At 45.1% G+C, this 115,343-nt stretch carries 94 protein-coding genes, 2 pseudogenes and 1 riboswitch (2 of these 97 running past the window's edge); of the genes and pseudogenes, 12 read left to right on the top strand and 84 right to left on the bottom strand.

Translation table 11 applies throughout. The features are described from left to right. The 3 genes from OB236_RS09490 to OB236_RS09480 form a co-directional block, all read right to left on the bottom strand. Nucleotides 1-55, bottom strand: the 5' end (the start) of a protein-coding gene (locus OB236_RS09490; protein ID WP_262683758.1) for an excinuclease ABC subunit UvrA. Its footprint begins 2,195 nt before the window's first position; only the first 55 of its 2,250 coding nucleotides appear in the window; it begins with the start codon at nucleotides 53-55; the stop codon falls past the left edge of the window. 215 nt (nucleotides 56-270) lie between these two features. Then, nucleotides 271-666, bottom strand: coding sequence for an SRPBCC family protein (locus OB236_RS09485; RefSeq protein ID WP_262683757.1), 396 nt, complete (start codon nucleotides 664-666; stop codon nucleotides 271-273). Then, entirely contained in the window at nucleotides 666-992 is a 327-nt protein-coding gene (locus OB236_RS09480; protein ID WP_262683756.1) for an ArsR/SmtB family transcription factor, read from the bottom strand. The genes OB236_RS09485 and OB236_RS09480 overlap by 1 nt, the downstream gene beginning before the upstream one ends. Before the next feature lie 472 nt (nucleotides 993-1,464). On the opposite strand from OB236_RS09480, the gene OB236_RS09475 reads away from it, so the two are divergent. Continuing rightward, nucleotides 1,465-2,850, top strand: a complete 1,386-nt coding sequence (locus tag OB236_RS09475; RefSeq protein ID WP_262683755.1) for an MFS transporter — start codon at nucleotides 1,465-1,467, stop codon at nucleotides 2,848-2,850. Between the two features lie 956 nt (nucleotides 2,851-3,806). Here OB236_RS09475 and OB236_RS09470 read toward each other — a convergent pair. The 3 genes from OB236_RS09470 to OB236_RS09460 all read right to left on the bottom strand — a co-directional run bounded on the left by OB236_RS09470 (nucleotide 3,807) and on the right by OB236_RS09460 (nucleotide 5,645). Next, nucleotides 3,807-4,715, bottom strand: a complete 909-nt coding sequence (locus OB236_RS09470; RefSeq protein WP_262683754.1) for a glycoside hydrolase family 10 protein — start codon at nucleotides 4,713-4,715, stop codon at nucleotides 3,807-3,809. Between the two features lie 267 nt (nucleotides 4,716-4,982). Further along, nucleotides 4,983-5,432: an ArpU family phage packaging/lysis transcriptional regulator gene (locus OB236_RS09465; protein WP_262683753.1), complete on the bottom strand. Its 450-nt coding sequence runs from the start codon at nucleotides 5,430-5,432 to the stop codon at nucleotides 4,983-4,985. A gap of 81 nt (nucleotides 5,433-5,513) precedes the next feature. Then, nucleotides 5,514-5,645 (bottom strand): hypothetical protein, encoded by a 132-nt coding sequence (locus tag OB236_RS09460; RefSeq protein ID WP_262683752.1) that lies wholly within the window; start codon nucleotides 5,643-5,645, stop codon nucleotides 5,514-5,516. A 96-nt stretch (nucleotides 5,646-5,741) separates the two neighbouring features. Between OB236_RS09460 and OB236_RS09455 the strand changes: the two genes are divergently transcribed. Further along, nucleotides 5,742-5,990, top strand: coding sequence for a selenium-binding protein (locus tag OB236_RS09455; RefSeq protein WP_262683751.1), 249 nt, complete (start codon nucleotides 5,742-5,744; stop codon nucleotides 5,988-5,990). 184 nt (nucleotides 5,991-6,174) lie between these two features. Here the strand turns inward: OB236_RS09455 and OB236_RS09450 are convergent, their stop codons facing one another. From OB236_RS09450 to OB236_RS09400, 12 genes are all read right to left on the bottom strand, one after another. Then, nucleotides 6,175-6,918 carry a hypothetical protein gene (locus OB236_RS09450; protein WP_262683750.1) on the bottom strand — a complete coding sequence of 248 codons (744 nt, stop codon included), beginning with the start codon at nucleotides 6,916-6,918 and terminating at the stop codon, nucleotides 6,175-6,177. Beyond that, the gene (locus OB236_RS09445; protein WP_262683749.1) at nucleotides 6,866-7,066 is read right to left on the bottom strand and encodes a hypothetical protein; all 201 of its coding nucleotides are present in this window, start codon (nucleotides 7,064-7,066) and stop codon (nucleotides 6,866-6,868) included. The genes OB236_RS09450 and OB236_RS09445 overlap by 53 nt, the downstream gene beginning before the upstream one ends. Before the next feature lie 73 nt (nucleotides 7,067-7,139). After that, on the bottom strand, nucleotides 7,140-7,304 hold the full coding sequence (locus OB236_RS09440; RefSeq protein ID WP_262683748.1) for a hypothetical protein: 165 nt from the start codon (nucleotides 7,302-7,304) through the stop codon (nucleotides 7,140-7,142). A gap of 74 nt (nucleotides 7,305-7,378) precedes the next feature. Then, on the bottom strand, nucleotides 7,379-7,549 hold the full coding sequence (locus tag OB236_RS09435; protein WP_262683747.1) for a hypothetical protein: 171 nt from the start codon (nucleotides 7,547-7,549) through the stop codon (nucleotides 7,379-7,381). Between the two features lie 256 nt (nucleotides 7,550-7,805). Beyond that, on the bottom strand, nucleotides 7,806-8,627 hold the full coding sequence (locus tag OB236_RS09430) for a DUF4184 family protein (RefSeq protein WP_262683746.1): 822 nt from the start codon (nucleotides 8,625-8,627) through the stop codon (nucleotides 7,806-7,808). 887 nt (nucleotides 8,628-9,514) lie between these two features. Beyond that, nucleotides 9,515-9,961 (bottom strand): DUF2569 family protein, encoded by a 447-nt coding sequence (locus tag OB236_RS40010; RefSeq protein WP_408638431.1) that lies wholly within the window; start codon nucleotides 9,959-9,961, stop codon nucleotides 9,515-9,517. A gap of 252 nt (nucleotides 9,962-10,213) precedes the next feature. Continuing rightward, nucleotides 10,214-11,023 (bottom strand): barstar family protein, encoded by an 810-nt coding sequence (locus tag OB236_RS09425; protein ID WP_262683745.1) that lies wholly within the window; start codon nucleotides 11,021-11,023, stop codon nucleotides 10,214-10,216. Between the two features lie 273 nt (nucleotides 11,024-11,296). Next, nucleotides 11,297-11,743, bottom strand: a complete 447-nt coding sequence (locus OB236_RS09420) for an oxidoreductase (RefSeq protein WP_262683744.1) — start codon at nucleotides 11,741-11,743, stop codon at nucleotides 11,297-11,299. A gap of 185 nt (nucleotides 11,744-11,928) precedes the next feature. Further along, nucleotides 11,929-12,363, bottom strand: a complete 435-nt coding sequence (locus tag OB236_RS09415) for a hypothetical protein (protein WP_262683743.1) — start codon at nucleotides 12,361-12,363, stop codon at nucleotides 11,929-11,931. A gap of 234 nt (nucleotides 12,364-12,597) precedes the next feature. Next, complete coding sequence (locus OB236_RS09410; protein ID WP_262683742.1) at nucleotides 12,598-13,230, bottom strand: hypothetical protein; 633 nt, start codon at nucleotides 13,228-13,230, stop codon at nucleotides 12,598-12,600. Between the two features lie 852 nt (nucleotides 13,231-14,082). Next, on the bottom strand, nucleotides 14,083-15,294 hold the full coding sequence (locus tag OB236_RS09405) for a protein kinase domain-containing protein (RefSeq protein WP_262683741.1): 1,212 nt from the start codon (nucleotides 15,292-15,294) through the stop codon (nucleotides 14,083-14,085). A gap of 236 nt (nucleotides 15,295-15,530) precedes the next feature. Then, complete coding sequence (locus tag OB236_RS09400) at nucleotides 15,531-15,935, bottom strand: hypothetical protein (RefSeq protein ID WP_262683740.1); 405 nt, start codon at nucleotides 15,933-15,935, stop codon at nucleotides 15,531-15,533. 725 nt (nucleotides 15,936-16,660) lie between these two features. Between OB236_RS09400 and OB236_RS09395 the strand changes: the two genes are divergently transcribed. Then, on the top strand, nucleotides 16,661-16,936 hold the full coding sequence (locus OB236_RS09395) for a hypothetical protein (RefSeq protein ID WP_262683739.1): 276 nt from the start codon (nucleotides 16,661-16,663) through the stop codon (nucleotides 16,934-16,936). Nucleotides 16,937-17,013: 77 nt separating this feature from the next. On the opposite strand, the gene OB236_RS09390 is transcribed toward OB236_RS09395, so the two are convergent. The 7 genes from OB236_RS09390 to OB236_RS09360 all read right to left on the bottom strand — a co-directional run bounded on the left by OB236_RS09390 (nucleotide 17,014) and on the right by OB236_RS09360 (nucleotide 27,565). Beyond that, nucleotides 17,014-20,709, bottom strand: coding sequence for a cadherin-like beta sandwich domain-containing protein (locus tag OB236_RS09390; RefSeq protein ID WP_262683738.1), 3,696 nt, complete (start codon nucleotides 20,707-20,709; stop codon nucleotides 17,014-17,016). A 210-nt stretch (nucleotides 20,710-20,919) separates the two neighbouring features. Next, on the bottom strand, nucleotides 20,920-21,516 hold the full coding sequence (locus OB236_RS09385) for a TetR/AcrR family transcriptional regulator (RefSeq protein WP_262683737.1): 597 nt from the start codon (nucleotides 21,514-21,516) through the stop codon (nucleotides 20,920-20,922). Nucleotides 21,517-21,830: 314 nt separating this feature from the next. After that, nucleotides 21,831-22,811, bottom strand: coding sequence for an aldo/keto reductase (locus tag OB236_RS09380; protein WP_262683736.1), 981 nt, complete (start codon nucleotides 22,809-22,811; stop codon nucleotides 21,831-21,833). Nucleotides 22,812-22,881: 70 nt separating this feature from the next. Beyond that, complete coding sequence (locus OB236_RS09375; protein ID WP_262683735.1) at nucleotides 22,882-23,883, bottom strand: aldo/keto reductase; 1,002 nt, start codon at nucleotides 23,881-23,883, stop codon at nucleotides 22,882-22,884. Between the two features lie 210 nt (nucleotides 23,884-24,093). Continuing rightward, nucleotides 24,094-24,888, bottom strand: a complete 795-nt coding sequence (locus tag OB236_RS09370; RefSeq protein WP_262683734.1) for an SDR family NAD(P)-dependent oxidoreductase — start codon at nucleotides 24,886-24,888, stop codon at nucleotides 24,094-24,096. Nucleotides 24,889-25,078: 190 nt separating this feature from the next. Next, nucleotides 25,079-26,107, bottom strand: coding sequence for a helix-turn-helix transcriptional regulator (locus tag OB236_RS09365; RefSeq protein WP_262683733.1), 1,029 nt, complete (start codon nucleotides 26,105-26,107; stop codon nucleotides 25,079-25,081). An 81-nt stretch (nucleotides 26,108-26,188) separates the two neighbouring features. Further along, nucleotides 26,189-27,565 (bottom strand): aminotransferase-like domain-containing protein, encoded by a 1,377-nt coding sequence (locus tag OB236_RS09360; protein WP_262683732.1) that lies wholly within the window; start codon nucleotides 27,563-27,565, stop codon nucleotides 26,189-26,191. A 197-nt stretch (nucleotides 27,566-27,762) separates the two neighbouring features. On the opposite strand from OB236_RS09360, the gene OB236_RS09355 reads away from it, so the two are divergent. Next, nucleotides 27,763-28,644 (top strand): DMT family transporter, encoded by an 882-nt coding sequence (locus OB236_RS09355; RefSeq protein WP_262683731.1) that lies wholly within the window; start codon nucleotides 27,763-27,765, stop codon nucleotides 28,642-28,644. A 97-nt stretch (nucleotides 28,645-28,741) separates the two neighbouring features. Here OB236_RS09355 and OB236_RS09350 read toward each other — a convergent pair whose 3' ends face one another. The 5 genes from OB236_RS09350 to OB236_RS09330 form a co-directional block, all read right to left on the bottom strand. Next, the gene (locus OB236_RS09350; RefSeq protein WP_262683729.1) at nucleotides 28,742-30,085 is read right to left on the bottom strand and encodes a sulfatase-like hydrolase/transferase; all 1,344 of its coding nucleotides are present in this window, start codon (nucleotides 30,083-30,085) and stop codon (nucleotides 28,742-28,744) included. 67 nt (nucleotides 30,086-30,152) lie between these two features. Next, nucleotides 30,153-31,094, bottom strand: coding sequence for an ABC transporter permease (locus tag OB236_RS09345; protein ID WP_262683728.1), 942 nt, complete (start codon nucleotides 31,092-31,094; stop codon nucleotides 30,153-30,155). Nucleotides 31,095-31,116: 22 nt separating this feature from the next. Further along, the gene (locus tag OB236_RS09340; protein WP_262683727.1) at nucleotides 31,117-33,327 is read right to left on the bottom strand and encodes a helix-turn-helix domain-containing protein; all 2,211 of its coding nucleotides are present in this window, start codon (nucleotides 33,325-33,327) and stop codon (nucleotides 31,117-31,119) included. Nucleotides 33,328-33,449: 122 nt separating this feature from the next. After that, nucleotides 33,450-35,000, bottom strand: a complete 1,551-nt coding sequence (locus tag OB236_RS09335) for an extracellular solute-binding protein (RefSeq protein WP_262683726.1) — start codon at nucleotides 34,998-35,000, stop codon at nucleotides 33,450-33,452. Nucleotides 35,001-35,031: 31 nt separating this feature from the next. Further along, nucleotides 35,032-35,889 (bottom strand): carbohydrate ABC transporter permease, encoded by an 858-nt coding sequence (locus tag OB236_RS09330; RefSeq protein ID WP_076234736.1) that lies wholly within the window; start codon nucleotides 35,887-35,889, stop codon nucleotides 35,032-35,034. Nucleotides 35,890-36,300: 411 nt separating this feature from the next. Further along, a riboswitch (cobalamin riboswitch) is annotated at nucleotides 36,301-36,503 on the top strand. A 169-nt stretch (nucleotides 36,504-36,672) separates the two neighbouring features. On the opposite strand from OB236_RS09330, the gene OB236_RS09325 reads away from it, so the two are divergent. Then, nucleotides 36,673-36,849 carry a hypothetical protein gene (locus OB236_RS09325; protein WP_262683725.1) on the top strand — a complete coding sequence of 59 codons (177 nt, stop codon included), beginning with the start codon at nucleotides 36,673-36,675 and terminating at the stop codon, nucleotides 36,847-36,849. Here OB236_RS09325 and OB236_RS09320 read toward each other — a convergent pair. The 11 genes from OB236_RS09320 to OB236_RS09270 form a co-directional block, all read right to left on the bottom strand. Then, nucleotides 36,840-37,328 carry an NUDIX domain-containing protein gene (locus OB236_RS09320; RefSeq protein WP_262683724.1) on the bottom strand — a complete coding sequence of 163 codons (489 nt, stop codon included), beginning with the start codon at nucleotides 37,326-37,328 and terminating at the stop codon, nucleotides 36,840-36,842. The genes OB236_RS09325 and OB236_RS09320 overlap by 10 nt on opposite strands. Nucleotides 37,329-37,374: 46 nt before the next feature. After that, nucleotides 37,375-38,490, bottom strand: coding sequence for an aminodeoxychorismate synthase component I (gene pabB / locus OB236_RS09315; RefSeq protein WP_262683723.1), 1,116 nt, complete (start codon nucleotides 38,488-38,490; stop codon nucleotides 37,375-37,377). Nucleotides 38,491-38,765: 275 nt separating this feature from the next. Next, nucleotides 38,766-41,054 carry a 5-methyltetrahydropteroyltriglutamate--homocysteine S-methyltransferase gene (gene metE, locus OB236_RS09310; RefSeq protein WP_262683722.1) on the bottom strand — a complete coding sequence of 763 codons (2,289 nt, stop codon included), beginning with the start codon at nucleotides 41,052-41,054 and terminating at the stop codon, nucleotides 38,766-38,768. A 259-nt stretch (nucleotides 41,055-41,313) separates the two neighbouring features. Beyond that, on the bottom strand, nucleotides 41,314-42,288 hold the full coding sequence (locus OB236_RS09305; protein ID WP_262683721.1) for an SGNH/GDSL hydrolase family protein: 975 nt from the start codon (nucleotides 42,286-42,288) through the stop codon (nucleotides 41,314-41,316). A 50-nt stretch (nucleotides 42,289-42,338) separates the two neighbouring features. Further along, on the bottom strand, nucleotides 42,339-43,739 hold the full coding sequence (locus OB236_RS09300; protein ID WP_262683720.1) for a sulfatase-like hydrolase/transferase: 1,401 nt from the start codon (nucleotides 43,737-43,739) through the stop codon (nucleotides 42,339-42,341). Between the two features lie 68 nt (nucleotides 43,740-43,807). Then, a complete protein-coding gene (locus tag OB236_RS09295) occupies nucleotides 43,808-45,451 on the bottom strand; it encodes an ABC transporter substrate-binding protein (RefSeq protein ID WP_262683719.1) in 1,644 nt (547 codons plus the stop codon). A 326-nt stretch (nucleotides 45,452-45,777) separates the two neighbouring features. Beyond that, a complete protein-coding gene (locus tag OB236_RS09290) occupies nucleotides 45,778-46,308 on the bottom strand; it encodes a DinB family protein (protein WP_262683717.1) in 531 nt (176 codons plus the stop codon). A 170-nt stretch (nucleotides 46,309-46,478) separates the two neighbouring features. Then, the gene (locus tag OB236_RS09285; protein WP_262683716.1) at nucleotides 46,479-47,834 is read right to left on the bottom strand and encodes a hypothetical protein; all 1,356 of its coding nucleotides are present in this window, start codon (nucleotides 47,832-47,834) and stop codon (nucleotides 46,479-46,481) included. A gap of 180 nt (nucleotides 47,835-48,014) precedes the next feature. Next, nucleotides 48,015-48,515: a hypothetical protein gene (locus tag OB236_RS09280; RefSeq protein ID WP_262683715.1), complete on the bottom strand. Its 501-nt coding sequence runs from the start codon at nucleotides 48,513-48,515 to the stop codon at nucleotides 48,015-48,017. Between the two features lie 15 nt (nucleotides 48,516-48,530). After that, complete coding sequence (locus tag OB236_RS09275; RefSeq protein ID WP_262683714.1) at nucleotides 48,531-50,738, bottom strand: PrsW family glutamic-type intramembrane protease; 2,208 nt, start codon at nucleotides 50,736-50,738, stop codon at nucleotides 48,531-48,533. 609 nt (nucleotides 50,739-51,347) lie between these two features. Further along, nucleotides 51,348-52,055, bottom strand: coding sequence for a DNA alkylation repair protein (locus tag OB236_RS09270; RefSeq protein ID WP_262683713.1), 708 nt, complete (start codon nucleotides 52,053-52,055; stop codon nucleotides 51,348-51,350). A 758-nt stretch (nucleotides 52,056-52,813) separates the two neighbouring features. On the opposite strand from OB236_RS09270, the gene OB236_RS09265 reads away from it, so the two are divergent. Further along, entirely contained in the window at nucleotides 52,814-53,128 is a 315-nt protein-coding gene (locus OB236_RS09265) for a ribosomal protein L7/L12 (RefSeq protein ID WP_262683712.1), read from the top strand. Nucleotides 53,129-53,336: 208 nt separating this feature from the next. Here the strand turns inward: OB236_RS09265 and OB236_RS09260 are convergent, their stop codons facing one another. From OB236_RS09260 to OB236_RS09215, 10 genes and pseudogenes are all read right to left on the bottom strand, one after another. Continuing rightward, on the bottom strand, nucleotides 53,337-54,263 hold the full coding sequence (locus OB236_RS09260) for a hypothetical protein (RefSeq protein ID WP_262683711.1): 927 nt from the start codon (nucleotides 54,261-54,263) through the stop codon (nucleotides 53,337-53,339). 190 nt (nucleotides 54,264-54,453) lie between these two features. Next, nucleotides 54,454-61,323 (bottom strand): fibronectin type III domain-containing protein, encoded by a 6,870-nt coding sequence (locus OB236_RS09255; protein ID WP_262683710.1) that lies wholly within the window; start codon nucleotides 61,321-61,323, stop codon nucleotides 54,454-54,456. A 696-nt stretch (nucleotides 61,324-62,019) separates the two neighbouring features. Then, nucleotides 62,020-63,120, bottom strand: coding sequence for a glycoside hydrolase family 88/105 protein (locus OB236_RS09250; protein ID WP_262683709.1), 1,101 nt, complete (start codon nucleotides 63,118-63,120; stop codon nucleotides 62,020-62,022). 89 nt (nucleotides 63,121-63,209) lie between these two features. Continuing rightward, nucleotides 63,210-64,223, bottom strand: coding sequence for a zinc-binding alcohol dehydrogenase family protein (locus OB236_RS09245; RefSeq protein ID WP_262683708.1), 1,014 nt, complete (start codon nucleotides 64,221-64,223; stop codon nucleotides 63,210-63,212). A gap of 28 nt (nucleotides 64,224-64,251) precedes the next feature. Continuing rightward, the gene (locus OB236_RS09240; protein WP_262683707.1) at nucleotides 64,252-65,583 is read right to left on the bottom strand and encodes an ABC transporter substrate-binding protein; all 1,332 of its coding nucleotides are present in this window, start codon (nucleotides 65,581-65,583) and stop codon (nucleotides 64,252-64,254) included. 89 nt (nucleotides 65,584-65,672) lie between these two features. Further along, a complete protein-coding gene (locus tag OB236_RS09235) occupies nucleotides 65,673-67,256 on the bottom strand; it encodes a response regulator transcription factor (RefSeq protein ID WP_262683706.1) in 1,584 nt (527 codons plus the stop codon). Nucleotides 67,257-67,281: 25 nt separating this feature from the next. Continuing rightward, a complete protein-coding gene (locus tag OB236_RS09230) occupies nucleotides 67,282-69,018 on the bottom strand; it encodes a sensor histidine kinase (protein ID WP_262683705.1) in 1,737 nt (578 codons plus the stop codon). A 103-nt stretch (nucleotides 69,019-69,121) separates the two neighbouring features. Next, nucleotides 69,122-69,964, bottom strand: coding sequence for a carbohydrate ABC transporter permease (locus OB236_RS09225; RefSeq protein ID WP_076236233.1), 843 nt, complete (start codon nucleotides 69,962-69,964; stop codon nucleotides 69,122-69,124). Between the two features lies 1 nt (nucleotide 69,965). Further along, on the bottom strand, nucleotides 69,966-70,880 hold the full coding sequence (locus OB236_RS09220; RefSeq protein ID WP_262683704.1) for a carbohydrate ABC transporter permease: 915 nt from the start codon (nucleotides 70,878-70,880) through the stop codon (nucleotides 69,966-69,968). Nucleotides 70,881-71,205: 325 nt separating this feature from the next. Continuing rightward, nucleotides 71,206-71,427, bottom strand: a pseudogene (locus OB236_RS09215) (nitroreductase family protein); the annotation flags it as partial. Nucleotides 71,428-71,572: 145 nt separating this feature from the next. On the opposite strand from OB236_RS09215, the gene OB236_RS09210 reads away from it, so the two are divergent. Further along, a complete protein-coding gene (locus tag OB236_RS09210; protein WP_262683703.1) occupies nucleotides 71,573-72,292 on the top strand; it encodes a class I SAM-dependent methyltransferase in 720 nt (239 codons plus the stop codon). Between the two features lie 344 nt (nucleotides 72,293-72,636). Here the strand turns inward: OB236_RS09210 and OB236_RS09205 are convergent, their stop codons facing one another. Continuing rightward, complete coding sequence (locus tag OB236_RS09205; RefSeq protein ID WP_262683702.1) at nucleotides 72,637-75,870, bottom strand: S-layer homology domain-containing protein; 3,234 nt, start codon at nucleotides 75,868-75,870, stop codon at nucleotides 72,637-72,639. A 606-nt stretch (nucleotides 75,871-76,476) separates the two neighbouring features. On the opposite strand from OB236_RS09205, the gene OB236_RS09200 reads away from it, so the two are divergent. Then, nucleotides 76,477-77,583, top strand: a complete 1,107-nt coding sequence (locus tag OB236_RS09200) for a glycoside hydrolase family 88/105 protein (protein WP_262683701.1) — start codon at nucleotides 76,477-76,479, stop codon at nucleotides 77,581-77,583. A gap of 113 nt (nucleotides 77,584-77,696) precedes the next feature. Here the strand turns inward: OB236_RS09200 and OB236_RS09195 are convergent. From OB236_RS09195 to OB236_RS09175, 5 genes and pseudogenes are all read right to left on the bottom strand, one after another. Next, a pseudogene (locus tag OB236_RS09195) lies at nucleotides 77,697-77,798 on the bottom strand (short-chain dehydrogenase); the annotation flags it as partial. Nucleotides 77,799-77,945: 147 nt separating this feature from the next. Further along, nucleotides 77,946-79,409 (bottom strand): DHA2 family efflux MFS transporter permease subunit, encoded by a 1,464-nt coding sequence (locus tag OB236_RS09190; protein WP_408638433.1) that lies wholly within the window; start codon nucleotides 79,407-79,409, stop codon nucleotides 77,946-77,948. 176 nt (nucleotides 79,410-79,585) lie between these two features. After that, complete coding sequence (locus OB236_RS09185; RefSeq protein ID WP_262683699.1) at nucleotides 79,586-80,284, bottom strand: class I SAM-dependent methyltransferase; 699 nt, start codon at nucleotides 80,282-80,284, stop codon at nucleotides 79,586-79,588. 105 nt (nucleotides 80,285-80,389) lie between these two features. Next, nucleotides 80,390-80,788: an RrF2 family transcriptional regulator gene (locus OB236_RS09180; protein ID WP_262683698.1), complete on the bottom strand. Its 399-nt coding sequence runs from the start codon at nucleotides 80,786-80,788 to the stop codon at nucleotides 80,390-80,392. A gap of 206 nt (nucleotides 80,789-80,994) precedes the next feature. Beyond that, entirely contained in the window at nucleotides 80,995-82,170 is a 1,176-nt protein-coding gene (locus tag OB236_RS09175; RefSeq protein ID WP_262683697.1) for an MFS transporter, read from the bottom strand. A 245-nt stretch (nucleotides 82,171-82,415) separates the two neighbouring features. On the opposite strand from OB236_RS09175, the gene OB236_RS09170 reads away from it, so the two are divergent. Together OB236_RS09170 and OB236_RS09165 are read left to right on the top strand one after the other, a co-directional pair. Continuing rightward, nucleotides 82,416-82,961, top strand: a complete 546-nt coding sequence (locus tag OB236_RS09170; protein WP_262683696.1) for a TetR/AcrR family transcriptional regulator — start codon at nucleotides 82,416-82,418, stop codon at nucleotides 82,959-82,961. A 147-nt stretch (nucleotides 82,962-83,108) separates the two neighbouring features. Continuing rightward, on the top strand, nucleotides 83,109-84,029 hold the full coding sequence (locus tag OB236_RS09165) for an AraC family transcriptional regulator (protein ID WP_262683695.1): 921 nt from the start codon (nucleotides 83,109-83,111) through the stop codon (nucleotides 84,027-84,029). Between the two features lie 271 nt (nucleotides 84,030-84,300). Here OB236_RS09165 and OB236_RS09160 read toward each other — a convergent pair whose 3' ends face one another. The 10 genes from OB236_RS09160 to OB236_RS09115 form a co-directional block, all read right to left on the bottom strand. Next, nucleotides 84,301-84,936, bottom strand: coding sequence for an FMN-dependent NADH-azoreductase (locus OB236_RS09160; RefSeq protein WP_262683694.1), 636 nt, complete (start codon nucleotides 84,934-84,936; stop codon nucleotides 84,301-84,303). A gap of 80 nt (nucleotides 84,937-85,016) precedes the next feature. After that, nucleotides 85,017-85,190 (bottom strand): hypothetical protein, encoded by a 174-nt coding sequence (locus tag OB236_RS09155; RefSeq protein WP_262683693.1) that lies wholly within the window; start codon nucleotides 85,188-85,190, stop codon nucleotides 85,017-85,019. Nucleotides 85,191-85,395: 205 nt separating this feature from the next. Further along, nucleotides 85,396-86,994 (bottom strand): response regulator, encoded by a 1,599-nt coding sequence (locus OB236_RS09150; protein ID WP_262683692.1) that lies wholly within the window; start codon nucleotides 86,992-86,994, stop codon nucleotides 85,396-85,398. Next, the gene (locus OB236_RS09145) at nucleotides 86,991-88,733 is read right to left on the bottom strand and encodes a cache domain-containing sensor histidine kinase (protein WP_262683691.1); all 1,743 of its coding nucleotides are present in this window, start codon (nucleotides 88,731-88,733) and stop codon (nucleotides 86,991-86,993) included. Before OB236_RS09145 ends, OB236_RS09150 begins: the two co-directional genes overlap by 4 nt. Nucleotides 88,734-88,942: 209 nt before the next feature. Continuing rightward, complete coding sequence (locus OB236_RS09140) at nucleotides 88,943-90,565, bottom strand: extracellular solute-binding protein (protein WP_262683690.1); 1,623 nt, start codon at nucleotides 90,563-90,565, stop codon at nucleotides 88,943-88,945. Between the two features lie 399 nt (nucleotides 90,566-90,964). Next, complete coding sequence (locus OB236_RS09135; RefSeq protein ID WP_262683689.1) at nucleotides 90,965-91,834, bottom strand: carbohydrate ABC transporter permease; 870 nt, start codon at nucleotides 91,832-91,834, stop codon at nucleotides 90,965-90,967. Nucleotides 91,835-92,007: 173 nt separating this feature from the next. Continuing rightward, complete coding sequence (locus OB236_RS09130) at nucleotides 92,008-92,964, bottom strand: ABC transporter permease (protein ID WP_262683688.1); 957 nt, start codon at nucleotides 92,962-92,964, stop codon at nucleotides 92,008-92,010. A gap of 148 nt (nucleotides 92,965-93,112) precedes the next feature. After that, nucleotides 93,113-94,300, bottom strand: coding sequence for a mandelate racemase/muconate lactonizing enzyme family protein (locus OB236_RS09125; RefSeq protein WP_262683687.1), 1,188 nt, complete (start codon nucleotides 94,298-94,300; stop codon nucleotides 93,113-93,115). Further along, a complete protein-coding gene (locus OB236_RS09120) occupies nucleotides 94,300-95,127 on the bottom strand; it encodes an SDR family NAD(P)-dependent oxidoreductase (protein ID WP_262683686.1) in 828 nt (275 codons plus the stop codon). Before OB236_RS09120 ends, OB236_RS09125 begins: the two co-directional genes overlap by 1 nt. 249 nt (nucleotides 95,128-95,376) lie before the next feature. Continuing rightward, nucleotides 95,377-96,168 (bottom strand): IclR family transcriptional regulator, encoded by a 792-nt coding sequence (locus OB236_RS09115; RefSeq protein ID WP_262683685.1) that lies wholly within the window; start codon nucleotides 96,166-96,168, stop codon nucleotides 95,377-95,379. 140 nt (nucleotides 96,169-96,308) lie between these two features. Here OB236_RS09115 and OB236_RS09110 point away from each other — a divergent pair, with 140 nt between their 5' ends. Further along, complete coding sequence (locus OB236_RS09110; protein ID WP_262683684.1) at nucleotides 96,309-97,466, top strand: mandelate racemase/muconate lactonizing enzyme family protein; 1,158 nt, start codon at nucleotides 96,309-96,311, stop codon at nucleotides 97,464-97,466. A 52-nt stretch (nucleotides 97,467-97,518) separates the two neighbouring features. Next, nucleotides 97,519-98,451: a dihydrodipicolinate synthase family protein gene (locus tag OB236_RS09105; RefSeq protein ID WP_262683683.1), complete on the top strand. Its 933-nt coding sequence runs from the start codon at nucleotides 97,519-97,521 to the stop codon at nucleotides 98,449-98,451. A gap of 262 nt (nucleotides 98,452-98,713) precedes the next feature. Here OB236_RS09105 and OB236_RS09100 read toward each other — a convergent pair whose 3' ends face one another. From OB236_RS09100 to OB236_RS09020, 17 genes are all read right to left on the bottom strand, one after another. After that, entirely contained in the window at nucleotides 98,714-99,181 is a 468-nt protein-coding gene (locus OB236_RS09100) for a GyrI-like domain-containing protein (protein ID WP_262683682.1), read from the bottom strand. A 120-nt stretch (nucleotides 99,182-99,301) separates the two neighbouring features. After that, nucleotides 99,302-100,282 carry an aldo/keto reductase gene (locus OB236_RS09095; RefSeq protein WP_262683681.1) on the bottom strand — a complete coding sequence of 327 codons (981 nt, stop codon included), beginning with the start codon at nucleotides 100,280-100,282 and terminating at the stop codon, nucleotides 99,302-99,304. A 233-nt stretch (nucleotides 100,283-100,515) separates the two neighbouring features. Beyond that, entirely contained in the window at nucleotides 100,516-101,115 is a 600-nt protein-coding gene (locus OB236_RS09090) for a histidine phosphatase family protein (protein WP_262683680.1), read from the bottom strand. 460 nt (nucleotides 101,116-101,575) lie between these two features. After that, on the bottom strand, nucleotides 101,576-102,331 hold the full coding sequence (locus tag OB236_RS09085) for an SDR family oxidoreductase (protein WP_262683679.1): 756 nt from the start codon (nucleotides 102,329-102,331) through the stop codon (nucleotides 101,576-101,578). Nucleotides 102,332-102,518: 187 nt separating this feature from the next. Further along, nucleotides 102,519-102,998 (bottom strand): carboxymuconolactone decarboxylase family protein, encoded by a 480-nt coding sequence (locus tag OB236_RS09080; RefSeq protein ID WP_262683678.1) that lies wholly within the window; start codon nucleotides 102,996-102,998, stop codon nucleotides 102,519-102,521. A gap of 179 nt (nucleotides 102,999-103,177) precedes the next feature. Continuing rightward, entirely contained in the window at nucleotides 103,178-104,083 is a 906-nt protein-coding gene (locus OB236_RS09075) for an RNA polymerase sigma-70 factor (RefSeq protein ID WP_262683677.1), read from the bottom strand. Nucleotides 104,084-104,456: 373 nt separating this feature from the next. Then, complete coding sequence (locus OB236_RS09070) at nucleotides 104,457-105,062, bottom strand: pentapeptide repeat-containing protein (RefSeq protein ID WP_262683676.1); 606 nt, start codon at nucleotides 105,060-105,062, stop codon at nucleotides 104,457-104,459. A 528-nt stretch (nucleotides 105,063-105,590) separates the two neighbouring features. Next, nucleotides 105,591-106,811: an NAD(P)/FAD-dependent oxidoreductase gene (locus tag OB236_RS09065; RefSeq protein WP_262683675.1), complete on the bottom strand. Its 1,221-nt coding sequence runs from the start codon at nucleotides 106,809-106,811 to the stop codon at nucleotides 105,591-105,593. 50 nt (nucleotides 106,812-106,861) lie between these two features. Further along, a complete protein-coding gene (locus tag OB236_RS09060) occupies nucleotides 106,862-107,500 on the bottom strand; it encodes an FMN-dependent NADH-azoreductase (RefSeq protein ID WP_262683674.1) in 639 nt (212 codons plus the stop codon). Between the two features lie 140 nt (nucleotides 107,501-107,640). Next, the gene (locus OB236_RS09055) at nucleotides 107,641-108,531 is read right to left on the bottom strand and encodes an RNA polymerase sigma-70 factor (RefSeq protein ID WP_262683673.1); all 891 of its coding nucleotides are present in this window, start codon (nucleotides 108,529-108,531) and stop codon (nucleotides 107,641-107,643) included. Further along, nucleotides 108,521-108,865 carry a hypothetical protein gene (locus OB236_RS09050; protein WP_262683672.1) on the bottom strand — a complete coding sequence of 115 codons (345 nt, stop codon included), beginning with the start codon at nucleotides 108,863-108,865 and terminating at the stop codon, nucleotides 108,521-108,523. Before OB236_RS09050 ends, OB236_RS09055 begins: the two co-directional genes overlap by 11 nt. Then, nucleotides 108,862-109,827, bottom strand: coding sequence for a phytoene desaturase family protein (locus OB236_RS09045; RefSeq protein WP_262683671.1), 966 nt, complete (start codon nucleotides 109,825-109,827; stop codon nucleotides 108,862-108,864). Before OB236_RS09045 ends, OB236_RS09050 begins: the two co-directional genes overlap by 4 nt. 143 nt (nucleotides 109,828-109,970) lie before the next feature. Next, entirely contained in the window at nucleotides 109,971-110,642 is a 672-nt protein-coding gene (locus OB236_RS09040; RefSeq protein ID WP_262683670.1) for a succinate dehydrogenase cytochrome b558 subunit, read from the bottom strand. Nucleotides 110,643-111,006: 364 nt separating this feature from the next. Continuing rightward, nucleotides 111,007-112,077, bottom strand: a complete 1,071-nt coding sequence (locus OB236_RS09035; RefSeq protein WP_262683669.1) for a bifunctional phosphoglucose/phosphomannose isomerase — start codon at nucleotides 112,075-112,077, stop codon at nucleotides 111,007-111,009. Then, on the bottom strand, nucleotides 112,074-114,134 hold the full coding sequence (locus tag OB236_RS09030) for a family 10 glycosylhydrolase (protein WP_262683668.1): 2,061 nt from the start codon (nucleotides 114,132-114,134) through the stop codon (nucleotides 112,074-112,076). The genes OB236_RS09035 and OB236_RS09030 overlap by 4 nt, the downstream gene beginning before the upstream one ends. Before the next feature lie 13 nt (nucleotides 114,135-114,147). Next, entirely contained in the window at nucleotides 114,148-115,113 is a 966-nt protein-coding gene (locus tag OB236_RS09025) for a D-2-hydroxyacid dehydrogenase (protein WP_262683667.1), read from the bottom strand. A gap of 110 nt (nucleotides 115,114-115,223) precedes the next feature. Continuing rightward, on the bottom strand, nucleotides 115,224-115,343 hold the 3' portion of the coding sequence (locus OB236_RS09020; protein ID WP_262683666.1) for a response regulator. 1,527 nt of this gene lie beyond the right edge of the window; the window shows 120 of its 1,647 coding nt (coding positions 1,528-1,647); its start codon lies beyond the right edge, outside the window — the gene reads right to left on this strand; it ends in the stop codon at nucleotides 115,224-115,226.

Here is a 115,343-nt window from a genome sequence, read left to right as displayed (position 1 = left end):
CATCTTTAAGGTTATTTTCCCGTGCGCCGCGGATTTCAATATATTCTTGGGTCATAAGATATTCTCCTTACTCTTATTAAGATCCTTATCCGATGAAACACCGCAAGAAAGCGGTTTAGACAGATCGGTTTTTCCGTTCTCAAGTAAATTGAAATCAGAAAAGCCGACATACGTGTAAAAACAGATCACTTGATGGGCATTAGATACTACCATGAAGTGATCTGTTTTATGAGGTTGGGCTATTTAACTATCGTTTAATACCGAAAGCGGTTATTGTTCCAACACCTTTTCAAACTCGCGGAACCAATTACCCCAGCCATACTTAGCCCCTGCGAGTGCTTGATCATTTGAGATTCCGGTTTGTTCGAGATGAAGGTTAACCTTTCCGTCCCCTAAATCCTGCAGCGTCCAGGTGACCGTGTGCTTCTCTCCGCTAGCCCAAGTATAGGACAACAGGTTTGGTACGTCCACGATAAGCACTTCGCCGTCAATAATTCCATTCCACCATTCGGTCGGCTGAGTGCGAAACTGAAAACGGTGTCCTACGACAGGCTTAAAATCATTTTCCATGGTCCACTTGGCAAGCTTGCTTGAATCGGTTAAGGCGGACCAAACCTTTTCGATCGATGACGTGAACTGAAAATCCAAGGATAATGTTAAACTCATTATTCATCCTCCTCTAATAGTTGGTTCAATCGCAACATATTCGCACTCCAGAATTTGCTGTAGAAAGCCACCCAATCTTGAATTTCTCTGAGTGGAGAGGCGTTTAGCCTAAATCGCGTTTCTCTGCCGACTTTCCGGTCAAGCACCAGCCCGGCCTCTTTAAGAATTGTCAAATGCTTGGATACAGCAGTACGGCCCATTTGAAACTGCACTGTTAATTCATGAAGCGGTATCTCCTCTGCCTCTGCTAACAGACGAATCAGTTGGCGCCTAGTTGGATCTGCAATCGCGTCATACACATCCCGCAACTGGTTGTTATCGCTCACAACACCCTCTCCTAACTATTATTACCAAGGGACATCCGATAATTCACAACCTTCTTAAAGTATGCGGCTCTACGAACGCAGCGCCCACGAGGCTAGAACTCCTAATCCGACACCATTTAGTGTCTTTATGATTGTATGACACCATTCAGTGTCGTGTCAACACATTTTGAAACGGACCCCGACTCGGGGCTCGTCCAGTAATCTGATTCACCCGCCAACAGTGGTGCCGCATGATTAAATTGTCTGTTAAATATCGACTCAAAATATGCTACTACAACCTCACGGAATTCCAAGCCTTGCAGGTTCATCTCCCTCATACACATATTTAGGGAAGGAATTTGCTTCCGAAGAAGTTCCATGTTACACCCTTCAGTCATTCCATTAAGTCAATGGAATCATAACATAAAATGCGTTGGAATAAATAAGTGATTTCAAGTACGATGATATTATTACGCTTTGGGGAGGACCAAAAATGATTGTTCGTAGTAGGTGGTTGTTGATATCCGTTGGACTGGGGATGCTATTGAACCCATTAAATTCTTCGATGATTTCTGTTGCTATTTCAAGACTGCAAAATGTGTACCATCTTGACTTTACAGGTGTTTCCTGGATTATTTTTTCATTCTACATTGCAAGTAGCATCGCTCAACCTGTCATGGGAAAGGCCAGTGATATATTCGGTCGAAAGAAGATATTTCTTGCCGGGCTTATTGTTTCCTTCGTTGCCTCATTATTAGCCCCATTATCGCCAAACTTTGGGTGGCTTATTGTGTTCCGCATTGTGCAAGCCATCGGAACAAGCATGATGGTTTCAGTTGGAATGGCCATTGTGCGAATTCATATTACGGAGAAACAAGCGTCTGCGTTATCAGTTATGTCCATATTCCTGTCAGGAGCGGCAGCAATTGGACCTTTTATTGGTGGGGTCTTGATTCACTGGTGGGATTGGCCTGCTATCTTTTTGGTCAATATTCCGTTCGTGGTGACGAGCTTTCTATTAGCTTGGAGGAATATCCCTAAGGACGAATCGCCAACATCCGTTGCACAGGGCATGTCCATTCGTAAATGGTTTGATTTGATTGATGCGTCAGGAATCCTGTTCTTCACAGTGGGTCTGGTTGCCCTACTCGTTGGATTACTGTCAGCAAAATCATCTGGGCATGTCTCCTTTGAGCATGTTATTGTCGGGCTGATAGGCCTCGTTGCATTGGGGGCTTTCGTACGACATGAGTTAAAAGTAACGTCTCCCTTTATCCCTTTACGCACATTTGCCAAATATCCTGCAATGACTTGGGTCAATATCGAATTTATACTCGTTAACGTACTTTATTACTCGCTCTTTTTCGGGCTTCCATCCTATTTGCAAATGGTACGTCATGTAAGTGAATTCCATACAGGTATTCTCATGCTAAGTTTAGGTTTGTGCTCGCTCGTTGTTTCTCCCATAGCAGGACGATGGATAGATAAATCAGGACCACGACCGGCATTGCTGTTGTCTGCAATTCTGATGACATTTGGCTCTGTATGGCTCGTGACATTGAATCAAACTTCACCGGTTATCAGCGTGTGTCTGGCTTTGGCTGCATTCGGTATTAGCAACGGGTTGAACAATGTAGGTATGCAAGCAGCCTTGTTCCAAAGTTCTCCAAAAGAAATAATCGGTGTAGCATCCGGAGTATTTATGACATCGAGATACCTGGGAACCATTCTCTCTTCATTGCTGCTAGGCATCATAATGGGAGATAAGTTCAGCGACGGGGGATTTCAGCTACTTGGGGCTATCCTCTCGGTAATTGCATTGTCCCTGGTATTCATGAGTTGGCGGCGCCGAAAGTCAGGGCAATTGGAAGAGTCGTAGGGTCAGGTAGACTGATCGGGAATGTAATAAGGTTCTTGACATCGATTGATGACAAGAACCTGACTTTTAAAATATAACAATGATGCTGACTTCCGATGAGAAACTCATCACGTCGTCACGGTACTATCTCTACCCTCTTTGATAACGGAAAGACTTTTACGCCTGATTTAACAGAACTACTATTCAAATGGTTGCATAGAGATAAACCATTCACGACCTTATCATTGATGGCAATCATGAGAACCATGATATGCTGGATGCTTACGCTATTGAGATTTGGAACGGCGGAAAGACTTTTTTCGATTTAGCTTTTAATATACTCAGTCGGAATCATTTGATGAATTACCGCTGGAGCTATCACTATCTGAATCGTATGAACTTCCCGAGTCGTCATTTGATGAACTATAGCTACTACTTGAATCACTTGAATCGTTTGAATCGTTTGAATTCCCCCAACTGCTTGAACTACTACTATCACGGTAGCTCTGAGAGGAGCTTTCATTAGCGGAAAAACTCCAAGAGCTCGAAACACTTTCAAAGTCATCTCTATTATGTGCAACCTTTGCTAATCTACGTGTTCCATATGAGGAATGGGTCCCCCGCCCCTCGCAGACATCACACCAATCTTTAAAAATCCAAAAAACTTTGTACTTACCTGTCCCGTTACATCTTGCACATTTTGGCACTGTAGCACCTCCCACCATCACATTTCGACATTAGGAAGGATTTCCCTTTTAAATATCTAAAGTAATGGTGTTGACCTCCAATTGGTTAAATGGATAACAAAAAAAGGACACCAGCGGCGCCCCTCATTAGTTCGTATCCAATTTTGCTACAATACAATCATACCACGCCTTTCGTCAAAGAATCGGACATAAAGCGGCCTCAGAACGGTCTTAGAACGGATATGATTTGTATCGCTTTAGTTCATTAAAAAGAACAGATTGACTGAAATCTTAATCTTTTAAAGAAGTCCAGCTTTCATATTCATGAATGGCATATCCGGCAAAAGATGATTTGCTCGAGAGTGTTCGGATTACCGTATTCAATTCACTTTGCATTTGGGATCTTCCCTTTGCATAAAAGCTGCTGTGCTCTTCGTTATTGTTGAGGGTTTCCACCCCAATGATGACCGGCTTGCTGGCTTTTTCAGCTTCAACCAACTCATTCGAAACGGATTTGATAATGTCCTCGGCATTATCAATATAGGCCATCAAGGAGATTTGATCCAGCCTGCGGATCATCCAATCCGAAAGCGTAGTTCTACCACCGTATCCATCAGGGACGTTAAACCTATCTAGCCACACCGGCAAATCTACACCAGTAGTTAAATGTGTATCTGCTTTGACTTGCTGGACAAAACCGCTAATCGTATCCATCCAAAGCCCTAGCATCTTATCTGGGTCACTCCGCCATTGCGGAAGCACATACGGCTCCACATCAAGATGGATACCGTTAAATCGTTCGCTGGGAAGAACGCTGTTATTGTATGTGTTCACCCAATCTATGAACTGGTACAGTTTCCCTTGCTGCTCGGGTAGGACCCATTCGGGGGATCCACCTAAAGCATGAACTTTAATACCACGATTTTCAGCTTCTCTAATAAAGGTACTATAAACATCGGAAGGTATATCTACATCAATTTGCAGATACAAAAGATTGATACCGTTTCGACCAAGAAAATCAAGTGTTTTGTCTTTCTCTTTCCAAATTGAGTATGTATTCCATAGCCATGTCGCAACGATTTGTTGATCTTCGGCATATGATTTACTCACGAAGCCAGTAAGTGAAGAGAAGAAAACAAAAGTAACAGCAAGACTTAACACGACTGCTTTTATGGCCAGTCTAGACAATGAACATTTCATGGACGTTCTCCTTCATAAAAAAGTATGATTTGGACCATCTCGCTCCAGATTTTTAATTATAACCAAAAATTCGTTCTTTATAAAGTACGATTGTTGGTAGAATAAGCGTGAAAATGGAAGGCTAATGATGGGTCATGGCTGTTTGTAATGTATTATTGTAAAAAGCGTATTGTTTTTTTAATGTACTGTAATGGGCTTATGTCTGGAGGCAAGATACATTCCTAAACTCAACTTTTCGTTTCCTTCTATACATTTTCATTCCTTTATTTAATCATCCTTCAGCACCACCAAACCAAGTATACCTGCCAATCTATAGATCGCCAACGACTTCATTCGGCGGTAATGCCGATCGCTGTAACCAAGCTCTGCTGCTACGTCCGTATCTGAAACATAATCGTCCTCCATGAAGCGTACCCGTATCAGCTTTTGGTGTCGGGTGCCAAGACAGTTAATAGCCCTTTCTGCACGTTCAATGTGCTTTCTACGATTCTCTTGTTCTTCTATATTTTGAATAGCAATATTTTCGACTGGAGAACTGACTGTGTTCGTGTTGCCGTGAAAGCGCGACTCGTAGCTTGGCGTTATCTTTTGCTCAAGAGGGATGTACTCAGTGACTTGATACTCACGAGCATCACCTAGGTATTTCTCTACTGTGTCCTTGGTTGCTTCTTCATCAATCTGATAGATTGCCATTGAAATTTGCATCTGTTTTGCCATGTATAATCCCATCCCCAGTGTTATGATAGAAACGGTTATTCCCACCGCCTCCGACCAAGGCTAACGCTTGGGAATTTTTTATTACACCTTATCTTGCGACTCGTCCGTGCTTTTTTCCTCAACGTACCCTTCTGGCGTTCGTTCACTTATAGCCGCGATTACGCCGTTAGCATCTCGTTTGATAAATATGAGTTCCTGCTGCCATTTTTGCATTTTTTAAAAACCTCCTTGTTATTGATTCGCTTGATTTTAATTCAATTAAAACCGATTCTTTAAATAGGTGATGAATATCTAAAGGAGCTGATTATATTGGTAGTCAACATTTATGAGCATAGTGATCTGATTCCAATAGCAACAATCGATTATTTTCCGGGTAGAGAAGTAGGATACGTTAAATTTTTGTCTCAAGACGGATCATCAATGAGTGATGTAACACGTAAACTACAATTGCAAGCATATAAAGCTGGCGCAGAAGCTATTATAGGATTCTCGGTTATTTTTATTCCAAATACATATAAATTTCTGAGTACTGGCACAGCGGTTAAATTCAAAGATTGATCATCCCTGTAGGCCAGGAGGTGTTACTTCCCCTCCCGATAAGCAAAAATATTAATACGGCCTCCGCTGCGCCAAGCATATGCTGTTGGGCGAAGGGTAAGGTCATATCGTTCGCATCATGTCATTGATCTACTTGATGGCTGCGAGTACTGCTGAATGGATTCCCGTAGCGCATCCAGTGGATTCAATCCACTTCCGTCGATCCAGGAGGAAAATTCATGAGGGTTTCCACCCAAGCTGGATTGCTTGTCCCGAAGCGAATTTCTCTAATCGCTTGTTCTCTTCCGTGGAATTGTGATTTTTCTCTCGCATAATTGCTCCAACCACTGTATTCCTGTTTTCCTTCCTTAATCGCACCCAGCAGTTGCTCGACAAGCGGATGGTCGATTGGGAAAGATTGCGGCGAATCTGCAAACCGATCTTCTCGAAAGAGCATGCATCGGTGTCCATATTTCAGCCGATCATTGGATAAATCCAACGCATCCTTATATATGTAGGGTAATTCTCTCAGATTCATCGCCGCCTCGCTCACGATGACCGATACCGTCAGTAAACAATAGCGTTCAAAGCTTTCGAGCACCTGATGCAGGGATCGGGATAGTTCCAGCCTTCCATTCTCCGATAATTTGCCTTCCTCATCCGTATTCAAGATCAATACAACAACGTCTTCATCCAAATCAACCGCTTCACAGGTATGAAACTCTGATATAATTTCGCCGGTGATGTTAGTGAGAGCATATCGGAGCAGCGCTCTATCGATCTGCTTGTACCGTTCGCAAAATTCGCTATAGTGATCGATTTTCATCACCGCAACGGCGACAGCCCTGCCGGGGTCCAACGTAATTCCATATTCGTGCAGCCATTCGCCTTCTTTCTTATTCGGGGGGAATCCGATCAGAAGCAAATCCGACAATGATTTCTGCGGCATTTGTCAAAAATTGCTCGGGATTGGTATGCGCCATCACTCCACCATCTCGGCTGACGAACCAGAAGCTTTTGTTATCCAGAGTATCGAAACTTCCTAAGGTCAATTGATTGAGAATGGTCTGCTCCGGGTTCGTTTCGCTGAGAGGCATCCTTCTTGGGATAGGAGCAAGCTTAGGAAAGGTGCTGCCCTTCTTCAGGACAGTTGCCGCCCAGGGACCAAAATCACTCCCCCCGGCGTATCAGCGGATTGGAGCCTATAATATAATACATATCCTCCTGACCATTGTACTCATAAAACGAACCTATATACGGATTCGATTTCAGCATAAGATCAAGCGCCCTCATACTGCTGAGCTGCTCGTAAATGGACAGATTCTGTCCGTTCATGAGATTGACCGCATCCAGATTATTGGATAAAGTAACCGTGTAGTTCCTGACATAAGTATGAACCTGCTCGGCATTTAGATGACCTGATGCATAATTTCTTCGTTTGACCGGTTGATCAGTTTACTGTTGTAGCTTTTAAAATAGATGTAAAAAAACAGCGAAAGCACCATCACCAGTAGTGTTGTTACCAGCGTCATTTTAATAAACATATTAGAAAAATAGTTATCTGGCCGCCGCTTCTTCATGCCTGTATACCCCCAAACGATTTGGTATACCTATTTTAAGTTCATTATATTGGCTCCCTTATCGGTTGAATAGCATATAGTGACAATAGAAACCAAATCTGAACCATTTCTCCAAATTTAAACTGCTTTATAACGTTAAGATGTATAGACATATCTGCTTCAATTGAACACAATGTTAAATTATGGAAGTAAATGTCAGCTTTGGGGAGGCCATAGACTGACCGATTGAGGAAACGAAGATATTCAGATGGAGCCATTATCTATATCGCAGTCTCTTTCGAAAGATTAAACTTGCTACTACTAGTCCTAGAAAGAATCCTGAAATTGAAGAGACAATAATCATCCCTAATACATTTGTGCTTGAAGTAAAGTATAGCTTTGCAATAACGACGACTATCGCTATTATAAGTACGATAAGCCAATAAATTATCTTTCTCTTCGGACCTATTTCACTGAAATTTTTTGTGGAAAAAGGGGTTTTAATTAAAAACCATACGATTAGTAATATCTGAACCAACATACCTATTAAAGAGAGTACGTGTTGAAGTAACTTGTATAACGGAACTGAAACATAGATGTTTTGTAAAAGGGGATAATTCATGACAAAATAACCTGATTTATGAGTGAATGCATCCAAAAAAATATGACTATAGAAACCAATAACAACAGACAGTAAAAACACAATCCAATTTTTTATGTCTCGAAAATCAAAGAATCTGATTAGTTGGTAGGCTTTCACATCGATATGGAACATAGAGGGCAGATGTAATATTAAAGGTTTCCTAATTAGGTGCAGCAAGAATAAAATGACTACACATAAGGGAAGCCCTTGTAAAAGAAGTCCTTTATGTGTATGCCCTATGGTTTGATATGGCTCTAGTGCAATAAAATACTCATAATCGGGAGACATACTTCCCAGAATAAGTCCCGATAAACTAAAATATCGTGGTTTTATAAATTTAATTGGAAATGAATATAATGGATGGGCAAATGTAAATGGCAAAAAATCACTCCCCGTAAAAAACTGATAATCAACCCCGAAAATATTCGCCAATGCAGGGTTGTCTGCTAAATCCACATCTGCAGACCTAGGTCGGCGTAGCCGCCCCCTGTGGGAATACGATGTTATCTGAAGGATAAATCACTTCCTCACATTAAGCTGAAAATTTGTTTTTTTATTCTTACTGGTCCACCTATATCCGAATTGATTAATATAAATATAGCAACTATTGATAATATTAAAGTTAGTACACTAACTACATAAAATACTCTTCTCTTCTTTCTCCATAATAAATGAATAATTAATATAAGTATTATTGATAAAATGCCTGCAAAAACGATTGTTTGCTTTATAAATGTTAAAAATTCATCTGCAGTTGAACTATTCGCTCTAAAGAAGTCCACTAATATCAAGTTAGTAATTAAATAAAGAGATACAGTGTAGAAAACAAAAAAGTATATGTATATAAATGTTAGTAATATCCCTTTTATGTACTTGTTCATGATTGCTGACACCCCTCAAAAATAAAAGTTTATTTATTTAATTATTTTAATGTTCGTTGAAGAGATGTCAGTTATATCAGATTACATGAATCCAGCCAACTAGAGAACTCTATGTATTCTATTCAGGAAATGAATTTATTGAAGTAATTGAACATCCATTTACTGGAATTAGAGGACTTACAAAGGAACCCTATGGTTTTGATGCAATTCTAGGTGTTGATATTCTTTGTAGTTTTGGTTTGAAAATAGATTTTGAGAATCAAGTTGTTCTATAATGTTTTTAACGAATTGCGTACTGCCTTAAGGTCCGTAGGACCGACCTCGATGCGGTTAGGCCGCGTAGGGTTATCTGCTAAATTCGTTTCCTCGAAATCCCTCTTACAGACCAAGGCCATAGGCCGCAGCGTAGATACGGTGTTATAGGATGTTGTTGCCTTTGTAGACTTACTTCCAAACATGTCATTAGATCATAAATGTTTCTTTGACTCTATTGGATTTTTTGAAATATATTATCCATGCTAAACTAATCGCAATAAAAAGTACGGAAACGAAGTATTGTGACGGAAAATTATTATACATTGTAATATTTCCTATACCCAGCAATCTAATTAATATACAAAATAACTCAAGTAGAATTATTATCTTAACGGCACTACTCTTCTTCGAAACAAACATCATCAATATGATTATTGAAGTAATCAATTTAATAAATGTCCCCATAAGTAGTACTAATGATATAAAGAGTTCGTATCCATTAGTGTATTCAAAAGTATTGTAAATTATTGGTATCTCCCTGATTAATCCCCATACATATAAAGCTGTGCTAATAATAATCAGCCCAAGATATAATATGAGCCATCCTCCAATAGATCTGGGGTATTGTTCTTGAACTTTGTTTTCTATTCGCATCTACGATCCTCCGAGTTAATAGGTTGAATAGGTTCTTATAATGGACTTGCAACGTTTGTATATCCACGATCCCGAGATGCTTAAAGCCCGGCAGCGCTGGGTTCGCTTGCGGACTTAGCGTCGCCGAGTTGTCTGCTTGAATCAACTCCCCCTGAAATGCCTCGGGCAGACAAAGGAGCCACCAGGCTCCGCAGTGTGGATATGGTGTTATAAGAAGCCGTTGACCTCATTGAGTTACTTTTATATCCTTACTTAAGGTGAGAAAATCACTGTAATATTATTATTAACAAACAGCTCTAATATTGATGTAAAGTAAACTCTATTGTCGTGATTTAAGTTTTTATTTTCTTCATTGTCTATATGGTTGTTATTTAAAAATAAATCAACATTCTTCCACTGAATTGTGAAAGGCGGTTGTGCCCCAAAACCTCCACAAAGACAATCTGAAAGACTGTCCAAACAGACTCCAAAATAACCACCCGGTCCGTTTATCGCTTCTCCTAAAGAACAGTAAAATGAAGCTCGGTCTCTAATGTGTACTCCGTCTAAATAATAAGTTCCACCTTTTTTATCCTTTGTTCTATCAAACGAAGAGTACACACCATTGAAAAGCCTAATAACCTCAAGCCACCCTATTCGTTGTTTGTATGTTAGGTTTATCCACGTATCGCTTTCTTCTGGAAAAGCAACCCTCCATGAATTCCAAAGGACTAATGCTTCATTACTAGCTGTATTAGGTAAAATTCCTATTAATCGAGTAATTCTACCTTTCCAAAAACCAAACTTATGAAAATAAATAGGTTCACTTAAATAAAAATAATAACGGCCTATTTGAGTACCAAATTTATTTAATATGATTAATTGCAAATTGTTTATGTATTTCTTTTTTTCTAAACAATACGTTTTAAAAATTTCGTTAAATTGAAAATCCATTAAAGTGATAATATTAAAAGATTCGTCATTAATTAGAACTAAGTCCTCCCCAGTCAAACCGGTAATATGACTACATGTTCCAACAGTTAATCCACTTTCATCATCGATTACAGAAAATTTATTCTCCATGAAGGCCCCATTCAAAAAATTTTATAGCTTCTTTTGTTTTATCTATGATGATTTTTTAATATATTTCAGCGATTTCTTATAACATTTGGGTGTCCACGAACCCTCACTGCCTTAAAGGAGCATAGCGACTGGCCGCGACTGCGGTTAGGCCGTGCAGGGTCGTCTGCTGATTACGCTTCCTCTAAACCCCTCTTGCTGACCAAAGCTTCAGGCCGCAGCGTAGATACGGTGTTAGGTGAAGTCCCTGCCTTCTTCGAATTACTAATCATAAATTTATTGAATTCCTGCAGTTCCAAAAGTATCATTAATGGCTTTTTCGTAGTTATCCCAATTGAAATAAAATGGCCCTATATTAATAATTTTGTTGTCATGCTCTTTCTTGAAGTCCTTCCATATAACAACATCTTCTTCCCTTTCAATTCTAACTGAGATAAAGCCACACTCTTCATCCCCGCACCAAGGGCAAACTAGTATTGGGTATCTGTTATACATATATTCATGTTGTTCTTTCAGTAGAAAATAATCAATCTTTTGTCTTTGATTCTCTTCGCTGCCCCACCCTAGACATGGAACCATATCATGCATTCTGAGCATCTGATAAAGTGATCTACCATCAATAATTAGATCAGCAAATTTGGTGTTTTTATTTCCTACTTGATCGGGATCAGATTCGTCAAATCGACGTGAAGGTCTAGTTTCTAAGTAATTTATTGTTTTCATATTTTCTCCTAATATTACTTGCAGGGATTTCACATAACGTTTGGGTATCTACGAACTTTCACTGCCTAAAGGAGCTTAGCGACTGGCCGCGACGTGGTTAGGCTGTGCGGGGTTGTCTGCTGATTACGCTACCTCGAAATTCCTCTGGCAGACCAAGGCCGTCAGGCCGACGCGTAGATATGGTGTTATCGGATATTAATGACCTCTTCGAATTCCCCTAAAAAATCATTATCTTCTACAAATGCTCTGTATCTAACTAGAACCCCATTCGCTTCAGAGTATGGGCGATAACTAACCCAATATCTAGTATAATCAGTTAAAATTTCATCTTGATTCTTCATGCAGTCTTCAATATCAGTTATTAAATTTTCTGTTTCTAGACCATATTCCTCTAAAATCCGTTTTAGAGTAGTAATAAGATTTCCGTCTTGTATGTTTATAATATCAATGCTAAAGAGACCATAATCACTCGTCATGATACATGAGAATCCACTTACTACTTCTTCATTGTAAATTTCAAATTCAGATCCTGGATCCAAATCTTTATTTAACTTATAGTTATTTGATATAGCTATTTCTTCAAGAATAGTCAAATTAGGAACGTTCTTAATATAGCTCATATTTGGAACTCCTTAAAAAACCATATTTTCATTAATTTTCGATAACGTTCTTGTATTCACGAACCTGAGAGGCTTAAGTTGCGTAGCACAGGGTCGAAGACTTAACTTCGCAGGTTGTCAGCCTGACTTCGCTTCCTCGAATTATCTTCTGGCAGACCAAGGCCGGCGTGAGCCGACCGCAACGTGAATACGGTGTTATCAGAAATTAATGCCTACTTCGAATTACAGTAAAAATTATTTATTAAAATCGTATTTGACATACTTGTTTTGTAGATCTTTATCAATAAAATCAGTACTAATCCAATCTGCTTTAATCCATAATGGAAAGTTTATTATTCGTTCAAATTCATTTAAAGCTTCTCTAGAATTCTTAATTTCAAGAAAGTTTAATAAGTCATTTATGTATTGATGTCCAACTAACTGACTTAACGTGCTAATGTCTCCAAATTTATCTTCCAAACCATAGCCTTCTTTTGTTCCTTCTGTACATGACAAATGTCCAGTAATAAGCTCTCCATTCATATAAATATTTAAATCCAAAACATCATCATCAAAATAAGATATTGTTAAAACTGGTGAATTTATATGTTTGGAAATCTCTTCACCAAATGCTTCAGTTTCCCCCCACCCAAAACCTTCATTAAGTATACTGATCCAATCATCTCGCATTTGCCCAAGATAAAAAATATATTTTGATTTTGAAGATTCCTTTAAAATCGCTTCAAACTCAGGATTTATTTCTAAACCAAACAGATCTTGTAAATTGGGTGATGTAATATTTCTCATACTTAATATCAATTGAAGAGAATCTATAATTTCTTTGATGTCTCTAGTTGGGATATGAATGTTTGATAGTTTTATCCCCATTAAGAGCGCCTCCTAAATATATTGCATTAATTTCGGATAACGTTTGAGTGTCCCGAATCCTCACTGCCTTAAAGGAGCAGGGCGACTGGCCGCGACTGAGGTTAGGCTGTGCAGGGTTGTCTGCTGAATGCGCTTCCTCGATATCCCTCTTGCAGACCCAGGCCGTCAAGCCGCGGCGTAGATACGGTGTTATATGATGTCAGCCACTCCGTCGAATTACTTACAAATTCCTACAGTATTAATTCTCACTTATAGCTTCTTATTTTCTTCCCTATATCCCATTTCATGAAAAGATTAATATCATTTATTGCATCATTAATTCGCCAATTATGTTTTTTATTATTTCTTAATTCTCTTTAGGATAAATGGTTTTACAATATGTTTATCCATTTTTCTTTTTGTTCTTGCAATATAAGCTAATCCTAATACAGCATTTGCTCTTATATCAGGTTCTACATGATCGCATAACTTAACACATAAAGTCTGAGCAACCTTCCAATCTAAATGAGTATTCTCCCACGGATAAAGGTAAACTTGAGATTTAATCTATCTCATTGGAAGATAATATGTTTTTATCTCTTGATCTGTATATTCTTCTAAAGGTCTATATATTCTGTCCACATGCCCTCCATGTAACTTAAATAGTTTTAAAATCATTGGCTGATTTCATCTAACGTTTCCGTGTTCACGACGTCCCCCCTAAGCCCCCAAGGGGCGGCCGCGATGCGGTTGGGTGGTACGGATGTGTCCCGGCAACAGCCTCTCCGACTTCACTTCCGGGACCGAGGCGGATTGTCCACCGATGCGTGAGCACATTGTTATAGGATGTCAGCGCCTTCACCGAAATACTTACTAACTGACTTGACTCTTTGAACGTAAAGATGGGAAAACTTCTACTATCAATTCTCGCTTAATTTCTTCAACATTTTTATACCGTTCATTTTTATTTGAAGAAATCCCCTTCAATACAAATTCTTTAAGTTTAATATTCTTCTCGCGATGATAATCCGATTGTCTTCCAGTTAGCATGAAATATATTACCTTTGTTAAGGCATAAGTTTCATGTTTTATTTCATAATTTTCAAATCCTACTAATGTAAGATCGGAGTAATCATTTATAGCGCCCTTAACCTCAGTACCTTGCCTTGTTAATGTGCTTTCAGGACGTTTTACTAAACCAAAATCGGATACCTTTATTATTGAGGATCCGTCATCAAAATGCTTAACAAGTATATTGTAGTAACTAATATCTCGGTGTAAATACTTCTTTTCATGAATGTATTCAAAAGCATTTAACATTTGAATTATTATTGCTCTCCGTTTGTCAAAAGACAATGTATTGTTGTTCCGTAAAATATATTCTCCAAGTGTTTCATCCGCAAACTCCATAATGTATTCGTTTTTTTCATCATTATACAGAAATGCTTTGATAATAAAGGGAGAATCAAGTGCCATTAAGTCATTAAATTCATTTTTAAACCGCTCAAGTTCATCAACTCTCAAACTATCTTTTGCTCTCTTTATAACAAACTGAATACCATAATAAGGATCTTTGTACTTGAAAACTCTAGCGTAAGATCCTTCACCGATTTGTTTCAATTTCACTGAATTATTAGAAGCCGGCATATTAACGACCGTTGAATCTATCAGCGTAAATGCAGGTTTACCCTCAATTAGTGTAATAATCTTAAAGTCCTCTGGGATTGGGCTTCCACCACTGCCGGATAAAAATGTTCTACTTATATCAAGGACATCTTTATATTCTTCTGCTATTTCAAAATTATAATCATCTTCAAGTGATGCTTGCAGGACTCTAATAAAATCTATTAACTCTATGAGTAACCTGCTCTCATGAGCGTTACAATGCCCACCTCTACCAGGAGAGTTTTTGTGATTAATATATGAAAATAATTCATTCATACTGCAATGAAGTATCGAAAAGATTTCTTTTAATTTGTCATTAGGTATTTCATCATAAAAACTCCGGAATAGAACTACCTTTTCCGATTTATAATTTGATATTTGGCTAATTTTCAAATTTAGAAATCCTTCTAAGTTTTTCACACTAATTACCCCTCGATTTGTTAAATTTTTTAATATATTTGCGTGATTTCCTATACCGTTCGGGTATCTACGAGCCCTCACTGCCTTAAAGGAGTGTAGCGACTGGCCGCAACGCGGTTAGGCTGTGCAGGGTTGTCTGCTGAATACGCTTCCTTGAAATTCATCTTGCAGACCAAGGCCGTCAGGCCGCAGCGTAGATACGGTGTTAGCTGATGTTGCTGTCCTCTTTGAGCTACTTAAAAAATTCCTCTTCTTATTAGAAAATCTATTCCCTCTTTCTTGTACCATTCTAAAAAATCATTTGTAATATGATCGTGCGATAGTATTCCCATATAATCTGTACCAGGTTTCTTAGGTTGGTAATCTGTTTTAATGGTATATATATTGAAATACACTATTTTCTCGTCTTGAGAAACCTCAATATCATCAAAAATTCTTATCACTTCATCTTTATTTACAAACTCAAATCCGTTCTTTTCTTTAATATAAAACGGGTACTCTAAATTCTCTAGCTTGATTAATTGTTGATACTCCTTTAAGTCTTCTGGTATTGAGTTAATGAACTGAAGAGCATTTTCTTCTTCTTTGAATATTCCTGACACCCATCTAGATTTTTCCTTAGAAGCACTAATAATAAACAAATTAATCATCCTTCATTAACAGGTTATAAATATGGTGTTTAATGTGGGTTTAACTATGATCTTAACAATTCATTACAGCAATTTCAGCTAACGTCTTATTGCAAATGTCATAAAACAATCATATTTTAGAAGTATTTGCGAACTTCGGGAATATCTCGATTTGCGATTTTTTTGTGTATGATCGTAATCCTGAAGAATAATTTTAAATATAAATTGGCTTTAAGTCTCAGATTGTTTTTAAGATAAGCATAACTTCATTAATGCTATTTAAGAACTTCCAATGTAAAAGGAAGTGACCAGATTGATTCTTCAGGATCATTTCATTTTGATAAGGATATCTCCAGCGAGCCTCCTTTTTAATTCCCATTATAACAGTGACTGTAAATATTGGGAATTAAAAAGGAGGCTCACAAGGCCTTTAAAGACTTTGCACTCCTCCGATGCTTTCGGCTCTAATGAAATTGTAAAAGATAATTAATCATATCATTGGGACTATATGTCCTAACAAGATGTTTGTAATGATTCCATAAAAACTGTTGATAAAAATTGATGAATCTGTATAAAGAACTACATGCTACTCGCGTATGTGCTTTAATTAATAATTGGAAATATGATGTGGAGGACGTAGCCCAAGTGAATGCGCGGTAGCGTTCTTTTTTATGAACTAGCGGGCAGTTTCGTCAAGTTCTTCTATAAGCGCTGCGGAGTGAAAAGCGGGAGATTACATGACTATTCCTATCATTACAATCGAGGATGGGAATGACAGATCGGAGTTCCCTGAAACCATCCCGCCAATACTCCTGTGTGCGTCATGGCTGACAGGCTATGGGGCAAGTGAAATGATTGACAAGTTTGTATACGGTGCAGAATCGCTCGACAAGTGCGACGATTTGGTAACCAAGATTAACAAGATGGGCTTGGCGGATGTTGTCAAGGTGCAGCATGCTGCAAAGGACCGGTATTATGAAGTGGCAATGTCCGCTAAAGTTAAAGCAGCATGAACACAGCAAAGCCCGCATTCAATTGAATGCGGGCTTTGCTGTGTTCTAATACAGGGATAGTCTCCGAAAGGACGCTCCTACTTTCGATTCAACAATCTTGTTAGGATGACGACGGCTTCAGCTCGTGTTGCCGTACCGTTCGGCTCGAAACGGTTATTTTCTAGCCCGTTGACGAGGCCGCGTTTGGCCGCTTCGGCAATATAAGGCAGCGACCATGGCGGAATACTGGAATTGTCGGCGAATGAGGTGGATTGATCCATTTCAACGGGCACGCCAAACGTTCTGATGATCATCATGGTCATTTCCGCACGCGTCAGCGGCCGGGCCGGACGGAAGCTGCCATCCTCATAGCCGTTAATAATGCCCTGCTGAACAGCCATAGAAATTGCCGGTTGCGCCCACAGCCCTATATCGTCGATGTCGGCATAAACAGGCATATTCCATACTTCCGGTTCCTTCCAGCCGAGGGATCTGGCCAACAGCTGCACGAACTCGGCTCTTGTCACGTCACGTTCAGGATGGAACGAGCCGTCCGGATAGCCGGCAACCCATCCTTCCGCCACGGCTTTGCGTATTTCTGCTTCCGCCCAATTTCCGGCAATATCGTTCAGGGCGATCGTCGGCATTACAGTCCCGCTATCTCCTGAAGGCTGTACCGGCAGCGGACCGGCAGTTGGACGGTGAATCGTTATGGTATAAGTCCGTAACGGCCCGCTTGGATGTGTCACCTGCAGCTCAATGGTATTGTCTCCAGGAAGTAATTCAAGAGCAACCTCTTCTTGAAGCTTGTTTCCTAGCAGGCTAACACTGGCATCCTTGTAGAGTGTCTTTGCGGTAAGCTGTACCTTCTTAGCGGTTGTTTCTGCCGTATAAGAGAGTGTATCGCCTTTGAATGCCGGGCTCAAAGTGAGTGTTTTCTCATCGGCCAGCAAGCTCAGTGAGATTAAATCTGCCGCATTAACCGCAGGTCCGGATGATTTGTTGAGAGCCGTTCTAAAAATGTCAAGACGGTAAGACCTCTGAGTGACGCCATCCTGTGCGGTGACAACGACCGTAACGATGTTTGAACCCGTGTTGAGCGCTATTGGACCAAAGTCACTTCCGTTTGCCGCAGGGACGCCATTGATTGTGAGCGTCGCATGACTCTCGTCGATGACCATCGGCGTCACGTTGATTGATGAGACATTGTGCTCCACACTTGCCGTATAGGCAAGCGTTTCGGAAGCGAACGGTTCATTCAGCGTTCCGGGGCTAATCTTCAGAGCGCTTAGCATGGCGGCAGATGACGGAGCCCGCATGACGACGATGCTGTACGGGGTAGTCGTGCCGTCCTGTGCGGTAACGACAACAGTAACCGTGTTCGCGCCGATAGATAACGGGATCGGGCCGTACACTGCGCCGCTGACCGATGAATGGCCATTAACCGTCAACGTAGCGGTACTGTCCGATACGGTCGGCGTTACGCTGACCGCAGCGACGCCGTTCGCGACACTTGCGGTATACGAGGTCGCAGCGGAAGCGAATGTCTCGTTGAGTGACCCCGTGCTGACCGTAAGAGAGCCTAATGTTGCGACCGACGAAGGAGCTCGCGTGACAACGATGCTGTACGGGGTAGTCGTGATGCCGTCCTGTGCGGTAACGGCAACCGTAATCGTATTTGCACCGACAGCTAGAGGAACAGGTCCGTACACCGAGCCGCTAACCGACACCGTGCCATTAACCTTTAGCGATGCCGTGCTGTCCGATATGGTTGGGGTCACGTTGATCGCAGCGACATTGTTCGCCACACTAGCCGTATAGGACGTCGTGCCGGAAGCGAACGTTTCGTTGAACGACCCCGGGCTGATGGTGAGCGCGCTTAGCATGGCGGTAGATGAAGGTGCCCTTGTGACGACGATTGTGTACGGCTTAGTCGTCACGCCGTCCTGTGCGGTAACAACAACCGTAATCGTATTCGCACCGACAACAAGAGAAATCGGTCCATACACACTGCCGCTTACCGAAGAAGTGCCATTAACCGTCAAATTCGCCATGCTGTCCGAAACGGTTGGCGTTACGCTGATCGAACCGACGCTATTCGCGACGTTAGTCGTATAGGACAGTGTACCGGAAGCGAACGTTTCGTTGAGTGCACCCGGGCTAACCGTGAGCGAGCCAAGCGTAGCAACCGACGAAGGAGCCCGCATGACGGTAATGGTGTAATCGTTCGATGTGGTACCGTCCTCGGCCGTGACGCTGACGGTAATTGGGTTCGGTCCGACGGCAAGCGATGAAACAGTGGACGCGCTGCCGCTCGTCGCCGTCGCGTTGTTCACTTTCACCGTTGCCCGGCTGTTATTGACAGTCGGCGTGACGTCAATCGATGTGACGCTATTCGCGACGTTAGCCGTATACGCAAGCGTGCCTGCAGCGAACGTCTCGTTGAGCGACCCGGGGCTAACCGTAAGCCCGCTTAACGTCGCATCGGTATAGGGCGCTCGGGTTACCGTGATCGTGTAGGTCCGCGCTGCGCCGTTGATGGCTGTCACGACGACTGGAATCGTATTATCGCCTTTACTTAATGTGATGGGAGAAGAGGCGTTGCCGTTGGTTACGCTCAACCCTTTGACGGTAACACTGGCTGTACTATCGCTCAGCACCGGCGTAATCGTCGTTGAGGTGACGCTGCTCCCCACGCTGGCCGTGTAGTCTTGCGTATTCGACGAGAATGGCGACGGGCTGAGCGTAATTCCGCTTGCCGTTAGTCCGGACAGCCGGTTGTCGGGCGACCCTAGCGACTGCTTCCAAACGGTATCGTATATAATATCGTATCCCGCTGCTTGTGCATAAGTGGCTAAATACATCGCACCTGTTTGATCGAACGCGATATGAGTTGGGACAATAAAGTTATTATTACCCGTAAAAAACACCGATCCCGTGTTCAAGCTCGAATCGAACCGAGTCACAAGGCTGCCGCTGCTTCCGTTGACCGCCACATACAAATTACCGTCGGAATGTAAGGTGAATCCGTAAGGTTTGTTGATCGTTTTGACCAACGTGCCCCCGTCGGTCTTCAATTTAATAATTTTTGCGTTTGTGTTCACACGGTTGCCTATGTAGACACCGGAGCTGTCCGCGGCGATACCGTAAGGACCATTGAGTGTCGCGTCTACGTCCGGATCCGGGTCCAAATCGCCCGACCATACCACCGGACTACTCATTGGACTGAAGGTGGAGGCGTCGAATTTGAGCACGCGGTTTGCCTCCGTATCGGAGACGTACAGATTGTCGTCGTAAACGGCGATTCCCTGAGGGTAATTAAGTCTTCCTATTGAAGGGGCGGCGCTATTGCCGTCCCATTTGATCATATTAGTAAACGTGTAGGCACCGCTCAAAAAGGTGACGTCAAATCGGTATAAGTACAACTTATCCGTTACATACACATGATCTTTGCCATCGAATTTAACGGCTAGGGGATCCGAGAAGCTGCCGGAGGAGGCAGTTAACGACATCACTGTAGGGGCCCCGTCCAACTTGAATATTTTTACAGTGCCACTAGATGCATCTGTTACGAACAAATAGCCGTTGACGGGATCGACGTCAATTCCGAACGGTTCAAAGCCGAGGGCCGCCGGATCGTCGGGTCCGGCGGCACCCATCCTCCAGCTGGATGCGGCAAATACAGCCTGACTGTAGATGGACAATACCGTTAATATGACTGCTATTAATAACACGACTGCAAGAGAACTCCGTACTGTTTGTCGTATGCCGGGCGAACTCCGAATGATACCCATGAATATCTCTCCTCTAAATAATGTTCACTTGGAGTTTCGTTCGTAAAAGCTCGGACGGTGTGCTGGAGACTGTCGGACTGACTACCGAAATACGTTTACCAAGTTTCATTTAAATGCATTCTGTATAGTATATATTATGTGTCGCGTGGACAATCCGTCAAGGAAATAGTTGTAACACGGGTATACGAATGTGCTTACGGCGGCGGCGCTTCAAGACATCAGCTTGACCAAGCCTTTGATATGCGCTTGTGGGTCGGTGCCTCCAAATAGAAGCGAAAAGACAGCATATCCTTCGTTAAATGAAATCACTTGCATGGCAATCAGACGGGTATCCTTATCCGGCGGGATCCACCCCTGCTCTTGCAAGGTGTTCACCAAAGCCTCAATTCCTGCAATCCACTCACGATATTTTTCCTTGAGCATGCCATGGACCACCGGATCGTGTTTGGTTTGCTGGTAGAAATCGATCAGCACCACGATCCAGTTATCGGCACCCTTTAACATTTGCGCAAGGCGTGTAAGCGTAATCGAAATGACTTCCTCGAGTGTGGTATTGGCAGGATTAAATTGTCTGGGAATATCGGTCCATCCGTTCGTTAATTGAATTTGATAATCAAGCACATGCATGAATAACTGTTCTTTGCTTGTGAAATGACCGTAAAACGCCCCCTTCGTATGCCCCGTTCGCGCGACGATATCTCCGAGTGTTGTAGCTGCATATCCCTTTTCCGAAAAACACTTCATACCCGCTTCGACGAGCAACTGATAGGTAGCTTCTCTTTTCAACTGAAATTTATTTTTTGTCAATATGGCCACCTCCTCGTATCAGGACTTAAAAAGAATCCTGTCTATTATTGCCCAAAGAATATTATAACAATGAATCACGATTCCGTTAAGATCTGAATTCAGATCTTAACGGAATCTATCAATATATCACGTAGAATGATCTGCAAAGGGAACATTTTACTTATCGAAGAGTTTAATAAAAAAGCGAAACAAGGAGCAGTTGCCACGGCATACTGCTCCTTGTTTCACATAGATCACCATCAATTTATTAAGCTATCGTTCTTATTGTGCAAGCATCTTCTTGTTGATACACAGTCCGTTGCATAGCGTCCAAATTACTGAAAGCCAATTATCGGATGAGGCACATACGGCTCCTCTAACGACGCAATTTCATCAGATGTTAACGTAATCGAAAGAGCAGCTACCCCATCTTCGAGATGAGACATCTTCGTAGCACCGATAATAGGAGCTGTTACCGGTTCTTTCTGCAGCAACCAGGCAAGTGCAATTTGCGCACGGGGAACGCTACGCTTTTCTGCTATTGCCGCAACGCGTTCTACGACCAGTCGATCGGTATTTGCAGTCGCATCGTATTGGGATTTCTGAACTTGATCGGTTTCGGAGCGATGGGTCGTTTCCTCCCAATCACGCGTCAATCTTCCTTTTGCAAGCGGGCTATACGGAATCACACCGATTTTTTCTACCTTGCAAAGCGGCAGCATCTCCCTCTCCTCTTCACGATACATGAGGTTCAAATGATTCTGTATGGATACAAACCGGGTCCATCCATGTTTCTCAGCTACATGTAACGCCTTCAGAAACTGCCATGCGTACATGGCAGAAGCACCAATGTATCTTGCCTTACCAGCCTTCACAACATCATGCAAGGCTTCCATCGTTTCTTCAATAGGAGTATTGTAATCCCAACGGTGAATTTGGTATAGATCCACATAATCTGTTCCCAGTCGCTTCAGACTTTTATCAATTTCACTCATGATTGCCTTTCGGGAAAGTCCGGCACCGTTTGGACCTTCATGCATGCGGCCATGAACTTTTGTTGCGAGAACAATTTCATCACGATTAGCATAGTCCTTTAATACCCGTCCAGTAATCTCCTCACTTGTTCCGTCAGCATACACATTTGCCGTATCAAAAAAATTGATACCAAGCTCTAGGGCTTTTTTAATAATCGGGCGACTGTGCTCTTCATCAAGTACCCAAGGATGATGCCAACGCTCTGCTACACCAAAGCTCATACAGCCAAGACAAAGCCTGGATACATCCAAGCCGGTATTTCCAAGTTTTACATATTGCATTTGATTGTTCCTCACTTTTCAATAGTTTTAGTTTCATTCAAATAAGAACATTACATGCATGTCACTGTTATTAACTAAACTCTTGACGACGAGGCAATGAGAACCATAGCCCATCAAGCCATGCCAGCTCCTGTTCCGTTAACTCATTCATGTCGGCAGCGCGCAGGCTCGCGTCCAATTGCTCTGGGCGACTTGCACCAATGATCGCAGAGGTGATTCCTCGTTGTTGTGTGACCCAACGGACGGCCGTCGTGACCGGATCATGATTGTGCTCTCGGCACCAGGATTGGTAGCGTTCAACAGCGTCAAATGACGCCTCTTGCCAATAACGCTCCCGATACAATAAACCTGCATTGTTCCCGAGCCCAAAACGAGTCCCCTCTTGGATACTCTCGTTTTTCCCGTAACGGCCAGTTAACATGCCACCCGCGAGGGGGTTGTAACTGATAATTCCAATACCCTCGTCAAGTGCCATCGGAACCAAATCATCCTCAATCATCCGAAACAAAAGATTATAGCGCGGCTGAACACTCACAATACGAGTGTAATTTTTTCTATCCGCAATTCCATTTGCCTTCGCCACTTGCCAAGCACGCCAATTCGATACACCAATGTAACGAACTTTGCCTTGACCAACGAGATCATCAAACGCACGCAAAGTTTCATCCATGGGTGTGATTGGGTCAAATTGGTGCGTTTGATAGAGGTCAAGATAGTCCGTTTTTAGGCGGCGAAGACTATCCTCTACAGCGGTCATGATATGTTTCCGACTCAACCCCTTATCATTTGCCTCAGGTCCCATCGCGCCAAAACATTTTGTTGCGAGAACCACTTTATCTCGTTTGCCCTGCAGCCATTCTCCGATAATCGACTCCGTTGCACCCGCGATTGCATACGATGCCCGCCCAATTGGATACACATCGGCTGTGTCGATAAAATTCACTCCATGAGCAAAGGTTTTGTCGAGAATTTCGAAACAGGTCTTTTTGTCCGCCTGATTGCCAAACGTCATCGTTCCCAAACAAAGATTTGTCACTTGTAAACCCGTTCTTCCAAGCGGATGAATTTTCATCACAACTCCCCTCTCTCAAACATTGTTTAATAGCCTTTCCATAACTCTTGTTAGTGTTAAAGGGTGTAACCTTATTATGCAATAAATGAATAAACGACCGTTATCTCATTTGTCTTAATTGATTGCCTAATCCTCTCAATACCTTAGTACGGATACAAATATAAGAACCTTGAGTTTAAATTCAAGGTTCTTTGAGAAGTTGATTTGCTTTTAATAAATAGTCGGTACCATTCCCCCATCCATACGGATTGGAGAACCTTTAAATGCGGATGCATAAGGACTACATACAAATGTAGTTAGTCTACCTATTTCAATAGGCTTGATAAATCGCTGTATTTCAGATTGAGGTAGGTTTGTAGTCATAAATTTTTTCTCTTTTTCTGAAAAAGTCAGCTCTTCATTAGAGTACATACTCTCTATTATTTGATGCACATTTTCAGAGAGAGTTGGTCCTGGCATGATCGTATTGATTGTAACTTCTGTTCCTATTGTTAATTTAGATAAGCTCTTTGACAATGATAATAACATTGATTTTGTCATACAATACTGTGGCATTAGTCCTGAAGGCATAATTGCTTCTTCACTCGCAATAAAAATAATGCGGCCATAATCATTTTTCAACATTTTAGGTAAATAAAATTTAGATAATCCATTTGCAGCAAGAACATTAGTACGGAAGTATTTGATCCATACTTCATCATCAACGTCCTCATATTGCATAATTTCATAAATACCCATGTTGTTTACTAAAAGATCAATATTGGGGTATTTTTCAAATAAAGCTTCTCTTTGCCCAATATCCACAATATCTGCTGTAGCATTTTGAGGTGACGTAGCCGGGAACTCTGACTTAATTTCATTTACAGTTCGTTCTACCTCTTCATAATTTCGTCCATTAATGAGTACATTAACACCTTCTTTGGCAAGTTCAATGGCAATTGCTTTACCTATACCTTTCGTTGACCCTGTAACTAAAGCTGTTTTATTGTTTAATCCCATATCCATCCTACAGTTCTCCTTATCATTTACTTATAATGGCTATAAATAGTTAATATAAAAAACGTTCCTATTCTATTATCTTGTGCTCCGGGTAGTGATTATATTACCTTGTCTGGATGGATCCGTAACTAGCATATTACGCCAAAGTTCTTGTTGAACACGCCAAATGATAAAACTCAGTAAATAGTCGGCATTCCTAGCCATTTTCTGATGTCGAGTTTGCACCTAAATGTTCAGTACGCCAATTTGAAGGCGTATCACCTTCCCAAAGGCGGAAGGCGCGGTAGAACGAGTTCTGGTCTTCATATCCAATCAAGAAAGCCACTTCTTTAATATCGAGCAAGGGGTCCGCCAAGTACTCTCGTGCTTGCTCATGTCTAGCTTGTGCCAACAGCTGCTTGAAGCTCGTGTTTTCATCAGTAAGCCGGCGCTGCAAGGTACGATCGCTCATGCCCAACTCCTTCGCGACAGCCTGTATGTCGGGGCGCCCTCCTGTGAGGCTGTGTATCATGATCCATTTGACCGTCTCGGTAATTGATCGGCTGCGCTGCTGTTCATTGAGCGATCGGTCCAGAACGGGAGTCAGTATCTCCAGCAACTCTTCGTTGTAGGAGACAAACGGGCGGTCCAGATCACTTCGATGTAGCGTCAATCGGTTACATGTTGCACCGATCCGGATAGGGCAGCCGAAGTAAGCTTCAAGGACTTGTACATCGCCCATTGATTGCGAAAATTCGACAAACCGTGCCGTCAAAGGTTGACCTGTACCCCGGCGCCCAAGCTCCAGAAGACATGCCAGCGTAATACCAACCAGCATCGGCGGACCCGGTTGCTCCGTATGCAGCCATTCCAGTTCGATTGTACAGTGCTCGCCCTCCTCGGTAATACGTAAGCCTTCTGGGGGACACAGTTGTTTGTACCGAGCCATTCGGTTTAGAGCATCGCGGTAGTCACGAGCGTGGTAAGTCGCCAAGACGGTCGGTGGGTACTTCGCTGTTTCAAAGACAGTCGCAAGTTGGATAATTCCTTGGGCAGTGTCACCAATGAGATCGGAATAAGCTTGCCAGATCGCAAAATATTGCGCGGTGGTGACTACTTGTTCAGTAATAATGGTGAGCGGCAGTCGTGCTTTGCGAGCTACGTCGTGGGTGGCAATCCCTAACTGACTTAATCCTGCCCAAAATCCTGCCGGGATTTTAATACGGTCAGAGGTATGAGAATTCATACATAAGATCCTCCTTTAGCTGCTTACATATTCATTATTTTGGTTACGATTGGTTCTTATGGGACAGTTATTTAAATACCTTCATAACCGATAGAATGGCTTAGGAGATCTGCTTGTATACTGGGCACGCTCCAGTTCTTCGGCAATGATGCGAATGCCTTCTTCAATATCTTGCTCATCGGTCCGAATGATGCTAAGGCGCAGCAAGTTAAGCTTGGGGAAAGATGAAAGGAACTGCTTATCGGTTGCCAGTACATCAACGCCACGATTCTCCAACCGCTTGACCAAATCTTCTGTAGGAATGGAATCCGGAAGGTGTATTGAAGCGAAGAGCCCTGCGCAAGATTGAATGGTATATAAGCACTCTTTGGGTAATAATCGTTGTGAAATTTCCCTAAGATGTTTAATGCGATGATTGTACAAAGATTTCATTTGCTTTGCATGATGGGCATACATTCCAGACTTCATATAAATCTCAAGCACACCTTGAGAAAGCACTGAGGTGCTCAGATCCGCCGTATGTTTATGCCATTGGAGTAAAGGAATAAACGAATCTGGTACTGCGGCCGCGCCAACCCTTATTCCGGGCAGCATCACTTTGGAAAAACTTCTGAGATAAATGACATGACTGGCTCCACTATAAGCGTGAACAGGATCTGCTTTACTGTTGGTTTCCAAATCTGCAAGATAATCATCCTCGATGATGTACACATCATTGGCTTTGGCGAGTTCTGCCAGTCGCTGCTTGTCTTCCGCTGTGAAAGAAGTGCCTAACGGATTATGGAAGCGCGGGATTGTATAAAAAAACTTTATATTATTACTTTGAAAATGGCGCTCCAAAGTTACCCAATCAATCCCGTCAGGAGTTCTTTCGATGCCGATTACGGTTTGCCTTTGTGTTTTAAGTGCAGCAAGCATTCCCCAGTAGGTTGGTTGCTCAACCAAAATGTTGATTTTTCCATTTGGAAAAGGCATCCCGGCTAGAAGATGAAGAGCTTGCTGAGCGCCTGAAAATATAAAAACTTGCTGTGCCGAAGGGAAAACCTGTTGCTGTTGAAAAAGCTTTACGATCTCCTGGCGCAAAGAAAGCAAACCCTGTGGATCGGGATAAGTGAATATGGACGCTTCAAATAATTCCATCGCTTTGTTCAAACATTGACGAAAATCGATTTGTGGTATCGACGCGGGATCGGGAGCCGCTGATGCAAAATCGATTCGTTTTGTTTGCAGCAAGGGAAGAAGCGCTTCTTTGGCTACAACAAAATAACCACTCTTCGGACGTGAATAAATGAGATATTGATTTTCAAGTTCCTGATAAACACCAATAATTGTGTTGAGACTGCATCCGAATCTTTGGCTCTGCATACGGATGGAGGGCAGCTTCTGACCGGGTTTGATGAGACCATTGACTATGTCCGAACGGATGATTTGCTGAATGGTTTCCTTTTTATTTTTCATAAAAATGCCTCCAATTTGAGTAGGTTGATCAACTATCTGTACCCTTACAGATGGCTAAATGTTTAATATACATAGTATTTTGTATCTACTATAATACAAATAATCATACAGAAGTGTATTTTGTAAATATTTTCGTACCTTGATATCTCAAAGCGTCGAGTGTATTTTTGTATTAAAATTTTTTTGAGGTGATTGTAATGAACCAAACGACAAGCGGCTGGATTAATGGCTTCCTGGGCGTACTCATCTTCAGCGGCTCGCTGCCCGCAACGCGGTTGGCTGTGATGGATTTTGATCCGTTATTCCTCACCGTATGCCGTGCCGCCATTGCAGGGCTGTTAGCGGGAGTGCTTCTCCTCATATTCCGGGAGCAACGACCTGTCCGAAGCGACATCGTTCCGCTATTGTTAGTAGCACTCTGTGTGGTAGTAGGTTTCCCACTTCTGACAGCCTTGGCGCTTCAGTATGTCACATCTGCGCATGCAATTATCTACATTGGGCTTCTGCCGCTTTCGACGGCGATCTTCGGCGTACTGCGGGGTGGTGAACGCCCACGACCAACCTTTTGGATCTTGTCAGCTGCAGGCAGCTCCCTTGTAGCAGGATTCGCCCTAGCACAAGGGGCTACATCGTCGCCGGTCGGTGATGCGTTAATGCTGGCTTCTATTATCGTGTGCGGTTACGGTTATGCGGAAGGGGCACGACTCTCACGGAGATTAGGGGGTTGGCAGGTGATCTCTTGGGCGCTCGTTCTGTCACTTCCCGTTATGTCACTGCTCTCGTTTTGTTACATGCCGGTTTCGTGGACAGGTATAAGTGGTTCCGCACTCAGTGGTTCCGCACTCTGGAGCCTAACTTATGTCTCCCTGTTCAGCATGCTCATCGGCTTTGTATTCTGGTATCGTGGTCTTGCTCAGGGAGGTATAGCAGCGGTCGGGCAGTTACAACTCCTCCAGCCTTTCTTCGGCCTTCTACTTTCAGCTCTCGTTCTGCACGAGTCAATTGGTTGGCCTATCTTTATAGTAAATATCGGTGTCGTACTGTGCGTGGCGATCGCACGGCGATTCGCATCCAAATAGTTTTTAACGCCAGCATTCATTCCGTATGGTTGAACTGTTTCTGACAAGCACAAAACTACTGTATCCGTTCAGATACAGTAGTTTTGTATGTAACCGCCTACTCTTGTAAGGACACCCGTCGCTGCCCCATATCAACAGGACGAGCATTAATGATTTGCGATTCAGCTTCTCCAGACTCTATCATACGTGCCACGAGCCGCTCCTTCAATCGGTCCGCCACCTGTCTGAATGACTCAACACCTACCAGATTGGTCAGCTCGTAAGGGTCCGCCTGTAAATCATATAGAAACTCTTCCTCATATACGTTAGCACGAGAATCTAACCAGCCATTTTTATCCGGTGCCTTCACACTGTATTTCCAGCGTTCGGTTCGTATGGCTCGCCCTACCTGCGACTCACTGATTTGTATAAACACTTCTCTTGGCCAATCCGCCTTCGCCTTGGAGCCTTGTGTCAGGGATAGAACAGATCTACCCTGCATCTCCCGAGGTACCTTAATTCCCGCAGCATCCAGTAAAGTGGGAGGAATATCGATCAGGCTGACAAGCTCCGTAATACGTCCGCCATTTTGGAAGCCAGGACCGCATATAGCCGTTGGGACCCGGATCGAGCTTTCATGGCAGGACCGCTTATATTCGCCGTTTCTCGTTTTAAAATGACTCCCGTGATCGGATGTGAATAAAATAATCGTACTCTCCGCCATATTTAAGCTCTTCAAGGCATCCATTAACCGACCGAGCGCATCATCCAGCCGTCTGACCATACCGTAGTAACCGTCAAGGTGCTGATGGGCGGTCCCTCCAAGCGTTGCCAAATCTGCAGGCATCCACTGACTGGCATACTTTCCTTGATAAACATCCGGCGCGGGGTAATCGTCCCTGTGATTCTGATGATGGGGCTCCAAGAAAGATATAAACATAAAGAATGGATCAGTCTGATGCTGATCGATATAACGTATAGCTGCATCGGTCAACGCGTCAACCCGATACCCTGGAAGCTTAACCGCCTCATTATCATTATTGTACACAACCGTATCATAAGCATCCGATGAAAACTCGAGGACATTCGAAGCGAGCCAATGTTGATATCCGCCCCTTTGCGCTTCGGGCACAGGCTCCTCTCCAGCCAGATGCCACTTCCCAAAATAGGCTGTTTGATAACCAGCCTCACCAAAATGATGCGCCAACGTTGGTGTCCCCTCAGGGAGCGGAATACCATTACGATAACAGCCGGATGTTGTGGCATACAAACCTGTTTGCAGGCAGGAACGAGCGGGACCGCAGACGGGTTGGCATGTAAATGAATGGGCTATATGTGTCCCCGCAAGTGCCATCCGGTCAAAGTTAGGCGTCAAGTTAAGCGGGTTGCCATGTACCCCAGTCGTATCCCAACGCTGCTGATCCGTAAAAAAGACAATCACATTCGGTTGAGTTCTGTTCATACCTGCATCCTTTGAACTTCGTGAATTTCCCATCTAACAGCACACTCCTTTTCTGTATCGCAATCCTTTACCATAATCCACTGCCTCCCATTCTCCGGGCAAGCCAGTTGGAGAACAGCAGCAGCAGCAGACCTACGACAGATTGGAACAATCCTGCGGCAGAGGCCAACGAGTACCTTCCCATCGTCAGACCGACACGATAAACATAAGTATCTAATATATCCGCCACACTATAAACCAACGGATTATACAGAATAAAAACTTGATCAAATCCGGCTGATAAGATGTGGCCTGTTCGCAGAATCAATAATATAACAATCGTATTGGCGATTGAGGGGATGGTGACGTATCTTACCAATTGGAAGCGGTTTGCTCCATCGATTCTTCCGGCTTCGTATAGCTCCGGGTTAATTCCAGCCATGGCTGCCAAATAAATAATCGTTCCCCACCCAGCCTCTTTCCATATACCAGACCAGACCAGCATCGAACGAAATTGCTCCGGCTGCATGACAGGTGATGATTGCACATCAAATAGCGCTAATATACCTGTACTTGGGGATAGCAGTGTAAACATCATTCCGCCCAACACAACCCAGGAAAGAAAATGCGGAAAGTATACAATAGTCTGAATGAGCCGTTTAATACCATTGCTGAACACCTCGTTGAGCAAAAGTGCCAGTATAATAGGCGCAGGGAATCCAAAGATCAGTTTGTAAAAGCTGATCATAATCGTATTACGGAACGCAATCCAGAAATCCTCCGTCTCAAACAAGATCCGAAACCATTTCACACCGGACCAGGCGCTATCCCACACGCCGAGCGATATTTTATAATCCTTAAACGCAATTAGAATACCGAGCATAGGAATATATTTGAAGACTAGAAAGTAAATCAATCCCGGAAGCAGCAGCAAATAGTAATATTTGTATTTAATCATCAGCTTCCACAGCATGGATTGGCGTGGTGAAGCCATACCACCTGCAAGCGTATAAGCCTTGTGGCTCTTCATTCCAGTAACCTCCCGGATGTAATCATTCCTCAGACATTTGATGGTTTTTCCCATGTGATGGTTTCTTTTCCAGCAGCTTTTTCCGGTAATCCCCCGGAGTGATGCCCTCGTACTTTTTAAAGAAGCGAATAAAACTATGGGCGTCTTGATAGCCTACCAGTTGGCTTACTTCCTGCAGCGAGCAGCGCGATTCTCCCTTCAACAGTTCAATACTGCGCGAAATGCGATACCGGCTTAAATATTCGAGCGGTGGTTTGCCTGCCTCGGCTTTGAATACCCTGCTTAAATAGTTGACGCTTAATCCAACATATTCCGCAATGTCCCCGATCGAGATGTTGCCTGCATAGTTCGTCTCGATAAAGTTAATCGCTTTAGCAATATAAAGACTGTAGCTTATTCCTTCCTGCTGCTGTTGCTGCAAGCGCTTGATCAACTCATGAATATAACGAGTAATGAATTGCTCCAGCTCGACGTTGTTCGGACAACCGTCCAAATCCAAAAGATTCATCGAAATAGCGGTATCGTAGCCTTCCTGATAAAGCTCATTCATGACATTGCTGATCAGCATCAGAATCATTTCTAGCAATCGTTCCCGGGGGTACCTGCCGCTGTAAACATAATTCTCGAAAAACTCGGAGATGCAGCCATCCGCTTTCTCCTCATTCGTCGCCATAATGTAGTGTACAAGCTCTTTCTGAACCGCAAGGGGATATTCAAACCGGTTATCGCTTTCCATTTCCTGCATAAACGTAACATCCGATTTATTAAACAAAGCTTTACAGTTCAAGACACGTTTGGCCTCGGCATACGACTGATAGACGCTGTTCAACGATTCATAACTTCGGCCAATAGCAAATTGAAGTGATACCTGACATTGGAGCTGCAGCATTTCATTCGTTTCGTGCAGATACTGGGTAAGAAGTGCTTGGGTCGATTCCCCCATCTCCTCCTGCTCCAGATTAAGAATAAAACCGAATTGACCATGATCCAGCAGTGTGCCTGCTATTGGCAGCTTTTTCAACAGTGCAGTTTCAATGGTACTGAACGCAAGCAATCTCAAGCTGCTGTCCGGGATGTCTTCATCATTTTTAAAGTTTGGAACCGCCAGCAGAACAGCAAAATATTCATGTGGGAAGTGAACATTACTTTGCTGCAGCGCTGAAGGCATTGGCTTAAAATCCATAATATGGTTATTGAGAATGTCATAAATGAGTCGGGTTCGAATAATCGGTTTATTTTGCTCCATAGTGCGCTTGATTTCTTCATGTTCCCGAATCATTTTTTTCCACGGACGATACATATTCAAGGCAATCAAATAAGAGAGCGCCAATCCGAAGAGCATGACAATTGCTGCTGTCTGGATAATGGTCTGTTTTACGGCTCCCATTTCCTCTTGGTAGGTCTCATAGGGGACCGCCTTCACGAAAATCCATGAGTTAAACCGTGATTTTTCATAGCTTGTTACATATTTGGCAGTTCCGCTTGTGATCAGCTCAGAACCGGAAGAACCGTCAAAACGTCTATCCTTAAACAATTCGTTCATTTCCTTGTTACTGCCATACACCATACTTCCGGTTGCCCCGTTAATAATATAAACGTCGTTTAAGGTCGAGTTTGTCAAATGAAGCAGCGTGTCAAAAAACACATCTTTCTTGACGTTAATAATTAAATTGCCAAGTGCCTCTTTACTCGTAATCGGCAGCGGACGACTGAAGCTGATGACCTCAACCTCAGGGTCCATGCTGCGCTGGATGCGTCTGATTTCATAGTCGTTTGGCTCGGAACCCTGTTTCTTCATGCCTTCCAGCCATTGTCTGTCATAAAAATCAGATATACTATAAAAACCCTCGTTTGTCGTCAGCACCTTATCGTTTAATTTAAAATACAAATAAATGGAATAAAAAAGCGGGTTGGTTGAAATCTGGTTCCGCAGATTTTCCTTCAGCAAACTAAACTCATACATATCCGAACCGAACGGATTTACAAGCTTGGCATTCAGATCGGGAATCAAGGCCAGCTGCATCGCCAATCGATCAATATTATCTACAACCATCCGGGTTTGGGTATACATGAAATCCAAATCGGTCTTGGCATTTTTCGCATATTCCTCCTGCTTCTGATTAGCCAGATGCAGATAGTAAAAAATACTGATAAAAGTGACCGAAAGGAGGATCATCACCGAATACGATAAAAAAATCTTCCCAAAGTAGGTTACACGTTTCTTTGAATCCATCAACATCCACTCCCCATACAAACCGGTTGCAAGAACATGAAAGCGTTTTAAATTCTTTATGTTCTCCACCGTTGGAGAAATATCCTTCTTCATGAGCAATGGAGTTCTATAGAGTGAGTGATTTACTTCTTTTTCTTCCATTCCTCGTTGACCTGCTGTTCGATGGCTTTGCCGCCTTGGCTGTAGTATTTGGTCACAAACTCATCCCACTTGTCTACCGACCATGTCCCTGTGACGATTTTGGAATAATATTCCGACCACAGCTTAGGCAAATCCGGGTAGTCCAGCATAGCTTGGGTGGTTTTCCAAAATTGGTTTTTCACCGTGTATTTGTTGGTGACTTCCATCGCGGATGTTGCCTCTTCAGTCATCCATCGGCGGTCGACTACCTGTATAAAGCGGATAGGATTGGAAAAGCCTTGGGTATAAAGCTCCGAATAGGACGGAACCTTCATATCGATACGATTTTTGGCTTTGTCATAATTATAATGCTCATTGTTTACACCATAAGTCACAAGTGGAAAGCCTTCCTCGGAAGCGGACCAATCAATTAATTTCATCAATTGCTCGGGATTTTTGGTTTTTGCAGAGATAGCCCTAATATCATTGTAGGCGGGTGCGTTTTCCGGCCACCCCAGCTTGCCCCCAGGCCCAGACGGAGGCATCAGGATTTGCAGATTACCATTCGGAATCGCTTTCTTCAACGCCAGATTGATAGGTTGCTTGGGATCAACGTTAAAGGCACTGCCTTCGAAAATACCTACTTTCGATCCAATGACCTTCTCGTCCAGCTGCTTCTGTTCCATGATGACGAATTCAGGGTCGATCAGTCCTTCTTTAAACCACTTCTGCAATAGGGTTAACACCTCTTTTGTTTCCGGCAGTACCATCCCCTGTATTAACTTGCCGTCCCTTTCATGCCAGAAAGACGGATTAATGCCATATGCCCCAAAGATAGCTGCAAAGGGGGTCAGTTGAGGATTTCCTGGCTTGGCTGCGCTCAGTCCGTAAGTGTCTTTTTTACCGTTCTTGTCCGGATCATTATTAGTAAACGCTTGCATAACCTTATAAAATTCATCCAACGTTTTCGGCTGCTTGAGCCCGAGCTGATCCAGCCAATCCTGACGTACCGTAAAACCGCTAACATCCGGACCGTTGAAAGCTTCTGGACGGTAGCCAACCGGCAGTCCATACACCTTGCCCTTGTAAGTAAGAGCCTCCAGATCGGACTTCTTGATCAGCTTCGACATGTTAGGTGAGTTCTTGATCAAATCATCTAGTGGCATGATCAATCCTTCATCGGCAAATCGGGTTAGCGATGGGATGTCAACATTAAAGAAATCCGGCAATTCCCCAGAGGAAGCGAACAGATTTAATTTGGTATAATACTCGGTGCCGCTTGCCAGAGACACGTTAAAATCAATATTCTTTAACCCCGCTTTATCTAATGCGGCTAATACTTCTTTTTTTCCGCGACCTCCATCTGCAGGATATTCCGGTGATCCGAAGTTTCGGAATATTTTATAGGTTTGTTTTTGGGCAGTTACCGTTTCCTTGCTGTCCTTCGTATTGGTTGGCTGCACAGCAGGCTGCTCAGTGCTATTCCCCGACGAGCATGCAGCAAGCGATGCTGTAATGACAACCGCTAATGAGCTCTTCCACGTGTATTTCATGAATATTCCCCCATATACATTTTGTTGTTAATCAGCTCTTGACCGAGCCCAGCATGGCGCCTTTTACAAAATACTTTTGCAGAAAAGGATATATACACAAAATGGGGACTAACGCTACGATGATCGTTGCCGCGATCACGGAGTCAACTGATGTGCCTGTTAACTCTCCCGTCATGCGTGCCGTTGCTTGACCGTTGATGACATCCCTCAGCATCAGCGGCAGCGTATATTTACTTTTATCGGTCAAATAAATTAAAGCCTGTAAATAATTGTTCCACAGGTTAACAGCCTCCCATAGCGCAACTGTCGCCAAAACCGGCTTGGAAAGCGGTATGACGATAGAAAAAAATATCCGTACCGGATTAGCCCCGTCAATCATCGCTGAATCCTCCAGCTCCGATGGGAGCGTTCGTAAGAAGCTCATAATGATAATGATGTTAAAAGCCGAAATTGCTGTTGGCCATATCAACGACCATAGAGAATTAATCAAGCCTAATTCCTTTACCAGCAAGTAAGTGGGAATCATTCCTCCGCTAAACAACATCGTGAACAAAACAAGCATCATGATCCATTTCTGCGCCGGCATTTCTCCTTTTGTCAGCGGATAGGACATCATGGCTGTCAAGAGAACACCGACTATCGTACCCACCGTCATCGTAAATATGCTGTTACCGTAAGCCGTCCATATGTACTCCGTCTGCAGTACCGTTGTGTAAGCCGCAAGCGTAAAGGATCTGGGCCAGAAAAAGGCACCCCCTCTCATCGCTTCTTCCATAGAACTTAGAGACAAGGACAACTCATGCCACAGTGGGTACACGGTAATCAACGCCACAAAAGTTAAAAAGATCAGGTTGATAACATCGAAGACTCCTCCTCTTGCATTTCTCAATTCTTTTCACCTCCTAAGGATTATTTGCGATGCTTCTTGAAATGACTGCCACGAGAGCGACTGATCCACATCGGAAGCATACGCTAATGTCTGATATCATGAATACGTTCTCATCTTTGCATATTACATACAAATGTAACAGAGGCAGTATGGGTCATTATGTGGATTTCCTTACTTTTAACAAAAATAGCTAAAAATTAACCATGATGTTTATTTTAATACATAATTATCGTGATAACACAGCACTTAATTCCGCCTTACGCATGCTTGGCAAGCTTATTTATGTATTTTCCTGATGTCATCACAATTACAATAATTATAAATAAATTACTTTATTTCCTAATAATATAAGAATAATGGAATCCTTGTGCACCTCCACGAGTTGGGATATGATGGGTATTAGACATTCGTAATTGAATATTGGAAATAGGTGCTTACCTGCTGCAAGCGTGTACAGGCAAGCTTAAAAGGGAAGTTCGGTGTAAAACCGACGCGGTCCCGCCACTGTCATGGTTGAGTCACCGCAAGACGCCACTGGTTGAGTTTCAACCGGGAAGGCTGCTGGTGACGATGAGACCTATAGCCAGGAGACCTGCCTGTTTCAACAGCGCTGTTAAACCTACGGGAAATAGGGAGGTGTTAGACGATCCATCATTTAGCAAAATGAAGGTGTCTTCCCCTATGCTCATTATGGGGAGGACACCTTTTTAATTAGTTAATTGTGCTAATTTCCTTTTTTTCTCCGGGTTTATAACAAGTCGAAATACGACAAGGAGGACTAAAATGCGTTACGAATTGATTCATTTTTTGTCCCATGTGGAAGACGAACGAATCATAGCCTCTTTCATTCAAAATTTCACTATTGAAGACTTGGAAGCCCTCATTTGTCATCTCGAATACACAGATCCTTCGACGCGTGAGCGTTGGTTGGATCTGTGTAACAAAACGCTTCACTTTTGAGTAAAATGATGATCTTTAATCCAGTCGGACACAATCAAGAATACATTGTCTTTCATTAATGGACTAAATGTGGGGTCATTCATAAATTCCATTTGCTTTGGAATTGTATCTAGCAGCATGACCCCATTGGTTTCAAATCCACTCGGCAACTCTCTAAGGACACTCACCTTTGAGATATAGATATTTTTCACAAATACTAGACGAGCCTGTTCATAAATTAAATATTGTCCAATCCTTTCAATCGAATCGAGTTCTCCACCAGTCTCTTCATACATCTCTCTAATAACCGTTTGTGTAACAGATTCGCCTTCCTCCCTATTTCCTCCAGGTAGTTCCCAACCGCGACAATGATGTTTAACAAGAACCAATTTACCTTTATAGAAAGCGAAAATCAGCACACAATTAGCTTCTTCAATTAAACTTTTCTTCGTTAATATTATATTTTGATTGGGCAAAGCACCAAGAAACTCATAATTCATTGTTACCACCAACTTACTTTTTGTTAAAGACAGCCATTACTTATGCTTATGTTTGACTTCCAGCCCGCTCATGCCGATATGTCAACACTCTGGATTTCGTTCTCATCTCATCATACTCGTCCTCAGCTGTTGAATCCCAGGTAATCCCTCCTCCTACTCCATACACAGCCAGCTGCGTATGCGTATCTACAAGAACTGTGCGGATGGCCACGTTAAACGTGATACCCTCGCCCGGTACAGCGAGCCCAATGGAACCGCAATAAATATGGCGTGGCTCCTTTTCCAAGGATGAGATGATCTTCATAGTTGAAATTTTGGGTGCCCCGGTTATCGACCCACATGGGAACATAGCCTGGAATACATCGAACAGGGTGACCCCAGGTTTTGTATTGGCTTCTACGGTCGAGGTCATTTGGTACAAAGTAGGATATTCCTCGATTTCAAATAGATGTGGAACCTTAATGGTGCCTGTCTTGGCAATCCGACCTAGATCGTTCCGAAGGAGATCCACGATCATCACATTCTCTGTGCGGTTCTTCTCCGATTTGAACAAAGTTTGTTTGCTGCCCGTTATGGGAAGGGTACCTTTCATTGGCTTGGTACGAATGAGCTCTCCATTCCAGTGGAAGAAAAGCTCTGGTGAAACCGATAAGATCCGATAACGCCCCACTTTTAAATATGCAGAATAATTAGTTTGGACATCTCGCAAATCTTCGTAGTAGGCAAAATCATCTCCAGTAAACCTTGCCTTCAAACGCGTGGAATAGTTGACTTGGTACGTCTCTCCACGAGCAATCGCCGCATGAATGCTTTCAATGTTGTTTGTATAGTCCACACGGTTCGTACCTGCACTCCAGTCTGAAACGGAATACACCCCCTTCGGCGCTATGTCGACCTCTTCTACTGGCCTCTCATAAACACCAAACCACACTAGAGGAATCTCTGCATCAGGTTCACACACGCTAAAATGCCTCTCAAAAGCGGGTGCGCACTCATATGAGACATAACCGGCCACATAGAACTGCCCATCGATAGCCTCCTGTACCTTCTCAAAAATCCCACTGATCTCCTCCAATTTGTGGGTTTGCCAAATCTGCAGAGGCTTCTCAAATTTCATTCTTTTCTGATTAAAATCAATGATGATGGTTGGTTCATGCTTCATATCCTACCCTCCGCTTCTATTGCTTGTTAACCTTATAATCTAAGTCGGATTACAAGCCTTTATAGGAGTCTAGCCCTTACGAGTATTCCCCCTTATAAAATAAAAAAGCATTCGATCCTAAGATCAAACACTTTGCCCAGGCGTACGGCGATATGAATATGTGCTCTCTCGTGGTTCAGTAGCTCATACCCGTAGCACATACGCACCCGGTCAAAGCCTGCTGCGTACGTGCTTTTGTAACCACTGTAACCTTGTGTTCTATCTATATACTAAAATTATACGATTGCGGAATGTTGTGCACGGGCAATCTTCGTCGCATCTACCATGTTTCGCAAGGAATCAACCGTCTCTTGAAGCCCACGGGTTTTAAGTCCGCAGTCCGGATTAATCCAGAACAGCTTAGGATCCAATACCCGCAAAGCACGTTCGATCATGCTGGTCATTTCCTCCACACTAGGAATACGTGGGCTATGGATATCGTATACACCTAAGCCGATTCCAAGCTTGTAAGTGTTGAGCTCGAAACTGTGAATCAGTTCGCCGTGGCTGCGGGATGTTTCAATGGAAATAACATCGGCATCCATCGCTTCTATCGAATCAATCATGTCATGGAATTCGCAATAGCACATATGCGTATGGATTTGTGTTGTTTCCTGTACGGTGCAGGTGGCTATACGGAAAGATTTGACTGCCCACTCCAAATAGTTGGCTTGCTCAGCTTCCTTAAGCGGCAGCCCTTCGCGAACTGCAGGCTCGTCGACCTGAATCATGCCAATGCCCGCCTGCTCAAGTGCTTCCACTTCTTGTCTCAGCGCATACGCCAATTGGTAGGCAATTTGCTCGCGCGGTATGTCTTCGCGGACAAATGACCAATTCATGATCGTAATAGGACCTGTCAGCATCCCTTTAACTGGATGCTCAGTTTGCGACTGGGCATATTTGGTTTCTTCCACAGTCATTTCACCGATGAACGCTACATCCCCGAATATAACCGGAGGTTTTACGCAACGGGAACCGTAGGATTGGACCCATCCGTTTTGTGTAAATGCAAAACCTGCAAGCTTTTCGCCGAAAAACTCGACCATATCCGTTCGTTCAAACTCCCCATGCACCAGTACATCCAGACCAATTTCCTCTTGAAGCTTGATCCAGATATTGATTTGTTCCCGGATAAAGCCAGCATACTGCTCTTGGCTCCATTCACCCTTGCGCCACAATTGGCGTGCTTTTCTCACCTCAGCAGATTGTGGAAAGCTGCCGATTGTCGTTGTCGGAAAAAGTGGTAGTTGCCATTTTGCTTGTTGAGCGGCATAACGCTCGGCGAAAGGCAGGTTGCGCTCAGGCTTTTGAGAATTGACAGCAGCTACGGCTTGCTGGATATCGCTGCGATTGCGCTCTTCTGACTGCTGAAGTGCCTGAATAACACGGTCACTGTGATCCAGTTCATCTTTCACTCCGTCGCTGCCCACAGCGATAGCTTTTGTTAAAAGGACCAATTCGTTAAGCTTTTCATCCGCAAATGCGAGAGCATTCTTCAGTTCAGTTGAGAGCTTAGTCTCACGTTCTGTTGTTACTGGAACATGAAGCAAGCTGCACGACGACTGCACAATGAGGCGATCGGCTGTAACGAGTTCAGTGAGTTCTTCCAGTAGTCCCAGTTTGCCCCGAAGTGACGCTTTCCAGATACCGCGACCGTCGATAACGCCTGCACCTAAAACCTTGTCAGCCGGGAACCCGAGCGTTTTAATCGAAGAGAGATTGCCGGATAGACCATGTACGAAATCAAACCCAATTCCTTTGACTGGCAACGCAACGATTTCACTGTATTGGTCGACAGATTCAAAATAGGTTTGGAGTATGATGTTCAGATTAGGCACGGATGCAGCAAACGTCTCATAGATAGTCTTCAACCGCTGGATGTCAGGACCACTTAGCTTCGTCACGAGAACAGGCTCATCGATTTGTACCCATTGAACCCCTTCTGCAGCCAACTCCTGGAGAACCTGCACATAAAGCGGTAACAACCGATCCAACCAGGAATCAAACTCCGATTGGCTGTAACCCTTTGACAATTTCAGGAAGGTCAATGGTCCAACGATAACCGGTTTGCCTTCAATCCCAAGCTTTTCCTTAGCTTCCCGATAAGCTGCAAGAGGCTTATTTTCGGTAAGCGCCGGAGATGCATCTGCCAATTCAGGTACAATATAGTGATAGTTGGTGTTAAACCACTTGGTCATTTCACTTGCTGTAGCACCCTTTGTCCCGCGAGCCATACCATAGTAGACAGACAAAGGCACAACGCCGCCTTCATAAGAAAAACGTTTCGGAATAATACCGAACATAGCAGCTGTATCCAATACATGGTCGTAATAGCTGAAATCATTAACCGGGATCAAATCGATACCCTTCTCTTGCTGTTTACGCAAATGATTCAATCGGATGTCCTGCAGTTGGTGGTGAAACTCTGCTTCCTCAAGCTTGCCTGACCAGAAAGCTTCGAGCGCTTTCTTCCATTCCCGATCCGCACCAATACGCGGGTATCCTAAAGCACTACTCTTCACCATCTATAAAAACTCCTCTACAATTTGTTATAGAAAACATATCATAGATTTCCAGCTATAACGTAACTGGATTAAACTATATCTAGTTATAGCCTGAGGATATATCATTCTACATGGATGACAAAATCATCAGTAGATTCCCCATACGTACTCTTTAGAACAACAAAAAAAGGATGAAGCGTACTCATCCTTTTTTATACTATTTTACCACTTTAACCATAATGTACTAATTGTTTTTAATGTTAAAGCAGATACGCTCTAGTTAGATACTCAATTTATCCAGTATATGATTAGCCATAATTTTATATCCTTCAGCGTTCGGATGCAGTTGGTCTGGTAGTTTGTCAACAAACGCTTCTCCAAAAATATCCAAACCGTCTACATAAGTAAGATTTGAATCTCCGTAAGAAGTTAGAATATTCACCGCTTCCTGGATTTCTTTCCTCATTGTAACCAAGGTCATCCCTACTAAGTTTTCGTCTGTTTCCCTGTGAGGACAATAAATAGGAGAAAACAAAAATAGGGGCGTGTAGCGATGCTTCTCCCGAACGATCGATACCATGCCAATAATTGCAGAACGAAACGTCCGGATATTTAAACTATTGCCACCCATCACATTAATACCGAGGCACATGGTAATGACGTCAGCGGGAAGGTCACGGATGACGCGAGCAACCATGGGTTCCAAATGACATTGTCCACCAAATCCCATACAGGTCAGGTCCCAACCTTTGTTGCGTGCTACGATTGCTGGCCAAGTTTGAGCCGGACTCTCAGCTGCGCTGCATTGTGTAATGGAGCTGCCGTATGCAACCCACCGCGGTTGGTTGTTTGGCAAGGGAGTGACCGATGCCCCATCATCGACTTTAAGTGCCTTCACAATGACGACAGCCTTTTGGGAAAAATAAATTTCTACCCTCTTCATGCTGTCTGGTAAGTTTGTAAATAAACAAATTTCTTCTCCTGCAATAAGAGTCCTGGTATCGACTAATTCATCTTCAATAACGATGTCAAACCATATATCTTTATCCGTCATAGCGACATGCAGCTCCACCAGGGTGGAATCGCTCATAAAAGCAACTCTAACGCCCGCTGTTTCCCCTGCCTTCTCCGCTAATTCAGATGCAAATAAGCTGAGCTGATCATGTGGCAATCGCCATGGCCGGAGTCCGGTATCATTCTTTTCTATTGAAACTGCACCCCGAAACCACTCTTCACTGATTTCAATGGTTTGCATTGTTCAATTCACCTTTCTATCGTTATTTGAGTGCTATTATTTACTTCAATCTACGATGTAACAGGAATCACCGGTTTATCCTGCAAAATATCGCTGCATGCTTGCATCCATGAAGCCAAGCCGGAGGCAAGCCGTTCGATGTGTACGGCATTTGACGGGTCTGTCGACAAATCTTGTGTTTCCCAAGGATCGTTTAGTAGATCGAACAACTGGATTCGTTCCGTTCCTGCATTCGTTACTGGCGACCGATAATAACGAATCAGCTTCCATCGGCCGTCCGTTACCATCCGCTGGACGTCTCGATATACCGAGCACACGATACCACGCACACCTTCGCTTTCCCCTGCAAAGATTGGACACAGACTTATGCCTTCCGTTTCCTCAGGCAGGTCGACGTCGCACAGACCGGCAACTGTAGGAAAAATATCGATATTGCTTGCCAGCGCAAGCTCCTGCTTGCCCTCCGGCACACCTGGCCCCCGGAATATAAGCGGAATGCGCACGCTATGCTCGTAAACGTTCTGTTTGCCCATAAGTCCATGTTGCCCGACCGCCAAACCATGGTCCGCGGTATACACGATGAGCGTGTCGTCATAGATGCCCTTAGCCTTCAGCGCTTCGACGACTCTACCGATTTGCGCGTCCAAATGGCTTATCATCGCATAGTAATCGGCAATATGCTCACGAATTTCGCCCTCTTCCCTCGGCCATTGTGCGAGTTTCTCGTCCCGACACGTCATATCGCCGGTATCGAATGGATGCTCCCGCACAAAGTTCGGAGGTAGCGGAATATTGGCTTTGTCGTACATACTTGCATAAGGCTCCGGAGCGGTTCGGGGATCATGCGGCGCGGTGTAAGCCACATACAGGAAAAACGGCCGATCCTCCCGGTAATCCTCAATAAAGTTGACGGCGGCGTCCGTGAACAACTCCGTCGAGAAAGTAGTATCAATATATTCCTGTTCCTTCGGATAAGCCCCGGTCGGATCATAATCGTACACGGGAACCTGGGTATGCTCGCTCATTCCGTGAAAATATAGCTTATCCCCTCCTTCAAAACTTCGGGCGAAGCTTGCCTTGTCGTTATGCCATTTGCCGACCGCGTGAGTTTGATATCCGGCTTCGCGCATCGTTTGCGGCATGAGCCGAACATCCGAACGAATAACGCTCGAATGCTCTCGGTTCATCATGTCTTTGCCGATCATCGCCCGGAAAATTGGTATGCCCGTATTCACGCACGCTCTGCTCGGCGCGCAAAGGGCTCCGGTTAAGCCTCCGAATATATGCATGTTACGGCAAGATGTGCCGCTGGCGACGAGGGAATCCAATACTGGCGTCTGCACCGTTTCATTGCCGAACGCTTGAATGGCTTCACCACGATGATCGTCCGCTATAATAAATACGACATTCGTTCTTTTGGCTGAAAGCTTCTTTATGCTCTTCTCTTTCATCTTGTACCTCACTCTCACGTTGCAATTGACTCCATAGCAGGTTTGATGGTTCGTGGCAATTATCTCAATTACTTTTTCGATTTATACTGTGTATAGGCTTGTTGATAAATTTCCAGGTAGCGTTTGATGTTCATTTTGTCCAAGGTGGCCAAATAGTTGTTCCATTCCTTCTCGACGTCCAGCGAGCCTGTAACCGTTTTTGCAAAAAACTCGGTTCTGTAATCTGTGAGCGTCTTCTCAAGGTTAGCAAGCTCCTCCGCTTGTTCGTTGGTGAAGAACACTGGCGGCATAATTTTGCTCGGGTCGATTTCAAACGGCTCGTATTTTTTAGTTTCATTATACAAAATAAGTTCAAGTGAGTTTTTCGGATCGGCTGCCACGCTTAAACGCAACTCGTTTGTTCGCAGCGACGGCCCCGACTGCGCCCAGTGTATGTTCTGCAGCTTGCCAAACGTGGCAATCGGTTTCCATACCGCTTGCTTCCCGTTAACTCCAAGCTCTCCTTGCGCCGGACGCACCCACTCCTGATCAGGACGGCCCTGCGTGCTGCGCAGTGTCGCTTCTTCCGAAAGCAGCAGGTCGGCCATACGGAATGCGGCTGCAGGATTTTTGGCCCTATTGGTGATGACGAATTGACCTGTAGAGACGGCATACGGATTATATGCAGTTGAACGTATACCTGCCGGCCCTTTGAGTGGTGGTACGGAAATGTAGTCTTTGAATCTCGGGTTATCGACATCGACAAACACCGTTTGGTTTTGCGAAGCAATAACTCCGGTGATCGGAATTTCCGGATTCAAGCCCATTTGTTTCAGTTGGTTTCTATCCTGTGTAAACGTTTGCGGGGAAATCAAGCCTTCCGCATACAGCTTGCTCATATACTTCAATGCTTCCTTCCACTCCGGTTGATTGTAGGCAACTTGAACCTTTCCATCCTTTACATATTTCAAGTTGAAATCCTTTTCAATAAAAGCGCTGGTTAAGAAGAGATCTAACGTCGAGGATGGGCCGTTGGTAGCGCCGACAAGTGGGATCTCATCTGCCTTGCCGTTCCCGTTCGGATCTTTTTCTTTAAAAGCTTTGAGTACTTGATAAAACTCATCAGTCGTTTCTGGCATTTTTAATCCGAGCTTGTCTAGCCATGGTTGATAAATCCACATCTTTTGGCCAAGCGAGCAGTGGTAGCAGTCATTAACCTGAGGTACCGAATAAATATTGCCGTCAGGCATCGTAATCAAATCTTTTACATAGGAAACCTGCCCGAACATCTTTTTCATTTCCACGCCGTATTTATCAATAAACGGGTTCAGCGAAATAAACACGCCATCCTTACCGTAAATCGACTGCTGAATCGGCGATACGCTCATATTAAGCAGCACATCCGGATAATCGCCGCTTGCGAGTGAAACGTTAAGCTTCTCTGCGAATGTTTTTTCCGGAGCGACTTCCCAATCGATATGTATGTTCGTTTTCTCCTCCAGCCACTTGGTGAACTCGTTAGTTGCAAAGTTTTCCACAATGCTGGAGCCTTTGACCATGATCTTGAGCGTCGTCTTTTCTTTCGTGATCGGGAATACGCCCGCTGCCGTTACTTGATCGTCGCTGCTTGCTTCCTTCTTTTGGGCAGCTTCCTTTGGTATGCTGTCCGCGCATGCACTTAGAAGTGCTACAGATGTTGTAATCGCTACCAAAGCTGTTAAACCTTTTTTCATGTAAAGACCTCCCTTTATATGTTTGATGTTTTTCCTATTTAGAATACGAATTAAGGGAACGCCAAGCATTATGCTAATTTACACTGATATGACTTTATTTGCGCTGGACGACGGTAGGCGAATCGTAGCTTTTGTTGTAGACTCCTGAAAATTTATCCATAATATTCCATTATCTGCGGTATGGTTCACCATTCTGTGGCCGTAACTACCCACTAGCTAGCTTAGCGTTAACCGATGTGAAGTATAAAAAAATAGCTGCCGACACGATCCCGGCAGCTGAGCTCCAACGTAATAAATAACAAATTCACTTTTGAACATTTGGCCCTTTAATGTGACAGACAATATTCGATATACCACTTTCTAAGCTGATTAATTTGAGCCTGATGATAGCGGCTATGGTCAGCCATATGCCATAGGCCCCAGCGTAGGGTTGCTTGCTTTTCATTTTCATGTCCAAAATTTACAATTATATCCAACTCAGTATCTGTTAATTGTGTACATGAATCTTTCAACATTTTTATCACATCTTCATATTTAGACATAAGTGTGTTCAAAGACTGTCCTTTGACCATCGGAAGCCTATTATTTGCGTCTATCATGGGGCCATATTGCTCTTTTAAAGAAAGAGGTAGTGGCTGCCCTTTCATTCTATAAACCCAATTCAGATCAACATACATAATATGTTTTATTAACTGAGCGGTACTATTAAAGTTGTTATTTGGACCTTGGTAATCTACTTCTTCTTGCGACATACCTTCCGTGATTAATTGTAGTCGTTGGCTATTCTCTACCACAGCGGAATATAATATTCCCACAATAGGTGACATATTGGTTTCACCTTGTAAATCGTAAAGCATCCTGGCTCTTCCTCCTTGTTCATGATGTTAATTCCAATGATAATGCTTGTTCCAGTTAAACTGTCCGTTGAACGACGCCGATATACCCTTATTTTACCATATATGTTCCACGTTGGGTGTGTAAATAAAGCTCACTACAAGGTAATATCTACCGCGTTGTGAGCTTTATTTTATCTTTGAGGATGATTCGTGTCCTGCTCACTAATAAACGTATCAATATTTTTATTAGCGATACCTTCCTTGTCTAGTAATTCCTTTAAACGCTGCCTATGAAGCTCGCCGAGACCGTATAACAGGTACCCCTCATTTTTCGCTTTTTTAATATGCTGGAACATCGAGAAATCTCTCGCCTTCTCAGCCTTCATCATCGGTGATTCCCCGTCCTCACTGTAATCCTTACTCGCAAGATGCCATTTGTCTTCGAAGGAGGCTTTGTCTTTCTCAGGCGCAGACTCCTGCTCTTGTTGTATTTTCTCTTCAGCATAGGCAGTCAGATCTCGATAAAAGGTTTTGAACAAAGCACTACTGGCTTCTTTCCTCATCTCTTGCGTGACTGCGGCTTCTGAACTTTCCTGCGACGAAATAGCTGTAGCGGTTTGATCCCACATCTCTTTATGAAGCATATAAGTTTGAAAGAGATTGGATTCTTTGTCTGCACTTGAAGCAAAATGAATACCCATTACCAAATAAGCTAATTCCGCAGTCGATCCTTGAATCTGATAGTTTTTTTCATCCACACTAACTCCACTTAATGCCCTTAATATTTTCGGATAAAAGCTCTCGGCCCTGTGACTTCTTTCACCTTCAGCCCCTTTAAACTTTTGATTGATGACTGCGTCCCGTCCTCGCATATCATTCGTTAATTCGGGGTTACTTCCAGCCTCTGCTGGATATTCAGTGAAGCCTTCGTGCATATATTTATCGGTACCTACTGCTGTTGTGATATCTGAAAGATTAACTGCCGCATGCTCTTCACCAAGCACAAGCAGCTTATTAGGGAGACGAACCCAAGTACCCTTCTTTTTAACATAACCCACCTTTTCAGTCGATTTTCCTGCATACTGCTTCATCTCATCTTTACTATTAAAATATCGGGATGGAAAATCACTCAGCATGTTACTAACATTTCGCTCACCCTCACCCACACTACCGTGACTGGTTTTCGTTTTGTTTCTGAAACCACTGAAGACTCTATTTTTGATGTACACTTTTCTTTGTATAGGAGGAGTTGAAGCTGATTGATTTACTGGCTGCTGGATCAGTGTCTCGTTCGGTGTCTCCGATTTTTCAGCAGACCTGCTGGCATTTTGCTTGAAAAGCTCACAAACAGCACGATTACCAATCGTACGCTGCAGCTGTAACAATTGACGTGAATTCATCGAATTCACGTTCATCGGTCGTTGTACCATTGCATCAGCAGATAATTGAAGACCACTACGCGACTGCATCTCAAACGTTTCTGGTGAGTTCGCATCAGCAGTTTTATTGGAATCGTTAGGTATCCTGGCTTGATGATTAATCTGCATATGTACCTCTTTCAATTGAATTGATGATGTTCATAAGAACCAAACAGGGTACGCTTCGGAAACACCGAGCTGAATAGCTTCATTGTAAAACAGTTCATATGACTTAACAAGAACTTTCCGTGTCCACTTCTCTTAGTTTCTTCTCAATTGAACTCAACGGTTGTTGTTTGCTGCTACTAATTACAAAAGTTTGTCTTCATAGGATTCCTGAAACCATTCATAATTCTCAAGAATACGTTTCTTGTCAGCATTACTCAATTCTAAATATCTGTCTACAATTGAATTTAGAAGCCCTGATGAAAGTGTCTGTCCAAATGGTTGTAAACTATCCGTAGATAAATTGTCCATTATTGCCCCTAATAATGCCGCAGGAGCACTTGATACATTTTTGTTAATGATCTCCATAGCCTTTTCATGGTCACCTTCATAAAGCAAATTAAATGCAACCGCTTGGAGAAACTCATCCCCCAGGTTTTCTTCCAGTATCTTAGAGCAGAAAGGTGTTGCTTTTTCCTTATCCCTTATAGATAGTTCTGTTAAAGCAGAAGCGGCTTCTTCAAAATCCTCTAAACTGATAACAATCGCAATTAATTGGGCATTATTCATACTGGAAATATACGTCTCGTAATTAACTATTCTGTCCAATGCCGTTGCTTTTGCTATTTGCTCATTGTTTTCCATCATACACCTCCATAACTAAATAGTTGTTGGGATTAACTTTATTGTTGATAAGTATGGTTGTCCATCAACCATTTTCCATGTTGTTAATACCTTGAGTTTCCCATCGGGACCTTCGAGTATACTTGGGAAATCCAGTGTGTTTTCAGGGTTTACCTGTTTACCTACTTCTAATAAATGTTGTGCAATGGACTGATTATTCTCTATTGTATCACTAAGTCCTATCGACTCAAGTTTTTGTCTCATATCATCCGAACGGTCAAAATTATGTTTCATTTTTTCAAGTCTTTTAATACGTTCGGCGTTTTGAGGGTCTGCATCAAATACCTTTCTTTGGGTCTGTCTTAATTGCTTTAAATCTCGAAGTTCTTTTGTCAATTCTTGAATATTAACGTTGACCTTGCCTCTCAAATATTTCTCAATTTTATCAACTGGTATTATCGTATTTCCATCTGTATAAACCTTAATCGCTTTACCACTTTGTGGAGCAATAACTTCTTCGGTTTTAAGCTCCCCCGTCCCTTCATCGGCTTTATTCGGCGTATCGTCATCCGGCTTCTTGGGATCGTCCGGATGCTTGTCCGGGCTTATGCCGTCATTCTTCGGAGGTTTTGGTTTAACCGGGACGTCGACATCCGGCTTCCGGGAACCGAGCTTATCCAGAAGCTTGCGCACATAACGGCGTCCTTTCTCCCCCACCCATCGTAGCGCTTTGCCGAATGGGATTCGGCTTATCGCAATGCCTATAGCCACAGAAAGCATATTTTCGGGAGTCAGCAGCTTCTTTGGATCGCGGATATAACCGGCAATCTCATGTCCGCTTCCAGCGATTCCCACCGCCGACAGCCCGATGCCTAAAGCCGGCCAGAATCCAACGAACAGCAGCGACAAGGCAAGGGCCCCGAGCAAGAGCGCGCCCTGTTCATACCATTCCAGCCGATCCCACCAATCTTGCAGCGAATCGAACATGCAGGCGAAACATGCTGTTTCCCCTCCACCCGTATAAGCCCCGATGCCTGCGAACAGACTGGCCACGAGAAGAATCAACGTAAGTACGGTCAGCGTCTGGCAAAGAGCTTTCACCTGAGCCTGGACAACCTCCTTGCGGTCGGTAGCTTCCTCGTTCCCGTAGAGCAAATGAAATCCAAGCTCCCTGCGTTCCCGGTAAAAGCTGAGCCAATATATGAATTTTCCCCGGTCCAGACAAAAAGAGCGGGCCATATTACACAGCTCAATAAACGGATTAAGAAACGGCTCGTTCGGCAGCGACGGAAGGCGGTTTCGTATTTTGTTCAGCGACCAGTAATCGGCAAAAAGCGATGTGGCCAGCATTAACAAGAAGGTCGGCTGAGTTGTATAACCGCTGCCGATCCAATCATGAAGCCGGAACACCCAACCTGGCAGCTTATGTTGGCCGTTATAGGCCGCGTGATCCAGGATGGACCAAAGCAAAATGATTACCGGGAACAGAAAAACCCATTTCGTCAGTCTTGTCCGTAGCCGATACGCTATCCCGCAGGAAAGCGCTATCATGGCGGTATGTACAGGATGACCGACGGTCATTAGCGTCGGAAACAGACTTTCTTCGAAGCGCCCCGGGAACAGCGAGAAAAAGTCCCAATGGATAGTTTCGCCGCCCAGCATCGTAAAGCTGTAGCCGAACTTTTTCGCAAGAATGCCGGAACTTAGCCATCTTCGGGAAAGCTCCTCCATCAGTTGGAAGCCCACGCCGGTTGCCGCACCGATAAGCGTGTAATCGCTTAAACTCAAGGCGGAAGCTCGACGTGAAAACAACAGAAATATACCTAGAGGAAGGAGCTTCCACAATTCTTCGAAAATCGGCGTGATCACAGCAATAGACCAAAGGTCGGATGTTTTTCCGCTGAAAAGCACGTGGAGAGCATTCACCGTAAGCGTCGTGAACGGTACGACAAGAAAAACGCCTGCCAGAACGAACAGAACGATCGGCTTCCACGGCATCGTTTTGCTTCGGCACAGAAACCAAAATTGCAGCAGCACATAAAACGACCATAAATATTGAACCATCATGGTTCGCGATTCTTTAACGAAAACCAAGCTTAAAGCAAACATGATTAGCGACAACCAGGAAAAAACCATATATGCCGTTTTAATAAACGGATATTTCTCAATCCATGCTTGGCAAGTTCGATAGATGACCTCAAGGAAATCCCGGATTCCGGTTCGAATGGACCAGATCGTATTCACTACGGTCGCCTCCTTTGAAAGCCGGCCTCGTACGAATGGGACGTCTCCCTTGACGACGGTCCGGCCATGGATAAATAAATGAATTCATGAAAACCAGAGTCACCGATCGATCGGAGGTTTATAGAGTAACACTCGCAACATGACCTAACCTATTACCCACAGGATACTAGTATTATAGACATTCTTATAAAATGTGGCAAAAGGCGCTGGTCTCAAATTTTGGTGGGTTATGTCGATAAGAAACCCTGAAAACCAGGTTTAAGATGTAAAAATAGTACATGGAAACTATAAGCAAAAATGAATCCGAAAAAGGAAGCAACCCAAAAACGGAAAATCGGGATCGTCTCCGGCTAGTAAGACATATCCATAATGCGTTGCCGCAAATAGTCATTCCGGAGAATGACTTGTAGGATTTCTTTTTTATCTAAAGACATAAAAACAAGGATGATCATTATGCTCATCCTTCAGGTTTATATGGTTACTCATCGTACATACTGGTCAATGTGTGCTGCGAGTTTTTTATGGGATGGTGACGGATTATCCAATACGTTCATTGCTACATTAGTAGCATATCGGGGCCATTTAAGAAAGGAAGGAACCCATTATAGTTTAACACCTAACATGTTTGCGTTTGAAACCAAGTTGCCCTTTATCTACTGCCTTTTGAATATTTTCGGAAGCGAGTAGGAAACTGCTTTTTGTCTTTTCCCGTTTAACTTCTACTGGGCCTACTGCCTTTGCGGTCTCGACCGCCTTATCATGGAGTGGCAAATAGGATACCCCCACTGTGTAAATAAAATTATTCATAGCGTATTTAGTTCGTTCGGGAGAATCGTGAATCGTATTTTCCACAATTTCAAGCATATTGGCAATTTTGCTTTTAGAAAATTCACCGTCCGGGCGATTACCCAAGAGCCAGCAGTAACAACTCCAGCCCGCTGACATTCTCAGTTCTTCGCTGCTCGCGATCCATTTATCGGCAACTTCTTGTGCAATATCTGTTTCTGACAAGGTTACTGCAACCACATAATCGGACAGCATATAAAAATAAGCCATATCCATCCAACGCTCAAAATCCACTTCAGTCATGGCTTTTGGGTCTGCAATTATGCCGGCAAAGTACATTGCGTCGTAGTTCCCTGTGGTGTATAGCTGCTCAGCCAAAAGTTGATTTTTTTTAATTTTCTTGGCAATGGGCTTCATATCGCCTGTAGCCACGCCAAAAAGCGGTTCGTGCGCGCCATTCGATCCGTAAATTTTCTTAGTTCGTTCCTTGCCGAGAGCTTCAAGCTCCTGCATAACCATTTCTACATTCATTGTTTAACACTTCTTTCTTTTGGATTGTTTGCCCTTAAAGTTTTCCATCAAACACTAGACAATTATCCTCAAAATTGAACTTATTTCTAATATTATCAAGTGAAAAAAACTCCAAAATTATCATAGAAAAAAAAGCTCAATCTAGAAATTAGCGGTTGAACTTTTCATCTTGGTAACCGGGGTCGATTGCATTCATTTAAAAAGCCAGCGTCGTTGCTATTGATAAAGGTTAACGTCAGTCGTTCTTTATCCACTTCCTGCTCGGATTACTAAGCCATTTATCACATTATTGCTGTTGTGAGGGCTTGTAGTGGCGTTATAATTTTACTTTTATCTCTTCACATGCCCGGCAATCACGGAGAACGAGGGAGATAACTCTCGGCCTATACTAGCTTAACTGAATAATTAAATGAGTTCAACTTCGCTCGAGAATAGGGTAATGTTCTTGTCCTCTTATATAAATCAAACATTTTCTGCTACTTCCTCGAGACTCATCTACGAACCTTCACTGCCTTAAGTAACGAAGTCCCAGCCCCGATGCGGTTGGGCAGTGCAGGGCTGTCTGCCAGATTCCTCTTCCTCGAAATGCCACGGGCAGACCAAGGCCGTAGCGGTGATGGTGGGATCATGATAGGGCTATGGGTATCAAAGTAATCTCCGTACCGGTGCCTCGCGGGCCGATGAACATCCGTAGACTCTACTGCCCATAATAGTGATTGTGCTATAATGAACTATCATATGGGAAGGGGAGATTTCAAATGGAGACTGTGGAAATTATTGCCCTCAGCGCTTTAGCCTTGTCTCTCTTGCTTCTGCTGAAAGTGTTCAGCTTGCAGAGACAGCTTAATGAAATAAAATCGGATCTGCAAGGGCCTAACATCGGGCCGAAAGTATACGGATCCTCCAAGCCAAACCTTAATACACCGCCCTCTTCAAATCTTGATGAGAGATTGCGCTTGCTGCTTGCTTCAGGAAAAAGGATTCAGGCAATTAAAGAGTTCAAAAAAGCTAGTGGTCTTGGCCTCAAAGAAGCCAAGGATTATGTAGATAGCTTGGAGCGGGGGCAGTACTAAACGACTTCATTTTCCATATCCATATATCCGTGCCTTGGCTTACACGCTCGGAGTCGCCGGTTCTTGTTTGCAGGCTGTTTGTAGAAGAACCCAACGAGGGCTGATGCAGATTATTTTTTCTCAACCTGTCACAGCCCCAAAACCTCGTCCAACGAAGGCCACTTCACTATAATCCCTCATCAGTCGCAATCGGATTGTTCAAGCATCATCAAACCAATTCTTTAATCGATACCTGGTATAACAAATTATTTTTACTGAACAACACGCGATCTTCTCGAAAATCTTGCGTTAGCGGTGCAAGTGGCTCGGCTTTTTCATTCAGAAAATGTACCTTGTGCCCTTTGGTCAAGCTCGCCGCTTTTTCATTTTTCTTGATAATGTAGTCTCCACTTTTTCCGTAACCACCGTCGAACAAGAAGTGACAACCATCGGTACAGAACCCAGCCGATCCGGAAATCTCAGGATTCATAAAACTGACCTTGGCCTGACCGGGTCCTCCTGTGATGCAACCCAGCAAGAAGTCTGTATAATAATAAAACCAGACCTCCTCCTCATGGACAACATTCAATGCATAACAATCGGCAATATCCGCGACATTATCTTCGTATATTTTGTTGCCATGCTCATCCCAGGCTAGAAGGCCGTGCGCGCCGACAGGTTGATCCCAACCGTTATTTCCGAAGACGCCTTCGTCGAAATAGCTGGTCCAGATGGTACCTTTCTCCGTCACTTGAACACTCTGAATCCCGTCCCCAAGCAGGAACTCACGAATGGTACGTCCTTTATAATCACACACTTTGGCATTCAGATCATATTTGTCTGCACCATAATAAGAGCAGCGCGCTCCGACCAACAGCAGATGTCTACGAAGCGGTTGGACATAATGATAATTAAAATGCTGACCCCCAATCACTACTTCATCGATATATTGATCTTCTACGATCAGTACCTTGTAGGTATACGTTAGCTTCAGAGCCGATGGGACGAACATTCCACGTTCCCGTTCCGGGATCTGGTTAATCAGCAGGACATATACGCAGTTATCGCCGCCGAACTGAGCTGAGACCATCTCGAATCCCTCGGTATGCACCGAAATATCAACAAAAGGTTGCAGCGTCACCGTTTTATGAAACATGCCAATTCCTCCTATAAGAGTGGGAATAACACCACTCCCTGTTATGGTTAACCATATTATGTCAGAGTAGAAAGCTCCTGAACATGGCGGAAGTATGGCGAAGTTAATTGAAAGTTGAATTTTGCCATAGCGACAAGACGAATGAATATTCAGCAATAACCTGACACGACCTTATATACTGGCTGTTAGTTTAGATCAGTCCAGATTTTTGTAGAAGTCTCTGAACAAGAGCTGCAACCTCCGCTCTTGAGATAGACTCTTTGGGCTCAAGCTGATTACCGTTCCTGCCAGTAACAATTCCCGCATCCAAGCAATTTGCGATACTATCCCTCGCCCATTCCGCTGCAAGATTGCCGTCGTCAAATTTACTCAGCAATTGTCCAGCCTCTTGTGCTTGAAGATTAACCTGAAGACCGGTTATTTTCATCGCATTGGCAATCATCATCATGGCCTGTTCTCTGGTAATCTTATCTTCTGGAGCAAATGTACCATTATCAAATCCAGTAACAATACTGCCATTCAACGCTGTGTTCACATAACCGTTATACCATGCGCTTGATTGAACATCCTTAAACGGGCTCAAGCCGTTATCTGCTTTCAGTCCCAATGCGCGAACGATCATAGCTGCAAATTCAGCACGTGTTATGTTTTGATCTGGCGCAAAGGTGTCATTACTTACCCCGTTGATAACCATTCTGGATCCCATATCGTTGACAGCCTCTTTTGCCCAGTGGTTTTCGAGATCCTTAAAAGTAACTGGATGCCATACAATTGCGTATGTACTGTTGGTCAAGCTGTTTACCTTAGCAAATTGCTTATTTGCAACAACGACAATCCGGGTGGGAACATGACGGACGCTTCCGTCAGGATCAACAACAATACCAGTTGCTATATGTTTAGGATCAACGCCATCTGGAATGGCAATTGTCCTTTCCACATATACGTTGAACTGGGACACTTCAATGGTTGTACCCTCATAAGTAGCTTTTATTATAAAATTGAGTGGCGGTACAACTACAGTAAACCCGCCTTTTTGAGCTGCATCTTCAACGATTTTTAGTGTATCCGCTGTTGGTTTAGCAATCATGATCTGAATCTTAATGTCCTGGAGTGCTGAGTTCTTTCCAAATGTTCCAATGATCGAATTGATATCGATTTGCTGTGCTGGCAATGTGTAAGAAGCGCTGGCTGTTTGTATGACAACTACAGCTTGCTTTTGTTCCATACTTTTGACCATTTGTCCGTCAAACTCTCCGATAACAACATCGGAAGCTGTACTCACAGGTATCGTGATCACCGCTTTCTTATCCTCCGCAGCTAGCTTTTCTCCCAACTTCTTGGGGTCAAAAGTAATTGTCGTTACCGTTTGCCCATCCACTATTCTTGTTGTAGCAGTTCCTATCTGTTCTTGTTTACCATTGAATAGTACGTCAATCCCTGTTGTCGGCTGCGCCGCTGCGCCACTACTACCACTATTGTTGTTGTTTGAAAAGGATCTTGGTGTGACTTCGTTTGAAGCCACGGAAGCCTCACTGCTGCCCGCGCTATTAACTGCTTTTACCTTAAACGTATACGTTGTTCCATTTGATAAACCTGTAAATGTAATCGGACTTGAAATGCCACTAAGCGAGATATTACCTGGTAATGCAATGGCTTCGAATCCTGTTATTTCACTTCCACCGTTATCAGCAGGTGCTGTAAAGCTCACTATTGCCTGCGTATTGCCTCCTGATGCTATAACACCAGTTGGTGCTGCCGGTACCGTCTTTGGGGTGGCACTGATCTCATTGGAAGCTGCGCTATCTCCTCCTGGATTTGTTGCTTTTATTATAAAGTAGTAGCTTGTTCCATTGATCAAACCTCTAACTTCATAGCTATATACGGAGCCGCTAACAGTTATTGCTTCTGCATAGGTTCCACCAACTGTACTCTTGTATATTTTATATCCTGTAGAACCTGCAACTCCATTCCAAGTTAGCCTTACCTGTCCATTACCTGCTGCAGCTGACGATATAGATGGAACAGATGGTGATGCTACTTGGGGAACCGCACTTACTTCATTGGAAGCCACGCTATCTCCTCCTGGATTCGTTGCTTTCATTATAAAATAGTAGGTTGTTCCATTGATCAGACCTGAAACTTCATAGCTGTATACGGAGCTGCTAACAGTTGTTGTTTCTGCTGCATAGGTTCGAGCAACTGTACTTTTATATATCTTATACCCTGTTGAACCTGCAACTCCATTCCAAGTTAGCCTTACCTGTCCATTACCTGTTGCAGCTGAAGATATAGATGGAACGGATGGCGATGCAACTTGGGGAACAGCACTTCGTTCATTGGAAGCTGCGCTATCTCCTCCTGGATTCGATGCTTTTAGTACAAAATAATAAGTCATTCCGTTAATCAAACCCACAGCATCATAGGCATACACGGATCCATTGACCGTTGCTAACGGCGCTCCGTAAGAACCTGCCGTATTGCTGCTAAATATTTGATACTCTTTTGAACCGACTACAGAATTCCAATGCAAATTTACATGCCCGTCCCCTGCGATCGCAGATTGCAGTACCGGTACATCAGGAGCAGCCACCTGTGGTGTACGGTTAACTTCATTTGATACTTGACTTTCTATGCCTCCATGAATAGAACGGACTACAAAAAAATACGTTGTGCCGTTCACGAGTCCAGTGATCTTGGAACTGTAAACAGAACCACCGACCGTATCTACAGCGGATCCGTAGGAACCAGATACCGTTGACTGAAATACCTTGTATCCTTCCATACCAACAGATTTCCAAGTAAGGTTCACATAACCGTCTCCAGGTGATGCGGATACAATCATGGTAGGTTCAACTGCATACACAACCTGAGTGACGGTAAACTTCTCGTCGGTCATATGGTCCGCCGATACAGATACAGTTGCGTTGTACGTTCCTACTGCTAAGCCGTCCTGTGCCTTTATTGTAAAGGTGGTAGACGGTACTGCACTGCTCAAAGTTGTTTCATTCGGCTGGTCAATAATAAAATCGTTCGCATTCGTACCACTTAATGCTGCCCTCAAGCCCGTCAAATTTCCGGTTCCTGTTCGAGATACCCTGATCGTCTTGGTTTCTGGAGTACCCGCTGCATATCCAACCGTCAACGCCGCGACAGAATGGTTATCGATAGCGTTTATCGTAAACGTAGGCGCTGCGTCTGTGGTGACTTGTTTCGACGTGTAGGCGGTCTTATTACCCGATTCGTCCTTCACAATGACATTAAAGTGATAGGCCGTGCTGGCCGTAAGGCCCGTCACATTATACGCGTCGATGTCAACCGTATAGCTGCCTACTAACGTTCCGTTGGCTTCGATATTCGCTATCGTGTCTAGGTTATTACTGCTGGATTGGTATACTTGATACTGCAGCGCGCTTGGCGCACTCACTGTATCAGTGGCCATCGTCCAGCTCAGCGTTACTCCTGTATCTGTTAAGTCTGTAGTGTTGAGCGTCCCATCCGTTACTACTGGTGCTGTGATATCGGAAGTCACAACCCGCTTTGTTGTGTAAGCCGCCTTATTGCCTGCCTCATCCTTCACAATTACGTTGAAGTAATAGGTCGTGCTTTCTGTTAAGCCCGTCACATTATACGCGTCGATGTCAGCCGTATAGCTGCCTACTAACGTTCCGTTCGTTTCAATATTCGCTATCGTGTCTAGGTTATTACTGCTGGAGCGATACACTTGATACTGCAGCGCGCTTGGTGCACTCACCGTATCCGTCGCCTTCGTCCAGTTTAGCGTTAATCCTATTGCTGTTAAGTCTGTCGTGCTGAGCGTCTGATCCGACACTGTAGGTGCTGTGATATCGGTGGTCACAACCTGCTTTGTTGTGTAGGCCGCCTTATTGCCCGCTTCGTCCTTCACGATTACGTTGAAGTAATACGTCGTACTTTCCGTTAGGCCCGTCACACTATATGTACCAATGTCCGCTGTATAGCTGCCCACTGCTGTTCCGTTCGTTTCAATATTCGCCACCGTGTTGAGGTTATTGCTGCTGGAGCGATACACTTGATACTGCAGCGCGCTTGGCGCACTTACCGCATCCGTCGCCTTCGTCCAGCTCAGCGTTACTCCTGTTGCTGTTAAGTCTGTCGTGCTGAGCGTCCGATCCGACACTACTGGTGCTGTGATATCAGAAGTCACAACCTGTTTCATTGTGTAGGCGGTCTTATTGCCCGCTTCGTCCTTCACGATTACGTTAAAGTAATAAGTTGTACTTTCGATTAAGCCCGTTACACTATATGTACCAATATCCGCCGTATAACTGCCGACTGCTGTTCCGTTCGTTTCAATATTCGCTATCGTGTCTAGGTTATTACTGCTGGATTGGTACACTTGATACTGCAGCGCACTTGGTGCACTCACCGTATCCGTTGCCTTCGTCCAGTTCAGCGTTACTCCTGTTGCTGTTAAGTCTGTCGTGTTGAGCGTCCCATCCGACACCGCTGGTGCTGTGATATCTGAAGTTACAACCTGCTTCATTACGTAGGCCGTCTTATTGCCCGCCTCGTCCTTCACGATTACATTAAAGTAGTAAGTTGTACTTTCCGTTAGACCCGTCACACTATATGTACCAATATCCGTCGTATAGCTGCCTACTGCTGTTCCGTTGGCTTCAATATTTGCCACCGTATTCAGGTTATTGCTGCTGGAACGATACACTTGATACTGCAGCGCACCTTGTGCACTCACCGTATCCATGGCCTTCGTCCAGTTCAGCGTTACTCCTGTTGCTGTTAAGTCTGTCGTGTTGAGCGTCCCATCCGACACCGCTGGTGCTGTGATATCTGAAGTTACAACCTGCTTCATTGTGTAGGCCGTCTTATTGCCCGCCTCATCCTTCACGATTAAGTTGAAGTAATAGGTTGTGCTTTCCGTTAGGCCCGACACATTATATGTACCAATATCCGCCGTATAACTGCCGACTGCTGTTCCATTGGCTTCCATATTTGCCACCGTGTTGAGGTTGTTGCTGCTGGAGCGATACACCTGATACTGCAGCGCGCTTGGCGCACTTACTGCATCCGTCGCCTTTGTCCAGTTCAGCGTTATTCCGGTCCCGGTGAGGCCTGACGTGCTTATTGTCCCAACGGACACTGCCGGTGATGTGATGTCTGAAGTTACAACCTGCTTCGTTGTATAGGCCGTCTTATTGCCCGCCTCGTCCTTCACGATTACATTAAAGTAATAAGTTGTACTTTCCGTTAGGCCCATTACACTATATGTACCAATGTCCGCTGTATAGCTGCCCACTGCTGTTCCGTTCGTTTCAATATTCGCCACCGTGTTGAGGTTATTGCTGCTGGAGCGATACACTTGATACTGCAGCGCGCTTGGCGCACTTACCGCATCCGTCGCCTTCGTCCAGCTCAGCGTTACTCCTGTTGCTGTTAAGTCTGTCGTGCTGAGCGTCCGATCCGACACTACTGGTGCTGTGATATCAGAAGTCACAACCTGCTTCATTGTGTAGGCCGTCTTATTGCCCGCTTCGTCCTTCACAATTACATTAAAATAATAAGTTGTACTTTCCGTCAGGCCCGTTACACTATATGTACCAATGTCCGCTGTATAGCTGCCCACTGCTGTTCCGTTGGCTTCAATATTTGCCACCGTATTCAGGTTATTGCTGCTGGAGCGATACACTTGATACTGCAGTGCGCTTGGCGCACTTACCGCATCCGTCGCCTTCGTCCAGATCAACGTTGCTCCTGTTGCTGTAATACCTGATGTGCCTATTGTCCCAACGGATACAACTGGCGACGTCATGTCTGGCGTCACAACCTGCTTCATTGTGTAGGCCGTCTTATTGCCCGCCTCATCCTTCACGATTACGTTAAAATAATAAGTTGTGTTTTCCGTTAGGCCCGCCACATTATACGTGCCGATATTCGCCGTATAGCTGCCTACTGCCGTCCCATTGGCTTCCATATTCGCCACTGTGTTGAGGTTGTTGCTGCTGGAACGGTATAGTTGATACTGCAGCGCGCTTGCCGCACTTACCGCATCCGTGGCCTTCGTCCAGTTCAGCATTACTCCTATCCCAGTGAGGCCTGACGTGCTTATTGTCCCAACGGACACAACCGGTGACGTGATGTCTGGCGTCACAACCTGCTTCATTGTATAGGCCGTCTTATTGCCGCCCTCATCCTTCACAATGACATTAAAGTAATAGCTTGCGCCTTCCGCTAGTCCCGCCACACTATACGTGCCGACATCCGCCGTATAGCTGCCAAGTGCCGTGCCATTCGTTTCGATATTAGTGACCGTGTTGAGGTTATTGCTGCTGGAGCGATATACTTGATACTGCAGCGCGCTTGGCGCACTCACCGCATCCGTGGCCTTTGTCCAGCTCAGCGTAACACCAGTTGCCGTGATACCTGAAGCACTAAGAGTACCGTCAGACACCGTCGGTGGCATGACGTCCGCTCCGACCACATTGGCAATCGTAATATTATCAAAGTTTAAATTCGAGGGTGCCAAGTTATTTGCAAATTTCCACGTTATCGTAATAGAGGCAACATTGTCGTAACTATAAGGTGACCCTCCAAGCAAGCTGCTCAATTGAGCGGTATTACTTGTAAGGATGACACTCCCTGAGTTGGAGAGAGTAGCAATTGTAGCGCCCACCGTATCTTTTAAGACTACAGAAAGAGAGGTAAGATTCTGACCTGATGCTTCATAAGAACTAATACCCAAATCCTTAAAGGTAAATGTCCTGCACGTTGCCGTGCCTTCAGCCTTGATAACAAGGGTTCCAGCTGTGTTAGCAGTTTGCTGATTCTCAGACCATAATTGCGAACCTGCAATAGCAAAACCATTGCTCACAACGAACTTATCAGCAAAGATTGCATAACCGGCGCCTCCACTATTGTTCACCTTCAATGGACCGCTGAAATCATAGGTTCCGTTGGCTGTACCACTGGATGCTGCAAATACATTTGAAGGATTTACAACAAATACAGTTACAAAAAAGAACAAAATGAATAACAACAGGCTGAATTTCTTAAAATATTTTCGCATAATGCCTCTAACCTCCAAAACCTAATTTTGAACCCATAACGAAATCTATGTAATTCTAAATCGTAACTTCAAATATATATATATCTGTCATCTGATGTTAGATTTATGGTGTGAATTCATTATTTCATCCGAGATGGAAGAATGTCTGTATGGTATCTGATTGCTGTTGATCTATGCTTTCCTAACGTGATTCTTTATCCTATCCTCGCTTAGTACGGGGATGGTGACACTTCGATTTCTTCTGGAGACTTCAACTCGTGGACAGAATAATAACTTTCATAATGTAAGTCTACAACAACCAAATAAAAGAATAATGAAAGATTCGGCCATTTCATAGAAAAAAACGCATTACACCGCTGCTTTATCGAATTATTCCCTACGAAAAATTTATCCGTTTATTTGTGATACGTTTTTCTGCATTGATCTATACTCCCTCTATAGTGAAACGCTTTTCTCTTAAAAGCTCACTGAAAAATGAATAGAAAAATACTTATGGAATTCGTAAATATTGCCGTCACATCTGGTCTGCCATGATCCTGTAGGTCTGTATTAAATCTACCCGATATTACTACAAAGATGACTAAGTGATCATAGTAGCCAGTACGTTGAGTTAGATGACAAAAATTCCGAAATATTACAAAAGATCCAATTTATTGTCGATGGTAATGACAACAAATTGGATCTCATCCATTCAAATTATTTCAGCAGATTAATCTCATTGTAAGCCAGCAGCAGCGGTGCAACCCCGTGTCCGTTGTTCTCCACAACCTGCTCACCGGTAATATAGTATGTATAGCTGCCGTCGCGTACAATACCCGTGTCCGGATTTCTGCCAAGTCCTGCACTTTTACAAATACCGCCCAGCCGGATTTCACCGTCTACCTCATGAACGTATTCCTTTACGGTACCATCAAAAGCTTTTTTACCGTGCACTGCATATTCCTTGGGTAGATATCCAAGCCGCACCCCTTTTAAGATGGCATAAGCCAGCATCAACGTTCCACTAGACTCCAGGTAATTGCCTGCGCTGTCCTCATGATCTACGACCTGGAACCACATGCCACCTTCGTGCTGATGAGGCAGCATGTCATTGATCGTTTCCAGCAGCATCGCCTTTAATGGCTCCGTATCAGCAGGCTCGTTTTCAAGCAGTTCCAGCACATCGACCAGTGCCATGACCAGCCAGCCCACAGCACGCCCCCATACATGAGGAGAATGCCCCGTAACAGGGTCGCACCAGAAAATTTCACGGCTCTCATCATAGGCATGCGCGTATAGCTTTTTACTGTCATCATATATAAATTGGCGCGCATTCGCGAATTGGCGCAGGGTATCGGAATAATCCTTGGTTTCGCCGAACTCCTTCACATACTGCACATAAAACGGCTGCCCCATAAACAAACCGTCAAGCCAAACCTGATTCGGATAATTCTCCTTGTGCCAGAAGCTTCCCGATTTCGTACGCGGATACGAATCCAGCTGCCTATAAATCAGGTCCAGCACGCCTTTGTATCTCTTATCCTTCTCCTGTTTATAAAGCGCGAACAGGTTAGAGGCCATCCGGATCTGATCTATGCTGTAATAATTCACATCAATGAATTCAATAATACCCGCTTCATTAAATTGACGATCGATAAAGCTTTTGGCAAAATTGTACTCGGATTGGTCTCCTGTCTGCTCGTAGCTGTCCTGATAAGCCTTGAGAATGCAGCTTTCAATATAATGCCAGCGCAGCGAATACCACTTCTCTTCTGTTCGATACTGCTCCTTAAGTAAATCAATTTGTGCATAAGTCATTGTCAACTACCTCCTAAATTCATGAAAATGCGCGTTCCCCCAAGATTGCCCAAGGCTCTTGGTGAACACGCACTGCTTGCCGTTTGCTCTTAAATCTCAACCATCGCTTTAATGACACCGTTCGCCGGATCCAACCATCCTTCAAATTCTGCGATCATGCTATCAAAGCTTGTTTTATTTGTAATATAAGCATTCATATCCATCTTGCCACTGCTTAGAGCTTCAATGACAACCTCAAAATCCGCCTTGGTGGCATTGCGGCTGCCCATTAGGGTCAGCTCTTTTTTATGAAACTCCGGATCGTTGAAAGTGATATCCGCACTGACCAAGCCGACATATACCAGCTTGCCGCCATGGGCTGCCCATTGAAAAGCACCAGTCATCGAATGCCGGTTGCCCGTGGCATCCCACACAATCGTCGGATAGTCACCATCTGTGATAGCCTCCAGCTGCTCCTTCGGATTATCGGATGCGTTCACGATATAGTCGACACCGATCCATTCGCGACAAAACTGCAGACGCTGATCGTTCATATCCATCGCAATGACAACGGCACCGCGCTGCTTGGCAAAGGCCATAACCCCGAGTCCGATCGGACCCGCTCCAATGACAAGCACCTTCTCTCCCGACTGTGGATCGGCACGTCGTACAGCGTGGGCGCCGATGCTCAATGGCTCCAATACAGCTGCCTGATCCAGCGTAAGCTGATTGACTGTGATCAGGTGATCAGTAGGTACAGCAATAAATTCTCTCATACCGCCATCTGTATGAACGCCTAGCACACGCATCTTCGTGCAGCAGTTCGTCTTGCCATTCCTGCAAGCAATACATTCGCCGCATTCCAGATAAGGAATGAACGCCACTTGATCACCGACGGAAATCCCCTTTGCTTCGCCTTCAATCTGCTCAACGATACCTGACAGCTCATGACCCAGTATGCGGGGATAGCTGAAGAAAGGCTGATTGCCTTTATAAGCATGAAGATCCGTTCCACATATACCGATCCTTTTAATGCGGACAAGCGATTCGCCCTGCTGCGGCACGGGAATTTCCGCTTCAGTCATTTTGAATTCATTGATTTGTTGACAAACGATGCTTCTCATTCAGCTCGTCTCCCCTACTTGTTTTCACTTATTTGCCGACTGTTTCCTGCCATTTTTTCTTCAGCTCATCGAAGCCCTGCTCCGGTGTGATCTTGCCAAATCCGATTTGCTGAGAGATCTTGTTGTATTCGCCGACAAAGCTGCCGTAGCCTTTGGGTCTGCTCTTGAATTCATTTGCGATAGGAGCTGTCTTTTGGATCAGATCAATCTGCTGCTTCTCCACATCCGTATAAGTGAGAGCTTCCGAAACCTTTTTGGAAACCTGCGGTCCACGCGACAATCCTAAAATTTTGCCCGCTTCTACATCATTCACGAACCAGTCGATGAATTTCTTCGCCTGCTCTGGATATTTGGACTCCTTAGAAACCGCAAAAAATTGGGCAGGCAGCAGGAAGGAGCCTGATTTTACAGCTTGAGGTGTAACCATTAATCCGAATTGGCCCGGCTTTACGCCATCAATAGCACCGATGCTTGCCGCATAACCACGCTGGATCATGATGGTACCGTTCAATAAATTGTCTAGCTTTGGATCATTTTCCTTATTGGCTACCGTTACATCAATCGGAGGTACGATACCATCCTTGCGCAGCTCCGCAAACAGCTGATTGAATTTTACGAAGGTGTCTTTATCGATATTAAATTTACCGTCCGGCGTGTGCAGAAAGCCTTTGCCTTGGGCCAGCTGGTAAATCTCATATTTGTCCGTTTCATTCCCTGAGATGGAAACCGATAAATCCTGAAGCAAATACTTTCCTTTGTCCAGCTTCGGTTTCACCTCGCGCGCCAGCTTGATCAGTTCGTCCCATGTGAAGCCTTGAACGGGAACCTGAATGCCCAGCTTCTCCAGCATCACCTTATCGTAATGCAAAGCTATGGCGTTGGCACCGATCGGAATCGCGTACTGCTTGCCATCCACATTGCCGGCTTTAATCAGGGAAGGATCGATATCGGCTGTATTGATACCGCTTCCAATGTCTAATAATTGACCGCGCTGCGCGTAATCCGTCAAGATATTCGTATCGATTTGCAAAATATCGGGCAAATTTCTGGCTGCGGAGAGCGTACCCATCTTGGTCCAATACGTATCGAATCCCATATACTCAGGCTCGAATTTCACTTCAGGATGCAGCTTGGTATAAGCATCCAAAGCTTTAAGCGTAGCATCATGTCTAACTTGCGAACCGGCCCATGTAATCCGCAATTTTACTTCCGGATTTTTATCCCCGCCTTGGGCAGGCTGAGCTGTCGGACTGCCCGAACCGCACGCTGATAAGGTTAAGCTTAAGCCAAGTACCGACAGCATAGCAGCCGTCTTTTTACGTCCAAATCCCACTGTAATCACCCTTTTCTTTGTTTTCACCTTTGACACTTCATATTATAATTTAACGGCAGATTGAATCCTATAACACAAAGTTACAATTGTTTCTACAAAACAACAAAAAACGATTGTTATTTAATTAAATCCGTCGGATTATAGCCGGTATATTTTTTGAATTGCGTACTAAAATAGGAAATACTGTTATATCCAACCTTATCGGCCACCTCATAAATGTATAAATTCCCTTCAAGCAGCATACCTTTGGCCCGCTCCATACGGATTCGGGTGATGTAGTTATTAAAGGTCTCGTTCATTACATTTTTGAAAATTTGGCCCAAATAGTTTTTGGACACCTGAACCTTCTCCGCAATCATACCGAGTGTAATATCTTCCATGTAATGCTCATGGGTAAACTGGGTGATGAATTCAACTATTTTCTGATGGCGTACATTTTCATTCATATACGTGCTGTGAATGATGGTCCGCACCATCTCTTTGAGCCAGCGCTGCAGACTGTCTGTAGTATGCTCCCCGCCTGGCTCCGGCACGGGCTCAAAAGCCGGATACATGTTCTTCAGCTCGATTCCGATATCATACAGCGAATAGTTCATAATAACCCATAACTCACTCACAAACTGCTTCACATCCTGCTTATGAAACGGTTCGTCAGCCCTCAGCCCGGCTATATATTCAGCTATGAGCTGGTTGCCGTGCTCCTCTTGAACATTGCGAACGGCTTCAGCCAATTGATGGAAAAAGCGTACGGAGCTGATTTCCTGCCCCTGAATAGGCTTATCCTCTCCAAGCGTCTCGCCCTTAAGGCTGTGGCATGCCTGTTCGAACGATTCGCCCAGTTGTCTCCAGTCCTTCTGGAAGCTGCCGACCCCGGTTGCCATCGTCAGCTTGACATGATCCCGCAGAGCGAGCTCGATCTGACGACTGCTCTGGCGGGTGATCGTATGCAGCAGTTGCTCACTTTGTTCATTCGCATCCAGATGGATCAACAGCGCGTACAATCGGCTGTTCATTTCCATATATTCATACTCGATCCCGTAAGCATCGAGTATCTCACGGATCACATTCTGGATCGCAAATCGCATCAGACTGCGGTCGAAAGCATACCAATTCTTCAATCCATCCGACATTTCCAGCTCCATGCAAAGTACGACATGCACCTGCCTCTCCCATTGCTCTACCTTGACTTGAACCAGCTCCGATCGGATGATCTGCTTGCCGGCATCGCCGACCAGCAGTGATTTCAGCCATTCCTTCATTACATAAGGCTCAAAATCCTGCAGCCTCTGCTCAAGCTCCTGAGCTTCCTGTTCCTTCAGCCGCTCCTGCTCCAAATTCCCGATGACCCGCTCCAATACCTTTTTCAGGCTTTCAATCGAAATCGGCTTGCTTAAATAATCATCAACCGACAAGCGCAGCGCCTGCCTTGCATATTCAAAGTCGGAATATCCGCTCAAAATAATAAATTTTCCTTCGTACTGCTCACGACGCAGCGCTTCGAGCATTTCCAGCCCATTCATCATCGGCATGTCAATATCGCTGATCACAATATCGGGCTCTGACTGCAGAATCAGCTCCAAACCCTCCTTGCCGTCAATAGCCTCGCCTACCCACTCTGCATGCAGCTCCTTCCACGGAATTGCATATCGCATCCCCTCCAGTAAATTGGGGTCATCATCAATAATCACAACCTTCCACATGACTTAGCCTCCCTCCGGTTCTGGTCTACAGCTTCGTTTCCAGCTTTGGAATTTGAATGGTCACCCGGGTTCCCTCATGCTCCAGAGCGATTAATTCAATACTGTAATCCGAATCAAAAAACTCATTCAGCCTCGCTTGTACATTACCAATACCGTAGCCGCCAGCCGTTTTTTTCCCAATCTGCTTCGTGTTATGAAGCCCCTTCCCATCATCGGTGATCATGATTACAAGCTTCTTTTCCGTCGCGCTGACCTGGATATCCAGATTGCCGTGCTCCCTGCCGTGAAATCCATGCTTGATACTGTTTTCAACGAAAGGCTGTAGGGTCATCTTAGGAATAAACAAGGGCAGCAGCTCCTCACTGACATCGATCCGGTACTTAATTTTCTTCTCACCGAGGCGAATTTGTTGTATTTGCATATAATTTTTTACAAAGTCCAGCTCCTGCTCGACGGTTATCAAAGCTTCTCCGTCTGATAACCCTATCCGCAGCATCGCACCTGTCATCTCCAGCACGACGCTCATCCGTGTATTTCCGTCTTTAATAGCCATCCAATTCAGCTGGTCCAGCGTATTATATAGAAAATGCGGATTCATCATCGCCTGCAGCGCTTTGACCTCGGTTTCCTTTTTGCGTTTATACTGCTCTTCGAGCGACTGGTACAGCTCCTCAATCCGTGTCAGCAGCCGGTTGTAGCCCAGAAACAGCTGTCCGAACTCATTGCGGTAATCTGGAGGCAGATGACCCTTATTCAGATCAGGATATTGCTTCATGCTTCGGAGCAGCAGATAGATTGGCTTCGTAAACTGTCGGTTCAAATAGACACTGATCAGCATCACGGCAATAATCGATAGCAAACCGATCATTCCGAGCACCTTCAGCATAAACAGACTGTCCTCTGCAAGCAGCTCCCACGGCGTAATTTCCGCAACTACCCAGCCGGAGCCAGCCATCTTGGAGGAAACGACCAGAGCTGTCGAGGATGAAAACACAAGCTTTTCGACACTCGTCATTTCCTGAGCCGTCAACGGTGGTGCGCTGCCGAGCATTTTCTTGTATTCATCGTCGGTCAGCACAATGGACGAATTACCGATCTGGACAATCTTGCGTCCGGTGGAATCAACCAAAAGCCGCTGTGATAGCAAATAATGATCTCCGAGCACCGCCTGCAGCGTGGTCGCTTTCATATGAATCAGCACGACTCCGGCAAAATCACCCGATAACGAAGTCAGCTTACGCGCAAAGCTAACGACTGACTTTTTACCGTTTGGGGAATCGATCAAATGCTCGCCAACCCACAGAAAATCGTTTTTTTCCAATAACGGATACCAAGCTTCCTTGTCCAGTTCCTGAAGCGGAAGATAGGCCACCGGAGGCACAGGGGCTGGGGGCAGATTCATATAAACATGGATGCTGTCAATCATCGGTGATGAGAAGGTAAGCCCGAGCAGCGCCGAAGAAACCCGCTCCGTCAGAGCGTGTTGCTCATAAGCCTCGTTTTGATTGCCGAGCAGATTAATCACATCGGGATTTCTGGATACCGCTAAGGAAATGGACTCTGTAAAGTCCAGCTTTTCCTTAAGCCGCCCGTTTAATTCAACAAGCATTTTCTCCTGGTAACCCGAAGCGGTCTTCACGATAGCCTTAACCGAGTAGTGATAGCTGATCCAAAAAATCACGGTGAACAGGCAAAGGGCGAACACCGCAAAAGATCCGAAATATAGATAACGTATAGGAAGCTTTTTGAATAACGACTCCAAGCTCTTCGCCTCTATTCTATAGATTAGTGTCCGCCCAAAACACAAAGACCGAAATATGCCGTAAACCGGCACATTTCGGACTGGTATGCAACTGAACTTGAACTTAGCCTTTTAAACCGGAAGTTGCCATACCTTCCACGATATATCTCTGAGCCAGGAAGAAAATCAACGTTCCCGGCATGATCGACAAGAATGACATAGCGAATAGCTGGCCCCATGGCGTGCTCGATTGAGCGTCGACAAATACTTTAAGCGCCAAGCCGACAGTGTACTTGTCTATGGATTGAATATAAATCATATGTCCCAAAAAGTCATCCCAATTCCACAAGAAGCAGAAAATAGACATTGTAATTAAGGCAGGGACAAGCAGCGGTAATATAATACGCCAGTAAATTCCGAACGGCGAGCATCCGTCGATCTTGGCGGCCTCATCCAGCTCGTGAGGAATACCGCGAATAAACTGTACGAGCATAAAAATAAAGAACGAGCCGCCCACGCCGCCAGCAAGCGAATGCGGTACGATAAAAGGCAGGTACGTATCAATCCAGCCAAATTTGCTGAACATCACATACTGCGGCACAATAGTAACCTGATTTGGAAGCATCAGAGTGACCAGTACGATGGAAAACCAAAAACTTTTTAAAGGAAAATTCAATCGTGCGAACCCAAAAGCAACCAGGCTGCAAGAAAAGAGCGATGTGAACAGCACACTCAAGATCAACCGGAACGAATTCAGGTAGAAATGACCGAATGTGTAGCCTGTAATCGCGGTCCAGCCCTTCACGAAATTATCCAGGGTCGGATGCTGCGGCCAGAAGCCCGGTGAAGCCAGCTCCGCATTTGTTTTGAAAACAGCTCCCAGCCACCAAAATATTGGATAGAAGAGAATTAAACATAACACAATCAGGAACAGATGTGAAAGAATTCGACTGCGGCCCCAAGTCATCCTATTTCCCTCCTTCAGTTTCGTAATGAACCCAGCGCTTGGATGAAAAGAAGATCAAAGCCGTCACTACGCCAATAATTAACAACAAAATCCAGGCTAAAGCAGAAGCGTAACCCATTTGGTAGCGGGTAAACGCCTTTTCGAATAAATAAAGTGCGTACATATACGTAGATTCCAACGGTCCACCGCGTGTAATAATAAAAGCCTGAGTGAACATTTGAAAAGCTCCAATCGTCTGGAGGACCAGATTAAACAAAATAATCGGGGACAGCATCGGCAGTGTGACGGCGAAGAAGCTTCTAACCTTGCCTGCGCCATCCACAGCAGCCGCTTCATAAAGCTCATGAGGAATTTGCTTTAAGCCGGCCAGGAAAATAACCATCGAGGAACCGAACTGCCAAACCGCCAGAATGATCAGCGTCAACAGCGCCGTTTGGGGAATCCCGATCCAATTCATGCCTTCAATTCCAACTGTCAGCAGCAGCTGGTTGATCAAGCCATCACGACCAAATAAGTTGCTCCACAGAATCGCAACCGCGACACTTGACCCGATCAAGGAAGGAAAATAAATAACTGTACGGTAAATGAACATGCCTTTGAGCTTCATATTGAGAACAACGGCAATGAGTAGAGCTCCTGCCAGCTTAATCGGCACGGCCAGCAGAACGAAAATAAATGTAGCTTTAATCGAGTTGATAAACGACGAGTCATCAAACAGGATTTTGTGGTAGTTGTCCGTACCAATCCATTTCTCCGCTTCCAACAAGGAATAATCGGTAAACGAAAAGTAGAGGGATTGCAGCATGGGCCAAAACGTAAGTAAAAAGAATCCCAGCAACCATGGTGAAATAAACAAATACCCTTGTAAATAAGACTGCCATTGCTTTTGTTTGTTCGCTGCTGCAAGTTTTGTCATGTGCTAATTCACCTCGTTTAATTTGGTCTTTTGCAGGTTTTCGAAATATACATTATCCGGTAAAGCCATTTTTCCTACACCCCTTCTGTTGCCTTTCAGCTATCAAGTATAGGATTAATTATAAAGCATAAAGAAGCCGTCCAGAGGCATGATCTTTTTAAGATAGTAACGAAACTTCTCAATAACTAACGTTTCCGGACAGCCATTTGAATTGAGTCCCATTCTATATACACATTGCCCGGTACACGTCCCTCTTTATCTCCGACCAACTTGGACTAAGAGAAATCCCCCTGGATCTTTGCATGAATCCCGTAAAACCTTACTTTCACTGTGCAACTTTATCGATAGTTAGTCGAACTGATCCTTGTCCAGCATTGGCTCCTTTGCCTATTGAGATCAACATAACAGTTATGAAACGATCAGCTTCTAGACCAAAAGCTTCGGCAATCCGGCCCTGGATTGTCTCGTATCCATGTGCACGGGCAGACAGCACCAGTTGCATGGAGACGAGACCACTGTCGATAAAAACAGATTCCTTCTTCGCTTCGAGATGACGGGGCAAGCGCAGCTTCCGTAAGAATTTCCTTCAGAAAACTTTCATTAAATTAAGGTATGTCAATTGGATCAAAGGTGCAAAATTAGTTTTCTTTCATATGATGAGATAAAACCTGCAATGAAAGGAATTCATACTCATGGAATATTTTGATATGCTGGCTAAATTAGGAATTGGCAATGCTCATCCAGGAGGGTTTGCAGCAACTTTAAAGCAACTTGAACAATATCCTCTACCAACTAATTCTCGAATCCTTGAAGTTGGTTGTGGCACAGGCAGAACATCTTGTTATGTAGCTGCTCAGGGTCATGATGTAATAGGTATAGATATTCGCCCAGATATGATCGCAAAAGCAAAAATACGGGCTGAAAAAGAGAATCTCTCCATTCAATTTATGGAAGGAGACGCAAGCTCACTTCCTTTTCCTAATGAATCATTTGATGTGATTCTTGTTGAATCTGTATCCATATTCACGGATACTGATAAGGCATTATCGGAATATTATAGGGTTTTGCGTTCTGGAGGCAAACTTTTTGACAGAGAAATGATGTTACGCAATCCAATGCCTATGGAAGTCAACGAAGAAATTACAACCTTTTATCACATTGAGAAGCTATGGGACATTAATGATTGGTCAGCATTAGTAAAAACAATAGGATTTAATCGATCACAGATAGAGGGACCATTCTTGTTTCCTGAAACCAGTGAGGATCTTTTTGAGCACCCAGACCCATATCAACAGATTGATGTTAGTTCGTTTCTTGACATCCAAATTTGGGAAGTAACAAGTAAGTACAACGATATAATGGACAGATTTCGAGAATACATCGGATTTATTCTTATTATTGGAACTAAATAAATTAAAAGAAAGAACAATAGCCTAGAAGAATTAGGCTATTGTTCTTTCTTTATTCTCACTTTTCAATTAAATAAAGAAACCAACCGACAACACGATCACCAACAAAATGTAAAGAACCAAAATTTCTGCAGTGGAAGTTCTGTTTCCAATACCAACACAGCTCATCGATTATCCCTCCTTTTTGCTTACAATGTAATGATATGCATTGTCCGTCCAGAATGTATGGATTGTAACCTAAATAATATGGAGGAATCAAAATTATATGGTGAAAACCCCCGATCGGCATTTGCCAACCAGGGGTTTTCCTTGAACGCCTAGCTTGTTTATAGCGAAGTGATAGCTGCTTACTTCACATCAACATCAAAGGATGCTTGTTCGCCACTTGGTGCAATGACGTTGACTTTGAAGCTCGTCACATCGTCAGCCGCGCCTGTATATTGGATGAAGCCAGTGTTTTCATCCACGCTTACTACATCTGGGTTCGCGCCGCTAATATCGGATACGTAGAAGCTAAGTTTAAGCAATTCGTTGCCGTTGTAGCCGACCCCTTTTGATCGTACAAGCATATTGTCGTTCGCTTGGCCTTCTTCATTCATCGTTCCCGGCGCGTTCTCGCCGACGATTTCGTCACCGTATTGATCAAGTGCCGTCAGTTTCTCACCGAGCTTCGCGTCCCATAGATACAAGCCGGCTTGCAGATCGGCCATGGACACGGATTTGCCTGTTTTCTTCAGCGTCAAGCTGCTTACGGCTGGCGCTTCTTTCTTCGTACTTACTTTCAATGATGAAGTTTGCATATTTTTCTTGCCATCATAGAACATAACCGTTACGGCTGCTTGGCCTTCCTTGCCGCCTGCAATGTAGTGAGTGCTGTCTCTATCCTTCGATTTGCTTGCAACGTCCGCTACTTGCGGATCACTCGATGTCAGTGACACGATATTGGATGAGACTTTGACTTCGTCACCTTTGTCTTTGGTCGCACGAATTTTCACTTCTTTGGTAAATGGCTTGTACGTATCGTACATAGTGCTTGCCCCTTGCGCACCGGTTCCGACCGACATGAAGTCGTCCGCGGCCAGCATGGTGTTATCTATCGATTTATCCAGGTACGCTTCGTACGTCAGGTTCGTGTTCACATTCGAAGGATCGAGCACTTCCATCGTCGTGGACAAGTTGTTCACTTCAACATAAGAATTGCCATTAATCGTCACCGTACCCGTGCTATCCAGCTTGTACAGCGTCGCTTTGTACGTGTAGTTGGCCGCTTTCGCATCTGCTGCCGTGTAAAATTTGAACGATTTGTTGTAGATGGAGTCATTCGATGTGTCTGAGCTGTCAGCTGCCAAATGGAAATCCCTCGTAACTGCTTGTCCGATCTTCGTCGGCTGCAGCACATACTTACGCGCGGAAGTCGCGTCGCTTTCGTCCACACGCTGCGCACTAGACAAGCTGGTTGCAGCCAGGCTGGCTTCATCTCCACCACTCGCCGTCAGCGAGTAACGCACAAGATATTGACCGTTCGCATCGTATTTCAGCTCACTGCCGTATTGGTCGTACAACTTTATTTTCATTTCATTGTCAGTGCCGGCAGTCATATATTTTGCCGGTGCTTGGGAGAACATAATTGTATCGGCTTTGCGCTCGTCATTCACATTCACCTTCAATTGCGTTTGAACCTGCGGGTTGTCCTTCAACTGCACCGTAATGATCGAGCTGCCTTTTGTGTTGACATCGGCGATCGCAATCTTACCCTTATTGCTGCCGGAGTTCGAGATCGGCTGATCAGCAAGTGTTACGCCACCGCTGGAATATATCGTAAATTTATCACGGTTGTCATAAATGTCCTGCGCCGATAGCGTGTTGCCTTGGTCGTCCTTCACGATCAATGGCAAGTATAACTTGGCATCAAGGCTCTCATCGCCACTTGGCGCGTCACCTTTAGCCAGTGTGTAAGAGTATGTCCCAAATTGAACGGAGCCAGGTACGTTCGTCGCTATGATGGGAACGGTTTTTGTGACGGATTCGCCGGACCCATTCGCGAATACGGTCACAACTACGTCCTTCACTTTGTCGCTAATCGCACGCAGCTTCAGGTCAGCCGCATCATCACCCACAGCGTTGTCGACGAACGCACCGGATTCTCCCTCGTTACCTTTGTCCAAATCGGAGTCGGAGAAGGTAACGGTGACACCCTTGTTCAACTCGTCCAACGTATCCACGCGCAGACCGTATTGATCGTAGACTTTCAGGTCAAGATAAGCGTAGCTGTTCGATTCGATGGAGCTTACTACACTACCGGACGTGCCAAGAAGGTCACCCAGCTCAACCTTGGACACGATACGCGCATCGCCAATGGTGAACACTTTGTTCGCTTGAGTGCCGCTGTCCTGGTGAATGACGGTCAGTGACAAGCGGTCATCGCGGTTCAGCGTAGACGGCAGGGTCAGGTAGAACGCCTGCTCGCCTCCAATTGGCGTTACTGATCCGAGGCTGGCATGCAGGTCAAATTCGCTAGCTGATACCGACGATTGCTTACCGTATTGGTTTGTTGCCTTGAAGTCAATACGCAGCTTCGCCGATGGGTTATTAGGCAAGGTATCAGATGTGGTCACCAGTTCGATCTTCGCTATTTTCTCTTTCACTGTTGTCGCCTTCGCCGTTTGGCCAGCTTCGTCGATACTGCTCAATCCGCCGAGTGTCGCGGTCCAGGAAGCATCATCAAATTTAGTATAAAAGGTTAGCATTGCGGTAGACTTATCCGCGCTCCAGGATGTCGTGTAGCCATCGGCTACCGGCAATCCGTTTTTCGTCAGCGCAAAGGTAACGGCAGAGGTATCAGCGACTACGCCGTTAAGCCGAATGGACAGTACGTTCGCATCGGTAGCTTTCATCGAAGCAATCGCGTATTTACCACTAAATACCGATTTAATCTGGTATTTCGATTCATAGGAAGCCATCGCGAGCAGTTCGCGGCTTGCTGCTGTCGTGCCGCCGAACGTGCCGTTGGTGCTATTGCTCATCAATCCGCGGTCTAGCGCAAGTGCCACGTAACCGTTCGCCCAGTCGGAGACGGAAGCATCCTGTATGGCTGTTATATTCTGCGCATTTTCCTCAAGACCAAGACCACGAAGCAGGAAAGCTGCCAGCTGTTCTTTTGTTACTTGCCCGGTTGGATCGTATTTGCCTTCAGCGACTCCGTCGGTAATGCCCGCTTTGACGATCGCTTCGATATAAGGCATTGCGTAGCCATTGGCCGGGTCATCGCCGCTCACATCGGAGAAGCTTGAGGTCGTCAATGTCATATCGACCGGCAAGCCGAAGATGAGCGCAGCCACCTTCGCGAATTGAGCGCGGTTCATGTTTTCTTTCAAGCCAAATGTGCCTTCTGCAATACCGTCAAACACGCCAGTGGCGATCAATTCATCATATTTCTCTTTCGTTACGTTGTCCAGGTTCATGAGGTCCGTAAAATCTTTGGATGATTTCGCCTTTGTTGTCGTTGTCGCTGCTAATGCAGAGGAGGAGAACATCGAGAACGCTATAGCCAAAGATAGAATCGTTGACAAAGTTTTTTTCATATGTTGAATGACCTCCTAGGTTTTTGGTCCCCTGTGGGGCGGTTGAGTAAACTGGGTCGTCTTCGAAAAGTGTTTGTGTTGTTGTGTGTATGAGCCCGTTTCTTCCTGTCGTATAAAACCGCCGGTGCATGCAAAATAGCGATACACCAGTCGGTTTATCCAAAACACACAATATCATTCTTTCAGAACGAATCGTCTGCTTGCTAGGCGCTCATTCGCGCCGCCGTCTGTTGTGTCGCTTGTCACGAGACTTAGTATACTAGATTATCGTCGTCCGCGTCATTGCTAACTATTTGGCAAAACTCCCAACGATGCGAGCGGTCCGCATCTGTTCATGTAAAAATATTCCATTACCTTGTCATCGCTGGGATCGCACCGCACATCGGTTGGTGTATGAAATATGTATACCCCCTGGTCCATGTTCAGCATCAGAACCCGATAAAATCATGAATCAGATTACTTTTTTCTTTTTTCGTTGCTCAGAAAGAGAAAAGAAGGTACAATGGCAAGTAAGTTCTGTCTTTATATTGTTTTATATTTGGTTAAGCGCTTTTCTTCATTCATGATTCACCATGAAACAAACATAAACAAAAAGGAGCAACTGCCATGCAGGATACCATCCAACACGAATTAAAAAAAGTCATCAATCAGCTGTTACATTTAAAAAGACCCGACAACGAAAGCCATTTAAAGGAATTGGCTGCCGATGGTAAAGCCTTGGGGTACTTTCCCCGCGATTTTGGAATGGACGAATGGGACTGGCCGCAGGGCATCGGCTTGTACGGCTTAAATAAACTCACGAATCAAGAGGGCTTTGACGGGTATCAGGACTTCTTTGTGAAGTGGTCCAACGAACAGATCGAGCGTGGGCTGCCCCTCAAAAATGTTAATACAACAGCACCTTTACTTACCCTGATGGACCTGCCCAGCGTGGAGAAGCTTGCTTTGGAATGGATGCAATGGGTTGAAAATGAGTGTCCGCGGACGAAGGAGAATGGGATTCAGCATGTAACCTCCGGCAATACTTCGAAGTTCGAGCTAAATCTGCACGATCAAGAAATTTGGATCGACACTTTGTTTATGGTTGTGTTGTTCACCGCCAAAATGGGCAAAAAATATAATAATCCGGGTTGGATGAACGAGGCGACCTACCAATTTGCAACTCATATCAAACATATCTTTAATCCCGGGAATTCTTTGTTCTTCCATGGCTACGATTTCAATCATCAAAACAATTTCAGCGCAGCGCATTGGTGCCGGGGAAATAGTTGGTTTACATTGGCCGCCCCTGAGTTTTTGGAAATTATGCAGGAGTCCATAACTGAGGAGTCCCGTGACCTTATATTCGACACGTATAAGGCCCAAGTAGATAAATTGGTTGAATTGCAGCATGCGAACGGACTTTGGCACACTCTGCTTGACGATAAGGACAGCTATACAGAGGTATCAGGCTCTGCTGCGATTACTGCAGGCATCCTCAAGGGGATCCGCCTTGGCTTATTGGATTCCAGCTACCTAGCAACATGCCGTAAAGCGATTGCCGCGGTGCTGGAGAACATCTCCGAAGACGGTACGGTGTTAAACGTCTCAGGGGGAACTCCGGTCTGTCAGCATAAGGAAGACTATAAAAAGATCGTCTTCGCGCCGACTGCCTACGGGCAAGCTTTAGTGATCGTGCTGTTGGCCGAAGCTCTGTATCATACTGAACTGTAAGAGTGAATTTTCAATAAAGCTTGAGTATTCAAGCTTTATTTTTTGTCACCGGAAGAGTTTATGGTACAACGGCGTTGCTATGAGCCTGCCTCTGAATTCTATTTTTTTGAATATTATCGGTACCCAGAAGCATTCGCTGGTTTGCCTGCATCCTGCACTTCTACTAGATACCGCCAGCAGTCAGGCTGTGAGCCGTCAAGATCACAAAAACCATAACAGGTACGTTCCAATGTGCCAAATATTCAACCCTCCACACATCGTTGACCAGGATGTCCAGTCTTCCCTGTTCATTCTCAATGCGAGAAATTAGAGCCTGAACCTGACGCACGCAAAAAAAGGAGCCCGGGCTCCCTTTTGGAAAATTAATGCATAGGACTCATCGCCGCACGGTTGACAACGACGCGGCGGATAAAGAACGCTATGGTTAGACCGATAATCGTCACGATCATCGCGAAAAAGAATACATTCTGCGAGCCGAATGTCATCGCATTCGCCATTTCGGTCAGCTCTTTCGGCGCGGGGGAGTTGTGCAAGTACTTTTCCATACCTTTTGTAAGGATGCTTATTGCTACCGCCGTGCCGATCGCGCCTGCGACCTGCTGCAGCGTGTTCATGACCGCTGTGCCGTGCGGATACAGCTCTGGTGGCAACTGGTTCAGGCCATTGGTCTGCGCTGGCATCCAAACCATGGAAATACCGACCATTAGACCGATATGCAAGGCGACGATCAAGGTGATCGAAGAAGCCAATGTAATGCTGGAGAAAAACCACAACATAGCTGCGACGATGAAAAGTCCAGGAATGACGAGCCACTTTGGTCCATACTTATCGAACAAGCGTCCCATTTGTGGTGACAGGATTCCATTCAGCGCACTGCCAGGCAGCAGCATGAGCCCAGCAGTGAACGCGGACAGTTTCATGCCATTCTGCAGATACATCGGCAGAATAATCATGGTAGACAAAATGATCATCATACATGACAATACCATAAGTAGCCCCACGATGAACATCGGGTACTTGAAAACACGCAAGTTCATCATCGGCTCGCGCATGAAGATTTGCCGCAGAACGAACAACGCGAGCGCGACTAACCCGATGACAATCGATGCGACCACAACTGCGCTGGTCCAGCCTTGCTCACCTTCACCTGCCTTACTGAAGCCGAACACGACGCCACCAAAGCCGATCGTGGACAATACGATCGATAATAGATCGATGCGGGGCTTCGTAAGTTCTGTAACATTTTCCAAATACTTTAACCCTACCAACAGACCTATGACCAAAAACGGCAGTGAGAGCCAGAAAATGTAGTGCCATGTTAAATATTCGATCAGGATACCCGCCACAGTGGGGCCGGTCGCTGGAGCGAACATGATGACGAGACCGACGAAGCCCATAGCAGCCCCACGCTTCTCCGGCGGATAGACGATAAGGATCGTATTGAACATGAGCGGAATTAACAAGCCCATACCAACCGCTTGCAGAACGCGAGCTACCATTAACATTTCGAAATTGAAGGCTATCGCCGCAATCAACGTGCCTATGATTGAACTCGCGAGTGAGGCGATGAACAATTGTCTTGTTGTAAACCATTGCAGCAGCAGCCCCGTCATCGGCATCAAAATACCTAGCGTCAGCAGGAACCCCGTCGTTAACCACTGAGCGGTCGCGGCTGAAATTTGGAACACGTCCATTAAATTACTGATCGCGATGTTGAGTGCCGTCTCGCTGAACATGCCGACGAAGCCACAGATGAGCAGCGACGCCATGATGGCTCGCGTATTGTATTGCTTCATTATCGATTCCACTTTCCTCTCCAGAAAAATCTCTAATTTGAAAGCGATTCTGTTCGCTCACTAACTGTTAGAATAATAGTAACAGTTACTCATGTCAATACCAGGAGCATATTTTAATTGTAAATAAAAGAAATTAGTCTTATTGTTCTGAAAAAAAACCAAATGAATTATGAAATCAACCAACCGGATAAAATATTAACATTAAATCATTCCGTATGGCAAATCCATCCCGCAAAAAGTCCAGTAGAGTAAAAACGGGTTATTTTCATAAAGCCGGATTCTGCCAACAATTCTTCGATTTGTTTTTCAGGAAGTAAAGAAAGCCTCGTAATTGCGCTTCTCACCATCTCGTCAACTTCGGATGATTCGCGGCCGGCATCTATCCAGAAGCTTTTCCATACATTTAATCTCGCTTGAAGTTCAGATTCGTCATGGTTTCCATACGCGCTTACGAGTATGAAAGGGGCTCCCGACTTTAGTTTATCCTTTATGGATCCAAGCAGCTTCAACTTTTCTTGAACATCGTCAATGAAGTGAAGAACCAAAATACAGCTTGCCGCGTCGAACTTCAAGTGTGTCTTAGGAAGGTCATCAGTCGTTCCTTGGATGAGACTGACGCGGCTTTCTAAGCCTAGTTCAACCACTTTATGCTTAGCAATCTTAAGCATCTCTTCCGAAGGATCGACTCCAGTAAAGGTCCATCCCGGGTTAGATGGTCCCCACGCAGAAAGTTCATTGCCACCACCCGCGCCGATCAGGAGCAAAGATGCCGCTTTTTCGCCCAATTGTACTCGATAATAAGATTGAATCATCGCGAATAACGAGTTATATGTGGGAATCGAGATTCGAGTATTTTTCTCGTATACAGCCGCCATTTTTGAATTGAATGTAAGATCTTCAGTCATTGTTATGCCCCCCATCGTCTTAAATCAATCTTCCGTTTTTCAACGTTTCCATTAAAGATATAACAGACTTGTTATATCCTTAATACTTTAAAAAAGAACGGATCTTTACTCCGTCATCATTAATTTTGCCATATCGGCTATTTTTTTGTTCTCCAGATACTGCTCCATCTGACGTTCGGCGTCGATAACAACCTGCTGGATCAGACATTCGCTTCCGTGATTCAGGCTACATTCGAATAAGGAAGCGGTCCCTTCGATCGCATGGATGATATCGAGAAAAGAAATATCTTCCTGCTTCCGTCTGAGGCGGTATCCACCGTTTGCGCCGGGCGCGGACTGAATCAATCCTGCCTTAACTAGCTTGGTCATCATCTTCGACAGATAGGTTTGCGAAACACCCAGCTTCTCAGCGAGCAATTGCACGCCAACAGGCTTATCGTGCGCCGCCGTTACCATATAGAGCATCGCATGAAGCGCATAATCGGTCGCCTGAGAATATTTCATTAAGCACCTCCATTAAAGACTTTACGAACCCATAATAACTCCAATGTTTCTAAAAGGCAAGCATTTATTCCGAACATCGCTCATTGCCCCAGTATCCAAGCAGCTTTGTCATTGCGTGATCCTGCCCGTTCATAATAGGAGATCAACCAGAACCTGCTGGTTGATCCTTTTTTTGAAAATATCGTATAAATTAGTATGTTTCAGTTTCAACTTGATTCTAAAGGAAGAGAATCGGCATTCAGAGACTGTTTGTTTTTCAACAAACGTTTTACAAAAAAAATGAAAAATATTAAGGAAAACGCAACGGACACGGCACTGACCGCGAACAATATTTGGTAGCTTGTGTACTGTGAGACCCAGCCCAGGATGATCGCACCTAGCCCGATGCCAAGATCATTAGCAGTCGCTATAGAGGCGTTGGCAACGCCTTTACGGTCCGAACGGGCCAGACGTATCGTTGCCGCTTGAAGAGCAGGCTGCGCGGAACCAAATCCGATGCCATATATAATCGCCGATACTAGCACGCCAATCAAACCGGTCGAGAGGCTCAAGACAATCAAAGCACAAATCGTAATCACAAGTGCCGGTACAATGACAAACATCTCTCCATATCGATCAGAAAGTTTTCCCGAAATGGGACGGCTGAGCGCAAGTGATGCAGCGAAGGCCAGAAAGAACGCGCCGGAATTGACATGGATGGAGTCAGCGAACAGCGGAACAAAGGTGGTAATGCCGCCGTAAGCGATAAACAGAAAAAAGACCGATGCGGCAACGGGCAAGACCGATTTTTCGAACAATTCGATTCTTCTTGCGCCAGTTTGCGGCCGGAAAGGCATTTTGGCACCAAGCGTCAGGAGCAGCGCTGCAGCAGAGAGTACGACAGCGAACACAAACAATGCGCTATACGATAGGTTCTGTGTAACCCAGATGCCGAACAACGGGCCGATTGCCATGGCCAGGGTCATGGACGTGCTAAACCAACCCATTCCCTCGCCTCGGCGGGTGGATGGGATCATATCCGTAATCGCCGTGATCGTGGCGGTTGTGGAAACGGCCCAGCTCATCCCGTGCAAAATTCGGAGCCCCATCAGAACGACAATTCCCCCCACCCAGTTATACATATACATCACCAAGGTGAAAAGAAGCAATCCCCAAACAATAAACGGACGCCTGCCGAACCGATCTAGCAGCCCGCCGACGAGTGGCCGGAAAATCACGGCGGACAACATAAACGCGCCCATCGCCAGACCAACCTGCGATTCGTTGCCTCCCATCTGTTTAATAAACAGCGGCAATGTCGGGTACAGCATATAAAAAGCGTTAAATAGAAATAGATTTCCTATAGTCATTAGAATAAATGGTTTCGTCCATAGTCGTTCCACTGTTCTTTCCTCCTCAAGATCAGACATTATCGAAAACCAATTATTCGGTGAGATACCCCCTTCTCATTTGTTTTCGTTCAAATTAAACATCGAATTTATAATAGCTCTTGATACATTAATGAACTTACGTCTATAATTATAAACAGATACAGAACATCTGCAATTGTTAAATGAGCGTGATTTGTAAAGTAATGAACAACTGCTTACTAATTGTTAATTATTTATGAAAGCTTGGTGACCGCCAATTGGCTAAAGTGGATCGAAGAATACTCAAAACGCAGGTAGCGTTAAAAAAAGCTGTTATTGATCTGATGTCAGAAAAGAATTTTGATGACATTACGATACAGGATCTTTCCGACAGGGCGAATGTGAGCCGCGGGACCATCTATCTTCATTATTTAGATAAATTTGATCTGCTGGATAAACTCGTTGAAGAACATATAGACGTTTTGAGGGAAACGTGCAGAGAAGCATCTGAATTGAGTTTTACCGAATCGACTCTGATCTGGACCGAATACTTTGAACGTAATTATTCATTCTTTTCGATGATGTTAGCGAGTAAAGGCGCTCCTTATTTTCGTGGACGGTTTCTTGACTTACTTATCGAAGAATTGGTCAACGAGGCCAATGTAACCACTGGAAAGAACAAGGGGTTAAATGAAGATCTTCTCGTTAGGTTTGCTGCATCTGCTTTCGTAGGGGTAGTAGAATGGTGGTTTACTAATGAAAAACCTGTCCCCCACCATGTCTTGGCAGAACAACTGGGGACATTGCTAGAGAGAAATCTGTAATCGGTACCTAACCTTATTATGCAATAAAAGAAAAACACTCTGGTATCTTAATTGTCTTAAATGATTGCCTAATTCTCTCACTACCACTTACGTTACATACGTATATGCCTTATAATTGAAAAATGGATAAACACTAAGGAGGCGCCTATGTCTGAAGAAATACTACAACGGCAGAATGAAATCGCCAAACTGATTGAGCGTCATTCGGATCAGGACGGAGTTTACAAGACCGCTATCCCATCTTTGTTTATTATTCACCGCTCTAATGTGACCGAGCCCGTCTATAGAGTTTACAAGCCTTGCTTATGCTTCATAGCTCAAGGTTCGAAAGAGATATTGCTCGCACAGGAGCGTTATGAGTATGGTCCTGCCGACTACCTTATTTCGTCCATGAACTTGCCAGTAATTGGCCGGGTCATCAAGGCTTCATCCGATGCACCATACGTGAGTTTCAAACTTGAATTTACAGAGAGGCAAATTTTAGAGGTTTTAAATGAATCTGAAATTCAAATCACCCCGAAAGAAAATGCTAAGCGAGCTATGTTTGTCGGGCAGATAGAGTTACCTATACTGGATGCGATACTCAGGTTAGCTCGTCTGCTGGATAATCCCCAAGACATTCCTTTCCTTGCTCCTGTCTACACAAGGGAAATTCTATACAGGCTTCTGCAAGGGCAGTACGGAGTTGCGCTGGCACAAATCGCTATGGAAGGAAGCAGCACCTATCGAATTAGCGATGCTATTGAACAGATTATCAATGACTGTGATAAGCCCTTGCGAATTGAAGAGCTTGCAGAACTAGCCAGTATGAGTATTTCTTCGTTTCACAGACACTTTAAAGAAGTAACTGCAATGAGCCCTATTCAGTTTCAAAAACAGCTCCGATTGCAGGAAGCTCGGCGCCTGTTATTATCTGAGTCAGCGGATGCTGCTGATGTCGCATTCCGGGTAGGCTATGAAAGTGCATCCCAATTCAGCCGCGAATATTCTCGTATGTTTGGTTCTCCTCCCAGAGCAGACATAAAGCGTCTGAAGGAAAAATATGACCAAAGACTACACGTAAGATGATTGTTCCCAGATTGTGAAATCATGTCCATATTGGTAGCAGCGTTACTCCACGATCCGTTGCAGGTGCAGGAGTCACAGAGAGTGAAGATATTTCATTACGCAACTCTGGAGTCATGTTCACATCAATAGCGGCGAGCGAATACTCAAGCTGTTTTCAACTTCAAACGCCAGTCCGGACGCAAAAAACTGGAGCTTGTAAGCTCCAGTCGCAGTGCAGCACTATTATTTGTTCTTATAAAAGAGCAGTCATTGGTGACTACCTGCTCCACAATTAGAAACTCTTTGCCGCCTCTTTCGCTTTTGCGATGGCTTTATCTTTAATGGATTCCGCTTGGTCCGGCGTAGCCGCCATGCCTTCAACAAAGATGCCTTCTAAGGAAGAAACACCATGGAATTGCATAATTTTTTTCAGGTAGCTGTGACCACTTTCAAAACTGGCAGCAGGTCCCTCGGAGTAAACTCCGCCGCTGGCTTGAATATGAATAGCCTTTTTATCCGTAAGTAAACCGACGGGCCCGCTTTCCGTATATTTGAACGTTTTACCGGCAATGCAGATCGCGTCAATGTAGGCTTTTAGAATCGGTGGAAACGAAAAATTCCACATGGGAGAAACGTAAACATATTTATCTGCTGCCACGTATTGTTCCACAATCTCATTGAGTCTTCCGGTTTTGGATTTCTCCGACGCCGAAAGCTGATCAAACGAAGAACCCGATCTCAGTTTCCCCCATCCGCTAAAAACGTCAGCATCAATATGCGGAATATCCTGCTTGTACAAATCCAGCGTAATGACTTCATCCCGTGGATGGGCATCACGATAAGATTCAATGAATTGTTTTCCTACTGCCATACTAAACGAGGTTTGATGATCATGAGGATGTGCCGTGATATAAAGTACAGTAGCCATTCGGCGGTAACTTCCCTTCTGTATTCATGATGTTTATTCTATTTATCAGGTTTTTCGAAATGAACAAACAACCCTACGCTTCAGGCATTACGATGATCCCCGAAAGGATTCGCGCTGATGAAACCGCGCCATTCTTCCTGATTAACCGTTTTTTCTTGGAGGCCAGCCTGCACACCCTCTGCGATTTCGTCCGCAAACTCGGCAAGGTCGGAGCCGTCGAAATAATGGGGAACATCATTTTCACGCTTCTGCATATATCTTCACCTCCTTGTATTACTCAAGTGCGCTAAGCTATATCATTTACAGAAATATTTGTGACCATTCCAACAACCATATAGACACAAAAAAATAAAGAGCCTTCTCGTGTTGAGACGGCTCTTTTCAGCTTCTAGACAAAATTCAACTTAACTGTTCACGGATTCGCACCGTGATCTGGTGAAACAAATAACAATCCCGTTTCTACAAATATGTCTTTCTGAACTTTTGCGGTGGCAGTCCGTACAGGTGCTTGAACAGCGTGCAGAAATACCTTTCATTATGAATACCGACCAGCTTGCTCAACTGCAGATTGGAATAGTCCTTTTCCTTCAGGAGTGCCAACGCCTTCTCAATCTTGCGACGATTGACATAATCGACGAAGTTTTCGTTCTCCAGCTTTTTGAATAAGGTGCTGAAGTAGGAGGGAACCAGATTGACGTATTCTGCTACCTCGTCCAGCGTCAATCTCTCTGCAATATTGTCCTCGATATACTGCTTAGCTTTGGAAATCTCCGAGCGAACCGGAGCATGCCTCTGGGACAGGCAGTCATTAATGTAAGCCAGCACCCGGCTCCACTGCTGCTCGAACTTCATCCCCTCTTCCAGCACATAAGGAGCAGGATCGACAACCAGCTTCCAGACGACGATCTTTTGTCTGACATCGTCCATGAACTTCCGGAGCAGCACACTCATACGGGGCTCGGGTATATGGTGCTCACGGGCATAATGGGCAATGCGGCTGAGCTTCCCTTTCAAATCATCAAACTTGGTTTCCGGGGCGAGCTTGCGGCTGATTTCCTGAAACCACATCCGGATCGTGTCCTCGTCACCTGGCTGTGCAGAATGTGAGGGCTGCTTGGCATATACCTGCCCTGTTCCTACAGAGTAGTATACATCCCGAAGCAGCTCGGATGCCTGCCCGAACGAATCGGCAGCCGTCGCCCAGCCGTTGCGCCTCGAGCTGAAGCCGACATGAACCACCTGTTTCATATATCTCTGAATATTTTCAATCAGCTCACTGCCGAATTCCCTGCAGCGCTTATAGACGTCGGTCGCATTATCCATCGAGTCCCATGTAACGAAACCGATGATCCGATGGTCCCGAACCTCGCTTACGAAGCCTTGAGCCTTGGCCTGCAGCGTTTCTTCCGCCACATTGAGCATCCCGTACCGAATGATCATCTGATCCGCTTGACCGTATTGCTTCTTGAAGAGAGCCTCGTCGTCAAACTGGATAACGAGGAAGCAATAATCGTTCAATACCGGATTCACTTTCAGCTCGTCGCAATAACGTGGAAAATGGTTCGGATGAATATCTCCCTGCAGCAGCTCGGATACAATCTGTCTGCGGAGCCGGTACAGATTGTCCAGACGGGAGGTGTTAAGCTTGCGCAGCTCCGCTTCCTTCGCCTGCATCTCATGAATCGTCTGCGCCGCACGGTCCAATGCCTGAAAAATATCCGTCTCGGACAACGGTACCTTAACGATATAGTCCTTCACATTCATCCGGATCGCCTGCTTGGCATATTCAAAATCGGAATAAGCGGTCAAAATAATGAAAATGGTTCGTGGCAGCCGTTCCTTAAGAACATCAATCAGCTCAATCCCATTCATACCGGGCATCACAATGTCCGTCAATACGATGTCAGGCTTCAACTCCATCGCCAGATCGATGGCTTCCTGACCTGAATAGGCTTTGCCGATCAGCTCATACTTCCCCTTGTGACCTTCGAAAAACTGCTCCAGGCTGCGAATGATCAAATCCTCGTCATCAACAATCAGGCAGCGGTATTTGTTCATAGCAGATTCTCCTCTCCGTTCCAGGGAAATGTGGCTTTCACGCAGGTTCCCCCGCCCGGCTCGCTTCTGATTTCCAGACCGTAAGCTTCTCCATAATTTAGTTGAATGCGTTGGTGAATATTGATCAGTCCGATTCGTTTACGTTTGTCTGGCTTCACCTGATGGCCCGGAATAAGCAGCAGCTCGCGCTGGCGCTCATTCATCCCGATGCCGTAGTCCTGCACTTCGACCTCTACGTGCCCGTCTGCATAAGCTGCTCTGATTCTTATTTGTCCGGGCACCCTGCCCCCGCTGTAGCCGTGGAACATGCTGTTCTCGACAATCGGCTGCAGCAGCATGCGAAACACAGGGAAATCGTACAGCTCCTCGGTTATGTCCTCAATTACCGTAAATTCGCTGCTGTAACGAATATTTTGAATGAAAATATAGTCCCGGACATTCATCAGCTCATCACGCAGCGTTACTTTCTCGGCCACGTCACCGATGCCGTACTCCAATATTTTAATTAACGATTTAATGATCGGATCGACATGCTGAACCTCACCCAATCTGACCACATTACCGATGGAGCCGAGCGTATTGTACAGAAAATGAGGATTGATCTGCGATTGCAGCACTTGAATTTCGAGCTCCCGCTTCAGTTCCTTGTTGCTGCGCAGATTCTCCACCAATTCATTGATTTGTTTGATCATCTGGTCGAACGTCCGTGAAAGCTCACCGAACTCATCCTTGCGGTTAATCACGAGCGGGATATCCAGAAAGCCCTGTTTGACCAGCTTCATTTTGGTCATCAGATTGCCAAGCGGCTTGCGGATAAACCGCGCCAGTATGCCTGCCGCTATCGCACTGAGCACAAGCCCCATCGCAAGCAGCACGAAATAATAGGGCTCGATGTGCTTGAGGGAGCGTTTATTTAAAGAATCGTTGTATAAGGATAATATCGTCCAGTTGAAGTGTGATGCCGGATATTTGCGCACCGTCCAGTTCTGATTCTGACTTGACCGGAACTGCATCACATTGCCGCTGTGGCTGAGCAGTGCTTTGGAGGACAGACCTCCCAATTGAAACGTGTTGTCCTCTTCGTTCATTTGCCCGGCATCTCCCAGATTGCCCGCGATCATCGTACCATGCTCATCCATAATGACGATGCTGACCAAGTCGTCGCGGTTAATTTGTAGCAGCGTCTTTTCCATGGCCTTCAGATCCATATCGAGTGCAGCCGCCGCCATCGGCTGGGAGCCGTGTAGATAACGCGTAAACGTAACCGTCAATCCCGATTGCTTGGAGACATAGGGCTGGCTGACCATAATGCCGTACCGGTCGGCGGCTGTTTTTTGCAGAAAAACGCTTCGCTCCACGCTCGGACTGTCAAAAGCGGCTGACAGCGGACTTCCTCCAATAATGCTCGTATCATCTTTAATGACATAAACATTCGTTACCAGATTCCAATTCAACTCATACAACTGCTGCAGCTGCGGCTTCATCATTTCCAGGCTCTGCATTCCCGGCGTGTACGATGAATCAACGGCAGACAAAATCGTCTGCAAGGAGGAAAAGCTGAGTGTTATATACTGATCGACCTTGGACAAAATCTGGCTGATGAAAAAATCGTTGTTGGTTCTTATTTCATTTTGAATAAAGCTGTAAGAGAGCTGGCTGACAAAAGTTACCGTCCCGAACATGAACAGGAAACAAAGGAGGAACATTTTGAACGGCATACTGCTGAAACGAAAGCTCATGATGAGGCCCCTCCTGTTCTTGGTTCGTTCAGCCATGCTGAACATGTATGTACTCTTCTATTATATTAAATTAGCGTAGGAGCTTTCGCCAGCTTTTCTTGCATAGACGCAAAACCGCGGAGGAACGGCAAGCTCCCCCGCGGTCGCCCGCTCTAACTAGCGCTTCCTGCGTTTATACTCTGATGATTCGTGCGTGTGAGGTCAGCAAGCTATGGCTTGATACCTGCGTCGCTTAACTGCTTCATTACATCTTCCTTGTATTTTTTATAGTTGAATTTGGCGTCCAGCGTACTGACGTAAGTATCCCAGTTTGCAATCGGCTCTTTGCCAAGAATAAATTTTAGCAGCGTCTCGTTCACATATTTAATGCGGTCGTTATACTGCGTGTCGTTGGCATCGATTAGAACAAACGGATTTACTTTGTTCGGTTTGATATATTTCAAATTCGTCTGATGGAAGCTGTCCGTTTTATCATAGGTGAAATTGAAGTAAAGAGCATCGTTGCCTCGGCGGGGTAGGAAGTAGTTGCTTTGCCACTGCCATTTTTGCACCATATCCTTATTGGCCATATTGTCCTTCAGGCGTACCGGTTTGCCGTCCACCATATCCCACATGATGCCTTTTTGTCCATATGAGAAGTACGGTTGAGCCTCTTTATCTGTATACCAGTACTGCAGCAGGGACATGATGCGCTTGAGCTTCTCCGGGTCCTTGGCCGCTTTTTTGGAAATCGTCCAGGAATTACTCTGGAACTGGGCAAACCCGGCCCATTGATCACCATGAGGTCCCTTCGGCGGAGCAATCGTAATCCAGTCGGGAACTTCCCCAGATACGTCCTTCATCTTTTGCTGGCCAGAAAGCTCCATCGCTCTCCAGTCTCTGTACACGATACCGTACTTGCCGGTCTGCATTTTCTTTTCCAGAGCGGTACCGTCGTTCGTCGTTACCCAATCCGGATCGACCACATTGGAGGTCGCCACTTTATTCATAAACGTCAAAGCTTCCTTCATTCGCGGATCGGTATTGTCGAAGGTGATTTTGCCGTCGATGCTGTCAACCATATTAGGCACCACGCCAAACATCATCATGATGGCATCCCAACCGAAGCCGCTGTTTCCCGGATTGCTGAAATTGCCGTCCTTGAGAATGCCCGAGGCAAATCCGTACGTATCGTTCTTGCCGTTGCCGTCAGGATCTTTTTCTGTAAAGGCTTTCATAACCGTCAGCAGCTCATCGGGTGTTGTCGGAACCTGCAGGTTCAGCTTTTTTAACCAATCATTGCGAATCCACCAACCATTAATGCCATTAACCAGCTCGTACCCGGGCGTTCCGATCGTTTTGCCTTTATATAACATGGAATTCCAGGAGTCCTTGTCAAAACGGTTGTACAGCTCCGGATAACTTTTGAGGATATCATCCAGGTCGGCGACAATCCCTTGATCATAGTATTGAACGGCTGTCAAACGGTCCGTCATAAAAATCATATCGGGAATATCGCCCGATGCGACCATCGTGTTCAGCTTCGGTTTGATCTGATCGGCCGGAGGCACGGTCATCTGCAAATCGATATTGATGGCTTTCTCCAGCATTTGACGAAGTGGATCATCCTCGCGATTGGTAGGCGGCTGGTTGTTAGGCGAAAATCCGCCAGCGTTATACATCGTAATCGTCATTTTTTTATCAAAATTAGTAGCCCCACCCTTGTCCCCAGACGGTGCCGCAGGTGTGCTGGTACCCGTGGCAGCCGGAGTGTTCCCCCCGCATGCCGACAGCATCATAGCAGAGGCGAGCACTAACGAAACGGTTGTGCCGATTTTGTTTTTCTTGTTCATTTTGACCTCTCCTTTATGTTCATACTTATTATTCCTGTTTTTTATTAAACCGGCAAGCCGGATGATACCATATTTATTGTTTTCACTCTTGCTCTTATCTCTGCCTCTTTGTTCTTGCTCTTTGGTTCTTACTCTTTGGTTCTTTGCTTTTGCCCTTCGCCTTTGCTCTTCTCCCTCTAACCCTAGCTAAAGGGTTAGAGGGAGAAGAGCAAGGCATGGCGCGCATGCACGGAGCGGAGTGGCCGTGGTGTTCCGTAGATAGCGGAGCGGTGCCTTTGTTCCCGGATTTCAACCGATAACGCTCTTATATAATAGAAGAAATCCGGGAACAACAGCAATCGCAGGAACACTTCGGCCACGCAGCGATCCCCCTCTCAAGAGCCATCGCCAATCAAACTCTCACCCTTTAACCGCCCCAATCATCACACCCTTGGCAAAATGATTTTGAATAAACGGATACACACACAGGATCGGCACCGTCGATACGATCACAGACGCCATTTGAATCGCCAGCGAGCTGACGGTTGCATCGTTGACCTGTTCCATATTTTGATTTTGCGAGCTGAGGAGAATGTTCCGCAGAATCACCTGCAAAGGCATCAGGTTTGCTTTATTTAAATAAATAACGGCGTCAAAGTAGCTATTCCAATGGCCGACCGCATAAAACAGTCCTATCGTCGCAATCGATGGCAGGGACAAAGGCAGTATGATCGAAAACAGCACCTTCAGTTCCCCGGCCCCATCGACCTTGGCCGATTCCTCGAGTTCAACGGGAAGCTGCTCGAAAAACCCTTTGACGACAACCAGATTGAACACACTGATCAGACCAGGAACAATTAAGGCCCACACCGTATTTGTCAGCTCCAGAGAACGGACGACAATGTAAGTAGGAATCAAACCGCCGCTGAACAGCATCGTGAAAATGACGAACAGCAGCAAGCCGCTTCGACCGGGCAGCGCTTTCTTCGAAAGCACATAAGCGCCCAGTAGTGTAAACAATAGGTTCAGCGCCGTACCGACTATGGTACGAAACAGCGTAATCTGATAGGCGGGCAATATGCCTGAACCGCTGCCAAAAACCGTTTTATACGCGTTAAACGTAACACTCTCGGGAATGAGCACAAGCCCCCGACGGATAACCTCGGACTCAGGTGTAATCGAGATCACCACGACATACAGAAAGGGAAACAGAGTCAAAAGCGCAATCACGGTCAAAATCGAGTAAATGGCAGTGCGGCCCACTTTTTCAGATAAAGTCAATTTAGTCATTGGCGAGCCTCCTTAAAGCGTTCTATAGAACGCTTACTCCGTAAGCATAATCTCTAAGCGTTCCTTAGAACGCTTTCTTCGTAAGCATAATCTTCGAGCGATCCTTGGAACGCTTTCTTGCTAAGCAACTTCTTCAAGCGTTCCAAGGAACGTTGGCTTTACAAATCTATTTTTCACCATATTTGTCCGTCGAATTTTTTGGCCAGCTTGTTCGCTCCAACGACCAGAATAAAGGCAATGACCGATTTGAACACCCCGACAGCTGTCGCCAGACTAATCTGCATTTGTTCGATTCCCTGTCTGTACACCCATGTGTCGATAATGTCAGATTTGTCGGCATTAAACGTGTTCGACATCATAAAAATTTGATCGAAGCCCGCATCGAGAATACTGCTCAACCGAATAATCAACAAAATAATGATTACATTGCGGATACCCGGCAGCGTTATATGCCACAGCTGTCTCCATTTCGAAGCTCCATCTATACGAGCCGCTTCATACAGACTGGGATCAATACCCGCCAATGCCGCCAAATACAGAATCGCGCCCCAACCAACTTCCTTCCAAATATCGGAGCCAATGATCAGTGAGCGAATCCATGAAGACTCGGTGAGAAAAGAGATAGGCTGCAGTCCGTACTGCTTCATAATCAGATTCACAAAGCCGTCCCCCGGAGACAAGAGCGCCACCATCAATCCATAAGCGATAACCCATGAGATAAAATGCGGCAGGTACGTCACGGTTTGCACCGTTTTCTTGAACCACCCGACCGTCACCTCATTAATCAGCAGTGCCAATACAATCGGTGCAACAAATCCGAACAGCAATTTGTAAATGGAAATCGCGATTGTATTGCTCATAATATCCCAAAAGTAAACGCCATTAATAAAATTTCGAAAGTTGTTCAGGCCTACCCACGGGCTGTCCCAAAAGCCAAGCCCGATATTGTAGTTTTTGAAGGCGATTATAATGCCAAACATCGGAACATACTTGAAGATGACAAAATAGATCAGCTCCGGCAGCAGCAGCAAATATAAAATTTTGAATCGCATGATACGTTTCCAGCTGCTTTGCCATTTAGTCTGGACATGGGTCTTGTTGCTTGCGGAAGCCGCAGCAGTTGAGTTCATCGTCATCACCTATGCATCTATATTTTCTTGATGTTCTTATCATAAACGGTAATGGCTCCGGCAACCTCCAATATTTTGACCAATTACTCCAATATTTCTAGAAGTGCGGTGAATAATTCCCACTTCACGATGGAAAAATTCTTCCAATTTATTGAGTTGCCTGGATGACCGCATAGTCCGCAACAAATTTGCGCAGCTCCTGCTCGTCAATCGTAACGCCGAGGCCAGGGTCCGTCGGAACCTGGATGGTTCCTTTGTTCATTGTGAAGGATGCCGTGGAATACTGCTCGGAAGCTTTGAGTGCGTTCGGCTGATATTCGAAAATAAGAAAGTTGGAGATCGCCGCCGAAATATGGACCGTTGCGGCAACCCCAACAGCCTGATGCACACTCAAATGCGGTGCAAAGGCCAGATGGTGGGCCTCCGCCAAATGCGCGATACGCATCATTTCCGTGATCCCGTTGCGCCCCAGATCCGGCTGTGCAACCTCAAGCGCCCCTGCGGTTATCCAATCGCGGAACGTATAGATCGTGCGCAGCGGCTCGCCGACAGCGACAGCCGTATCGATTGCATCAGCCAGCTTGCGGTGACCCTGTATATCCTCAAAGGTGAGCGGTGTCTCAAAAAACAGCAGGTCCAGATCGCCAAGCGCCCGCCCCAGAGAGAACGCCTCCGAATGGGTATATTTGCCGTGCCCGTCCAGCATCAGATCGAGCTTATCAGCAGTATATCGCTTACGGATCGCGCTCAGCATATCCAAATCAGCTGTTTTCCCTTTACCGAACGTATGAATCTTGATCGCATCATAGCCCTGCTCGACGATTCGGTCCACACTCTCCAGCCGTTCCTCCAGCGTCCTGCCCGGTACACTGGAGCAGTAGCAGCGTAGCTGGTCACGGTATTGTCCGCCCAGCAGCATATAAACCGGCAGATTAAACGCCTTGCCCTTAATATCCCAGAAGGCAACATCAAGCCCAGCCATCGCATCAACCAGGTAGCCACCGGTGTAACCGCGCTCGCGGAGCGTATCGAGCATTTTATCCCACAGAAATTGAGTCTCCAGCGGGTTTTCACCGATTACAAGCGGAGCCAGATGACCTTTAATAACAGCCGCAGCAACCTCCGGGTTGGTCGGAGCCAGCAGCTCGCCCCAGCCTTCAATGCCTTCGTCGGTACATACCTTGACGAAGATCGTTTCCAGTTTATCCGAGTAAATGCAGGAGCGTCTTCCTTCATTAATGAAATAATCATCCGTGATGTAGCGCTTCGTATTCGGCGATGCGGTTGGAATCGACGGGATTTTGACGACAAAGACTTCAATCTTCGTAATTTTCATTAGCTGCCTCCATAAGTGTCCGAATTCGGTAGTAGCTTGTACGTTCCTGATTTCCAGCCTGCGCGTAAGTCGTCCCTGAGAACAGCCGATACGGACTGGGCTGTCATGCCTCCATCGATCAGTAAATCCTGCCCTGTAATAAAGGCCGCTTCACCCGAGGCCAGGAATAATACCGCGTTGGCTACGTCCCGCGCCGTGCTGAACCGCCCCAGCGGGTAGCAGTCGAGCGATATTTCCGAGGTTGAGGCAAGCGGCTTCTCCACGCCCTCCTTGAAAGTGATGCTCGGTGATACGCTGTTAACGCGGATTCCCACCGGAGCCAGCTCAACGGCAAGCTGCTTGGTGATGGCCAGAACCGCACCTTTGGACGCACTGTAAGCCGCCAAGGCTGGAACCATCGTATAGGCGTTGACGGACGACAGATTCACAATACTCGCCGGGCTCGACTGCTTCAGCAGCGGCACTGCGTGCTTGCACATCAGGAACAGCGATGTCAGATTAATATCCATCACACGTCGCCAATCGTCCAGCTCCATCTGATCGACTGGCGTTCTTTTCCCCGTCCAGCCTACGTTATTGACGAGGATATCGAGCCTGCTTATTGACCCCAGCCAGCTGGCGATTTGGACTTCATTGCATACATCAAGCTCCGTAAAGCTCGCGCTGCCGCCATTTCGCCCAATTTCCCGAACAGTTTCCAAACCGTTTGATTTATCGAGATCCACGATCAGTACTTCGGCCCCCTCTTCGGCGAACCGCATAGCAATCCCTTTTCCAATTCCTTTGGCCCCGCCAGTAATTACCACTGTTTCCCCTTGCAATCGCATATAATCGCCTCATTGGTATGCGGGAGCTGTCTCCCTTAATCATGCTCCTGCCTGGAATGGCTTCAGTATACCTTAAACAAAATCGCAAAAAGTTCAATATTTATTGAAGTTGTTTCAATATTTATTGAGTTGTTTAGTGGCGTCGACTGCAGCTTAGCAGCGAATAAAAAGGAACTGCGCAAATTCGCAGTTCCTTTGTCGTATACATCGTTATGAGTGAGGCAACTCCATTCCAACTCAAATACCTGTTTAATAATTAGCTGTAATATATCCCATCTTCATGGAAATTTTATCTGTGGCCTCGATCAGAATGGCCGACAGCTCAGCCTCACGTTTGGAGAGATTGATTTCGGATAACGGTCCGGATAAGCTGATTCCGCCTATTACCTTACCGCTGCGGCCTCTGACCGGAGCGGCGATGCAAGCTCTGCCCAGCGCCAGCTCTTCATTCTCTATCGCATAACCTTTCTTTCGGGTTGATTCCAACTGCGACTCCAGCGCTGAAAATTCCGTGATCGTTTTATCGGTATAGGCAGTCATCCCTTCCTCCTTCAATAATGACTCCGCCTCTTCCTTATCCAGAAAAGCGAGCAGAACCTTGCCAATGCCTGTACAATGCAGCGGATTTTTCCGTCCGATCAGCGTGTACATGCGAGGTGACTTGTGGCTGTCCACATGAGCCAGATAAAACATATGAGGCCCGTTCAATATTGCCAGGTTAGCTCCCAGCCCAAGCCGAGTCTCCAAGTCATGAAGCTCGGGTAGCGCCTGCTTGCGGATTTCATAATGATTCAAAGCGATCCCGCCAAGCGAAATAATCGATGTTCCCAAGCGGTAAAAGCCTGTAAGTTCATCCTTCTCCGTATACCCGAGCGATACCATCGTTGTCAGCAGTCTGGAAACGTTACTTTGCGTCAGATTCAGCTTTTTGGCAAAATCGATTACCCGCAGCTCCGGCTGTTCATCGGAAAAACACGATAAAATCGCCAAAGCCCTTGTGACGCTTTGCGTTAACGCTGCTGCGGTTTGCTCCTGCTTCAATACAACCACCCTTTCATTTGAATTCATTGTATAATCTTTGATTCACAACATCAATAAATTGACTATTGAAATATATAATTTCGTATTATACAATCTATTTGCATATTATGATATTAAAAATCAAATTAAGTAGGTGTTTCATGAAAATTACGAGTGTCGACGTATTCCCTTTAAAAATCAGGAATGGTCCGGTGTATTTGGGAACCTCCATCGGCCAATCCGATGAAAGCGATTACTATATTCGTCCTGAATACCGCTCCATCTATTCACGCAATCTGGAAACGCTGCTGGTCAAGATTACAACAGACAGCGGCATATATGGCTGGGGAGAAGCACTGGCCCCCGTTGGGCCGGAGATTGCCGGGGAAATTATCGAACGGCTGTTTAAGAATTTCCTGATCGGGCAGGACCCGCGGGACATCGATGTGATCTGGAGCAGGCTCTACGATTCCATGCGGGAGAGGGGCTACTTCACCGGGTTCATGGTCGATGCCCTGACCGCCGTCGATGTGGCGCTGTGGGATATTCTCGGCAAGTCCGTACAGCTGCCCGTGTATCAGCTGCTGGGCGGCGCTTACCGTCGGGAAATACCAGCTTATGTGTCCGGCATTCCGAAGCAGACGCGGGAAGAACGCATTGAACTGGCACTCGAATGGAAGTCGAAGGGGTTTACGGCAATCAAGCTGCATCTTGGGTTCGGGGTGTATGAGGATGCCGAAATTGCCGCTTACATGCGTGAAGCGCTCGGTCCTCGATTTCGTCTGATGGTTGATGCACACTGGCAATATTCTGTTCCCGAAGCGATCCGGTTAGGTCGGGCGCTGGAGCGATTAAACATTGAATTTTTGGAGGCGCCGACCGCACCAGAGGATATCGAAGGAACGGCTGAAATTACAAGAGCTTTGGACATAGCTATTGCCATCGGGGAGGCCAAACGTACACGCTATCAGTTCAAGGACCGCTTGCTGAAGCGGGCAGCTGACATCTATCAGCCCGACATCGGGCGCACGGGCATTACCGAAGCGCGGAAAATCGCCAACTTGGCCGATGCGTTCAATATTCCTATCGCTCCTCATCTGAGTGTCGGCCAAGGTATCTGTATCGCTGCGACTTTGCATCTCAGTGCCGCGATCTCCAATCTGCTCATTGTGGAGTATCAACCTACGGTGATGACAGCGGCCAACTCGCTGCTTGTCCGACCGCTCGTATGTGAGCAGGGACGTTACCTGCTGCCGGAAGGCCCAGGGCTTGGCGTCGATATTGACGAGGAACAGCTGAGAAAGCATATGAGCGCATAAAAGCCTGCAAGCAGAATTTTCTGACTAAATGAAACATATGGAGGTTATGACTATGAGTCAACAAGTGAAATTAGAAGGCGTTTATCCAATTCTGGCAACACCCTTTACTGAACAAGGGGAGGTGGACGAGAACAGTCTGCGTGAGCTTGTACGCTTTCAGCTTCATGCCAAAGTCGACGGTATTGCTCTGTTCGGCATGGCCAGCGAAATGTATACGCTGCTCGATGAAGAAAAGGCGAGAATCGCTGAAATTGTCGTCGATGAAGTCAAAGGCCAAGTTCCACTCGTCTTCGGCAGCGGTCATACGGGGCTAGAAGTTGCTGTTCAACTAAGCAAACGTGCGGAGAAACAGGGGGCCGATGCGCTCATGGTACTCCCCCCTTACATGGCCAAGCCGGACGGCAAGCGGCTGTACGATTATTTTGCCGCCATTGCCAAAGCCGTGACGATCCCGATCATGATCCAGGACGCACCGCTCGCAAGCGGTGTGAATATGCCTGCTCCCCTGCTCGCCCGTTTGTCCAAGGAATTCGAGAACATCGCTTACGTGAAGGTTGAGGCCCCGCCAACAACTTTGAAGGTAACCGAGGTGCTGGAGCAGTCCGAAGGCCGGCTGACGGTATTCGGAGGAATGAACGGACTTTATTTTTATGAGGAGCTGGGTCGTGGCGCTGTAGGTACGATGCCTGCTTGCGAATTTCCGGAAGTTTGCGTGCGGATTTATCAGGCTTTCAGATCCGGTGATCTGGACATCGCACGCCAAACCTTTTATCAGTATTTGCCGTTCATGCGAATCGGTACGCTCCCTGGTTTTGCGATGGCTGTCCATAAGGAAATACTCCGGACAGGTGGCGTGATCGAGTCTGCCTATGTTCGCAATCCTAATGCACCTATCGACGAACGTATCCGTCAGGAAGCCTTGGATACACTGAAAGATCTCGACCTGCTGGCGCTGCGCTGGCATGAGGTGAAGGCGGCGCGATAAAGCGCATGTAAGACTTATCACCTTTCATAAGCCATAAGGCGTTCTCTGAGGAAGCTTTACTCCGTAACCATCGGCTTGTCGCATGTACCGTTTCCGCTAAACCAGATCCTCGGGTCAGGTTTAGCGGCATATTGAAATGCGCTTCACATTGTTTTAAGTTTTGGCACACTTATTGAAATATCCTTTATAGGGTCAAAATCAAAAACAGTTCTACGAATTGATAAGTTTGATTTCCATTCAACTACACTGGAATAAAGAATTTTTATTTTGTTGGAATATAAATATCAATTTCACCATTTTGATTTTCTAGTGTATGAATATCATTCCAATATTCAATATCAATGGGTCTAACACCATACGTTTTGTTTATAAAATCATAAGTAGTACCGATCTGTGATTCTGCACCTTTATGTATAATTTTGATAAACTGCCCAGGAGACACAGTATGAGTAATCATACCGGTAGGAATCTCGCCATAAGAGGTCACTTCGAAGGCGACCACATGTTGAAATGGCACATGGGGAGTCCATTGACCGTCATGAGGATAAATTTGAATTAAAAAAACTCCTGGACCTTTTCTGTTTTCTATTTCAATCATTCGATTCGTCAAGTCCTCGCGTAATGTTCTCACAATCTTCGTTTCTAAAACATTGTTTAGACTTTCAGTTATTGAAAAACCAACCAACTTGATCTCTTCTTTTTCCACAGTATCGACTTGATAAGTTCTCATTTTAATCTCCTCTCCTGCATATGTAAAATATACCCATTTAAATATTAACGAATATACGTTCGTTTGTAAAGGTTGTAGTTTCGTTATCATCCATCCACATTATAAATCTAATCTAGCGTATCACACTGCACCAATTACCGGATGAGGAACATACGGCTCTTCCAGCGATGCAATTTCTTCAGGTGTTAACATAATCGAAACAGCGGCTACTGCATCTTCGAGATTAGATATTTGGGTAGCTCCGATAATGGGAGCTGTTATTGGTTCTTTCTGCAACAACCAGGCAAGTGCGATTTGAGCGCGAGGAACGCCACGTTTTTCTGCGATTGCTGCCACACGCTCCACAATCAATCGGTCCGTATTTGCCGTCGCATCGTATTTAGATTTCTGAACTTGATCGGTTTCGGAACGATAGGTTGTTTCCGACCAATCACGAGTCAATCTTCCTGATGCGAGCGGGCTATATGGAATCACACCGATTTTTTCTTCCTTACAAAGAGGCAGCATCTCCCTCTCCTCTTCACGGTATATGAGGTTTAAATGATTCTGCATCGACACAAACCGGGTCCACCCATTTTTTTCAGCTACATGTAATGCCTTCAGGAACTGCCATGCGTACATGGCAGAAGCACCAATGTATCTTGCCTTACCAGCCTTCACAACATCATGCAAGGCTTCCATCGTTTCTTCAATAGGAGTATTGTAATCCCAGCGATGGATTTGATACAGGTCTACATAATCTGTTCCCAATCTCTTAAGACTCTTATCTATTTCACTCATGATTGCCTTTCGGGAAAGACCAGCACCATTTGGACCTTGATGCATACGGAAATGTACCTTTGTCGCGAGGACAATTTCATCACGATTGGCATAATCCTTTAGAACCCGGCCAACAATTTCCTCGCTTGTTCCGTCTGCATACACATTCGCTGTATCAAAAAAATTGATACCAAGCTCCAAAGCTTTTTTTATAATAGGACGACTGTTCTCCTCATCTAGTACCCAAGGATGAACCCACCGATCTGCTACGCCAAAGCTCATACAGCCAAGACAAATCCGAGATACATCCAAGCCAGTATTTCCAAGTTTCACATATTCCATTTGATTGTTCCTCACTTTCTACTAGATATTGTTTCCTTCATAAGGTTACAGTTCTCCCTACTCTCCATCATCCTCTTGGCTTAATTCAAAGTCAAAAATATTGTAGTTTTTTTTCGAGGAGGGCTTACAGGTGTAAAACATCTGAAACAATGTGGTATGTCCGTGAAAGACATCAAAACCTATATAGACCTGTGTTTGGTGGGGTATTCTACCATTCAGGAACAATGGACCCCCTACAGCAAATGATCGACAGTTGCAAAGCCATCTAATTTAAAAATTCCATCCTGACAACTTACTTTTGTTATTGAACATTCGGAGATCAAATAACTTTGTTCTGCAAGAAAATTAGGGTGTCTCTTTCGCAATTCCTCCTCGGTGATTACATTTACCAAGAAATCTGTTATCAGACCACCGTGTGTAACAACGATGATGCTATCCTGTGAATGTTCAACTGACAATTCCAATAAGCACAAAGCTAAACGCTCACCTGCTTTCCTTGCAGAATCGCCTGCTGGTGGTGAAAAGTCTCTATCCTGTACGCATCGTTCCCACATCTCAACAAACTCCTCAAATGTTTGTCCAGGTATATCTCCCCAGTTGGCACGCTCTCGCAAACGAATATCCTCTGCAATTGTTGTCTTTGTTTCTTTTGCGATGAACATGGCTGTCTGTTTAGCCCTTTTAAGGGGACTACTCACGATTTTATTAATCGCTATTTCACGAAAATGGTGTGCAGTCGCTTGAGCTTCCAATATGCCTTCGGACGATATAGCGACATCTCCAATCCCCTTTTCTTTTTTAGCATGTCTGACAAGGTAGAAATCAGTGGTCATTTCACGGCCTCCTACGATTTATTTTAATCATATGTATTCGATGTAAGTGTGTTTTAATATTTGTCTAATTAGTCGGTCATTTAATTATACTTGTTTCTCCACTGTCAGCGCCATGTGATGTTTAATTAAAAAGAATTTTTCATCCAAAAATAACTGGCCGTTACGTCTGGCATACAAACTTAGGAGGATGATTATGAAGGCTGTAACTTATCAAGGTGCAAGGAACGCATTGCGAACTATCGAGCCAGCGGTCTTACGTTGGCTGCGTGGTCCAAACCGGGAAACCGGAAACGTCGAAGAGAGATAGGGCTAAATTGGGAACAAATGAAAAAGGAGACCCGTAACCACCGGATCTCCTTTTTTCATTTTCTCAAAACATCCTAAATCATTTAATTGATATGATGACCGAAACTGCCAGAAAAGCAGGTAAGCTGATTCTTCTTCAGTTTAACTCGCTGAATTATACTAAAGTCGTGGAACGGCTGAGCCAATCCCTGAACCGCGTCGTAGTGATGCGCGCATTGTCGCTCGGGACGAGAGATTGATCGTCTAGCTCTGCGCCGAAGTAGCGCGCGTTGATATCTGCAACCACCTGACGTGTATCCTGAATTGCGCTCAAGTATTGTCGGACGAGTTCGTCGAGATGTAGCCTTTCAGGACCAGCTAGCTCGACAATACCATTCACTGGTGCCTCGAGTGTGAAGTCGACCATCGCCGCAGCAACATCATCCGAAACGATAGGCTGCACAAAAGCAGACGGTAATCGAACGGTTTGTCCTTCGGTGGCCGTATAGGCAATGCCGTTGACGAACTCGAAGAACTGCGTTGCACGAACGATGGTATAGGGAATCTTGGAAGCTCTGATCAGGTCTTCTTGGGCCATCTTCGCACGGAAATAACCACTCTGGAGAAGGCGGTCAGTGCCAACAACCGACAGCGCAACGTGACGTTTCACTCCAGCAGCCGCTTCAGCGGCAAGAAGATTTCGACCCGATGTCTCGAAGAACTCCAATACTGCTTTGTCCTCAAACGAAGGCGAGTTCGCCACGTCGACGACAACCTGAGCACCACTAAGCGCTTCAGTCAGCCCCTCAGTAGTGATGGTATTGACGCCTAAGGATGGTGATGCTGCCACTACCTCGTGGCCAAGATTACGAAGGTTGTTAGCGAGTTTTGTTCCAATGAGCCCACTACCACCAATAACTACTATTTTCATGTTGATCCTCCCAGTTTTTAGCCCGTAGTATACTGGCTAGAGATGTCTAAAGCCTTGTACTGTTTTCCTGTGACATTGTCATAGGATGTGCCGCCAAAACTCTGACCACTTAGCAAAGATTCGCCGAAGATCCGGCTCATAAGCCATGTAGTAAGTCGCGCGAAGTGTAATTTGCTTTGGTAATTGGTCAGCTCAGACCTGCTTTAGACAATCCAAAAGCTGCATCAGCCGAGCCCGGTACAGTTTTGAAGCCGACGTTTATACGGTTCCAAGCATTGATCGCCATAATCGAGAATGTCAGATCCGAGATTTCTTTTTCAGACAATTGCCCGCGAACGCGATCATAAACGTCGTCGGGCACACCTTGTTCAGGTAGTTTGGTCAGGACCTCGGTCCATGCCAGTGCAGCCCGCTCGCGTGGAATAAACAGCGTCGATTCCCGCCAAATTGAGATGTGGTAAAGGCGAAGCTCGCTCTCGCCGTGGATCTTGGCCTGCTTGACGTGCATATCCAGGCAGAAACCGCACCCATTGATTTGCGAGGCCCTGATGTGAACAAGATCGAGGATCTTCTCTTCAATTGCGCTGTCTTTCTCGGCGTTGCTGAATTCCATTAATTTTTTAAAAAGTTCTGGTGATTGCTGCATATAATTTACACGTTGTGTCATAACAGTACCTCCTGTGAATTTTTTTGACACTAATAAGACAACTGACGAGTTCAATGTGTGACATCCAACAGGTTTCTATTTTATGGATAAATGCCTCCTCCCCATCAAACATCAAAGTAACCTATCTGGCGCACAAATTTCCCTTTGAAGAAAAGAGCTCAAAGAGATGTATTTTGAATTCAGTTTAAGTGTTGTAATTTATCTGGATTCACTATAATGTAAATCCGCTGAATCGTCATTGATTCAGCGTCCCATTCAAAACATATAACCCCCGTTGGTAGGCCATCTTTCGTTAACAATATCCCTTGTTGTTCATTGACCTCGACTAGCTGGGCCTGTGATTCTGGAAATCGATTTAACGAAAGTACATTCAATAAGTCAAGCACACGTTCTTTACTATATATTGGATTGGTAGCGGCGGACACCTTTCCTCCACCGTCGGCAATCAATATTACATCCTCTGTTAACAAGTCCACAAGTGATTGAACGTTACCATTCGCCAGTGCAGAGATGAAGCGATTCACCAGTTCCTTTTCTTCAATGGGATGTGTTAATAACCATTCATTTTTTTCGGAGGACAAATCCACTTTTTTCTTGACTCGACTGAATATTTTACGGCAATTGACTTCTGTTTTGTTAAACATTTCGCCAATTTCACTATGCTCATATGCAAAGACTTCTCTTAAAATAAACACAGCTCTTTCCATAGGCGTAAGTTTTTCCATAAGAATAAGAAAGGCATAAGAAATCGTATCCTGACGCTCGACGCTCTCAAAGGGACTATGTTCGATGAATTGCACGGTTGGTTCTGGAAGCCAATTACCAACGTAGCTTATTCTTTTTTTTCGCACAGATTTTAATTCGTTCAGACATCGATTGATCATCATTTTGCTTAAGTACGATTTGATATTAATAATATTATCATTTAGATATCCATGAACGCTTATAAACAAATCTTGAACCATATCCTCTGCATCTGATCTAGAACCAAGCATACGGTAAGCAATAGAAAATAAATGAGGCTTGTAGGTTTTATACAAATCTTCGATGTTATCAATTGGTGGATTGTTTGTATGACTTTGCATAGTATACCCCCTTATTGTGACACTGATAAGACAATTGGCGATGTCATTGTGTGACATAAATCAAAGTATTTTTTACAAGAACTCTGGATTCCTAGGGATATTATTATTATACCTCCAGCTATCTATAAAATTTTTATCACTATTTTAGTAATGATAAATAAACCTCTATAGATGTGGAGGTTTGGAGTGGAAACAATCGCTCAATTGGGCTTTTATAGTTTAGACTGGGGAATTTTTAAGGTAAATTTAAAAAGTCCTTCCGCCGTAGGAGTAGCGAAAGGACTTCTGATAGTCAAACACGTGGTGAGTTCTTGCGGTATTGCCAGGCTTGCAGCCAGACAGCTAAGTATTCATTGTTGGCATACGATTATTATTAACCTACCTTGGCACCATGAGAAAGCGAAAACAATACAGATTGCTCTCTATCCATTCTCATACCTGTAATGGTGAATGTTTTAAAATCCACGCCTTCCATTTTAGCCCCTCTTACATCAGTACCTTGTAACTTGGCTTTTGCCAGTATCGCCATAGTCAGATCACAATCTCTTAAATCGGCTTTTTCTAAATTTGCTGCTGACAAGTCTGCTTCATGAAATTTAACCCCACGCAAGTCCTGTTTAACTAATCGGGTATTTCTCAAATTGGTATATGACCAATCGCCTTGAAAAATAGTGATCCCATCCATATTAGAGCCAGAAAAATCCGAACCTGTCATTTTACATATTTCAAATTTAGAAACAAACAGATTTGCTCCGTTAAAATTGCAATTCTCAAACGCGGATTCTTTATGAATAGAGCCATTTAACGATGCTCCACGAAAATCACACTCGATGAAACGGCAGTTACTGGATGTAATCTCCTCTAGTGATCCATTAGAAAAGAAGCAACGATTAAATGTACAACTTAGTAGCTCGCCGTACCTTAAATCTTGTGTGCCAAAGTTTACTCCTTCATATTTTTGATTACTATGCTGAAACATTAGATGCCCCCTATGTATGGTTATTAAGCTGCTTCGTCAATGTCAGATATACTTTTTTTAGTATAGCACACGGCTGTCAAGTACCTGTATGATCTCAACTAAAAGTCAAGCGCTTTATTTTTTCGTATTTATGGTGGGAATGGGTCTTAGTAACGCCTGCAAACAAACGCCGATTTATGCACCATTTAATGCTAACATAGTTTTTTACTTCCGACATCTTTTATCAACATATCGGTTGACAAGAACATTAGGGAATTCCCCCATAGGTTTTACAACAACAAAAATAAGGATGAAACATGCTCACCCTTAATTTTGTTGTTGTAGTATTCGTTATTATCTCCGTATAACACGTTGAGAGCACTTTCCTTCATTAGAATAGAATTATTATCTGGGCAAAAAAATCATGATATCATCAGATGTTTATTGATGCAAGATTATAGCTTACTTTTATCTGCCCGACAGTTTTATTCAAATTTTTCAATGGAATTCCTCTGTTTTATAGAGCAAGCGAAAAAGAGTGCATTTTTTCTATGATAATCTAATTTTTAACTCGGTAGGTGCAGCTTCTTTGAATAATTCTTCACGATTTCCTGATAAGGGTGGATAAATTAGTTTTTGGTTAATGTACTGTTTGATTTTTTTGCCGTCTTCTCCTTGAGACTGGGGAACTCGATCCCAACCATTAGTAACAAGTGCTCCCCAAGGACCTAAATCAAGGCAGGTATTATAAATTTCTTGTTTGTATGGAATTCCTTCCGATCCAAGTAAATCGCATACAACGTTATGTCCGGCAAATTTCCCCTGAGGTATTGCATGCTGACAAGTCATTAGTGCTACATGATTATCATCTGTTTTTGCTCGTGCGGTATCTCCAGCCGCAAAAACAGACGGCAGACCCTCTACTTTCAAATAAGAATCGACGGGTAAACGCCCCAATACATCTTTTTCCACTAGTAAATCTGCCGCTAAAGGACTCGCCTTTACTCCTCCTGTCCAAATTGTTGTAAGTGCAGCAAGACGTTCCCCAGAATCTAAAATTACTACTTTTGAATCAATAGAAGTAACTGTTTCATTAGTATGAATTTCAATATCCATATCAATTAAAGCCTGTTCAATAATGGGTCCTGGGTGTACTCCCAAATCTTTGCCTATGGTAGGATTTCTATCAATTAAGATAACTTTTACTTCTGATTCTTTATTTTCCTTCTTAGCAATCTCTTTTAAGCGAGAAGTCATTTCAGTTGCTATTTCAAGCCCGGTAAAACCAGCCCCAACTACAATCGTAGTATATTTACCCTCAACTTCAGGTAAATCAGGTAGACCATTAATATGCTTGTCAAGATGAATTGCATCTTTTATGGTATCAACAGTAAATGCATGCTCCTTTAGTCCAGTGATCTCGGGAAGTAACAATTGACTACCGGCAGCAATGACTAGCCGATCATAGTTTAATTCAATCTGCTTTTCTTTTTGATTAATAATTATTTTTTGAGATTCGGTATCTATTCGTCCTACTTCTCCTTCAATCAAGCGAACCCCAACCGGTTCAAGTACTTGAATAAGAGGGATACGATAATTGTGTGGATCTTTTTCATAAAAGCGAGGACGCACACTAAAAAAAGAATCACGGTTAATTAAAACAACCTCAACTTCGTTTCCTTCGACTCCTAATTCATGTAATTTTCGTGCTGCACCTATAGCGCTCCACAATCCAGCAAAACCTCCACCAATAATAACAATTCGTTTCATTTGAATCCTCCTTGTATTGTGCTCCAAATTAAACCTCTCTGCTATAATCACTACCATCCTATAGCAAGATTTACTGCCTTTGTCATCGCCTCACTGATAATTTCTTCCGCTTTCTCCGGGTTAATCTCGTGGCCTTCCACATAAAGCGCTTCTAAGTCACTTATACCTACGATACTTAGAACCATCTTCAAATAAGGATGACTGTGATCCATTATCGCTGCGGGACCATGTGAGTAAATTCCACCACTTATTTGAATATGAATGGCTTTTTTATTATTCAAGTATCCAACTGGACCTTTCTCCGTATAATAAAAGGTTTTTCCAACCACTACAAAACTATCAATAAACGCTTTTAAACGTGGGGGAACTCCCCAGTTCCACATTGGGGAAACAAACACATATTTATCAGCGCGAACCACCCTATCTGCGAATTTGTTGAGAGCATTTATTTTTTCTTGTTCGATAAGGTTCAATTCAGCAAAATTCATATTATGCTTACGCATTTTTCTCCAAGCATTGAGTACATCTTCATCAACTGTTTGAAAATCTTCTTTGTATAAATCTATTTCGATAATTTCATCGTCTTTATGTGTTTCACGATAGGACTTAAGAAAACCCTGTCCAATTCTATGTCCTACAGAGTATTCGAATGAGTTGGGATTAGCTGTAATGTAAAGTATTTGTGCCATGATATCCTCCTGAACTTCTTTGATGACTAAATACCATTTCTGTGCTTATTTCGCTAATACAGTCGGATTCGCACGATTTTTGTGCATTCGATCAAGGACAAATCAGTCTGACGAAGCTGGGCATCGCCAGCCTTCGTCGCTCATAGGTTAAGGTGCCGAAGCTTGTCGGGGTTTCGCAAGATGTACATGTTGCGGATGCCGTCGGCTTCGATCTGGAAGCTGATAACCGCGTTATAACGATCGCCGATACTGCCTATGATCAGGCCGATAGTACCATTGATCCGCGCAGAACGAATTCGGGTTTGTCCGTCCATCTTTGAAGAAAGACCTAGCACGAACGCTGCGACGCGCGGTATCGTTCTGATTGGATGGGTCGCAGCGTGCACTTTACCTCCCCCATCGGTGTAAACAGTGATATCTTCGGTCAGCGTCGCGACAAGCGCCTGCATATTTCCGGTCGAGGCGGCATGAAGAAACCGATGAACGAGTTCCTCGGACTTCGCTTCGTCAGTCTGCGAAATATCTGGCTCAGCTTGGATTTTCCGCTTCAGGCGGCTGTAAATTTTGCGGCAACCCAGCTCTGTCTTGCCAATCATATCCGCTATATCGCGGTAATCGTAATCGAAAGCTTCTCGGAGAATGAAGACCGCGCGTTCGACTGGTGTGAGCTGATCAAGCAGAATAAGAAATGCATACGAGATTGTATCCTCCAGAATGATCGTCTGCAGAGGATCTTGTCCCGATTCGTTCGTATCATACTGAACGAGCGGTTCCGGCAACCACGGACCGACGTATACCTCTCTTTGCTTGCGAGCGGATTTCAGGAAGTCAAGGCAGCGGTTCGTGACGATTTTGCACAAATATGCTTTCAGATTGCGAACGCGATCGCCTTCTTCGTTCTCTTCCCACTTCCGGGCAATGAAAAATACATCCTGTACCAAATCTTCTGCGTCGGACACGGAACCCAGCATCCGATATGCAATGGACAGAAGCAGCGGTCGATGGCACAAGTACGCTGAATCAAGCTCCAAGTGAATCCCCTACCTTATTGTGATCTTTGTCTTTTAATATACATTGCGCGGCACTCTTGGCGCTAGCCAGCGATGCGCCCAGCAGCATGCCCTCTGCGCCCACCCAGTCTCCTGCAACGAACAGTCCTTTCCGTCCTTTGACGACAGGGCCCGGTCTTCCGGAGTATCCTCCACTTGCCGCGGCAACAACAGCATGCGATACGAGCAAGTGCGGCAAAAAACGACGCTGAATGACATGTAAGCGCCAGCCAGGCTGGATCAGGTCGAGAAACTGTTCCAGTTCCTGTTCGTCTTGCTTGGCGTTCGAATCAGCTCCCGGTCGCAAATATTTCATAACATGCACGACCATTTGTTTCGGGTTATCACTAAATTTAGCGATGGCCGAATGATTAGAGAAATACCAGGGATAATCGGCACCCATAGCGAAGGTTGTTTTAGGCTTTGGCATTTCAGCCATAACCAAATCCAGGCAAGCCGCTCGAACATCGCTGCTTCCTCCGGCTGCAGGGCAGGATCAAGGAGTGCCAACGATTCTTTCGGTCCTAAGGTAGACAAGACATAGTGAGTCTTCAATAGTGTTCCATCTTTCAGGGAGACTATCATTTCCGGTTCGCTTCCCGCGATGGTCCGTGCCGAACAACCGCATTGGATCGTCACTCCCGCAGCCAGAGCTTGTTCCTTTAATGCTTCCACAAGGGTACGCCAGCCTCCGTCTACGTACAGCACTTGCCCGTTTTGCAGCTGTGCGATCACCGCTCCGGCGCTGAGTAAATCCGGGGCACTACAATACGTGGATGTGCGCACGAGCGCAAGTACGGCATTGCGAACGCGCGGACTCGGGAGGCGGGTTTCCAAATATTTCTGCAGACTGATGTTCTGGAGGATGGAAGTGTCCTCCTTCTGCATCTGGGCGTAGAATCGTATCAACTGGGTTTTCTCGGACCATTTAAGGAACGATCCCAACAGAAATTGAAACAAAGGCAGGGCGACATCTCCGCCTTTCGTTTTTTTGTACACTAGCAAACTGTTCGGCTTCGGCGTCGCGCCCGTCGGTGTAACGCCAACTTCCTGTAAAATCCCGCACGCACTCTTATAGAGCGCATGCGGGCCAAGATTAACCCAGGCATCCGCTATATTCTTCGATGCGGCTCTGCCGCCAGGCTCTTCCGCTCTCTCTAGCAGTAGCACTTTACGTCCAGCCCTTGCCAAATAAACGGAAGCTGTCAATCCTGCAATTCCAGCTCCAATGATGATGACGTCCCATTTCATTTCGCTGATGTTCGACATCTTCTGCACCTTCCTTTTCCGGTTGGATGTTAATAAGACGATTTAGGAATCGGAAACGTGACAGAGCATACTACTTCGTAGCAAAAGTATGAACTTCCTCCATCGGGGCGCCGCAGGTTCTGTGCCGAGATATGCTTCTGTCTTGTTTCAAACTATCCGATATCCGTCCATGTAAAAGCAAAACCAGTCGTAACTTTGAATTCATCACCAGTGAAAGCTACGAGCGCAAGAATGAATAACGCGGAGACAAGCACAAATACAATCATACAAATATAAGAGGAGATTTTTTGCGCACGCGGGGAAATCGTAATACCCCAGCTAATAAGGAAAGCCCAGATACCATTACTAAAATGGAATACCGCCGACAATACACCAATGACATAAACGACGAAATACGCAGGATTCGTGGCAATTTGATGCATCGTCGAACCAAGTTCCTCATGCGTAATATTGCCCATATAAACTTGAAAACGAGTATTATATAAATGCCAGAAAACAAAGATGAACGTCAGAACGCCGGTAATACGTTGCATAGTGAACGCCCGGTTGCGGCTGTACGTGTATTGCCCCGGGTTTATATTGGACTGATAGGCCATGTACAAGCCATACATGCCGTGAAACAAAATCGGAAGATATATCCCAAAAATCTCAAGCACCGGCAACAGCGGCAGGCTATTGATGAAATGCACACCGTTCGCGAACCCTTCTGGTCCGCGCTCAAACGCTTGATAGTTGGTCAATACGTGCACAATAATAAAACCCCCGAGCGGAATCACCCCGAGGAGCGAGTGCAGTTTACGCCAGTAATACGAGTTTCTTCTCATTTTATATTTCTCCTTTCTAGATGAATTACTTCCAGCTCGCATGAGTATTTCATTAAAACATTGGAAAAAAAGTTTTGTGGTTTGCTCATAAGACGAATTGCCTGTTTGTTTTGTGACAAACGACAGGTCGACTGCCACAAGGAATACTTTCTCAATGCCAGTCAAGTGACATAAACCGCTTTAACTAAAATAAAAGAAGCAGCGGCAGTCTTGGACGAAAAAAGTCCGAGACTGCCGCTGCCATATTGAACTTGCGTTATCCTTAAGATTCATGTAGATGGATTATTTGTTGTGATGAATCCAACTGCCGACAAATCCAGGGCCTTTACTAGATGGACTGCCATGCTGTACAGGGACGACCGGCTTAGCTGTTGAACCTGGCTCTAAACTCGTTTAATGCCTCACCTTGCGACGGATGAACCCCGCGTATAAATGCGAGATACAGCGTGACATGATCGATCAGATAAACCAGCGAGCACATCCGCGCCAATCGGCTCTCACCCACGGAAGTGATGACGCGCACAGCACCCGCCCGTGAGGCCAGCACCTCCCGGGTCGCCCGCAGCCTTCTTCCCATAGGCTCTGTATCCTCCCGGTCATGGATCAGGGTAAAATGGAACTGCCTCAGCATCGCGCTGTCCGCATCCCAACCGTTAGCTTCATCGTGATGAAGCCCCGACATCGCGTTGCTGAAAGCCATCACCTTGCTGACCTCAGCCAGTTGGTTCTTGAAGCGCACCGTAGAAGCATCCGTAAACGGCAGCGTGCCATATACCACAGGAATCAGCCCATCCATTTCAGTAGCAATCTGTTTGGCTTCATTGTCGGCCAGTGCGGCCTGCGGCGCATAGGCCGGCGTCAATTGCTCGATCAAACGGATCGTTTCGGCAATCCCCTGATCGGGATCGGAGATCAGCCCCAGCCGATGCAGAATAACGAGCATCGGAACAAGAACATGGCTGGTCGAGATCATTCGCGGCTGCCTGCCCGCTGGCAGCTGGAACAGCAAATGTCCATTCTGCTCGGCAAGCTCCCTCGCCTTCCCACCTGCAGTCAGTACAATAATCGTCGCCCCGGTTGTGATCGCATGTCGGTAGGCGCTGATAACCTCCTCCGAACCACCGGAATAGTTGACGATGAAGACAATCGAATCGGCATCGACATAAGCAGGCATTGAATACGCTTGCGAAAGAATAATCGGAACCTTGATTTCATCGAACAGCAGCGACTTCAACTGAACGAGACTGGCTACAGGCCCGCCGCCGACACTGCACATCACGATTTCATCTACCTTGCCGGACAGCGCCTTGACTTCAAGCGCCTTGGCCTGGGCATACCCATCTGCTATCCAGCTGGAATAATGGGCTGTTGCCTCGAACAATTGGGTTTTATCGAGCTGAAGCAGCGTATCGGATTGATCCAAATTGATTTTCATACCACGATCTCCTTTGGCGTTTCTTCAATCTTCACAACGATGGCGGCAAACTCCTGCAGCTCCGGCAGTTGAATCACTATCTTTCCGTTGGACATGGCATAGGTGGCTTCAACCTGCTCCGTTAAGCTTGTCAATTGGCTGCAATGCCCTATATCATGTAGCGTGATCTCCAGCCTATAGACTGGAAGCGGCTCGGAATACGTCATCCCATTAAAGCCGGATAGGTTTAGCACATGCAGGATATAGGTTTGATCATCAAGCTTATTGAAGAACACCTCCACATTGGACGGAGCGTTGGTCGTCAGCCTCCAGCGCTGGTCCAGCATATTGTCCAATATATCGAGCACAATGTGCTTATGATCGGCAAAGCCATACCTGTAGTACAGCTCCCCGGCCTGCCATGGCAGGTAAACGGCTCTGCGGAAGCAGTTCTTGCCTCCGCTGACCGGATTATCCGTACGGATCGAGGCTCCAAAGCTTTTGTCAGAAATCAGATGTCCCGATGCACGCTCCGGCGGGCCGAAGGTTGAGGGGATGACAAAAGGCAGCTGCGGCAGCGTATGCGGTCCGAATTCAAGCTCCTGAAACGTCCCTTTCAAAAAGATCCAGTCCCGCTCCGAAAAGCTTTTAAACAGTCCTTTATCGGCAGTTTTCAAATAGGCGGCGTCCCGTTCGTACACCTGTACCTGCCCGGGCTTTAGATCGAATACACGCTGCATAAAAGATAGGTTGGCCGCTCCCTCGGTAAAGGAGCATCCCGTACTGATGAGCTGTACTCCTTCCTGATAAAGCGTCTCCAGCAGCTGCAGTCCCTCCTCGGAAAATTCGGCAATGTCGGGGATGATCAGAGCCTTGTAGCCCTGCAGGCTGTCTCGTTGATTCAGCAAATTATTTTGATGAATCACATCAAACACGATATGCTGCTCCTTGAGCATCTTGAACAGGCCTGAGTATTCCTTCATGCTTTTGGGTGCTGGTCCGCCCGGCTTGATCAGCGCAACATCCGCAGCGGACAGAAAGCTGCCATAATAAGCTTCATGGTCCTTATGGTATTTGAAAATTTCGGCAACGATCGGCAGATTCTCACGGTCCGGGTAATCCTCAAACACCCCGATAATGCAAAAGTCCAGGCCCGAGCCGCTGGCGAGGCTTTCCCTTAAACGGATGCTCATCTCATGCTTGGAAACCGCTGTGAATCTATGTACCAGATCAATCGCATTGATACAGCAGTTGCTGATCAGCTTATCCTCCCACGAATCCTCCAGCGATTTTACATTTTCCGATGCTGAATACAGCCATAACGGGTGCGGACGCCTGTTATCCGTATTCGATTCCTTTCGGACAATATCGACCTTATGCTCGTTATAGGTCGAGATCGCAATATCTTTGCCTGTGCTTGTTACCAACTCATGAATCCGCTCCAGCATTTCCTTCGTTGTCACATCCTGGAACACTTTGTACCTGCGGAACACGGGATCATCCAGGCTTTGCGTTTCGGGAAGCTCCAGACCGCTCCACTCGCGGAAGCGGGTTCTGCAGCTGTCGCAGAAGCAGATGCCGTAATCATAACCGCTGTAATCGCGGGTCTGATAGCCGAACATATTGAAGAAGATACCGTCCACTTCGTATTGGGAAATAACCTCGTTGATCAACTGCAGCGAGTATTCACGCTGGTAGTATCCGTTGATGCACGTATGGACGATACCGTGGTAGTTGACTTCCTTGCCTGCCTTGGTACGGTAAAACCACTCCGGCCGTTTATTGAACAGGCTTTCGTGCGCTTTGCTGAAATCAAACCGGGCAATGAACCTCATGTCTGCCGCATGCGCCTTATCAATCGCTTCCTTGAGCAAATCCTTCTGCTGATTGGCGGCTCTGTAATGATATTCAAGCCGGGTCGGGTAAAAGGCGACAATACCGCCTGCATTCATCATCAGCACATTGGTAGATAGCTTCTTCAGGTCGCTGATCAGCAGATCCACATCAAGATTCGCATCGGTTTCACGAAGATTATTCTGGATAAGCCGCAGCTGATTGCCGGACCACCATGATGCCATGGGTATAGCCTCCTTAGTAGCCTTTTCCGAATTGACGGATATTGATCATCTCGTCTGTCCTGCCAGTAAGGAACAAGTCGAGATTATGCATGAATCCCTGGCTGAATCGGGCGTGGAATTGATCCCCGCCGCCTGCGCAGTGCGGAGTGATGATGACGTTGTCCAGCTCCCAGAACGGACTTTTGGCCGGCAGCTTCCCGAGCTTGAATTCTTCAACGAACACATCCAGTCCGGCTCCGGCAATCTTGTTGTTTTTCAAATAATCGAATAAAATTTCTTCGTTGATCAGCGCCCCACGCGAAATATTAATAATAAATGCACTCGGCTTCATCAGCCTGAACTGCTCCTCATCCAACAAATTAAGCGATGCGTCTGTTAGCGGCAGCGTCAGTATAATAAAGTCGCTCTGCACAATCACCTCATTCAGCTGCGCTTGCTTGTACATCCGGTCGAATTCAGGCAGTGGATTGCCGGCCGTATTGACGCCGATTACCTTCATACCGAAGGCGCGGGCGCGAATCGCCGTTTCCGTTCCGACATCCCCGGCTCCGATAATACCGGCCGTTTTCCCGGACAGATTTATAAAGGGGCCAATACGTCCCCATGTATGCTCGAGCTGGTTTTTGACGCCTTTGACGCTGTTTCTAGCCAGCATCAGCATCTTGGTCATAATATCCTCGGCAATCGGCAATCCCATCGAACCACGGGCATTGATTACGATAACACCACGTTCCTTTAAATAATCCATCGGCAGACGCTCGATACCGATATGGGCTACCTGCACCCACTTCACCCTGTCGCATTTCTCCAGAAAGTCCTGCTGCAGCGTTCGGTGATTGGCAATGATGATATCCGCGTCCGTATAGGCATCGGAGTCGATAAGCTCCTGTTCTCCTTTAAACAGTGTGACTTCGATTCCCTTACTGTTCATTTCGGTAACCTGTCCAGAGTCGAACGGGTAGGTGGATACTAATTTCATAGGGCTTCCTCCTTAAAAATGGCTAAGCTTACTTGTTCAGTTTAAAGCGTTTGCAATGAGATACCTATACAAAAGATTTAAGATGATACCACTTTATTTGTGCGGCCTTCCTATTGGCTCAGCTTGAACTCCTGCGGTGTGACTCCATAATATTTCTTGAACACCCGGATAAAATAATGCGGTGTCTGATAGCCCAATTGGCTCGCGATGTTGTAAATTTTCTCATGCTT

Source organism: Paenibacillus baimaensis, from assembly GCF_025567575.1.
The sequence above is the reverse complement of the archived record's forward strand: the minus strand, read 5'-3'. Positions and strand labels throughout refer to the sequence as shown.

Excerpts from the sequence above, each read along its gene's own strand:
- OB236_RS09485 (WP_262683757.1), bottom strand. The coding sequence starts at position 666 with ATGAGTTTAACATTATCCTTGGATTTTCAGTTCACGTCATCGATCGAA.
- OB236_RS09475 (WP_262683755.1), top strand. The coding sequence starts at position 1,465 with ATGATTGTTCGTAGTAGGTGGTTGTTGATATCCGTTGGACTGGGGATG.
- OB236_RS09470 (WP_262683754.1), bottom strand. The coding sequence starts at position 4,715 with ATGAAATGTTCATTGTCTAGACTGGCCATAAAAGCAGTCGTGTTAAGT.
- OB236_RS09465 (WP_262683753.1), bottom strand. The coding sequence starts at position 5,432 with ATGGCAAAACAGATGCAAATTTCAATGGCAATCTATCAGATTGATGAA.
- OB236_RS09460 (WP_262683752.1), bottom strand. The coding sequence starts at position 5,645 with ATGCAAAAATGGCAGCAGGAACTCATATTTATCAAACGAGATGCTAAC.
- OB236_RS09450 (WP_262683750.1), bottom strand. The coding sequence starts at position 6,918 with ATGCCGCAGAAATCATTGTCGGATTTGCTTCTGATCGGATTCCCCCCG.
- OB236_RS09445 (WP_262683749.1), bottom strand. The coding sequence starts at position 7,066 with ATGCCTCTCAGCGAAACGAACCCGGAGCAGACCATTCTCAATCAATTG.
- OB236_RS09440 (WP_262683748.1), bottom strand. The coding sequence starts at position 7,304 with ATGAACGGACAGAATCTGTCCATTTACGAGCAGCTCAGCAGTATGAGG.
- OB236_RS09435 (WP_262683747.1), bottom strand. The coding sequence starts at position 7,549 with ATGAAGAAGCGGCGGCCAGATAACTATTTTTCTAATATGTTTATTAAA.
- OB236_RS40010 (WP_408638431.1), bottom strand. The coding sequence starts at position 9,961 with ATGCGAATAGAAAACAAAGTTCAAGAACAATACCCCAGATCTATTGGA.
- OB236_RS09425 (WP_262683745.1), bottom strand. The coding sequence starts at position 11,023 with ATGGAGAATAAATTTTCTGTAATCGATGATGAAAGTGGATTAACTGTT.
- OB236_RS09420 (WP_262683744.1), bottom strand. The coding sequence starts at position 11,743 with ATGAAAACAATAAATTACTTAGAAACTAGACCTTCACGTCGATTTGAC.
- OB236_RS09415 (WP_262683743.1), bottom strand. The coding sequence starts at position 12,363 with ATGAGCTATATTAAGAACGTTCCTAATTTGACTATTCTTGAAGAAATA.
- OB236_RS09410 (WP_262683742.1), bottom strand. The coding sequence starts at position 13,230 with ATGGGGATAAAACTATCAAACATTCATATCCCAACTAGAGACATCAAA.
- OB236_RS09395 (WP_262683739.1), top strand. The coding sequence starts at position 16,661 with ATGACTATTCCTATCATTACAATCGAGGATGGGAATGACAGATCGGAG.
- OB236_RS09390 (WP_262683738.1), bottom strand. The coding sequence starts at position 20,709 with ATGGGTATCATTCGGAGTTCGCCCGGCATACGACAAACAGTACGGAGT.
- OB236_RS09380 (WP_262683736.1), bottom strand. The coding sequence starts at position 22,811 with ATGCAATATGTAAAACTTGGAAATACCGGCTTGGATGTATCCAGGCTT.
- OB236_RS09375 (WP_262683735.1), bottom strand. The coding sequence starts at position 23,883 with ATGAAAATTCATCCGCTTGGAAGAACGGGTTTACAAGTGACAAATCTT.
- OB236_RS09370 (WP_262683734.1), bottom strand. The coding sequence starts at position 24,888 with ATGGATATGGGATTAAACAATAAAACAGCTTTAGTTACAGGGTCAACG.
- OB236_RS09365 (WP_262683733.1), bottom strand. The coding sequence starts at position 26,107 with ATGAATTCTCATACCTCTGACCGTATTAAAATCCCGGCAGGATTTTGG.
- OB236_RS09360 (WP_262683732.1), bottom strand. The coding sequence starts at position 27,565 with ATGAAAAATAAAAAGGAAACCATTCAGCAAATCATCCGTTCGGACATA.
- OB236_RS09355 (WP_262683731.1), top strand. The coding sequence starts at position 27,763 with ATGAACCAAACGACAAGCGGCTGGATTAATGGCTTCCTGGGCGTACTC.
- OB236_RS09350 (WP_262683729.1), bottom strand. The coding sequence starts at position 30,085 with ATGAACAGAACTCAACCGAATGTGATTGTCTTTTTTACGGATCAGCAG.
- OB236_RS09345 (WP_262683728.1), bottom strand. The coding sequence starts at position 31,094 with ATGAAGAGCCACAAGGCTTATACGCTTGCAGGTGGTATGGCTTCACCA.
- OB236_RS09340 (WP_262683727.1), bottom strand. The coding sequence starts at position 33,327 with ATGGATTCAAAGAAACGTGTAACCTACTTTGGGAAGATTTTTTTATCG.
- OB236_RS09335 (WP_262683726.1), bottom strand. The coding sequence starts at position 35,000 with ATGAAATACACGTGGAAGAGCTCATTAGCGGTTGTCATTACAGCATCG.
- OB236_RS09325 (WP_262683725.1), top strand. The coding sequence starts at position 36,673 with ATGCGTTACGAATTGATTCATTTTTTGTCCCATGTGGAAGACGAACGA.
- OB236_RS09320 (WP_262683724.1), bottom strand. The coding sequence starts at position 37,328 with ATGAATTATGAGTTTCTTGGTGCTTTGCCCAATCAAAATATAATATTA.
- pabB (WP_262683723.1), bottom strand. The coding sequence starts at position 38,490 with ATGAAGCATGAACCAACCATCATCATTGATTTTAATCAGAAAAGAATG.
- metE (WP_262683722.1), bottom strand. The coding sequence starts at position 41,054 with ATGGTGAAGAGTAGTGCTTTAGGATACCCGCGTATTGGTGCGGATCGG.
- OB236_RS09305 (WP_262683721.1), bottom strand. The coding sequence starts at position 42,288 with ATGCAAACCATTGAAATCAGTGAAGAGTGGTTTCGGGGTGCAGTTTCA.
- OB236_RS09300 (WP_262683720.1), bottom strand. The coding sequence starts at position 43,739 with ATGAAAGAGAAGAGCATAAAGAAGCTTTCAGCCAAAAGAACGAATGTC.
- OB236_RS09295 (WP_262683719.1), bottom strand. The coding sequence starts at position 45,451 with ATGAAAAAAGGTTTAACAGCTTTGGTAGCGATTACAACATCTGTAGCA.
- OB236_RS09290 (WP_262683717.1), bottom strand. The coding sequence starts at position 46,308 with ATGCTTTACGATTTACAAGGTGAAACCAATATGTCACCTATTGTGGGA.
- OB236_RS09285 (WP_262683716.1), bottom strand. The coding sequence starts at position 47,834 with ATGCAGATTAATCATCAAGCCAGGATACCTAACGATTCCAATAAAACT.
- OB236_RS09280 (WP_262683715.1), bottom strand. The coding sequence starts at position 48,515 with ATGGAAAACAATGAGCAAATAGCAAAAGCAACGGCATTGGACAGAATA.
- OB236_RS09270 (WP_262683713.1), bottom strand. The coding sequence starts at position 52,055 with ATGAATGTAGAAATGGTTATGCAGGAGCTTGAAGCTCTCGGCAAGGAA.
- OB236_RS09265 (WP_262683712.1), top strand. The coding sequence starts at position 52,814 with ATGGAGACTGTGGAAATTATTGCCCTCAGCGCTTTAGCCTTGTCTCTC.
- OB236_RS09260 (WP_262683711.1), bottom strand. The coding sequence starts at position 54,263 with ATGTTTCATAAAACGGTGACGCTGCAACCTTTTGTTGATATTTCGGTG.
- OB236_RS09255 (WP_262683710.1), bottom strand. The coding sequence starts at position 61,323 with ATGCGAAAATATTTTAAGAAATTCAGCCTGTTGTTATTCATTTTGTTC.
- OB236_RS09250 (WP_262683709.1), bottom strand. The coding sequence starts at position 63,120 with ATGACTTATGCACAAATTGATTTACTTAAGGAGCAGTATCGAACAGAA.
- OB236_RS09245 (WP_262683708.1), bottom strand. The coding sequence starts at position 64,223 with ATGAGAAGCATCGTTTGTCAACAAATCAATGAATTCAAAATGACTGAA.
- OB236_RS09235 (WP_262683706.1), bottom strand. The coding sequence starts at position 67,256 with ATGTGGAAGGTTGTGATTATTGATGATGACCCCAATTTACTGGAGGGG.
- OB236_RS09225 (WP_076236233.1), bottom strand. The coding sequence starts at position 69,964 with ATGACTTGGGGCCGCAGTCGAATTCTTTCACATCTGTTCCTGATTGTG.
- OB236_RS09220 (WP_262683704.1), bottom strand. The coding sequence starts at position 70,880 with ATGACAAAACTTGCAGCAGCGAACAAACAAAAGCAATGGCAGTCTTAT.
- OB236_RS09210 (WP_262683703.1), top strand. The coding sequence starts at position 71,573 with ATGGAATATTTTGATATGCTGGCTAAATTAGGAATTGGCAATGCTCAT.
- OB236_RS09205 (WP_262683702.1), bottom strand. The coding sequence starts at position 75,870 with ATGAAAAAAACTTTGTCAACGATTCTATCTTTGGCTATAGCGTTCTCG.
- OB236_RS09200 (WP_262683701.1), top strand. The coding sequence starts at position 76,477 with ATGCAGGATACCATCCAACACGAATTAAAAAAAGTCATCAATCAGCTG.
- OB236_RS09185 (WP_262683699.1), bottom strand. The coding sequence starts at position 80,284 with ATGACTGAAGATCTTACATTCAATTCAAAAATGGCGGCTGTATACGAG.
- OB236_RS09180 (WP_262683698.1), bottom strand. The coding sequence starts at position 80,788 with ATGAAATATTCTCAGGCGACCGATTATGCGCTTCATGCGATGCTCTAT.
- OB236_RS09165 (WP_262683695.1), top strand. The coding sequence starts at position 83,109 with ATGTCTGAAGAAATACTACAACGGCAGAATGAAATCGCCAAACTGATT.
- OB236_RS09160 (WP_262683694.1), bottom strand. The coding sequence starts at position 84,936 with ATGGCTACTGTACTTTATATCACGGCACATCCTCATGATCATCAAACC.
- OB236_RS09155 (WP_262683693.1), bottom strand. The coding sequence starts at position 85,190 with ATGCAGAAGCGTGAAAATGATGTTCCCCATTATTTCGACGGCTCCGAC.
- OB236_RS09150 (WP_262683692.1), bottom strand. The coding sequence starts at position 86,994 with ATGAACAAATACCGCTGCCTGATTGTTGATGACGAGGATTTGATCATT.
- OB236_RS09145 (WP_262683691.1), bottom strand. The coding sequence starts at position 88,733 with ATGAGCTTTCGTTTCAGCAGTATGCCGTTCAAAATGTTCCTCCTTTGT.
- OB236_RS09140 (WP_262683690.1), bottom strand. The coding sequence starts at position 90,565 with ATGAACAAGAAAAACAAAATCGGCACAACCGTTTCGTTAGTGCTCGCC.
- OB236_RS09135 (WP_262683689.1), bottom strand. The coding sequence starts at position 91,834 with ATGACTAAATTGACTTTATCTGAAAAAGTGGGCCGCACTGCCATTTAC.
- OB236_RS09130 (WP_262683688.1), bottom strand. The coding sequence starts at position 92,964 with ATGAACTCAACTGCTGCGGCTTCCGCAAGCAACAAGACCCATGTCCAG.
- OB236_RS09125 (WP_262683687.1), bottom strand. The coding sequence starts at position 94,300 with ATGAAAATTACGAAGATTGAAGTCTTTGTCGTCAAAATCCCGTCGATT.
- OB236_RS09120 (WP_262683686.1), bottom strand. The coding sequence starts at position 95,127 with ATGCGATTGCAAGGGGAAACAGTGGTAATTACTGGCGGGGCCAAAGGA.
- OB236_RS09110 (WP_262683684.1), top strand. The coding sequence starts at position 96,309 with ATGAAAATTACGAGTGTCGACGTATTCCCTTTAAAAATCAGGAATGGT.
- OB236_RS09105 (WP_262683683.1), top strand. The coding sequence starts at position 97,519 with ATGAGTCAACAAGTGAAATTAGAAGGCGTTTATCCAATTCTGGCAACA.
- OB236_RS09100 (WP_262683682.1), bottom strand. The coding sequence starts at position 99,181 with ATGAGAACTTATCAAGTCGATACTGTGGAAAAAGAAGAGATCAAGTTG.
- OB236_RS09095 (WP_262683681.1), bottom strand. The coding sequence starts at position 100,282 with ATGGAATATGTGAAACTTGGAAATACTGGCTTGGATGTATCTCGGATT.
- OB236_RS09090 (WP_262683680.1), bottom strand. The coding sequence starts at position 101,115 with ATGACCACTGATTTCTACCTTGTCAGACATGCTAAAAAAGAAAAGGGG.
- OB236_RS09085 (WP_262683679.1), bottom strand. The coding sequence starts at position 102,331 with ATGAAAATAGTAGTTATTGGTGGTAGTGGGCTCATTGGAACAAAACTC.
- OB236_RS09080 (WP_262683678.1), bottom strand. The coding sequence starts at position 102,998 with ATGACACAACGTGTAAATTATATGCAGCAATCACCAGAACTTTTTAAA.
- OB236_RS09075 (WP_262683677.1), bottom strand. The coding sequence starts at position 104,083 with ATGCAAAGTCATACAAACAATCCACCAATTGATAACATCGAAGATTTG.
- OB236_RS09070 (WP_262683676.1), bottom strand. The coding sequence starts at position 105,062 with ATGTTTCAGCATAGTAATCAAAAATATGAAGGAGTAAACTTTGGCACA.
- OB236_RS09065 (WP_262683675.1), bottom strand. The coding sequence starts at position 106,811 with ATGAAACGAATTGTTATTATTGGTGGAGGTTTTGCTGGATTGTGGAGC.
- OB236_RS09060 (WP_262683674.1), bottom strand. The coding sequence starts at position 107,500 with ATGGCACAAATACTTTACATTACAGCTAATCCCAACTCATTCGAATAC.
- OB236_RS09050 (WP_262683672.1), bottom strand. The coding sequence starts at position 108,865 with ATGAAATATTTGCGACCGGGAGCTGATTCGAACGCCAAGCAAGACGAA.
- OB236_RS09040 (WP_262683670.1), bottom strand. The coding sequence starts at position 110,642 with ATGAGAAGAAACTCGTATTACTGGCGTAAACTGCACTCGCTCCTCGGG.
- OB236_RS09035 (WP_262683669.1), bottom strand. The coding sequence starts at position 112,077 with ATGAAAATCAATTTGGATCAATCCGATACGCTGCTTCAGCTCGATAAA.
- OB236_RS09030 (WP_262683668.1), bottom strand. The coding sequence starts at position 114,134 with ATGGCATCATGGTGGTCCGGCAATCAGCTGCGGCTTATCCAGAATAAT.
- OB236_RS09025 (WP_262683667.1), bottom strand. The coding sequence starts at position 115,113 with ATGAAATTAGTATCCACCTACCCGTTCGACTCTGGACAGGTTACCGAA.